This is a genomic window from Marinobacter sp. C7 (assembly GCF_022343555.1).
Taxonomy (GTDB): Bacteria; Pseudomonadota; Gammaproteobacteria; order Pseudomonadales; family Oleiphilaceae; genus Marinobacter.
In genome coordinates, this window is record NZ_JAKQZH010000006.1 from 1 (window position 1) to 115,343 (window position 115,343).

The following is a 115,343-nucleotide window of genomic DNA, read 5'->3' on the forward strand; positions in this document are numbered from 1 at the left end:
ATGTCTTCAGTCCTTGAAGGGTTGATTCGGTCCGTTGAATCGGTGCGGGGGGTCAAGCCATCGGATCCTTGATGGGGCCCGCAGAGTTGGAGAAGGTACCAGTGGCGTTCGAGAAAATCCAGAGTTTGGGGGTGGGTGTAAAGATGGGGTCAGATGAACACGTTCATCAGACCCCTGGGGGTGGGCGTGAAGGGGGGGGTCAGAAGAAAGCTTTCTTCTGACCCCGGGTTTGGCCGCGAACTCGGGGTGGGGAGATGAAGATGGGGTCAGATGAAGGCTTTCATCTGACCCCTGGTTTGGCCTCTCCGCCGTGGGTCATTGACCCGGCGTTGATTCTCCGGCACCCTAATCTGGTTTCATAACGCAACCTAAATAGGTGGATACTCCAGTGAGCGAATACAAGAATCGAGCAATCGTGTTGAAGAAGCGGCCCGAGGGGGAAATTCAGGAAGGTGATCTGGTCATGGAGGAGCGGTCGGTTCGGGCACCGGAGGATGGTGAGGTTGTTGCCAAGGTGCTGTGGTTATCGCTGGATCCGTACATGCGTCCCCGGATGAATGATGCCAAGGGGTATATGGACCCGATCGGGATTGATGAGGTGATTGTGGGCGAGAGCGTCGCGCAGATCGTTGAATCCCGGTCTGACAAGCTCAAGGTGGGTGACCTGGTTACCTGTTATTCCGGTTGGCAGGAGTATGTGACCTTCCCTGCTGACGCGCCCATGGTTTATCGGATCCAGAAAAAGGAAGGCGTTCCGCTGCAGGCTTATCTTGGTGTTGCCGGTATGCCGGGGCGGACGGGGTATTGTGGCCTGATGTATGTCGGCAAACCGCAACCCGGCGAGACCGTGGTTGTGTCAGCAGCTTCCGGACCGGTTGGCACAGTGGTCGGCCAGACCGCCAAGACGGAAGGTTGCCGCGTGGTCGGCGTGGCCGGCGGCCCCGAGAAATGCCGTTTTGTGGTCGAGGAACTGGGTTTTGATGCCTGTGTCGATTACAAGGCCGGCAATCTGGAGGCGGACCTGAAGGCCGCTTGCCCGGACGGAATCGACATATATTTCGAAAATGTCGGTGGTGCCGTTACCCGGGCCGTGGCGCCGTTGCTCAACACGGGAGCACGGGTGCCAATCTGCGGGTATGTGTCAGCCTACAACGCCAAGGACATGACGGAAGTGGAAACGCCCTTTCATGTGCTCAAGGCCCTGGATCCGGTGCCCGAGCATCGGTTCTTCCTGGTGACCGAGTGGCAGGACCGGCACCAGGAGATTACCGACATTCTGACGTCCCGGGTGGCCAGCGGGCAGTTGAAGTACCGGGAAACTGTTGCCGATGGGCTGGAAAACGCGGTGGAGGCGTTCAAGGGAATGTTGAAGGGTAAGAATTTCGGGAAACAGTTGGTTCGGGTTTCGGAGTGAAATTGGGGTCAGAAGAAAGCTTTCTTCTGACCCCGGTATAAGCCGGGAGTTTCGTGGGTGGGCCCAGCCAGCTTGGGGTCAGATGAACGAGTTCATCAGACCCCTGAGTGGACCCCGGTTTTATCAGCCCCCTGAGTTACCGCCGGTCTGATTCGATAGCCAGACGCATTGGTAGGGTTTCAGGGTGATGCTGCCGGAGAGATCATCAATGGCCATGCCGGAGATCAGGTCCACCCAGTGATCGGTGCCGATGAGGTTGATGTCGCTGAGCGCTACCTGCTGCACTTCGTTGCTGATGTTATGAATGCAGAAGACGGACTGGTCCCGGCGCATGCTCTGGCGCCAGAAGCCGAAGATTTTCAGGCCCAGGTGGAGCGTGAACTGGGTGGCATTGGGATGGAACGCGGCCTGGCCGCGGCGGATGCCGATCAGGCGCTTGAGTTCCTGGTACACCTTGCTGTGGTGACATAGCGGGTTTTCCAGCTCGTCCTCGAGCTTGTCCAGCTGCCACTGGCCCCGGTTGATGGACCTCAGCCGGCCGGTATTCTCCACCCTGGCGTAATCGTTTTCCGTGCCCAGCAGGCTGTGGATGTAGAAAGCCGGGATGCCTTCCAGGGCCAGCATGACGGTGTGCGCACACAGAAAGCGCTGAAGCTGGCAGTGGTCCGCCCCACCCTCCGCCGTCCCTTTCAGGGCATCCCACAGGGCAATGTTGATCTCGTAGGGCTGATCACGACCATCGGCGGTGCGCCGATACGACACCTTGCCACCGAAAGATTCCATGGTATTGATCAGTCGCTGCTTCTCATCGTCATCCAGCAGCCCGTCCGTCGGCCGCATGCCGATGCCGTCGTGGGAGGCGATAAAGTTCAGGTAGGTGGTTCCCATCTGTGCCGGCGGCATACTCATGAGCCAGGTCTTGAGGTGCCGGCAGTTTCCTGTCACCAGGGTGTTGATCAGCAGGGGCGGCAGGGAAAAATTGTAGATAACGTGCGCTTCGTTGGCGTTTCCGAAATAGGTAAGGTTCTCCCGGTTGGGAACGTTGGTTTCCGTGATCACCACTGCCTCCGGCGTATGGTGCTCGATGAGCAGGCGCAGGATCTTGATGAGCTCATGGGTCTGCTGCAGGTGAATGCACGGCGTGCCCGGCTCCTTCCAGAGAAAAGCCACGGCATCGAGCCTGAACATCACCACACCATGCTCCAGGTATTTTTTGATGATCCCGGCAAACTCGATCAGCACCCGGGGATTGGCAAAATTCAGATCCACCTGGTCTTCACTGAAGGTACACCAGACATATCGCTCGCCATCCTCGGTCTGCACCGGGGTCAACAGTGGAGAAGTTCTGGGCCGGACCACGGCGCTCAGATCATCCTTCGGATTTCCCTCAAAGAAATAATCCTTGCCCGGATCGACCCGCTTGCGGAAATTCTCGAACCAGCGGCTGCGCGCGGACATGTGATTGATCACCAGGTCTGCCATCAGCTTGAAATCACCGGCAATCTTTTCGACATCGCTCCAGCCGCCATGGGACTCGTTCACCGCCAGATAGTCCATGACAGAAAAGCCATCGTCAGAGCTGTACGGGAAGAATGGCAGGATGTGAACCGCCGAAACCGTCTCGGCCAGACAGTCCTTCAGGAACCGGTGCAGGGTCTGCAGCGGCTTCTCACCGTCACACTGGACAGTGTCCGCATAGGTGATCAGGACAATATCGGATTCGTTCCAGTTGTTCTGGTGCGCCGGCGGTGGCTCCCGGTTCGGAGCCAGGTCCATGGTGCCCAGCAGCTGTTCCGCCAGGAAATCGCAGTCCAGTTCCGGGTATACCACCTCCAGCATGCCGACCAGTTTGGCTTTGAGGGGCTGGCTCATGGCCGGTACTCCTCGTTGTCCAGCTCCACCGCTTCCAGCAACTGCTCCTTGATGTCCGGAATGGCACTGGTGACCCGGTTCCAGCTCGGGATGAAAGGAGTATCCATGGGGTTGTCCAGGAAATAGGCACCGGCCCGCATCACGTTCTGGGCAAACAGCTCCACGGCCTTCTCTTCTTTGTGTCGGTCGAAGGTGAGGCCGTTCATAACGGCATCATTCTGATAGGTTTCCACGAAATCCAGGGCAATCCGGAAGTATGTGGCCTTGATGGTACGGAATTTCTCGTTGGAGAAGATCTCGCCGTTGGTAGCCAGCTTTCGGAACAGGGCTTTCGAGATATCCACGCTCATCTTGGACAACCCCCGGCTGGCATCTTCCGGGGATAGTTCCTGGTGCTTGTGATCGTAGGTATCGGCGATGTCCACCTGGCACAGCCGGTTGGTGGCGTAGTTGCGTTTCATCTCTGACAACACACCGATCTCCAGCCCCCAGTCGCTCGGAATACGCAGGTCATTGATGACGTCGGTCCGGAACGAAAATTCACCGGCCAGCGGGTAGCGGTAGCTATCCAGGTAATCCAGGAAATCACTGGGGCCGCAGACTTTCTTCAGGGCACGGATCAGTGGCGTCACCAGCAGCCGACTGACCCGGCCATTCATTTTCGAATCCGCTACCCGGGCATAATAGCCCTTGCAGAACATATAGTTGAACGCAGGATTGGCCACCGGGTAAATCAGGCGCGCCACCAGGTCCCGCGAATAGGTCAGGATGTCGCAGTCGTGCAGGGCCACGGACTTGCTGACACCGGAAGCCAATACATAGCCAAAGCAGTACCAGACGTTCCGGCCCTTACCCATCTCGGTCGGCGCCAGGTTCTGCTCACGCAGCTTGAGGTCGAGCTCGCGCAGCCTCGGACCATCGTTCCAGAGCACCTTGAACTCCTGCGGCAGCTCGGAAAAGTACGCCAGCGCATGCCGATACTGTTCCTCGTTGGCCCGGTCCAGCCCGATCACGATCTGATCCAGATAGGGCACTTTCGTCAGCTCACTGACGATGTTTTTCAGCGCCGGCCCCTCCAGCTCCGAATACAACGACGGCAGCACAAGGGACATGGGCCGGGCCTTTCGGAAGTTCATCAGTTCCGCTTCCATCTCCTCTACAGGCCGGCGGACAAGGTTATGCAGGGTGGTGACAATGCCGTTCTGGTAAAAGTCGCCCACGGCGGCTCTCCTCTTTAATACCCGTACTCAAGCAGCAGATTGAGTACACAGTCATTCCAGCCTTCCGGACCGGGTCTGAGGGAGCGAATGGCGCGCCGGTCTGACGGCAGCTGGACGCTCTCGCTGTTGACGCCCCGGATCACCACCGGGATGTCGGAAGCCTCCAGCATGCCCTGATCGTTCGGGCTGTCACCCAGTGCGATAGCAAGAACCGGTTCGCGGCCAAAACGCTCCTGATATTTACCCAGCAAGAAACGGGCCCCATCGGCCTTGTCGAAGATACCCATGGCATGCCAGAAGCGGCCACCCTGCACCAGGCGGAGGTTGTCCTTGGCCAGCGAGGCCTCGAATTGCCGGAATTCCTCCTCGTCACCCTCCCAGATCAGCGGCTCAGTGCCGTGACGTTGCATGGCCCGCGAAGCCGCGGTGACATCCAGACCTGTGTAATCCGCCAGCTCTTCGGCCGACATGTCCTCAAAGCCCCGAAAACGTGCACCGGTAGCCCGCAAGCGGCCCAGTGCGGACAACACCACGGCGCGGGATGCGCCAAAATTCACCACCTGTTCCGAGGAATTGCCAAAAATACCGGCAGGAATGACGACAGCTGCACCGTTTTCGACAATGTAGGGATCGCCATTGCCCAGCTCGTTCCGAAGCACCGCAATCTCCGCAGCGGTCTTGCTGGAATTGAGAATCAGGGGAACTCCCGCTGCCCGTATCCTGGCAAGGGCAGGCCTGGCCGCTTCCCAGGAATAGTCTTCGTGGTCCAGCAGGGTGCCATCGAGATCGGTAAACAGAATCAGGTGGGGCCTGGGCATAGGCTTTCCTCGCTTGCGTTTGCTAACTGGAGACTGGAGCCCCCCGGAACCGCGGAGCCTCCAATGAATGGTCCGGGCCGACAGGGATCAGGACATCGGCCCGATCCGGCATTTCCCGGAGGCAATGCTCGGTCACGCGCTGGTAGTGCATGATGAATCGGGCCACTTCTTCGTCGGACATGATGCGCAACGAGGGAGCACTGCCATCACCACCGCCCTCTTTTGGTGCGCCCGCATGGCGCGCAGCCAACTTGTGCTCCTGCAGGGTGCGCCATTCCAGCACGCATTCCATGGACGGTGCCTTGAGCATCACCAGACAATCGAGCCGATCAAAGAACGCGCGATAGCTGTCTTTCAGACAATCGTTTACATAGCTGCGCCAGGTGGCATAAGCGTCCTCCTCGGCTTCCAGCCTGTTGACTGGTCTTGCCAGCGCCTCTTCACTTTCGGGCGCTGCTCCCAGGCACCAGCCTTCCACCAGAATGACCTCCGCCGGGCCTTCGAACACCGGCCACAGGTCCCGGGGCGCACGATCATCCCGGGCCTTGTCAAAAGCCGGAATTGCGGTCTTCTCCCCGGGTTCAGCGGCCAGCAGCTGGTCGATCACCTTCTGGCCCAGAGACACATCGTGTGTACCCGGCACACCCCGGGTAATGAACAATGGGTGGACCAGTCCGGCAAGTCTCTGGCGCTCTGCTCTGGTAAGGTAGATATCATCAATGGAGAAACTGGCCGTGGGCGTGCCATGGTGCCGGCTCAGGATTTCTTTCAGGAACAGGGTCAGGGTTGATTTGCCGGTGCCCTGGGCCCCATGGATGCCAATAATCACGGGGCGCCCGAGCCCTTGCCGGAGTTCCAGAATCCGGCGCGCCAGCGGCAGGATGGTCTGTTCGACGGTGTCTCCGTATGAAGAAGGCAGACCCTCCTGATTGATCAGGTTCTCAATGGTGCTGTTGAGTTCGTTGTCAGACACGGTGGTTTCCTGAATCGGTTTAAATTTGAAAACAGCAGAATCTGTACCAACTGAGAGTATACGCATTGTATGAGTGACACAGGTTTCCGGATCGAACATCGCTACCTGGAGCTTCCGGAGAGTTTTTACACCCGGGTACAGCCAAAGCCACTGACCGACGCCAGAATGGTCACCTTCAACCATGAACTGGCACGCCAAATGGGCTTCCACGCCGGTTCTGCAGAGCAGTGGACCGGAGTCGGGGCCGGTTCGGAGTTACTGGAAGGCATGGACCCGGTGGCCATGAAGTACACCGGCCACCAGTTCGGCATGTACAACCCGGAACTGGGAGACGGCCGCGGCCTGCTGCTGTGGGAGACCATCGGGCCCGATGGCCGGCGCTGGGACTGGCACCTCAAGGGCGCCGGCACCACACCCTACTCCCGCTTCGGTGATGGCCGGGCGGTGTTGCGCTCCACCATCCGGGAATACCTGTGCAGCGAGGCCATGCATTTTCTCGGCATTCCCACCACCCGGGCCCTGTTCATGGTGAGCGCGAAGGACCCGATCCGGAGGGAATCCATAGAAACTGCAGCCGCTCTGGTACGGGTAGCGGAAAGTCACATCCGGTTCGGCCACTTCGAATTCGCTGCCCATCACGAAGGGCCGGAGGCGGTGCAGACCCTGATCGAGCACGTCATTGCCCTGCACTTCCCGCACCTGATCGATTTGCCGGACGACGAACGCCACACCCGCTGGTTTGAGGAAGTGGTGGAGAGAACCGCGCGCCTGATTGCCGACTGGCAGGCAGTGGGCTTCTGCCATGGCGTAATGAACAGCGACAACATGTCCATCATCGGCGACACCTTCGACTACGGCCCCTACGCCTTCCTAGACGATTTCGACGCCGGCTACATCTGCAACCATACCGACCAGGAAGGCCGGTATGCCTACAACCGCCAGCCCCAGGTCGGCTTTGTAAACTGTCAGTACCTGGCCAACGCGTTGTTGCCGGTCATGGACGAGGACAGCGTCCGCCGTGGCCTGAGGCGGTACGAGGTGACCTACAACGAGCGTTTCCTGCAAAACATGCGCGACAAGCTCGGCCTGGCCGAACCCGAAGACGCCGACCTCAGCCTGATCATGGAGACATTCAGCATGCTCCACGAACACCACATTGACTACACCCGGTTCTTCCGGGGCCTCTCCAGCCTCTATGATAAGGGCCACGCGCCGGTACGGGACCTGTTCGTGGACCGAAGCGTGGCGGACGAATGGCTGGAGCGATACGAGCAACGCCTGCAAAAAGAAACCCGCGCCCATGACGAGCGGGAATACGCCATGCGCAAGGTAAACCCGAAATACATCCTGCGGAACTACCTGGCCCAGCAGGTGATTCAGGAGGCGCAAAACGGGGATTATCAGCCGATGGAGGAGTTACTGCAGGTGCTCAGGCGCCCGTATGACGAGCAGCCGGAGTTTGAGAAGTATGCGGCACTGCCGCCGGACTGGGGGAAGCATTTGAACATCAGCTGTTCCAGCTGAAGGGGCATGCACAGGGTCAGAAGAAAGCTTTCTTCTGACCCCGCCTTCAAGCCCTCAAACCGCCTTGGCAGCAATAATCTTGTCGTGCCACTCCACCGGACCGGTCTGGTGCACGGAGCTGCCCCGCGAATCCACCGCCACGGTCACCGGCATGTCTTCCACCTCGAACTCGTAGATGGCTTCCATACCCAGCTCTTCAAAGGCCACCACCTTGGCTTCCTTGATCGCCTTGGACACCAGGTAAGCAGCGCCACCTACGGCCATCAGGTACACCGCGCCATACTCCTTGATGGCGTCGATGGCCACCTGGCCGCGCTCGGCTTTACCGATCATGCCGGTGAGGCCGGTTTTCTCGAGCATGGTGTGGGTAAACTTGTCCATGCGGGTAGCCGTGGTCGGACCGGCGGGGCCAACCACTTCTTCGCGTACCGGATCCACCGGGCCCACGTAGTAAATAAAGCGCCCCTTCAGATCCACCGGCAGCTCTTCGCCGGCTTCGATCATGTCCACCATCTTCTTGTGGGCAGCGTCACGGCCGGTGAGCATCTTGCCGGACAGCAGAACGGTTTCACCCGGCTGCCACTCTTTGACGTCTTCCGGCGTCACGGTATCCAGATTCACCCGGCGCACGTTCTCGCCCACTTCCCAGGTGATCTCCGGCCAGTCGTCCAGGCTCGGCGGAGTCTGCAGGGACGGACCCGTGCCATCCAGGGTGAAGTGCGCGTGGCGGGTGGCAGCGCAGTTCGGAATGATCGCCACCGGCTTGTTGGCGGCGTGGGTCGGGTAATCCTTGACCTTCACATCCAGTACCGTGGTCAGGCCACCCAGGCCCTGGGCACCGATGCCCAGCTCGTTGACCTTCTCGAACAGCTCCAGGCGCAGCTCTTCGGCACGGTTGGACGCGCCGCGGGCCTGCAGGTCGTGAATATCGATCGGATCCAGCAGGGCTTCCTTGGCCAGCTCCATCGCCTTCTCGGCGGTACCACCGATGCCGATACCCAGCATGCCCGGCGGACACCAGCCAGCACCCATCTGCGGCACCATCTTCAGCACCCAGTCCACCACGGAGTCCGACGGGTTCAGCATGGCGAACTTGGACTTGGCCTCGGATCCGCCACCCTTGGCAGCCACGTGAACCTCAACGGTGTCGCCCGGAACCATCTTGTAGTGGATGATGGCCGGGGTGTTGTCCTTGGTGTTGGCACGCTTGCCATCCGGATCGGCCAGCACAGAAGCCCGCAGCACGTTGTCCGGGTGGGTGTAGGCGCGGCGAACGCCTTCGTTGATCACATCATCCAGGGGCATATCGCAGTCCCACTGAACGTTCATGCCGATATTCACGAAAACCGTAACAATGCCGGTGTCCTGACAGATCGGACGGTGGCCCTGGGCGCACATCCGGGAGTTGATCAGGATCTGGGCCATGGCATCCTTCGCCGCCTGGGACTCTTCCTTCTGGTAGGCCTCATAGACGCCCTGGATAAAGTCCTTGGGATGGTAATAGGAAATGAATTGCAGCGCGTCCGCTACACTCTCAATCAGGTCGTCCTGGCGGATTACGGTGGTCATAGGCGCCTCATCAGCTTGTTTCGTTATTTCGTGTCATCGAAAAATCGGAGGCGAGAGTTTACCAGAAAATCGTTCGAACGAGTGATGCGACGGAAGGCGAAGGCGCTATAAAAGGAAGCAATAAAAACTATCGATCGGGGGAGCAAGCCCCGGACATAACAGCACGTTTGCAGGAGATACCGTGACCGACCTCATCTTCACCGAGAAAACAGACCGAATCCTGACCGTTCGTCTCAACCGGCCGGAGCGCAAGAACGCCCTCACCCACGACATGTACACCGCCATGGGCGATGCCCTCGAACAGGCGGAATCCGATACCGACATCCGCTGTACCCTGTTCACCGGTACCGAGGAGTGCTTCACCGCCGGGAATGATCTGAGCGAATTCGCCCAGGGCCTCCCGGGTGAGTTCCGGGAAACTCCTGTGGGTCGCTTCCTTCTATTGCTGGCGACCGCCACCAAACCGGTGGTGGCCGCGGTCAACGGCCCGGCAGTAGGCATCGGCACGACCATGTTGCTCCACTGCGATCTGGTGGTCGCCGGAACCAACACCCGCTTCCAGATGCCGTTCGCCAATCTGGGCCTGTGCCCGGAAGGCGGCTCCAGCCTGCTGCTACCCGCCTGGCTCGGCCGCGTCCGTGCTGCCGAATTGCTGATGCTCGGCACCGCGTTCACCGCGGACGACGCTCTGCGACTTGGCATCATCAACCGGGTTTGTGAGCCAACGGAGTCCGAGTCCAAAGCCCGGGAACTCTGTGACCAGCTCGCAACCCAGGCACCCGCTGCTCTCCGTGCCACAAAACAGCTGCTCAACCGGCCGGTCCTGGAGGACCTGACAGACACCATGCTGACCGAGGGTAAGCTGTTCAGCGAGCGCCTGAAATCCCCCGAAGCCGCCGAAGCTTTCCGGGCGTTCATGGAAAAACGCCCGCCTGATTTTTCGTCATTCGAGTAAGTCGCAAATGGCGATTGCAGCGCTCGACAAAGCGCTTAGGGGCAACTATTTTTCACAAAGGCCGGACTCCATCCGTGCGAGGATGACCCGAAAAGCCAGAATCACACTTTTGGCTGATCAACACTTGCCAGACTGTCGCTATAGTCAGAGTTACGAAATTGGCTCAAAGCGCTGACCAAAATTTCAAAAAGAACATAACGACACAACAACAGGAAAAGGTTCCACCCATGTTCAAGAAAACACTAATAAGTCTTGCCGTGGCGTCTTCCGTTGGACTTACAGGCTGCTGGAGCAGCGGTGACGAGGGGGCGAATGCTAATCCGGATTATCAGATTACTGACACGACTATTGACCAGACGCTGGTCCGCCCAATTTTCAATCCGATTTTGACAGCCCCGGATTTCAGCATCCCTGCAAATTATGATCTGGTGCTTCTCCTGGGTGCGGGCCAAAGCACGAACTACGACTTTACGGGCTTTACTACCGGAACCGATCCTGCCTCCAACACTATTAATGATCTCGCCGGCTTCTCGACTTCGGGTCAGATAGACGTTCGATTCAATGGTTCACTGGATGCTTCGACGGTGATTGCCAACCAAACCGTACATCTGGTTCCGATGAACATGTTGCCTGTGTCAGAAAATACGCCTGACATTGAGCTAACGGCAAATCCGGCCTATATCAATTCCAGCGATCCGTTCGATCTGGCTAAATTCGCAGCCCAGGATTTCCGAACTGAAGTGGTCTCTCTAGACGGGGGGACGGACAACGTTATCCGAATCACTCCGCTAAAGCCGCTTGAGAATCAAACCAAGTACCTCGTTATTGTGACCGGTGGTGTAAAAGCTACAGATGGCCGTTCCACAGCGCCGTCCATCGGTTATTCACAAATGGCTGGTGACGGGCCTCTGGGGAATCCGGCTCTGCAATCAGTGCGGGATCTCGTTCAAGGCGGTGAGGCGTTGGCGGCCGGCTGGTTGGGTGCTAACGGCATCACCGACGACGTGACCCTTGCCTATACAATCACTACCTCCAACACACAGACGGTTCTTGATTCTATTACGAGTCCAGCCCCCTACCTGCCGAAACTGGGCCAGCAGGTTGTTCTGTACTCCGCTCTTCAGGTGGTCAGGGATAATCTGCCCGAAACAGCAACCGCTTCAACTGTATTCGCAGCGTTGGCAGATGCCTTGAGCGACTCCCCGGAAAACGTTGAGCTTGCGCAGGCAGTCGGTGCCGCAATCGGGCCTTACATTGCAGATCCTACTCTGGGCCAGCAAGTCGTGGGTTCTGTAGTCTCAGAATTGCCGTTCCCCCAACCAAGGGGAGCCACATTCTATAGCGATACAACCAAGTCGGCAGACACACTTCCAGCGATCTCCGCCTCAGGAAATGCTGAGCTTCAAACCGCAGCTGGCTTTGTCAACGTGACGGAAGGCGCAATCGAGCTTCCCTATTACCTTGAGCTGCCCGGCGAAACCGGAGCAGGACTCGTAGAAGGAATGTGGCGAGGCGACACGGACCTTGAGACGGCGCTGAACAGCACGATCGATTCACTCAGAGATAGTGATCCAAGCCTGGCCACTCTCTCCAACTTTGAGTTCCCGCGGGACGCCGATGGCACATTGAACGTGACACAGTACATGCCCTTCCCCAAGGAGAACGCAAAGGTAGCTGTTCCTGTAACTGTGTTTTATCCCAAAGCAACTGCGGGCTGCACAGCGATTAGCGACGTTGTGGTCTTCCAGCACGGGCTTACAGTCGACAGAAGTGTCGCAACAATCCCTGCAGTTGTCTTGGCCGCACAGGGAGCTCAACTTGCTAACGGTACCTGCATTGCCACTGTCGCAGTCGATCAGCCGCTGCATGGCCTCGGGGGCGATACTGTGGGGACTATCCCCGGGCTGACGCCGGGAAGTTACATTGATCCTGCAGATTTCCCGGAAGCGGATTACGTAGGTGAGCGTCACTTTAACTTTACGGCTGTTCCAGGCACTCTTACACCGCAGGCAGCCGAATCGATTACGGATGTTGAGTCTGGAAGTCTGGCAATTAACCTGCAAAGCCTGCAGACAACCCGAGACCTTCTCCGTCAGGGAGTTGTAGATCTGCTGAACCTGTCCGCAACAATGCGTTTCGGCGCGTTCGATATCGATGGCCCGGGCCTTGACGGTGCGGTCTACGCAGGTGATGCCCTTCACAATGCAAACTACCACTTCGTTGGCCACTCCCTGGGTGGGATTTCTGGAACACCGTTTGTCACTCTTGCCGAGGATGCTTTCCTCAGAGGTGCGTACGGAGCAATTGGCGCAAATGCGCTCTACCCGGATTTCACCTCTATTTCTCTGATGAACACTGGTTCCCAGTTGGCGAAGATGGCAGAAAACTCTCCGGCGTTTTCTCCCGCAGTACTCGGCGGTTTGTCGGCAGCAACTGGCGGCACTGTAGTCCAGGGCACGTCATCGCTCGAGACCTTCCTCTACGTGTGGCAGTCAGCACTTGACAGTACTGACCCGGTCAACTTTGGCATGCGGCTTGGCGCCAGCGTTTCAGCAGAAGGCACCACCGGTCTTTTGCTCTCCGAAGTAGTAGGAGACCTCACTGTTCCGAACGAGGCGAACGTTTCGACTCTGGGGCAGGCACTGTCCGCACCGCTTGCCGGAACAGAGCCTCTAATGGCTCTGGTAAACTTGGGCGCGGGTGTTGATCCGTTGACTTCGGGCTCACTGATTACGGCAAGCAATCCGGTGCCAGTGGGTCCCGTCGCAAACGCGTCATCGTTCTTCTTCGGCGCCCAGCCCTGCTCGACGGCTAATCATGGCACATTCGTTGCCCCAGCTACGCCAGCTGACGAAACGGACCCGGTTTGCCCGAACGGCTCAAGTACTGGTGACGCATTTGGCGAGATGGTTGCTGAAGTGTTTGGAAACATCACCCAGCAAGCAATCCCTGTCATCGATTCTAGCGTCCTTGGGGATAGTCCAACGGTTGAGGCCGCTCTGGACCAGAACCAGTAAACGCAACCCACGAAAAACCCCGGCGCAAGCCGGGGTTTTTCTTTTGGTGTGGAACACACCTTAACGACAAAACTCAACGAACAGCCAAGTCAACCTAGTCGGAGAAGTTTAAAGGGCTCCCAATCTGCCTCTGCATCACCCCATCCCCCCGATCAACCTCAATCACCATCTCTCTGGCCCTCAACTGCGGGTGCTCCGCCGCCTCTGCGATCGTCAGCACCGGTTCCACACAGGCGTCCTGCCCATCGAATACTTCCTGCCACTCCGCCAGTGTCTTCTCTTTCACTTTCTCCTGAATGGCCGTCTTGAGCTGCTTCTGATCGTTCGGCTTCTGGCTCAGTGCCAGGCTTTTCATTTCCGACAGCCCCAGGGCGTCACACAGCCGTGCCGAGAACTGGGGCTCCAGACTGCCCACCGACAGCCAGCGGCCATCACGGGTCTGGTAGTAGTCATAGAAAGAACCGCCGTTGAGCAAACTGCTCTCGGGCTTCTGTTCCACGCCTCCGGCCAGGCAGGCCGCGCCGGACATGGCGTTGAGGGCGAAGGCAGCGTCGGTCATGCTGATATCGACGAACTGACCCCTGCCGGTCTGCTGGCGTTCGATAACGGCCGCGAGGATGCCCATGACGGCATGGTGGGAACCTCCGGCCACGTCCGCTACCTGGATGCCCATGGGCGGAGGGCCGCTGTCTGCGCGGCCGCAGTGGCTGGATACGCCGGCAATAGAGAGGTAGTTGATGTCGTGGCCGGCGCGGTCCCGGTAGGGGCCGGTCTGGCCGTAGCCGGTGATGGCGCAGTAAATCAAGCCGGGGTTGATTTCTCTCAGGGTCTCGTACCCGATGCCCAGGCGGTCCATCACGCCGGGACGGAATTGCTCAACCACAATGTCGTAGTCCCTGACCAGTTCCTTTACTTTGTCTGCAGCGCCTTCCTGTTTGAGATTGAGCTGCAGCGTGTCCTTACCACGGGTGAGATAGGAAAAGGCGGTACTGAATTTGCCGTCGAAGGGAGGCATCACTTTTGTGAGGTCCACCCGGTCCGGTGCCTCGATTCGCAGTACCTCTGCCCCCATGTCGGCCAGCAGCATGGTAGCGTAGGGGCCGGGCAGCAAGGTGCTGAAATCCAGAACCTTCAGTGAACGCAAGGGGCTTGCCATGGTCTTCTCCTTCTTGTCAGGCAATTATGGTTTGAGCAGATCTGTTTTATCACCATGCTGCCGTGTTTTGCTCCCGGGGCCAACTGCCGGTTCCCCCATTCCCGTTGACCAATTCTTCCACGCTTCAGGCAGTTAGGCCGGTTGCAATGTTCCCCCGGGGTTTTATGATGGGTTTCGTTTTCAAGGAATGGCGAGCACAATGCCCAACCTGACGGTTTCAAGACATTTTGTACAGGCAGCTTTGGTCGGCGCCGAGGCCCGGGGACTGGATACCCGGGAGATGCTGAAGGACGCCGGGATTTCCCCGGATTTGCTGCGCATCGACATGGCGCGGGTCAGCAGTGACCAGTTCAGCCGGCTGATGCAGGTGCTGTGGAACCGTACCGGTGACGAATTCATGGGCATGGGCCCCCGTCGGGCCCGGACGGGTACCTTTGCAACCATGTGCGCCCTGGTTATCGATTGCCCCAACCTGGAGGCCGTCTATCGCCAGGCATTTCAGTTCTCACGCCTGTTCGAGCCCATGGTGTCCATGGAGCTGGAAGTCGGTGAAGAGCAGGCGCGGCTGGTGCTGCGTATCGAAGGCGAGATCTATGATCCCAGTTACTTCCTGCGCGAGAGTATTCTGGTTATCTGGCATCGCCTCGGTAGCTGGCTCATTGGCCAGCCGGTGGAATTGGACAAAGCCGAGTTCGATTACCCGCGGCCGCCCCACGGTGATGAGTACCGGCACATCTTCCATTGCCCGCTGGAGTTCGAATCAGGCCGGACCGCCCTCACCTTCGACAAGCGTTTCCTCTCGGAGCCGGTCATCCGCGACAAGCCGGAAATGCGGCAGTTCCTCAAGACTTCACCGGCGGACCTGCTTTCCCGGCCGGACGAAAGCAATACCTGGACCGGCAGGATTCGCGCATTGATTGGCCGGGATTTCTCCAGGCCCCTGCCGGATTTCGAGTGGATTGCTTCAGAGCTGCATACCAGCCCGCAAACGCTCCGGCGCCGCCTGAAACAGGAGAATACGTCCTTTCAGGAGATCAAGGACCTGCTGCGGCGGGACATGGCGATCTACTACCTTGGCCGGCAGGATCTGGCCATCAATGACATCGCGGAAAAGGTGGGCTTTACCGAGCCGTCCACGTTCCACCGCGCCTTCAAGAAATGGACAGGCGTCACCCCCGGTGCCTATCGCGAGGGTGAACGGGGAAACCTGGAATCCTGAGGAAATCAGGAGCCGTCAGGCGCTTGCAGATGGCGGACCAGTTGCCCCAACGTCTGGGCGATTTCACCGGCGCGCTCCCGGTTGTAGCCAAGCTGCATCAACCGGGAACCATCACGGGGATCGTATATCCAGCAGCTGGACACAGCGGCCTCACAGCCCCATTCGATCATCGGATTCACCCCATAGACTTCCATGGTCTGGGTCTTGCGCACCAGGCGGTTTCCGGCCTCGCGACGAATTTCCTGAAAGCTGATCACGCTTTCAGTCGCACTGACCTCATACGCCACATCCGCAGGGTTATCCAGCCGGACAACGGTCTGGTCCGCCCGCCAGCCCGCCACATCGAGCAGGCTGTTCAGATGAGTCAGCAAGGCTTCCCGGTCGTTGTCCGCGAGGTAGAGCCTTCTGAGTGAGGCGGTGCTCTGGTTGCCCGCCGGCTCAATCACTGCCACCTTTGGAGGTTTCTCGCCGTTACCGTTGGTTGCTGCTCCCGATTGGCGGGTGCGCTCCACATCGGTGATCAGTTTGAGGGCTTTCTGATAATGGCTGCCGTCGGCACCCGCCTGGGTTACGTAGGCTTCGAGGGCTGCCTGGGCTTCGTTGAGATGACCGGCTTCCAGCATCACCCGACCCCGGTAGAAAAAGTACTCCGGAGGTTTTTCCGCTTCCAGTTTCTGAAGCCGATTGAGGTACTCACCGGCCTCCCCCCAGTTACCGGCATTGACCGCCTCTTCTGTAGCCAGCATCAACCGGCGCATCTCGTGCTCCGGAGCCAGGGCCTGCACCTGACCGGCGGCCGAGAGGGCTGCCACCAGGGCCACGGACCGGGCCAGTCGATGAAACATTCCAGATGCTACTGCCATGGTTCTTACTCCTGCTGGTTATCGGCGTTCATCGCCGCTTCCATCTCGGTGTCTCCGGCATCCACTTCGGCCTGCTCCAGGATGCCCCGGGGAAGTTCTTTCTTGACTCTCACGCCTAACTCCACAAACCGGTTCGCCTGGGAAATCAGGTTACCACGGCCCCGGGTCAGGGTATTCATGGCCGAATCGTAGCTGCCCTGGGCGGTTTGCAACTGACTTCCCAGGCGCTCCATGGCCTCCACAAAAACTCTGAGCTTGTCATAGACCGCACTGGCCCGATCGGCAATCCGCCGGGCATTCTGGCTCTGGCGTTCATAGCGCCAGATATTCTCGATGGTCCGCAGTGTGGCCAGCAGCGTGGTCGGCGTGACCACAATAATCTTTCGCTCGAAGGCTTCTGCGAAAAGGTTCTCGTCCTGCTGAAATGCCGCCACGAACGCCGGCTCGATGGGCATGAACAACAGCACGAAATCCGGCGAATGCAGGCCATGGAGCTGACTGTAATCTTTCTCGCTCAGGGTCCGGATATGGTTCCGGACTGCCTCCACATGCTGTTTCAGCGCCTCGGCACGGGCATTCTCATCTTCCTCGTTGACCCACTGCTGGTAGGCCAGAAGGGACACCTTGGAATCCACAATCAGGTTCCGGTTATCCGGCAGATGCACTACCACATCCGGGCGCAACAGCTGGTGCTCGCCGTCCCGGTAACTGCCCTGGGTTTCGTATTCAATGCCTTTTCGCAGGCCGGACTTTTCCAGCACCCGCTCCAGAATCAGCTCACCCCAGTTGCCCTGGATCTTCTTGTCACCCTTCAGGGCCCTGGTCAGGTTGGCGGCCTCTTCGGTGATCTGCCGGTTCAGCTCCTGCAGCGACTTGATCTCGCTTCGCAATGCCTGGCGGTCCCGGGTCTCGGTGGTGTAGACATCCTCCACCCGCTTGCGGAAGTCCTGCAACTGATCCCGGAAAGGATTGAGCAGGCTGTCCAGGCTGGTTCGGGTCTGCTGGGTGAAGCGCTCGTTCTTCTGATCGAAAATCCGGTTGGCCAGGTTTTCGAACTCCTGTTTCAACGCATCGCGGTTACGCTCCAGCAGCTCCAGCTTCTCTGCCGCCGAACGGCGCTCCCGGTCCAGGGCAACTTCCTGTTCGCGAAGCCTCACCTTCACACGGTGCAGCTCGCCGGAAAGATCCTCGATCCGGGCCTGCAGGTTTTTACGCTCGCCTTCCAGTTGGTCGATCCACTGTCGCTTGCCGCCAACATCCGACTCAAGCCCCGCCACCCGCGTCTCAGCATTGAACGCCCTGGCTTGCCAGCCATCCCCCTTGCGTGCCGAACGCATCAGGAGAGCGGCGAGCAGCACGATCAGCAACGCCAGCACTACCACTAATCCAGCCATCAACTCCGGCGAGGCCACTATCCATCGGGTTATTGCTTCCGGCACTGCAAGACGCTCCTGGTTGGTATTCCCGGATGATCACATAATGAAGAACAGTTTAACGTAACAATGGAACCTTTTGCGTTGCCTCCCGTTCATAGGCATTAATGAGGGTCTTGCGACCTCGACTGATTGGCAAATTGATCACCGATGCGCATCTGACTCTGGACGCGCCTCGTAATATCCACTAAAAGAATAAAGTGTTCGTCCTGTTTATTTTGATTACATTTTTTTCACGGCCGGGGCGAATCCGCAGTCAGAGGATGGACAGGCAAATTATGCTGAAAGAACTGTGGCGAAAACTGGGATCAGAACTCTGGCAGGAGAACCGGGCCGGGGATGGTGTGGAATCAGGTGTTTTGAGCAGGCGCAAGAAAACCTACCCGAAAGGTTTCCGGATCCTGCCCCACATCACCCACACAGGTGAATTTCACCTGGAGCGCCTGACAAAAATCCTGAAAGAACGCTACGGCCAGAGTTTTTCTGTCCCGGATAGCCGGAGTGAGAACGACGGCGCCATCAGGGAATTGATCAGTTTTGCCTCCCGTATCCAGGATCAGGATATCCAGCGCGAGTTGTTGCTGTTCTATCTGAATTGCTCTCCGGTGATTCAGGAGTACCTGCGTTCGCAGACCGATCTCGGCGAAGGCCCCTTCCTGACCAGGTAATCCACCCTGCCCGTTAACCAACTGTAAAGTCACTACACAGGTTGGTTGCGGTATACTCCCCGGCCTAATTGGACACATTCGAGGCACAGACCATCAGCACGCCCTTAATATCCGGGTGTAGTTGTCTGCCGGCTCAGGGGTACTTCATGAGTTACAATCGTTCGCGGGCTGGTTTTCCGTTCCTATCGATCATCGTCGCTGCCGGGCTGGGCCTGGTGCTTGCCGGCTGCTCGTCTGACCGCTATTTCATGGTTCCGAAAAAAGACCTGACAGAGCTGAACTCGTCGGTGCAATCCCAGCGGGCCACGCTTGTCACCATGGAAGGCAACGCCTCGGTCCGCCATGAACAGCTGTTGCAAGGCCAGAAACTGTCCACCCAGACCATTCTGAACGCCATTGCAGAACAGGTCGAAAAGCCGGTCTGCCCCCCGGTTCCCGCACAACGAGCCTGCCCCACAGTGGCAGACACCGGCCGCGCCGATCGTCTGAAAGGCAAGGTTGTTGTCGGTGAGGTTGAAAAATTCTACCTTGCCGAACCGGGGCTGGTTTATACCGCACGAATCGATAGTGGCGCCGAGACTTCCTCCATAGATGCCCGCAACATCACACGTTTTGAGCGGGATGGCAGCAACTGGGTGCGCTTTGACGTTCCGGTTCCGGGCACCGACGAACTGGTGACCATGGAGAAAGAAATTTCCCGGAGGGTTCGCATTATCCAGGCCAGCGCCGACGACTCGGAGCGGCGGGTCGTGGTCGAACTCCAGTTTGCCATTGGCGATCACAAGCAGGTTGCCGAATTTACCCTGGCGGATCGCAGTAACCTGACCTACGAAGTGCTGATCGGCCGAAATGTCCTCCGGGATGTGATGCTGATTGATGTCGGCAAGGAATACGCCACTGAGCTGCCCAAGAACCTGAAACGCAACGGAGACGACGCTTGACCAGCCGTTCGCGAATCCCGTTTTACGTCGCCGTCCTGCTCCTGATCGGGGCTGGCATATCCCTGGCCATCTGGCGCCACGTTGAGCTGGGCATCCCATGGCTCACCGGTGAACAGCGTCCGGTCTGGATGGTCGAGGCGCGAGTGGACTTCGTGGGGACCGGCGAGCCGGTGCTCGCGAGCCTGAACATTCCGGAGCAGCCCCCGGGCTTCAGTATCATTTCGGAACAGGCCGCCTCTCCCGGCTACGGATTCTCTATTGTGGACAACTCCGGCGCCCGCAGGGCGGAATGGAGCAAACGGGACGTCTCCGGTCCACAGACCCTCTACTTCAAGGCCCAGTTCATTCCTACGGATGATGCCCGGCCCCGGCGCCTGACCAGGGAGCCACGCACCCGGGAGATGTTTTGGGAAGAGCCCCAGGCAACCGCGGTCCGGGAAATCCTTACCCAGGCACGAGAACGTTCCAGCACGCCCGAGAGCATGACCCGCGAGCTGATCCGCCTGCTGCAGCCGGACACCAGGACCCAGAACACCACACTGCTGGTGGCCGAGGAGAACTACCTCCAGTTGCTGGTGGACATGCTTAACCACGCGGGCATTCCCGCCCGAACGGCGGATGGCCTCCGGCTCGAGGATGCCCGTCGTCGGCAGCCGCTGATGCCCTTCCTGCAGATCTATAACGGCGATCAGTGGCTGACGTTCGACCCCCAGACTGCCGAGCAGGGGGTGCCGGAAAACCTGCTGCTCTGGCGCCAGGGCTCCGAATCCTTGCTCGATGTTGTCGGCGGCGATAATTCCGAGATCAGCTTTTCCATGCTCCGACAGACAGTTCCCGCCCTTCAGCTGGCCACCATGCAGGCGGAATCCAACGGTCTGGGTTTTCTGAGCTTCTACGAGCTGCCCATCGAGGAACAGAGCATGTTCCGGATGCTGCTGCTCCTGCCGCTGGGCGCACTGATCGTGGCCTTCATGCGCATGGTGATCGGCATCCGCACCTCTGGCACGTTCATGCCCGTGCTGATCGCCGTAGCCTTTGTACAGACCACACTGGTCCCCGGGCTGATCGCATTTCTCTCCGTTGTGGCCATCGGTCTGCTGATGCGGGGTTATCTTTCCAGCCTAAACCTGTTGCTGGTCTCCCGGATCTCCGCGCTCATTATCCTGGTCATCTTTATCACCGCCGGCCTGTCCATTATCGGCTACCAGATGGGCTTCAACACCGGCATGACAGTGACCTTCTTTCCCATGGTGATCATCGCCTGGACCATCGAGCGGATGTCCATCCTCTGGGAAGAGGAAGGCGTCCGGGAAGTCATGATCCAGGGCTCCGGCAGTCTGTTCGTGGCCATCTGTGCCTATCTGGTCATGAGCGCCCCGCTTTCCGGCCACCTGACCTTCAACTTCCCGGAGCTTCACCTGGTGATTCTCGGGTTGATCCTGCTGATGGGTCAGTACACCGGCTACAAGCTCAGCGAACTTCGTCGATTCTCACCCATGAAGGTGTACGACTGACATGGAGTGGATTTCTCCCCGGAGACTGAAGCGGCTTGGCATGCTCAACATGAATCGGCGCAATGTGGACTACATTGCCCGATACAATGATCGCTCGTCCTATCCGCTGGTGGACAACAAACTGAAAACCAAGCTGGCGGTGGCGGAGTATGGCGTCAAGACGCCCCGGCTTTTGCAGATCGTCCGTGAGCAGCACGAAATTTCTCACTTCCGGGAAATGGCTGAGGACCTGGAAGGCTTCGCGATCAAGCCTGCAAAAGGGTCAGGTGGTAAAGGGATCACTGTCATCACAGGCCGGGACGGAGAAGAATACATCAAGGCCTCGGGCGCGCGAGTGGATGCGCCCTACCTCGAGCGCCATCTGACCAACATCCTGGCCGGCCTGTATTCGCTGGCGGGCACACCGGATGTCGCCATCGTCGAAAACCTGGTCCAGTCTGATCCGAACCTGGCCCGTTACTCCCATCAGGGGGTTCCCGATATTCGAATCGTCGTTTTCCAGGGCTATCCAGTCATGGCGATGCTGAGACTCGCCACGACGGCCTCGGACGGCAAGGCGAACCTTCATCAGGGTGCGGTGGGCGTGGGCCTCGATATCGGCTCCGGCCGCAGCCTCAATGCGGTTCAGTTCAACCGCCCGATCACTCTGCACCCGGATACCGGCCTGGCACTGGAAAACATCGAGATAAGCGCATGGGACGAAATGCTGGAGATGGCCTCACGCTGCTACGAGGCCACCGGGCTGGGGTACATGGGCGTCGATCTGGTCGTGGACGCCGAGGAAGGTCCCCTGTTGCTCGAACTGAATGCCCGCCCGGGCCTGGCCATCCAGATGGCAAACGGCTGCGGCCTGCTACCCAGATTGCGGGCCATTGAGAGTCTCAAACGCCCCCACTTCTCTCCAAGCGAGCGCGCACGGTTCGCGATGGAAACCTTCGCCAGCCTCTGAATCCCGGAATCGGACAAAAAAAAACGGGGCCGTGGCCCCGTTCTTTCGATCCGCTGACGATCAGAGTTCGCCTCTGGCAATCAGCAGCTTGCGCTCGTGACTGAGCCCCTTGAGCAGGCCCCAGGTCATTACCAGGAGAATTGCCGTGAATGGCAGGCCCGCGCTGATCGCCGTCGCCTGGATGGCTCCCAGCGCATCAGCACCGCCACCAAAGATCAGAGCCGCAGCGATGGCGCCCTCCATAACAGCCCAGAAAACACGCTGTGCAGTCGGAGCGTCGGTCTTGCCGCCGGCGGTAATGCTGTCGATCACCAACGAACCGGAATCAGAGGACGTTACAAAGAACACCAGCACGAGGATGATTGCCACGAAGGAGATGATGCCGGTCAGCGGCAGGTTGGCAAACATCTGGAACAGTGCCAGGGATACGTCGGTCAGCCCCTCCTCGGCCAGCGCACCAATTCCGTTCTGGATCTGCTCGAGAGCGGAACCACCGAAGCTGCTCATCCAGACGACAGTAACCAGTGTCGGGATCAGAAGTACCGCAATGATGAATTCACGAACGGTACGGCCCCGGGAAACACGGGCGATAAACATACCCACGAACGGTGACCAGGAAATCCACCAGGCCCAGTAGAAGACAGTCCAGCCCTGGAACCAGGCCTCGTCTTCACGGCCAAACGGATTACTCAGTGGCACAATGTTGGCCACATAGCTGGAGGATGTAACCCACATGGTTTCCAGAATACTCATGGTCGGGCCGGCAAAGATTACGAAGAACAGCAATACGGCGGCAATGCCCATATTGATGTTACTGAGCACCTTCACACCACCTTCCAGGCCACGGAGTACGGAGATCAATGCAAGCGCAGTGACGCCAACAATAATGGCCATCTGAACATTAATGCCGGAGCCGGTTCCGAAGAGATAGTCCAGGCCGGAGGCGGCCTGCTGTGCACCGAAGCCGAGGGAGGTCGCCAGACCGAAAATCGTGGCAACCACGGCCAGAACATCAATGATGTGGCCAGGCCAGCCCCAGACCTTATCCTTCAGCAGAGGGAAGAAGGCGGAGCGGATGGTCAGCGGCATGTTCTTGTTGAATGCAAAGAAGGCCAGTGACAACGCAACCACGGCATAGATTGCCCAGGGATGCAGACCCCAGTGATACATCGTTGCCCCCATGGCGAGGTTCGCTGCCTCTGGCGAATTCGCCTCAACATTGAAGGGGGTCTCGTACCAGCCGGTGTAATAGGCGGTCGGTTCCGCGACTGCCCAGAACATCAGGCCAATACCCATGCCCGCTGCAAACAGCATGGCAAACCACGACGGCCTGGAGAACTCGGGCTTGGCATCCTGGCCACCGATCCGGATTTTGCCCATAGGCATGAAGATCAGGGCAATACAAACAACCACGAAGATATTGGCACTGATCAGGAAAAACCAGTCAAAGCTGGCAATGATGTCCCATTTCGCTCCATCGAGCATTTCTTTCGCCGGCGTCGGGAACATCAACGTCCCGATGACAAAAGCCACTACAATAAGAGCGGAAACTGGGAACACCCAGTTATGGAGATCGAGGCCCAGAACATTGATATTGTCCTGACCCGCGACGTAATCCGTCTGATATTCGTCTTTCACTACCTCGCCCACGTTTTGGCGCCTCCCGGGTTAGAAATTCAATTTCAGAATCGGAGTTCAATTATTACAAGCGCGCAATTCTAATGTTTTGAGGTCAAAACATCAAAGCGCGCGCCTGATCGTTTTTACGTATTCTCCCTTATAAGAATAGTTCATTTCCTGAGTTTTCAACGTCGCGTTTCCGGCAATCCACTACCTTGCGCCGCAGGTATCTATATACTCTGCGCATCAAGACGTTAATGGCGAACAAACCGAGGTATCCATGGAGAAGACCAAAACCTTCCCACTGCGCTACAGCGCTTATGCCCTGAGCATTGCAGGACTTATCGTTTCCCTGCCGGTTACTTTCTGGCTGGGGTATGGCTACGCAATTCCCGGAATCTTCGCCATACTCACCGCGATTGGAACCTACGATCTGGTCCAGACCAGGCATACGGTCAGCCGTAACTATCCGATCATGGCCAACTTCCGCTATCTCTTTGAGTCTGTTGGTCCGGAGATCCGCCAGTATTTCATCCAATCGGATACCGAGGAGCGTCCTTTTTCCCGCGAGCAACGCACGATCATCTATCAACGGGCGAAAAATGTCCTCGACAAGCGGCCATTCGGATCCCAGCTGCACATGTATGAAGAGGGCTTCGAGTGGATGAACCACTCCATGACGCCAACCAGACTCACCGATTCCGATTTCCGGATCCAGATCGGCAAAAAACGCGCCAAGCCATACAGCGCAAGTGTCTTCAACATCTCCGCCATGAGTTTTGGATCGCTGTCTGCCAACGCGATTCTCAGCTTGAACACCGGTGCAAAACTGGGTGGTTTCTACCACGACACCGGCGAGGGCTCGATTTCCCGGTATCACCGCCAGCCCGGTGGCGACCTGGTGTGGGAGATAGGCTCGGGCTATTTCGGCTGCCGCAACAAGGATGGAAGCTTCAATGCGGAAATGTTCAAGCAAAACGCCAATCTTGAACAGGTAAAAATGATAGAGCTCAAACTATCCCAGGGCGCCAAACCCGGCCATGGTGGCATCCTGCCCGGCGCAAAGGTCACGCCGGAAATTGCCGAGGCCCGCGGCGTATCCGTGGGTGAGGATTGCGTATCTCCAGCCAGTCACTCCGCGTTTTCCAACCCCATCGAAATGCTGAGGTTCATAGATTATCTGCGGGAGCTCTCCGGGGGTAAGCCGGTGGGTTTCAAACTGGCCATCGGACATCCCTGGGAATGGTTCGGCATCGTCAAGGCCATGCTGGAGACAGACCTGAAACCGGACTTCATCGTGGTCGACGGCGGCGAAGGCGGTACCGGTGCCGCCCCATTGGAGTTCATCAATCGACTCGGCATGCCCATGACAGAAGCCCTGCTGCTCGTCCACAACACACTGGTGGCGACCGACCTGCGGGAAGACATTGCTATCGGCGCTGCCGGAAAGATCACCTCCGCCTTCAACATAGCACGCACGCTGGCGCTTGGTGCCGACTGGTGTAACGCTGCCCGTGGCTACATGTTTGCCCTTGGCTGCATTCAGTCACTGAGTTGCCACACCGGGCGTTGTCCGAGCGGTATAGCCACCCAGGACCCCCGAAGGGGCGAGAAGCTGGATGTGGGACACAAGAGCGAGCGGGTGTATAACTTCCACAGGAACACCCTGGACGCCCTCCAGAATCTGCTGGAAGCGGCTGGGCTGAGGCATCCGTCGGAACTCGGGCCGGAGCATGTTATCCGGCGAGTCTCAAAGACCGAAATTCATTCCTATCTCGACCTCTACCCGTTCCTTGAGCCCGGCGCACTGCTTACCGGGGAGAAAACCGGCATGACGGTGTTCGACAAATACTGGCATGAAGCAAGGGCCGACTCCTTCGAGCCGCCCAACTTCATCATGAAGCTTCGGGAGACCAAGCTGCGGTAAATTTTTGGAACTGAAACGCCAAAACCCTGTTTATTTTTCGGGTGGGCTGGTGTAGACTTCGCTCCCGCTAAGCCACTGAGATAAACCTCTTTTCTCGCGGTTAGCAGTTAACGGGGCGTAGCGCAGCTTGGTAGCGCATCTGCATGGGGTGCAGAGGGTCGCAGGTTCAAATCCTGCCGTCCCGACCAAATTCCCTAAAAAACCCGGGCCTTGTCGCCCGGGTTTTTTTATTTCTTCAACACCAACTTTCTCCTCCACGACACCCGCCACCCGGATGACGCCTCTCTCGCCGGCCGATTCCTGATCTCGATCACTTTTAAAACAGTTCAGCGTTGCCGAGAAGATACCTCTGGCTTCAAACTGGAAATAGAATCCCTTTTGGCCACGGCACCATGCGCATCGCCCCCCAGAAGGGCCTGAACTGTATCTTCCCCGATCTGATTACTGAACTCAGAGGCACAGAATGGAACTCTTCAAGAAGTACGCCCGGGACGCCTTGTCTCACGCCACCGCCACCGCAAAACTGTCCCGTGAACTGCTTCAAAAGGGGATGAGCTTCGACGCGCTCACAGACAAAGACAATTTTTTCCTCGCCGACGTGAGCACCGCACTGGGCTCAGCCGCCAAAGAGGCGGCGGTGAATCCCGGCAAAGTCTTCGAGGATAATGCGCAGCTCTTATCCAAATACTGGGCACTCAGCCGGGAACTCACCCAGAGCGCGCTGGGCAGGCAGCCAGATCCGGTGATCGCACCGGCAGCTTCCGACCACCGCTTCGATGACGAGGCCTGGAACCGCAACCCGTTTTACTACGCCGTTGGCCAGCTCTACCTGATTCACTCGGAATACCTCAACAAGTTCACCAACGACCTGGAGGGCTTGAGTGATGCAAACCGCAGGCAACTGGATTTCCTGACGCGACAACTGATCAATGCAGTCGCGCCTACCAACTTTTTCCTCACGAATCCCGAGGCAGTGCGCAAATGCCGTGAAACCAAAGGCATGAGCATCATCCGAGGCCTGGAAAATTTCTATCGGGACATCGCCCGCAGCCGGAAACTGTTGAATGTTTCGATGACCGATGAAAAATCGTTCGGCGTGGGCGAAAACATTGCCACAACACCCGGCAAGGTGGTTTTCCAGAATTCGATGATGCAGCTGATCCAATACCAGCCAACGACGGAAAAAGCACACCGTACGCCGCTCCTGATTGTTCCGCCCTTCATCAACAAGTACTACATTCTCGATCTGACCCGAAAAAAATCCATGGTCCGTTGGCTCGTCGACCAGGGACACACAGTCTTCATGATCTCGTGGGTCAATCCTGACAAATCCTACGCGGACACGACCTTCGACGACTACGTCACCGACGGCGTGATTGCCGCCATGGATGCCGTGGAGCGGGCGACGGGCGAACACGAAGTCAACACCATCGGTTACTGCGTCGGCGGAACACTGCTTGCGACTGCCCTCGCCCACCTGAAAAAGTCAGGCGATGAAAGAGCTCGCTCGGCAACCTTTTTCACGACACTGCTGGATTTCGAGGATCCGGGAGAAATCGGCGTATACCTGAATGATCGGATAGTGCAGGCCCTGGAAAGCTACGTGAACAAGGTGGGCTATTATGATGGCCGCTTCATCGCACTGAGCTTCTCTTCACTTCGCGAAAACAATCTTATCTGGTCCTATTTCGTGAACAATTACCTCAAGGGCGAACACCCGGTACCCTTCGACCTGTTGTACTGGAACTCTGATTCCACCAACTTGCCTGCGGCCATGTACACCTTCTATATCCGCGAGATGTACATGAAAAACCTGCTGAGGGAGCCCAACGGCCTGACGATTGCAGGCACCCCGATTGACCTGACAAGTCTCGACACACCCGCGATGTTTGTCTCAGGCCAACAAGATCATATCGCGCCCTGGAAATCGACTTATGCCGGATACCGGCTTTTCTCGGGAGAGAAGCACTTCGTGCTCAGCCAATCGGGCCATATTGCGGGTATCATCAACCCGCCGGAGCCCGAAAAGTACGGCTATTACGTCAACCCCGGAGAAGCGGCTGATCCTGAGGAATGGTTTGAGAAGGCAAGTCATCAGCGCGGCTCCTGGTGGCCGCACTGGCAACACTGGGTCAGCCGTTTTCAGGGAGAAGAGGTACCTGCGAGAGTACCTGGAGATGCCGCACTGGAGGTTCTCGAGGACGCTCCTGGCAGTTATGTCCAGAAGCACCTTTACTGAACCAGGCATGGAGAGAGTTTGGCCTGCGGTAACATTATCGGTTCGTATCAGCAATGGAGACTGAATGATGACTGTAAATATGGGTTCCGCTGACCGCATCATCCGCGCGGTTGTGGGCGTGGTTCTGATTGCACTGGTGTTTGTCGGTCCCCAGACGCCCTGGGGATGGATTGGCATTGTGCCTCTGGCGACCGCTCTGATGGGCAATTGCCCGGCGTATAGCGTACTGGGCATCAAGACCTGCAAGAAAAAGTAACCCGCACAAAAAAGCCGGGACGATCCTGAGGACCGTCCCGGCTTGCTGTTCTGGTGCCGATCTACTTGACGGGTGTATTGAGAACCTCAAGCACCTCTTCAAGCTCAACAATCATCTGGCGGATGAGTTGCTTGTACTGGGAGGTATCTTCCTTGATCTCGTGACTGCTCAGCTTCTGCTTGGCGCCGCCGATGGTGTAACCCTGATCGTAGAGCAGACTGCGGATCTGGCGAATGGTAATCACGTCAGCCCGCTGGTAGTAGCGGCGGTTGCCCCGGCGCTTGACCGGCGACAACTGTGGAAACTCCTGTTCCCAGTATCGCAAGACGTGGGCTTTCACATCACAAAGATCCGCCACCTCACCAATGGTGAAGTAACGTTTCCCGGGGATCGCCGGGAGTTCGTTGTTATGACTGGGTTCCAGCATACGCTTCCACTTTCTGTTTTAGTTTTTGTCCTGGTCGAAACGTAACAACACGCCGTGCACTGATCGGGATCTCTTCACCAGTTTTCGGATTCCGTCCCGGCCGCTGTTTCTTGTCCCGCAGGTCAAAGTTGCCGAATCCGGACAACTTGACCTGTTCGTTGTGGCTGAGTGCGCCTCTGATCTCATCGAAGAAAGCTTCCACCATTTCCTTGGCTTCCCGCTTGTTCAGGCCCAATTCCTCATACAAGCGCTCAGCCATTTCCGCTTTCGTCAAAGCCGCCATCTGTCAACTCCTCAGTGTTGCCCCCAGCTCTTCTTTCAAGGCATCGATAACGCCATTGAAGAGCGAATGCACTTCGTCTTCGTTCATGGTGCGTTCCGGGTGCTGCCAGAACAGGCTCAGCGCCAGACTCCGGTTACCCTCTCCGAGGCTCTCGCCCTCGTATACATCGAACGCACGCAACGCTGTCAGACGCTCACCGGCATGCTTCCTGGCTACACGCTCCACATCGGCGAACGCTACATCGCTCCCGATAATGATAGCCAAATCTCTGCGAACTTCCGGGAATTTCGAAATTTCTTTGAAATTAGGCACATATCCGGTGACGATCGAATTCAAGAATAGCTCAAACATAAGGATCGTGCCATTAAGTTCCAGATTTTTCTGAACTTGTGGGTGCAACGTGCCCAACCAGCCTACATGTTCGCCATCCCGCATCAGTTCAGCTGTCTGGCCAGGATGCAGCGCCGGGTGCTGGCTGGCGATGAACTGGACGTCTATGCCCAGCAGTCGGAACAGGCCTTCCAGCTCCCCTTTTACATCAAAAAAATCGGCAGTTCTGCGACCGTTTACCCAGTTTTCCGGATACTGGCTACCCACCACGACACCGGCCAGCATGGGCTCCTGATCGATACGTTGATCATGCTGCTCAAAGCGCAGCCCCGTCTCGAACAGCCGGATGCGCGGCTGCTGACGGTTCTGGTTATAGGCAACGGTCTTGAGAAGGCCACTCCAGAGCGTGGTGCGCATCACCGACAGGTCGGAAGAAATCGGATTCGCAAGGGCAATGCCCTCGCGTTCCGGGTCGATGAGCTTCTGTACCTTGGGATCAACGAAGCTGTAGGTAACCGCTTCCTGGTAGCCCTGGGCCACGAAGTAATTGCGGATGGCGGAGACCGGTCGCTTGGCCTCTTGCCGGGCAACGAGGCCGAGAGATCCTGTCGGCTCGGTCACCGGCAGGTTGTTGTACCCATAGATCCGGCCCACTTCCTCGATCAGGTCTTCCTCGATGGTGATGTCCGGGCGGAAGCTGGGCACACTGACACGCCAGCCGTCCTTGAGGAGCTTGTCGATATGCAGCCCGAGCCGGGTCAGGATCTCTTCTACTGTGGTGCGATCTATCGCCATCCCAAGTACGTCGGCCAGCCGCTTCTCCCGGAGATCAATGGACCGGTCAGCGGGCAGATGCTCATCGCTTGCCACTTCCACGATCTCTCCGGGCTCGCCGCCAACGATGTCCATCAGCAGGGTGGTGGCGCGTTCCATGGCGTCACGGGCCAGCTTGTAGTCGACGCCACGCTCGAAACGGTGGGAGGCATCGGTATGCAGCCCGAAATGCCGTGCCTTGCCCGCCAGGGTGATCGGATCGAAGTACGCGGACTCCAGCACCAGATCCCGGGTTTTTTCACTCACACCGGAATGCTCACCGCCCATGACGCCGGCAATGGCGATCGGCTTTTCATGGTCGGCGATCACCAGGGTCTCTTCGGTCAGCTCCACTTCCTGGCCGTCGAGCAAAACCAGTTTTTCCGCGGGCTTCGCCATACGGACAATGATGCCGCCGCTGATCTCATCGCGATCAAAGGCATGCATTGGCTGACCGAGTTCGAGCATCACGTAGTTGGTGACATCAACCGCCGCATCGATGGAGCGAATCCCGGACCGACGCAGCTTTTCCTGCATCCAAAGCGGCGTTTCCGCCTTCAGGTTCACATTGCGCAGAACACGACCGAGGTAGCGCGGACAACCTGCCGGCGCTTCGACACGGATCTCGGGCACCTCGGAATGCACCGCTTCTACCGGTTCGATGGCGGGCTCACTCACCACCAGGCTGTTGAGCACACCCACTTCCCGGGCGATGCCCTTGATGGAAAGACAGTCGCTGCGGTTCGGTGTCAGGTCCACATCGATGGTGATGTCGTTCAGCTTGAGATAGTCGGCGATTTCCTGACCAACCGGCGCGCCTTCAGGCAGCTCCATCAGGCCCTCGTGGTTATCCGACAACGCCAGTTCAGACTCGGAGCACAGCATGCCCTCGGAGGGCTGGCCCCGGAGCTTGGCCTTCTTGATCTTGAAATTACCCGGCAGCACCGCACCCACCACGGCGAAGGGAACTTTCAGGCCAGGGCGTACGTTGGGTGCACCGCAGACCACCTGGACGGTCTGTTCACCGTCGCTCACCTGGCAGACACGCAGTTTGTCTGCATCCGGGTGCGGTTCCACGGATTGGACTTCACCAACCACAACGCCACTGAATTCACCGGCGACGGGCTCGAAGCCGTCCACTTCCAGCCCGGCCATGGTGATCTGGTCCATCAATTCCTGGGAGCCAATGTTCGGATTAACCCACTCGCGCAGCCACTGTTCACTGAATTTCATGGTTCTCGCCTTGTCCTGATGCGGTTTTGCCTGTTGGTTTGATTGCCGTTTATGCCTGCATATCGGCCGGGTTATTACCGGAACTGGCGCAGGAAGCGCAGGTCATTCTCGAAGAACATGCGCAGGTCGTTCACGCCGTAGCGCAGCATGGCCAGGCGCTCCACGCCCAGACCAAAGGCAAAGCCACGGTACTCCTCGGCATCAATACCGCAATATTCGAATACTTTCGGGTGCACCATGCCGCAGCCCATCACTTCCAGCCACTTGATGCTACCGTCGGCCTCACGGCCCCACTCGATGTCCACTTCTGCGGACGGCTCGGTAAACGGGAAGTAAGACGGGCGGAAACGCACTTCGAGGTCCCGCTCGAAGAACACCCGCAGGAACTCTTCCACGGTGCTCTTGAGGTCGGCAAAGCTTACGTTCTTTTCCACCAGAAGCCCTTCGACCTGGTGGAACATCGGGGTATGGGTCATGTCCGAGTCGCAGCGATAGACCCGCCCCGGACAGATCATGCGGAACGGAGGCTTACCCGCTTCCATGGTGCGGATCTGAACCGGCGAGGTGTGGGTCCGCAGCAGCGTTCCGGGATTGAAATAGAAGGTGTCGTGCATGGCACGGGCCGGATGGTGGCCGGGAATGTTGAGGGCCTCGAAGTTGTGGTAATCGTCTTCGATCTCCGGCCCCTGCTCCACGCTGTAGCCGGCGCGGGAGAAAATTTCCTCGATCCGCTGCAGAGTGCGGGTCACCGGGTGCAGGCCACCCAGATCCTGGCCGCGGCCCGGCAGGGTTACGTCAATGGATTCACTGGCGAGCTTCGCTTCAATGGCGGCCTTTTCCAGATCCGTGCGACGGGCATTGATCGCCTGCTCCACCTGCCCCTTGGCTTCGTTGATCTTCTGGCCGGCGGCAGGACGCTCCTCGGGAGACAGCTTGCCCAGCGTCTTGGCTTGCTGGGTAATCACACCCTTCTTGCCGAGGTATTCCACACGAATTTGATCAAGTGCCTGCAGGCTGTCCGCACTCTCAACGGCGCTCAGCCCGTCCTGAACCAGTTGCTCCAGGTTTTCCATTGACCCTGCTCCAAACCAGAAATGGGGTAGGTTAAAACAAAAATAGGGGAAGAGCGTGCCCTTCCCCTATTCAGAAGGCGCCTTCATGATGCCATGAGACGCCGGATCGATCAGCAATCGATGAGAGATCTTAAGCGATCACAGGGACGCTTTGGCTTTCTCAACAACAGCGGCAAACGCCTGCTGCTCGTTCATGGCCAGGTCGGCCAGAACCTTACGATCGATTTCAACATTCGCCTTCTTCAGACCAGCGATCAGACGGCTGTAGGACAGACCGTTTGCGCGGGCACCGGCGTTGATACGGGAGATCCACAGAGCGCGGAATGCACGCTTGCGGTTGCGACGGTCACGGTAGGCATACTGCTGGGCCTTGATAACCGCCTGCTTGGCAACCCGGAAAACACGGCTACGGGCACCGTAGTAACCCTTGGCCTGCTTCATGATCTTCTTGTGACGACGACGTGCTACCACGCCACGCTTTACACGAGCCATACTTTAATCCTTCTACCTGTACTTTCTAAGGAATGATTCGCGCGGCTGAATCAGCACGCGGTCATGCGCTTGATAGATGCTACATCCGACTTGGCGATGAGCTTGGTGCCGCGCAGCTGACGCTTACGCTTGGGGCTCTTCTTGGTCAGGATGTGGCTGGTGAAGGACTGCTTGTGCTTGAAGCCGTTGGCGGTCTTCTTGAACCGCTTGGTAGCTCCGCTTTTGGTTTTCATCTTCGGCATTTTTTAAAACTCCGCATTCTATTTTGATAAACAAATGTGTCCCTGAACGACAAATCCCCCGCCGATGCGGGGGACCCGTCATTGGATCAGGTTCACTTCTTCTTGCGGGGCGCCACGACCATGGTCATCTGGCGGCCTTCCATTTTCGGCCGCTGTTCTACCTGGCCCAGCTCTTCAATATCAGCTTCGATGCGGTTCATGAGTTTCATACCAATTTCCTGGTGTGCCATCTCACGGCCACGGAAGCGGATAGTGATTTTGCCGCGGTCCCCGTTTTCAAGGAAACGTACCAGGTTGCGTAGTTTGACCTGATAATCCCCTTCTTCAGTTCCGGGACGGAACTTGACTTCTTTAACCTGCGTCTGCTTCTGCTTTTTCTTCGCAGCCGCCTTGGCCTTCTTCTCTTCGAAGATCTTCTTGCCGTAGTCCATTATCTTACAGACGATCGGATCGGAATCCGTAACCTGAACCAGGTCAAGAGACGCTTCTTCTGCCTGCTTGAGTGCATCCTCAATGGGAACAATACCAACCTGATTGCCTTCGGCATCAATCAGACGGACTTCAGTTGCGTCAATATTTTCATTGATAGGCGCTTTTGGAGTACGCCCACCCCGATTCGCTCGCTGTTTAATAATCAGATCTCCGTTTTGGTTCTACCTTTGCGTTCGACGTCTTTGGCCAGTAACGCCTCGAATTCGTCGACCGACATGGTTCCCAGATCTTCACCCTTGCGGGTCCTTACTGCCACCGCGTTGTTCTCGATCTCTTTATCGCCAACAACGACCAGATAGGGAACCTTGTTAAGAGTATGCTCGCGGATTTTAAAGCCGATCTTCTCGTTTCTCAAGTCAGCATTAACCCTAAAGCCCAAAGAATCCCACTTTTTGGCCAGATTCTGACAATAATCACGCTGATTATCGGTAATATTCAGCACCGCCACCTGGGTCGGCGCCAGCCAGACCGGGAATGCACCTTCGTATTCCTCGATCAGGATACCGATGAAACGCTCGAACGAACCCAGTACCGCCCGGTGCAGCATCACCGGGGTCCTGCGCTCGGAGTTATCCGCCACATACTGGGCGCCCAGCCGACCCGGCATGGAGAAATCCACCTGGATGGTGCCGCACTGCCAGACCCGGCCAATGCAGTCTTTCAGGGAGAATTCGATCTTCGGGCCGTAGAATGCGCCCTCGCCCGGCAGCAATTCCCAATCCACACCTTCACGGTTCAGTGCTTCTTCCAGTGCGGCTTCTGACTTGTCCCAGACTTCGTCGGAACCCACCCGCTTTTCCGGACGGGTGGAAAGCTTGTACAGGATCTCGGTAAATCCGAAGTCCTCATAAACCTCGTGCAGAAGCTTGATGAATGCGGATACCTCTTCCTGGATGGCGTCTTCTTCACAGAAAATGTGCGCATCATCCTGGGTGAAGCCACGCACCCGCATCAAACCATGCAATGCGCCGGACGCTTCGTTGCGGTGACAGGAACCGAATTCCGCAAGACGCAGCGGCAGATCCTTGTAGCTCTTCAGGCCCTGATTGAATACCTGCACGTGACAGGGACAGTTCATGGGCTTGATGGCGTAGTCGTGCTTCTCGGATTCGGTGGTGAACATGTCGTCCTTGAACTTGTCCCAGTGCCCGGACTTCTCCCAAAGGGTACGGGACACCACCTGGGGTGTCTTGATTTCCTGGTAGCCATGCCTGTGCAGTTTAGCCCGCATGTACTGCTCGATTTCCTGGTAAAGCGACCAGCCATCCGGATGCCAGAACACCATGCCCGGCGCCTCTTCCTGCATATGAAACAGGTTCAGTTTCTTGCCAATCTTGCGGTGGTCCCGCTTTTCCGCCTCTTCCAGGCGGTTCAGGTAGGCCTTGAGGTCTTTCTTGTTACCCCAGGCAGTTCCGTAAACCCGCTGCAACTGCTCGTTGCTGGTATCACCACGCCAGTAGGCACCCGCTACCTTGGTCAGCTTGAATGCTTTCAGTTTGCCAGTGCTGGGCACATGGGGACCACGGCACAGGTCGATAAAATCGCCCTGACGGTAGAACGACAGGTCCTCGTCACCGGGAATGTCCTGAATGATACGGACCTTGTACTCCTCGCCCATCTCCTCGAAGAGTTTGATCGCCTCCCCGCGGGACATGATCGAGCGGGAGACCGGAAGATCCTGCTTGGCCAGTTCTTCCATCCGCTTCTCGATGCGCGCCAGATCCTCGTTGGTAAACGGGCGGTCGTACTTGAAGTCGTAGTAGAAGCCGTTGTCGATCACCGGCCCTATGGTCACCTGGGCACCGGGGAACAACTCCTGGACGGCCATTGCCATAAGGTGGGCCGTGGAATGACGGATGATGTCGACACCGTCTTCGTCTCGGTCGGTCACAATAGCCAGCTCGGCGTCCCGATCGATCACATGGCTGGTGTCCACCAGTTTGCCATCAACTTTCCCGGCGAGGGCAGCCTTGGCCAGGCCTGCGCCAATGTCGGCGGCAACGTCGTGTACGGTTACGGGTTCAGCAAAACTGCGATGACTGCCATCCGGCAGGGTAATGACGGGCATGGAATACTCCTGTTGTTTACTCAGCGGTGATCTATACCAAAGATCACATGGTCCCGGCACACCGCGATACAAACCGCGGGCCGGATCTGCGGCGAGTCTACCAGAAAAAAACCCGGCGGGTTAACGCCGGGTTTTTACGGACTTAGCGAATTACCAAGCACATTCTCAGGCAGGCGCTCCTGCAGCCTCCTCCCTGGCTTTGCGACGGAGTTGCCCGAACGCCAGGGCCGCCAGCAAGATCAGCGCCGGTATGAACATCAGCTCCTTGGGCGGCCGGTCCTTCTCGACCTGAACCTTGTCGATGGTCCAGCCGAAACTGATGCCCGCCTGCTCCGCAATACTGCCGAAATTCACGAAGTCCACGACCATCTGCTCGCCCTGGGGAGAAATTTCCAACCCTGCCTGCGCCAGTCGCTGCTGCGGCGTCTCGGCTTCGGGCAGCGGTAACCGCAGGTATTTCGAAACCTCGTTGCCGTCAATGGACATACCCGATGCCTGGATGATAATCGGCTCATCCGCCGGGACATCCTCGACATACTGGAAGATCTCCGATGCAGGCCGATCTTCCGTCGGCGGATAGACCCTGTCCCACCAGAATCCGGGCCGGAACAGCGTGAAGGTGATCAACAGCAGCAGCACAGTCTCCCACCAACGGGTTTTCGTGAACCAGTATCCCTGAGTTGCGGCCGAAAATACCAGCATGGCCGTAACCGCACTGAAGATAGTGACGAGTAGATCCACCCAGCCGGTCAGCCCGATCAACAGCAGTTGCGTGTTGAAGATGAACATGAACGGCAGGATCGCGGTCCGGATGTCATAGGTGAAGCCCTGAACCCCCGTGCGTATCGGGTCGCCACCCGAGATCGCGGCCGCTGCATAGGCTGCAAGGCCCACCGGCGGCGTGTCATCCGCCAGGATGCCGAAATAGAACACGAACAGGTGTACGGCGATCAACGGTACCAGCAGACCATTCTCGGCACCCAGGGTCACAATGACCGGAGCCATCAGGGTTGAAACGACGATGTAGTTCGCCGTGGTTGGCAGCCCCATACCAAGAATCAGACTGATGATTGCCGTGAAGATCAGCATCAACAGCAGGTTGCCGCCGGAGATGAATTCCACGAACTGGGTCATGACCAGGCCGATGCCGGTCAGGGTTACCGTTCCCACCACGATACCGGCTGTAGCCGTCGCGACACCGATACCGACCATGTTACGGGCACCGGTGACCAGGGAGTAGGCCAGGTCGACGCAGCCCTGTTTCAGTCCCGCGATGTAATTGCCACGCTTGTGGAAGAAGGCCTTCAGGGGTCGCTGGGTGATCACGATGAAAATCATGAACACGGTTGCCCAGAACGCAGACAGCTGCGGGGAGAACCTCTCCACCGTCAGGCACCAGACCAGCACCACCACCGGCAACAGGAAGTACAGCCCGGTTTTGACCGTCGGCCCCACCGGGGGCAGTTCGCTCATGGATGTCTCGGCATCATCTTCCTCAAGATCCGGGAACCTGCTGGCATAGCCAACCAGACCGATATAGACGGCCAACAACATGGGAGCCAGCACCCAGATAGCGGCCTCGCCCAGGAGCGTTTTCATCCATCCGATGCCGTAGTAGACCACAAAGGTCAGCACACAAAGCCCAAGCAGGATCACAACCCAGTTCAGCATCCGCTGGGCCAGGGTCGGACGGTCAAGGCGTTCGATGCCCCGCATGTTCAGCTTGCAGGCCTCGAGGTGCACGATATAGATGAGGGCCACGTAGGAGATCATCGCCGGCAGTATTGCGTGCTTGATGACCTCCAGGTAGGAAATGCCCACGTACTCCACCATCAGGAAGGCCGCGGCGCCCATGATCGGCGGTGTGAGCTGGCCATTGGTGGAGGCTGCCACTTCAACGGCACCCGCCTTGGTGGCGGGGAAGCCGACGCGCTTCATCAGCGGAATGGTAAAGGTTCCGGTGGTCACGACGTTGGCAATCGAGGAACCGGAAATGACGCCGCTCAGGCCACTGGATACCACGGCCGCCTTTGCCGGCCCCCCGCGCATATGCCCCAACAGCGCATAAGCAACCTTGATGAAGTAGTTACCTGCTCCCGCCCGCTCCAGAAGGGCACCAAAGAGAACGAACAGGAACACGAAGCTGGTCGACACACCCAGTGCGACACCGAAAACACCCTCGGTTCCGAGCCACTGGTGCGACGCCAGCTTGCTCAGACTGGCCCCTTTGTGCGAGATCACATCGGGCATGTAGGGGCCGGCCAGCGAGTAGACAATAAAGACAGTCGCAACAATCGTCAGCGGGAGCCCCAGAGCCCGACGTGTAGCCTCGAGCAACAACACGAGCCCGCCCAGCGCAACCACCATGTCCTGCGTGTTGGGCGCGCCCGGACGGGTGGAAAGCTGATCATAGAAAACGTAGAGGTAGGAGGCCGCAAAGGCAGCCGCCAGGGCCAGTATCCAATCGAATACCGGAACATGGTTCTGGTGCTTGCCCCGGATCATGGGGAAAGCGGCAAATGCCAGGAACGAGGCAAACGCCAGGTGGATCGAGCGCGCTTCCGTGGAATTGAACACGCCGATCTCGAAAACATAGGGCAGCGGTGACGCTATCCAAAGCTGAAAAAGAGACCAGAGCAGAGGAACGATAAATAGAATGACAGCGGCAGGCCCTGTTGCGGCCCTTCCGCCCGATTCAGTCTGGAGGAATTCCTCAACTTTCTGCTTATCGATGCCATCCCCGGCTCTCGGGTCGCTATTTGTCATAGCCGGATCCTGTCAGAGGGAAAATCGGGAAGATCATGAGAGGCCGCGGGCGAGGCTGCCCGCGGCCGGCTTTCAGGAAAGCGCCGGATCAGTCGATCAGACCAGCTTCCTTGTAGTACTTGGCCGCACCCGGGTGCAGCGGAGCACTCAGGGCGTCCTGAACCATCTCTTCCTTCTGCAGGTTGGCGAAGGCCGGGTGCAGACGCTTGAAGCTGTCGAAGTTCTCAAAGACGGCCTTCACAACCTCGTACACGACGTCCTCGGGAACATCGGTGGAGGAGACGAAGGTTGCCGCGACACCGAAGGTGGTCACATCTTCGTCCGTGCCACGATACATGCCGCCCGGAATGACCGCTTTACGGTAGTACGGGTTTTCGTCGATCAGGGCCTTGGTCGCATCGTTGTCCACGTTGACGATCACGCTGTCACAGGAGGTGGTCGCTTCCTTGATGGAACCGGACGGGTGACCAACAGTGTAGAAGAAGGCATCGATGTTGCCGTCACACAGGGCCTGGGACTGCTCGGCAGCCTTCAGTTCGGCGGCCAGGGAGAACTTGTCCATGGTCCAGCCCATTTCGTCCATCAGCACTTCAGCGGTGGCACGCTGGCCGGAACCCGGGTTACCCACGGATACGCGCTTGCCTTCCAGGTCTTCAAAGTTCGTGATGCCGGAGGCTTTGCTGGCCACCACGGTGAACGGCTCAGGATGCAGGGAGAAAACCGCGCGCAGGTCCTTGTTGGCACCATCGTCTTCAAACTGGCTGGTTCCATTGTAAGCATGGTACTGCCAATCAGACTGGGCCACGGCCAGGTCCAGCTCGCCCTGACGGATAGCATTCAGGTTGTATACGGAACCACCGGTGCTCTCCACAGAGCAACGGATGCCGTGCTCTTTCCGGTCCATGTTGACGAGGCGGCAGATAGCACCACCGGCAGGATAGTAAACACCGGTCACACCGCCAGTCCCGATCGTCACGAAACGCTGCTCCTGCGCAGATACCGAAGTGGAGGCAGCACCGAAGCTGACTGCGGCGGCTACAGCTAGAGCGGAAGCTTTGAGTTTCAGTGTCATTTGAGTTGTTCCTTTTCTGCTCGTTGTAATTAAAGAATGCCCGTCTGCTATACGGACATATTTCGCGTCCGTCTTAGAACATAGACCACTTTATGGCATAAATAAAGCCAGAGTTAGCTCTCTAACCAATTGAACCAACAACAAAAAAGCCCGCAATGCGGGCTTTTTTGGTTACCGGTGACAAGCTTATTTCGCCGCCTTCGCCTTTTCAAGCATCCGGTCCGGCCGGAGCAGGAAACGCGCCAGTGCCGGCAGCAGCCAGATAGCACCGATCATGTTCCAGAGGAACATGAAGAACAGCAGGAAGCCCATATCGGCCTGGAACTTGATCGGCGAGAAAATCCAGGTCACAACGCCGATACCCAGAGTCACACCGGTGAAGACCACGGCCTTACCGGTGGAGCGCAGGGTTTCGAAATAAGCGTCCTGAAGCGTCTTGCCTTCGAGCAGGTACTTCTCCAGTTTGCTGTAGATGTAGATGCCATAGTCCACACCGATACCGACACCAAGGGCAATAACCGGCAGGGTTGCCACCTTGATACCGATCCCCGAGACCGCCATGATCGCCTCACACAGAATCGAGGTCAGGCCCAGGGGTACCACGATACACAGGACCGCGCGAATGGACCGGAACGTCAGGAAGCACAGCAGACTCACCACGCCATAGACAAAGATAAGCATCATGTCCTTGGCTTTGGAGATGACCTCATTGGTGGCCGCCTCAACACCCGCGTTACCGGCAGCCAGCAGGAACGTATGTTCCTCGTTGCTGTTCTCCTGGGCGAACTCTTCAACCACGTCGACCGCAGTTTGCAGGGTTTCCGCCTTGTGATCTTCCAGGAAGACCAGCAACGGTGTCAGGCTGCAGTCGGTGTTGATCAGACCCGACGGCGCGTTACGGATGGAGGCATTGATGATGGTCTGGTTACGGGAAATCGCATACCAGTTCCAGTTACCCTCGTTCAGGGCCTTGGTGACGATCTTGGAGACATCCGCCAGCGACGCCGTTGACTGGACACCCGGTGTGTTCGCCAACTCCCACTGAAGCGCATCCATGGCTCTCAGCACGCTGTACTGGGTGCACTGCTCCTCAGGCGTTTTCACCATCACCACCATGACATCGGCACTGGTGGAATAGTTGTTGATGATGTAGGCGTTGTCCTTGTTGTAACGGGAGTCCTTGCGGAGTTCCGGAGCCCCCTGGTCCAAGTCACCCACTTTCAGGTCCTGCTTGTAGTACAGGCCAAGCCCGAGGCCGATCACCGCAATCAGCAGGGAGATCGGTGCGACGCCGGGGTGGGAGAAGTTCGACAGGAGACGCCATTTACGATCCTGCTTTTCACCATGGTTCTGGACATGACGCACACCGCCCTTGGAGATACCGATGTAGGACATGATCAGTACATGCAGAACAAGGTTGGTGACAATCACAAAGGCGACACCGATACCGGCGGCAACCGCCAGATCGCGAATGACATCGATCTCGATGAAGAACAGGGTCAAGAAACCGAAAGCATCCGAAATCAACGCCAGCATGCCCGGAATATAAAGCGCCCGGAATGCGAGGCGTGCCGCGGTAATCGCATCAAAACCCTTGGCTGCTTCCACTGCCATGGCGTTGACAATCTGAACACCATGACTGATCCCGATCGCGAACACGAGGAATGGCACCAGCACTGAGTAAGGGTCCAGGCCATAGCCCAACAGCCTCAGGGTGCCGAGCTGCCAGAACACCGCAATGATGGAGGTAAATACCGGAACCAGCGTTCCGGAGATGCTGCGGGAATACCAGAACAGGAGCAATGTAGTCAGAACAATGGTGATACCGGCGAACCAGGCAATCGAGCCAATACCCTCGATCAGATCACCCACCTTCTTGGCGAAGCCCACAATGTGAATCTCGATGTTCGGATTCTGGGCCTCGTACTTTTCCCGAATCTTCTCTTCCAGCTGACGCGAGAAAGTGCCGTAATCGAGCGGCTCTCCGGTTTCCGGATCCTTCTCATACAGTGGTGCGTAGACAATCGTCGACTGGAAGTTGTCCGAGATCAGACGACCGACTTCATTGGAACGCAGTATATTCTGACGCAGCTGCTCAAGGCTCTCGCGGGAGCCGTCGTAGTCATCCGGAATGACCGTGCCGCCCTGGAAGCCCTGCTCGGTCACTTCCACCCAGCGCACGTTGGAGGTCCAGAGCGACTTCAGTCCGGAACGGTCGACACCATTGAGATAGAAAACCTCATCGGTGATCTGCTTCAGCGTCTCCATGTACTCCGGAGAAAAGATATCGCCGTCTTTTGACTCAACGGCTATCCGGACAAAATTACCCAGATTCTCCAGATCATCCCGGTGATCGAGCATGTTCACGATGTAGGGATGCTCCAGCGGAATCATCCGCTCGAAACTGGCATCCGGCTGGATCTTGATCGCGTTGTAGCCGAGAAACAGGGTCAAGATGGTCAGCAAAACCAGGATGATCGCCCGATTATTGAAAATCAGACGCTCCAGGAACGGTTCCGCCTTTGGCGTGGTCAGGTAATGCTCGCCCTTGTCATGCTTCGGGTTGGACATTCAAAAGCCCCTCTATTATCGGTTCTGTTGTTGCCACATCAGGGCGTTATTGAAGGTTCTTGCCTTGGGGATCGGCGTACTTGACGCCACCCTCGCCCACCAGGAGCAGATTGGCGCCCGAGACCGGCACCACACCCATGACTCCCTGACGGTCATTACGGAGATACTCCCGGAAGGTATCACCCCCGTTGCCGCTGGTGAGCACAGCACCACCATTACCGACCAGAATGATCCGGTCTCCTTCGGCCGCACCGTCATTGAGCGTTGCAGTGGATCCGGTGTTGACCACCGACCAGGACTTGCCGAGGTCTGCGGAGTACATCAGGGTGCCACGCAGACCAAAGGCCAGGGCTTCGTTGACCCGACCGGTGCCAACCACACCGAACAAAGATCCGGGATAGGGGCTCTCGCGGCGCTCCCATGTTTCGCCGCCATCAGTGGAAACATGGATCTGGCCTGCCTCACCGACAATGAACAGCGCGCCGCCGGCGATCTCGGAGATAGCGTTCAGGTGGAATCCCTGCGGGTTATCCAGCTTCGGCGACCAGTCCTGCCAGGTCTCTCCACCATCGGTGGTGCGATAGATCATGCCGTAGGCACCTACGACAAAACCGTGATTGGCGTTTTCGAACCAGACATCCAGAAACGGGTTGACCGGGCCGATCTCCAGGTCCGCCTCCATGTTCTCGATACGGAACAACAGATCATCCAGCGCCCACTCAAGGTCTTCTTTCTCTTCTTCAGGGGCCTGCTCGATACGCTCTTCCATTTCCTCAATGGCATCTTCCTGGCTGGCAATGGCCAGCTCGGCTGCCCGAATGCCGTCCAGCTGGAGCTCCCAGCTCACACCAGAATCGCTCGAATGCAGTACCGCGCCGCTGTGACCGACGGCCCAGCCGTGACTCTCGGTGCCAAAATCCACACCGGTCAGGGTCACGGACACCGGCACATCTGCCTGAGTCCAGCTTTGCCCTTCGTCATCGGAGTAGATGATGTGCCCGCGCTCCCCTGCTGCAACAATACGGTCGCCGGCAACGGCAACGTCATTCAGCAGGCTTTGTGGAGCCAGTTCCGTCGGACGGGCCGGTGTTTCAAGCAAATCCCCTACCGCCAGTACGGCTGGGGATGCACAGGCCATGGAAAGCCCCAGGCAGGTAGCACCCAGGGTTTTACGCATCAAGCTTGTAGCCATTCGGTTTGCCTATCGGTTGTTTTTACTGTGTGTCTCTGTCCGGCAAGGCCGGCCTTAACTGTAAACATACCGGCAGCCTGCCGGCTGCCGGTATGTTGATTGCCAATCCATCTGGGCGGGGTTACGTCCCTCGCGCCTCAGCGAACACTCCTGCGGCGCAGGGAGGCCGGTGAGAAGTAGCGCGTATTGGGAACTTCGTCAGTGAACTCCCGGGTATTCGGCTCTTCGGTGTCAAGCCCAAGCACGTGGTAACGGCGGGCCTGAAGGTCATGATAGACATCCAGCACAGTCCAGACACCGGGTAATTCATAGTAATTCTTCGGCAGCCCCATTGTGACACGCCACAGTTCACCGCGACCGTCGTACTGGTCCAGCAGAACGGTGTTCCAGCTGTCCTCGTCAACATAGAAGCGGCGCTTTCCATAGATGTGGCGCTCGCCCTTTTTCAGGGTTGCCTCGACCACGTGCACCCGATGCAACTCCCAGCGTGTCAGGTCAGGGTTAATGTGGGAAATACCCAGGATGTCGTCGTAGGAAAGTCCCTTCTGACCGATTCTGTAGTTGTTGTAGGGGATATAGATCTCTCGCTTACCGAGGTACTTCCAGTTGTACCGGTCCAGAGCGCCGTTGAAAATATCGGTATCGTCCGCGGTACGCAGGTTGTCGGACGCCGCAATCGGCGAGTCGTAACCCAGGTTCGGGGCACGACGGACACGGCGCTGGCCCGCGTTGTAACCCCAGCCATTACGGGGATTGATGATCTGGTTCATGGTCTCATGAATCAGAATCGCACCCCCTGCCAGACGAGGCGGAGACTGGGTGAACGAGAGATAATAGAAGATGACATTGTCCAGGGTACTTTCGTCACCTTCCGGGTTGTAGTAGTTGAAAAAGGCTTCCTGCTGTGAGGTTACCAGCGAGTAGTCACCATTCTGCTGGACGGCCACTTCACTTGAGCGACGGGTAACGTAGACACCGCGCCACCGGGTCAGGTGGTTCCAGATGACCTGCCAGCCTTTCTCTTCGTCGTTACCATGGAGAATCGGGAAAGGGTAGCCACCGTAGGCGCCCTCAATGCCGGCGCCCTCGCCGACGATATCGGCGCTTGTGGCGTTATCCCGCGTATTCTGGGCCACCCAGTCCGGCACTGCGTGGGTACGCCGACTCTGGTACACGGGCACCTGGAAAGTGGTGGGATAGGTGTCGAACATGGCCTTGACGCCGTCGGTCAGGTACTCACTGTACTGGTCCATGTTCTGTGCCGTAATGGTAAACAGAACCTCGTCATCGGGGAACGGATTGATATGGTGCTGACCACTCTCCTTGTAACCGGCCGGCGGCTTGGTCAGCCCACCGTTCCAATCCGGGATTGTTCCGGCAGCGTTACCAGCCTTCGGAGAACCAAATGGAGTCAACTGGTTGCCAAGACGGGCAGCCTCACTCTGGGAGACGGCAGCGTAGGCGGGTACAGCTGAGACAGACAGGGCCAACAGGCCACTCAACAGGGTGTTTTTGTTATATCTCATGGTCTAACCTTAAATCCGTCTGGAAGCCTCTTGAGGGGCTTTTTTTGTTTTGGTCTCGCGGTACTGGAGACTTTCAACCAGATTAACGGATCGGGCAACATTGTCTATCGACCGAAAGTGCGATTTTGTATCCGGCTGTGACCACACTTTTACAATCACAGCCGGACACCGGCAGCTCAGCCCGCCAGGCTTTTGTGTACCACTTCGTAGACATCCCGCGACAGACCTGCCTTATCCCGGATGCGCTCCAGTGCTGCTTTCATCTGCTCACGATACTCCGGCGCGAACTTCCGCCACCGGGTCAGGGGCGTGACCAGGCGTGCTGCAATCTGGGGATTGCTGTCATCCAGCCGGCACACCTGTTCGGCCAGGAAGTCATAGCCCGAACCATCCGGATTGTGGAAGGCGGCCAGGTTCTGGCCGGCAAACGCGCCTACCACCGACCGGACCTTGTTCGGATTCTTCCAGTCGAAGGACGGATGCGCCAGCAGGGCATGAATCTGCGGCAACTGGCCCGCGCGATCACTGGAGGCCTGGACCGAGAACCACTGTTCGATGACCTGGGGGTCCTCCCTGAACTGTTGGTAGAACTCCTCCAGCGCCAGGTTACGGTCCTCCTCGTAATCGGAATTCACAAGGGCCCGAAGAGCACCCATGCGGTCCGTCATGTTATCGGCACCACGGAACTGACGAACGGCGAGCTCACGCCCTTCCTCATCATTGATCATCAGGAGCCACGCCAGGGCGGTGTTGCGTAAACTCCGCCGGGCGATCGCCTCTGGAGCAAGCTCGTAGTCACCGGATTCAAGATTGCGGCGATAACAGGCAACCAGCTCATCCCGCAGTGCAATCGCAAGGTGCTTGAGCACCCGCTCCCGTGCACGGTAGATGGCGGGAACATCGGCGTTATCTGCCAGTTCGATCAGGTACGCCTCTGACGGCAACTGCAGCATCTTGGCCACCAGGGCCTGATCGAGGGAGGAATCACAGATCAGGTGCCGGTATGACGCCACCAGTCGTGGCTCGACGGCTGCGTCCCGGGGCGCACCCACCAGTGACTGGATGACATCAACGGCCAGCCTCTGACCGGCATCCCAGCGATTGAAGCCATCGGGATCGTGACTCATCAGGAACAGCAACTGCTCGCGCGACCACGGATAATTCACCCGGACCGGTGCCGAGAAATGGCGAAGCAGGGAGGGCACGGGGCGCTCGGTAATGCCCTGGAATTCGAAGGTGTGAACCGCTTCGGTAAGCTCCAGGACCCGCTCGGCCGGAGCATTGCCCTCGTCCGACTCGAGTTTGAGCGGGAGTGCCTCACCGCGGCTCCCCAACAGGCCGAGGGCAAAGGGAATGTGCTGCGGTTTCTTGTTGCTCTGGCCCGGGGTATCCGGAATGTGCTGCTCGACGGTCAGGCGATAGACGCCTTGCTCTTCATCAAATTCGTCCGAGACATTGAGCACCGGGGTCCCCGCTTGCTCGTACCAGCGACGGAACTGGCCCAGGTCCCGGCCTGAGGCATCTTCCATGGCCCGGACAAAATCATCCGTGGTGACTGCCTGACCATCGTGGCGCTCGAAGTACAGGTCGCTGCCCTTGCGGAACATTTCGGGACCGAGCAGGTTATGGATCATGCGCACCACTTCAGCGCCCTTTTCATAGATGGTCAGGGTGTAGAAGTTGGAAATTTCCATGTAGGAAGCCGGCCGCACCGGATGCGCCATCGGGCCGGCATCTTCGGCAAACTGCGCCGTGCGCAGCAGGGTGACGTCCTCAATCCGCTTCACCGTCGGCGATCCCATATCCGCTGAGAACTGCGAATCCCGGAACACGGTGAACCCTTCCTTCAGGCTTAACTGGAACCAGTCACGGCAGGTGACCCGGTTACCCGACCAGTTGTGGAAGTACTCATGGGCAACAATGGCCTCGATTCGCTGGAATGCGGCATCAGTGGCAGTGTCCTGACTGGCCAGGACGCAGGAAGAGTTGAAGATATTGAGACCCTTGTTCTCCATCGCGCCCATGTTGAAATCATCAACAGCCACGATCATGAAGATATCCAGGTCGTATTCCCGGCCATAGACCTCTTCATCCCAACGCATCGACCGCTTCAGTGAGTCCATGGCGTGATCGCACTTTTCTGCGTTACGCGGCTCCACATACATGCGCAAATCGATGTCACGACCGGAACAGGTTCGGAAAATATCCCGCTTCTCCACCAGATCACCAGCCACCAGTGCGAACAGATAGCAGGGTTTCGGGAACGGATCCTCCCAGGTGACAAAGTGGCGGCCGTCATCAAGCTCGCCCCGGTCTATGTCATTGCCGTTGGACAGCAGCACCGGATACGAGGATTTGTCCGCCTCGATGCGGGTCCTGAAACGGGCCATGACGTCCGGGCGGTCCGGGAAGAAGGTAATACAGCGGAAGCCCTCGGCTTCACACTGGGTACAGAACATGCCGGAAGATTTGTACAGGCCTTCGAGGCGGGTGTTGTTCTGGGGCTCGATCCAGGTTACGACGGAAAGTTCGAACTGCGCGGGCACCGAGGCAATGACCAGCTGATCACCCCGGTCCTCGTAATCTCCCGACGACAGCTCGGCGCCATCAAGGGCGACAGATTCGAGCTTGAGGCTATCACCATCCAGCTCCAGAGGCGCACTGGCCTCCCCGGAATCGGGATTCCGGCGCACCGACAGGGTGCTGTGTACCCGGGCGCCATCCTCGAAGAGCTCAAACCTGAGGTCCACGTGATCAACCAGATACGCCGGTACTTTGTATTCGCTCAGGTAAATGGTTTGTGGCTGATTGCTACGCATTACATTCTCCACCGAATTCTGTTCAGCTGGCATCGGCCCGGAAGCGGACCTCATACCCGGTAAACTTGCGGATATTGATCACGCCGGTATCGAGAATCAGATACTGGCCCTTGACGCCCTCCAATACCCCTTCCACTTCCGGTGTCTTGTCCAGATTATGGGTTTTGATCTTCGACGGCCAGACTTCGACCGGATAACTGAGCCCGAGCCCGGATTCATCGACTTCCCGAATGGCGTCGTCACCATGCGCCTCACGCAACTCGGCGATATCCGTGGCAATCGCCGCCAGCATCTTCTGCCGCTCAGCCACCAAATCCAGTTCCGGCACGTCGCCCTTGAGCATGGCGCGCCAGTTCGTGCGGTCGGTGACGTGGCTCTTGCACGCCACCTCTACCAGACCCGCGATATACCGGGTTCGGACCCGGACCATGGGAATGGCCTCGACCGCGCCCTGGTCAATCCACCGGGTCGGCACCTGGGAAGCTCGGGTGATACCGACTTTGAGCCCGGAAGAATTGGCCAGGTACACCACATGTTCCACCATGCAGTTAGCCTCCCCCCACTCCGGCTCCCGGCAGGTGCCCAGATGGTAATGACACTTTTCAGGGCTCATGATACAGCTGTCACAGGCTGCGAGCTTTCGGAAACAGGGGTAGCAGTACCCCTGATTGAAGCTTTTGTTGGTCTTGCGGTCACAATGGATACAGCGGATAACCCCATCAAACTCGATCCTGATGGAGTGGCCGATCAGATCGTTGAGCGGAACCCGGGCATCTCCCACGGCGATGGTGTAGGAGACCGGCTGCCCGGCCTCAACCGGCATCTTGCGCAGCCGGCCGGTGACATCAATGGCTTCGCTCAAGACTTGACCTCTACGAACTGGTCCGGATCGATATCCTGGTTCTGGCCGGAGCTGAGCCGGACGGATGGATCGCAGGCAGTTCCTGCCTTGCTGCCGCGGTCCAGGTACCCCACCCGCTCGTCTTCAGGAACGTTGTGCTTGTTCTCGTAATAAATCACCGCTTCCAGGCTGATAGCGCGCTGTTCCGCGGTCATCTTGCGACCATCCGGCCACTTGCCCAGCTCGATGGACTGGCGGAGGTTCCGGTACACCGCCGGATCCAGTCTTTCGATCAGCTCTTCGTAAGTCATTCGGCTCTCCTGAAAAAACCTTTATAAAAATCGGCAGAATCGTTTGACAGACGCAAACGATAATAATTATCATTAGCACACCAAATGACAACGGTCGTATCATTTGGTCTCTCTCATCAGGAGCTAAACGCTCTCTTTACGCCCCGCCATCTGGCGGGGCTTTTTTATCCACTCACCCTTTCCTTACGGGCAAAACCAGCGCACAGAGCAATCCGGCGACAAAGCCACCCAGGTGGGCCTCGTTGGCCATCCTGCCCAGACCGAGCATTTCCGGCAATGGGGTAAAACCGAGAACCATCCAGATCACCGCAAAAGTCACCAGCGCGGGCGGAAACTGGAACCGGGGCGCCCGCTGCTGGCTCAGCCAGCAATAGCCGAGAACCCCGTACACCACGCCGGACAGCCCACCAAACAAAGGCCCGGACACCAGGTACTGCAAACCATTGGACAACAGACTGGTTACCAGGAACAGGGCAATGAGCCGACCCTTTCCGTCAAACCACTCGACCTGACTGCCCAGAAACCAGAGCATCACCGAATTGAAAATGATGTGGGTCCAGCTGAAATGCAGGAAATCCGGGGTAATCAGGCGCCAGACCTGACCGCTGGCTAGTGTGGTCATAAGCGCTTCAACGCGGCCGTTGAAGATGGTCCAGTCAAAATCACGGGGGTCCACCACCATTAATGCGGCGGACAGTTGATTGGAGCCCATGCCGGTTAGCCAGACCATCACGGCCGCAAACACGATCAGCCCCAGGACCAAGGGGGCGTGACGAGGCGCAGGCTGCCAGCGCCCTCCCACAAAGGCTGGAGAACGATTCTGGCTTGCCACCGCTTCCCTCAGGCCGGGCTCCGCGAGGTAACGCTCGAGGGCCGCCAGCACCGGCTCGGCATGCTCGGCATGAGCCAGCCAGAGCACCTGCTGCCCTCCTTCTTCTGTTATCCGGTGCTCCACGCCCTGATCCCCCAGCCAGCGACTGAAGTCAGCAAGGTTCACCGAGGTATCCAACTGCTTTACCCGATACAATTCTCACCTCATGATCAGGGGGGCTTCCCCACCGTTAGCGCGCAACACTGTCTTCACTGGTGGGGTACTCGGGAGCCTCTGGCCGCTCCACATCTACCCAGACAAACTTGTCCTGTGAAAGTGCCCGTTCGCCATCAAACCGGTAGGCAACCAACTTGCCGTACTTCACGGCACTGAAATCGATACAGGCCACATTGGACTTCAGCGGCGCAGGCGGTCCCTCCATCCAGTAATGGCCGACAAAGACCGGCGGCGCATCCAGCGGGTAACTGATCAGCTGCTTGCGTTCGTGATCGGTCAGCACACGTCGGGCCACTTCCGGCGGCAAGGGATCGGGCTGGAACACCACATCGGCGTACGTGTGGGGGTTATCCGCCCAGAACTTGGTCCGGAAAAATTCCCTCACGTAGCCATCCTTGCCGGTAATGGACATGCCTTCGGGCAGCCGCAGGTCTGTGCCCCGCAGGAGGGTATCCATCACCTGTCCGGCGAAAGACTCTATGGCTGCCGAGGCATGAAGGAAATCCTCGTCGATACAGGCACCATCCTGAACCTGCTTGAACTTCTCGATCAGATCACCATCCCAGCATGCGTGAACCACCCGGAAATCCTCTTCCTCGATAAACAGGGGGATAGTGTAGAACCACTCAAGAAACTCGTTCCATTCGTAGGGGTGGGCATCGAACTGCTCAAGCGTTTCCTTGATCAGTCGATCATGGCGCGGATTATGTTCCCGCAGCCAGGTCTTGCCACTGCCCGGGCGCGCACGGGTGCAATAACCCAGGGCATTGTATTCGTGGTTGCCCATGACGATCCGTGCGGAACCATGCTCAACCATGTCCCGGACCAGGTGCAGGGCTTCGCGGATACGCGGCCCCCGGTCAATGATGTCGCCAATGAAAATGGCCTGGCGACGGGGATGCTCGTAGACACCGTTGACCTTGCGGTAACCCATCTGGTCCAGAAGCTTTTCCAGCGTGTGGGCGCAACCGTGAATGTCGCCGATGATATCGAAACCGCGATTTGCGGAGGAACTCTTACCAGCCATGATCAGCTCGCTGCGATTTCACTTGCCCAGCCAAGCTTGTCACGGCAGGTGGCATAGAAGTTATGATCCGTCGGATGGATCAGGCGGATCTTGAACGGCTTTTTGGTGATCCGGATGATATCTCCGGGGGCACAGGAAATGTTCATCTGACCATCAAAACTGACCTGGGGGTAGGTCTCGTTGGTTTCTCCGATCACCAGTTTGATCTCACTCTTGCCGTCCACCACGATCGGGCGACTGCTCAGGGTATGGGGAAACATGGGTACCAGTGCGATGGCATCGAGCTTCGGATGCATGATCGGCCCGCCGGCTGACAGAGAATATGCCGTGGAACCTGTAGGAGTGGATACGATCAGGCCATCGGATCGCTGGCTGTAAACAAAGTGGCCGTCGATAAACAGGTCAAAGCCAATCATCCGTGTGGATTTGCCCGGATGCAACACTACGTCGTTCAGGGCACTGCCGAATCCGAGCGGCTGGCCGTTACGCTCAACGTTACCATCAAGCAGGAAGCGGGTTTCCTCAATGTACTCCCCTTCCAGCACCTTCCCGAGGCGCTCTTCCAGGTCCGAAGGGGATATGTCCGTCAGGAACCCGAGGCGTCCCCGGTTTACCCCCAGCAGGGGGATCTTGGACTTGGCCAGCTCGCGGGCAGCGCCCAGCAGGCTACCGTCACCACCGACAACAATCACTAGGTCGCAAATCTCGCCCAGCAGTTTCTTGCTGGCCACCTGCAGGCCATGGCCTGGGACCATTCCTGCAGTGTCCTCTTCCAGGATGACCTGGTAGTTCTGGGCAAGCAGGTACTGTTTGAGCTGTCTCAGCGTCTCCACCACCTTGACGCTGCCCATCCGTCCGATAACGCCGATATTCCTGAACTGATCCATGAAAATTCCTGTGCTCCCGGGATGCAGCAGGGCGAAGCATCTCCGCTACCCTGCAACGATGGCGTACAGTGTAACGAAAGTCAGCAGGATTCTGAAAAAAGATGCGAGGATCAGCTCTGGTGCTGCTCACAGCGGTCATCTACCCCCGGACGGAATTCCGTCGGCTGGCTGACTCGCATGATGGGTTCAGCGCACGGATCACCGTTTTCGTCGGTGTGGCGGCACACCGGGTTTTCGTAATGCTCAAGCCATTCCCGGTAAGCCGGTTCATTCATGCCACAGCGATCCGCGGCATAGGCCACAGGATTGTTGAAATAAGTATCAATGTCCTCGAACGGCAGGGTCACATGGCCCACGCCGGCATGATAGGCCACTAGAAAGACCGACTGCTTGCGCAGATGATCAAGGATGGAGTTCTCCGGCGGCTCCCGGTGGCGCAACTCCTGATTCTCTTCCTCCAGGGATACGATCTTTTCATCACGCATCTCCAGTTCACGCTGCTTGCGCTCAAGCTGTTCCCGGAGGAGAACCAGCTCGGCACCGACATTGGCATCATCCCGCTTCTTCTCTTCGTCAACGTTCCCGATCTGCTCCTGTATGGAGAGATACTGTTCGTTGCGCTCGGAGAGCCGCTTCTTCAACTGCTCACTGGTCAGTCGCTGACGCTCGTACTTCTGCTCCAGCTCCGCCATTTCACTGCGCAGGGACTGCATTTCATTGCGGTGCTCACGCTGAAGATCCGCCAGGGAGTCCCGATGCACACTCTGCAGGGTTTTGATACGCAGCCGCTGCTCACGAATCAGTTGTGCCAGCCGCGCGCGGTCCGCGGGGGATTGTGAGTCGTCGTCCTTCTCCTTTGCCGGCTCTTCCTTGGCTTTGAGGACAGGGATCTCTTCCTCGACAGGTTCCACCTTCTGAAACCTCAGGGTATTGCTTTCGACCGCCTTGCGGATAGCGAGAAAATGATTGTTTCCCGGCGTCATATCCGGATCCCACAGCTCGTTGGCGTATTTGGGATCCGGACACTGGCTACGACACACCAGACGAATGGGTCCCGCCCCCATATCCGGCCCCTTGGCACCCTCCTTCGCCAGCGCTTCAATGGGAATGTTCCAGCTGGTGTCGGCGCGTCCTTCGTCATCGAACCAGATCCTGAAGAACACCAGTGAGCGTACCAGCAGGTCGCCCCCGAGCTCGATCAGAACCGCCTTCACGTCCGTTTCCGCCAGGTCCGACAAACCGACATAACCATCGAGGAACGCGCCAAACTCGGTAGCGCGCATCTGTCGGGCAATACGCCCTTCCTCCATAAAAAACACGGCTGAGTAGCCATCGGTTGCCTGATCGGCAGAAACCATCATTCCATCTCCAGGATTCAGAAATTGGACACCCACACGCTCAGCATCCCCGGAGCGTTCCATCGGAAAATGCATCCAGCGGCATGCACCAATACCAGAAAGCCTACGGATAACCGTAGGCTTTCCAATAGTCTAGCCAGACAAATTTCGATGGACAGATAAAAACTGCAACGTTTTGTGATCAGATTTCCGCGGCCAACCGGCTGCCTTGATTGATCGCCCGCTTGGCATCGAGCTCAGCCGCCACATCGGCGCCACCAATCAGGTGAACAGGAAGTCCCGCAGCCTCCAGACCAGCCTGAAGTTCCCGCAGAGGCTCCTGGCCGGCACAGACGATGATGGTGTCCACGGGCAGCACCTTGTCCTCGCCTTTCTCGGCACCTTTCGGAGTCACGGTGATGTGCAGGCCATCGTTATCAATCTTGCGATAGGACACCCCGGGAACCATCTGCACATGACGGTTCTTCAGGGACGTACGATGAATCCAGCCGGTGGTCTTGCCCAGATTCTTACCGACCTTTGACGCCTTGCGCTGGAGCAGGTAAACCTCTCGGGCGGGCTCCGGTACTTCCGGGGTCACTCCCTGGATGCCACCGCGGTGCCCGACACTCAGGTCAACACCCCACTCCTTCATGAACTCGTTGGTGTCCAGGGAAGCGGAGGCGCCCCGATGCACGATGAACTCGGACACGTCAAACCCGATGCCACCGGCACCAATGACCGCGACCCTCTGGCCTACCGGTTTGCGCTCAAGCAGCGCATCCAGGTAGCCGATCACTTTCGGGTGATCAATACCTTCGATCTCCGGCACCCTTGGCTCAACGCCGGTGGCCAGTACCACCTCATCAAAGCCCCCGGCCTTCAGGTCATCGGCACTGACCCGGGTGTTGAGACGGACGTCCACACCGTGCTTGTCGAGCATCACCCGGAAGTAGCGGAGAGTCTCGTGGAACTCTTCCTTGCCCGGGATTTTCTTGGCGACATTGAACTGACCGCCAACCTCACTGCCGGCATCAAACAGGGTGACCTTGTGACCCCGCTCGGCTGCCACGGTCGCAAACGCTAAACCGGCAGGGCCGGCGCCAACCACGGCGATGGACTTCGGATTGGCTGTCTTCACGTAGGTCAGCTCGGTTTCGTGGCAGGCTCGGGGGTTGACCAGGCAGGAAGTCAGCTTGCCGCTGAAGGTATGATCCAGGCACGCCTGGTTACACCCGATGCAGGTGTTGATCTCGTCGGCCCGATCTTCAGCCGCCTTCAGGACCAGATCCGCGTCTGCCAGGAACGGGCGGGCCATCGAGACCATATCGGCATCCCCTTCGGCCAGAACCCTCTCGGCCACATCGGGCATGTTGATCCGGTTGGTTGTCACCAGCGGAATCCCGACTTCCCCCTTCAACCGGGCCGTCACCTTGGTGAACGCTCCACGCGGCACCGACGTGGCGATGGTGGGCACACGAGCTTCGTGCCAGCCGATGCCGGTGTTGATGATGGTGGCACCCGCCTTCTCGATCTCTTTGGCCAGGTGGACCACCTCTTCCCAGGTACTGCCATCCTCGATCAGGTCCAGCATGGACAGCCGGTAGATGATGATGAAGTTCTCACCGACCCGCTCCCGGACCCGGCGGACAATCTCGATCGGCAGGCGGATCCTGTTTTCGTAGCTGCCACCCCAACGATCAGTACGCTGGTTGGTGTGGGTGACAATGAACTGATTGATGAAGTATCCCTCGGAGCCCATGATCTCGACACCGTCATAACCCGCCCGCTGGGCCAGTGCAGCACAGTTCACATAGTCGTTGATCTGCTTCTCGATGCCCTCCTCGTCCAGCTCCTTGGGCTTGAACGGGTTGATCGGCGCCTGGATCGGCGACGGCGCCACCAATGCCGGCGAATAGGCATAGCGACCGGCATGGAGAATCTGCATGCAGATCTTGCCATCGGCCTCGTGCACTGCCTGAGTGATCACCTTGTGCCGATCGGACTCTTCCTCGGTGCTCATTTTGGCCGCATGCTGGAAGACCGCACCCTCTTCGTTGGGACCAATACCACCGGTCACAATCAGGCCGACGCCGCCGCGGGCGCGATCGGCATAAAACGCCGCCAGGCGATCAAAGCCGTTTTTGGCTTCCTCCAGGCCGGTGTGCATGGAGCCCATCAGGGTCCGGTTCCGGAGACGGGTAAAGCCCAGATCCAGCGGTTCCAGAAGGTTGGGGTATTTTTGCGTGCCCGGTGTTGCGGTCATCTTGATCTCCTCATATTGGCAGCAGCCTTGCAGCCGTCTTTCGTTATACGCCACAAAGTAGCGATCCCGCCGACCGCTCTCAATATCCTCAAACAACTTTATGTTATCCTTAGATGACATCCGAGCAGGAATGCCCCGTGAGAACACCGCCAAAGCCTGACAACCGCAACGCCCTCGGCGACATCAGCCTCCTGTACGTCTCGGTGTTGCTGCGTGCTGCGACGGAGGAAGGCGCAGATCACGAGGCGCTGGCGAGGCAATTCAACCTGGATGAGACCGCCCTGGCCTCCCCGGAAGCCAGGATCAGCATCCCCCGTTTCATGCGGATGGGAGAGGCAGCCATCAAGCTGACCGGCAACCGAGCGCTGGGACTGCGGATGGGGGCTTTATCCCGCCCGGTGGACGCCGGCCTGGCCGGCCTGGCGGCGGAGACCGCGCCGACCATTGGACAGGCACTGGTGAGACTGGTCCGTTATTCCCGGCTGACCAGCCAGAACAGTCGCGGCCATCCTGACACCAACCCCGACAAGCGGGAGGTCCGCTTCTACTCGATCCGCCCCTACAACCGATTCAACTACTTCGTCGTGGACTCGGTGCTCGCGGCCTGGACCCAACTGGCAAGGTCCCTGAGCGGGCGTTATGACGTGCTTGAGAAGGTGCGCATCGAATACCCCTCAATCGGCCTCGACGACCTTTTTGAAAGCTGGTTCCGTTGCCCGGTGGAATTCGGCGCCGCAGATAACAGCCTGACGCTCAAGGACGGTGCCTGGCGCCAACCGAGCAGCCAGGCGCACCCGGCCATGCACGAGCAACTCTGCATGATGTGCGAACGCGAACTGGAAAGGATCAAGCGGGGCTGGAACACCTCGGACCGGGTGCGGCACCTGATGACACCCCTGTTCCGCGGGGAAACACCGGGGCTGGAAACGGTTGCGGCCCGGCTCGGCACCTCCCCCTGGACATTGCAGCGGCAGCTGGCGGCAGAGGGCACCAACTTCCGGCTGCTACTGGATCAGACCCGACAACAGCTGGCACTGGATTATCTCAAGGAAACCAACAGCTCCCTGTCGGAGATTGCCTGGTTACTGGGGTTTGCCAATCCGCCGGCCTTTCACAAAGCCTACCAGCGCTGGTTCGGCGTCAGCCCCGGCGAACATCGGCGGCAAATGCAGGCACACAGAGAAGCAGAGGATTAAGCGGAAACCGGATTAAAGCTCCGTGGCGTCGTCGATGAACTCGCCATCGTCCTCGCATTCGTCCAGGCGGATTTCCAACAGCTCTTCTTCATAGTCAGACATGACGTTACCCTCGTGCGAACTTTAACCGCCAAGGTAAACACTTCGTATGACAGGAACATTTCAGGACCCGGAACGGGTCAGGAACAAATCAAGGGGGGGGGGAGAAAAAAATGGCGGAGCGGACGGGACTCGAACCCGCGACCCCCGGCGTGACAGGCCGGTATTCTAACCAACTGAACTACCGCTCCGCGTGGGCTATCACCCATGCCTCGTAAGGCTTGCAACCTTGTCTGTGGCTGCTCGGTGACAACGAGGGCGCATTATAAAGACGCCCCCGATCATGTCAACGTTTTTTCTGAAAAAAAGTCCGAAAAAGTTTTCTTACATGGCGTCGACCAGGGCGTCTTTACCCTGGGCTGTCTTGCGGTACTCGATCGGAGTCATCCCGGACCAGCGCTTGAAAGCCCGATAGAAGGTACTGGGCTCGGAGAAACCGGTCAGATAGACAATCTCGTCGATGGATTCGTCCGTGGTGGCCAGCAACTGCCTGGCAAGGCGGTAACGGAAATCCGCCAACACCTGGTTGAAACTGGTTTCAGCTTCGGTCAACCGGGTCCGGAGCGTCCGAGGTTTGATGCCCAGGCGCTCGGCAACCGCATCGAGGGTCACCTCGCCACTGTCCAGTAACTCGGCGACAATCCGCTCCACCTGCCCCACGATGTCTTTCTTTTCCAGACGCGCGACCTGCTCGCTGGCAAAGCGCTCATGGAGATCGAGCAGTTCAGGTTCGGCATGGGGAGATGCATGGGACAGGAGCTTGGCCGGGAAATACAGACGATTCTCTGGGGCGCCAAACACCACATCACAGCCCAGAACCTCCCGGGCGTGTTCCTGCCCTTCCTCCCGCTCATGTTCAAACTCGATGCGCGAGGGGTAGAAGTTGTCGTCGGTAACGGACCGGAAAAAGGTAATCAGGCCCTGGACAAAGCATTCATTGAAGTGCTTCAGGCGGCGGACGGCATCAGAAGCGGCGTCCAGCACCATACAGGCGTTATCGCCCTCGATGAAAAAGTCGGTATTGGCCGCATCGCTCAGCAGGCGCTGGTAGTTCTGGGCCCGGCGCAGGCCTTCGCCGAACGTTGGACTGCTGAGAAACAGGTACTCGAGCACCTGCCCCTTGTAGGCAGGCAGCAACGGCCCGAGATGCAACCCGACGTCCGGATCACCCGACACGTCCTCAACGGCCTGCCAGAAGTAAAGTTGAGCACTGTGAGGCGTGCGCAACTGATCGGTGTATACGTAACTTTCATCTACGCCCAGGCGACTGAAGATGGCATCGGTATCGATACCCCGTTTCTTCATTGCCTCGTAAATCAGGCGCAACATCACTCCCGCGTCACGAAGTTCCTGCATATGATCCCGCTTTTATTTTTTATGGGTACTACCTTGACCGGTCGGACAACCGGCCGGGCTCGCCAAGTCAATGCCTGTTCTGGACGGGTTTGCCAGACTCTAAGACCATCGTCTTATATTAGAGCATATCAGGCCACAAGGAGACCTGCACCATGCCAAACCCACTGATTTTCCACCACACACCACCGCCACTGGTGCCGCTGTTTGCAAAAGCCCTGCTTCCGAAACAGGCGGGCGCGGGGGGAGAGCCTGAAATTCCGGCACTTGAAGCACATCTTCTGGGCGCCTCAACCATCACCCGCCAATTGCGAACTTACAGGGAGGTCTGCGGTTTCGGTCAGCATACCCACACCCCGATAACCTGGCCACACATCCTGGCTTTCCCGCTGCACCTCAAGCTGCTCACCGAGCCGGAGTTCCCCCTCCCCTTGCTGGGCCTGGTTCATTTGCGCAATACCATCACCCAGCAACGCCCCATTGGCGAGGGCGAATCCCTGGACCTCACCGTCGGGCTCGCCAACCAGCAACGCACCGACCGCGGTATCGAATTTGACCTGGTTACCGAGGCCCGCTCTGCCGGAACGCTGGTCTGGGAAGAGACCAGCACCAACCTTTTCCGCCGAAAACACGGCAACAGCAAGCCCGGCGCCAAACCGACGCCACCGGAACTGGAACGTTATCCGGAGACGGTGACCCTAAAGGCACCTGAATCGATCGGACGGCAGTACGGGTCGGTTTCCGGGGACCGCAACCCCATTCACATGCACGCCCTGACCGCCAGGGCGTTCGGGTTTCCGAGGGCCATTGCCCATGGCATGTGGAGTCAAGCCCGGGTACTGGCGCTGCTGGAGCAGCAGGAAGGCTGGAGGGATGGCGCCCTGAGAGTGAGCTGTCAATTCAAGAAGCCCCTGTTCCTGCCGGGCACTGCGCAACTGAACTGGCATACCGGGGAAGCGGGCTGGGACTACCAGCTCCTGAACAGCAATGGGGACGCGCCGCACCTGAGCGGGCGCATCGACTGGCTCTGACGTTAACCGGCTTTGTCCGGGGCCCTACAGGGCTCGCCCTCGGCACCGGCAACCGGCAAAGTGAAGAAGAATCGGGCGCCACCGCCTTCGGGGCGCTCGAAGCCAATGTCACCGCCCTGGGCCTGGATGAGTGAACGGCAGGTTGCCAGCCCGATCCCCATACCCTCATCCTTGGTGGTGTAGAAAGGGTGGAACAGCTTTTCTTCGGCGCTTTCCGGCAATCCGACGCCATGGTCGCGGACTTCAACCCGAACGCAGCTATTTCCCGCCAGGTGGGCACTCACTTCAACCGGTACCGAGGAATCTGCCGAGCGCGTTGCTTCAAGCGCGTTGCGGATCAGGTTGAGGGCAACTTGCTGAACCTGGATCGGATCGGCCAGAACTTCCGGCAGATCCTCGTCGACAGTCACCTCAATACCGCCCTCGTTGTTGCGCATATCCACCTCCGCAAACTGACGGGTATCTTCCAGCAGCGCAGGCACGGACAACACTTCCTTGCCGGTCGCCGGCTTCTTCATGAACCGGCGGATCCGGCGTATGATCTCGCTGGCCCGGTGAGACTGGGCCTCGATCTTGTCGAGGGTTTCCTGCAAGAGGGGAAGATCCGGAGACTCCTTGCCCATCATACGCTTGGCGACACGGGCGTAATTGGTAATCGCCGTAAGGGGTTGATTCACCTCGTGGGCGAAACCGGCCGCCATTTCACCCATGGTGGTCAGGCGCGAAGTATGGGCCAGCTGGTCACGCTGCTCCTGGACAAGTTCCCGCGCCTCCTGAAGCTCCCTCTCACTCTCCAGTTCCGCGGTGATGTCGCGGAACACCACAACAGCACCGTGGAGTTCGTCGTTATCCAGCTTCGGCGTGGCGCGGTACTCGGCCGGAAAACCGGAGCCGTCCATTCGCAACATCCGGATATCCCTCTGCGCCTCCGCCTGGCCCTGGCGGCAGGTCATCTGCACCGGAAGCCCGTCCGGGCTGTCCGAGGCAGTGGCAAAATGGGTATTGAAGAAATTCCGGCCGATCAGCTCTTCAACCGGAACACCGGCAATGTGACCGGCGGCCGGGTTGGCAAACTCGATGATACCGTTCTCGTCGAGCCCGTAGATGCCTTCATTGATGGAGTTGAGGATACGGGTCTGATCGCCCTGCAGCTCCCGGTTACGGGCCTGCAGTTCGCGCTCGAGCCGGATGACCCGGGCATGGGTCTTGACCCGGGCAATGACTTCCTGGGACTGGAAAGGTTTGGATATATAATCGGCCCCGCCGAGACTGAACCCCTTGACCTTGGCCTGCAAATCATCGAGCGCGGACAGGAACACCACAGCGCAATCGGCCGTCTGGGGATCAGCCTTGAGGCGTTGGCACACCTCGTAACCGTCCATCTCCGGCATCATGATATCCAGCAGGATCACTTCCGGCTGATGCCGGTGGGCAAGGTCCAGGGCCTTCTCGCCTTCATTGGCAATCAGTAGCCGGTAACCTTTGTCTTTCAGGGTTTCGTAGAGGACTTTCAGGTTCTGCGGGTTGTCATCAACCAGCAAAACCGTCACCTCGGAGTTCTCACTGACAGCTTCAGTCATACAAACGTGGCCGATTAGAAACGTCCGGCTATGATGCCGGCACCACCCCGTTTAGTCGATAAGGTCCTTTACGGACAAGACCATACGAACCAGATGGGCCAGGGAATGGGTGCCCATCTTGTGCATGACCCGGGAACGGTGTATCTCCACCGTGCGCTGACTGATCTCCAGCTCGATCGCGATCACCTTGTTCGCCTGCCCTGCAATCATGCGGTCCATGATCTCGTGTTCCCGGGGTGTGAGGCTCTTGATGCGACGGATGATTTCCTGTTTCTCGTCCAGGGATTTGCGCTGCTCACGATCCTGTTCCAGGGCCGCCTCGATCTTCTCCAGCAACGCCTCCTCGCGGTATGGCTTCTGGATGAAGTCAACGGCCCCCTCCTTCATGGCATCTACCGCCATCGGGACATCACCGTGACCGGTAACAAAGATGATCGGCAGGATAGAGTGCTTCTCGTTCAACTTCTTCTGCAGCTCCATGCCATCCATACCTGGCATCCGGATATCCAGCACGATACAGCCGGCCATTTGGTCGGAATAATCCTTGAGAAAAGCATTGGCGCTCTCGTAGGTTTTCACTGGCTTACCGTCGGATTTCAACAGCAGCTCCAGCGAATCCCGCACCGCCTCGTCGTCCTCTACTACGTATACCGCCTGCTGGATATCAGTCATGGGTGTGTTCTCTCCTGTCCGTTTTCTTGTCTTGTCCGGTCAGTGAATTGACGGATCCTTGTGTTCGTATTTGGCGTGTTCCTGCCGCTCGTGTTCACGCATTTTTTCAAGCCGTTGCTGGATAATGCCAAAAACACTCTGCTTCGGGTACCGACCCTTCTTGTCGGCCTTTCCGGCCGGGCAGCCAAGCAACAAGGCAATGGCCTCTTCCACGTGGGACACGGCATAGACCGCAAACCGGCCATCCCGGACGGCCTGGACCACTTCGCTGTCGAGCATCAGGTTCTGGACATTGGTGGCGGGCACGACCACTCCCTGGGTTCCGGTGAGCCCGCCCTTCATCTGACAGGTCGCGTAGAAACCTTCCACTTTTTCGTTCACGCCGCCAATGGGCTGCACTTCCCCGAACTGGTTAACCGATCCGGTAATGGCCAGATCCTGCCGCACCGGTACACCCGAGAGCGAAGAAACCAGGGCACACAGCTCCGCCAGGGAGGCGCTATCACCCTCCACTTCGCCGTAATTCTGCTCAAAGGTAAGGCTGGCCGAGAGATGCATCGGATCCTCGACCGCAAACCGTGACGACAGCCAGGAAGTAAGGATCATCACTCCCTTGGAGTGGATGTTGCCACCGAGCTTCACGTCACGCTCGATGTCCATGACACCGCCATCTCCATAGTAGCAGGTTGCCGTAACCCTGTTGGAAAGACCGAATTCGAAGCCCCCGGTAGACAATACGGACAGCGCGTTGACCTGGCCCACACAACTGCCGGTAGTGGTTACCAGGGTTGAACCATCGCGGATCGAATCGTAGAACTGGTCCCGGATCCGGCTGCTGCGGTAGCGGGCGCTCTCCAGTGCCCGCTCGACATGAACCTCGGTGATCAGACGGGCCTTGGCCTGGCGGGCCCAGAAATCCGATTCGCGCAGCAGGTTGGCGATGTCGGCCGCGTGCAGCGACAGACGATTCTGGTGCTCCGCCATCCGCGCGCTATGTTCGATGATCCGCGCCACGGCCTTGTTGGTGCAATGCAGCAGCTTCTTTTCCACCACCAGACTGGCGATGAACTTGGCATACAGCAGCTGGCTGTCGTCGGTGCGGTACATCTCGTTCTCGAAGTCCGCCGTCACCCGGAACAGTTCGGCAAACTCGGAGTCATACTCCTGCAGCAGCAACCAGGTTTCCCGGTCCCCGAACAGGACAATCTTCACATCCAGCGGTACCGCCTCGGGCTCGATGGAAATGGTTCCGGACAGGGTCATCTCCCGCTCCAGGGAATTGATCTGCAGGGCGCGTGAACGCAATGCCCGCTTGAGACCATCCCAGACAAACGGCTGCTCCAGGACCTTGATGGCGTCCATCAGCAGATAGCCGCCATTGGCCCGGTGCAGACTGCCCGGCCGGATCAGCGAGAAGTCGGTGAACACCGTGCCCTTGTAAGTGACATTTTCGACGTACCCAAACAGGTTGTGATACGTGGGATTGTCCTCGACCACTACCGGCACTTCGTTGGTTTTCTGGTGCACCAGCAGATTGATCAGATACCGGCGGGGCATCTTCTTGTCCAAAGAGGCATAGGCGATGGCCGCTTGCTCATCGTTGTCCTCGAGGAAGATGTCCAGATTTTCCACCAGATCGGTACGCACGGCCTCCAGATAACCCACCACGTCCGGCAGGTCCTTGTACTTCTCCTCCAGCTCATCAATCTGGTGACCGGAAATACTCTCCAGGGTCTCCTGGTTCAGGGCCTGCTGATTCTCGGCATACTCCTGCTCCCAGTCAGCAATCCTGCGCAAGGCCTGGCGAAGCCTTTTCTCAAGCCTGTTGATAGAGTCTTCGAATTTGTCGCGCTGCTCTTCGGTCAGGGCCTGGAAGGTTTCCGCCGTGTGAGGCTCATCGCCGTTCATCGCCACCAGCCGATAGCCTCCCGGCGTCGAGACCGTCAGTCGCACTTTTTTGCGCTTGGCCTGGGCAGCGACTTTCTCGAGTTCGTCCTCCTGCTTCTTGGCATACTCGTTCTTGAGTTGCTCGGAACGCTCGAGGAAGCTGTCACTGTCAAAAGTCTGGGGAATGACCTTGACCAGACGGGCCATCAGCTTTTCCATGTCCTGCTTCAGCTGGGTCCCCTTGCCGGCAGGCAGCTGTAACAGCTTTGGCACTCGCGGCTCTTCAAAATTGGCGACATAGCACCAGTCATGACTCTGCTGTTCGGTATCAACATGATGCTCCAGATAGCGGAGCATCATGGTACGTTTGCCCAGCCCGTTACGTCCTACCGCATAGACGTTGTAGCCACCGTGAGGCATTGCCAGAGCAAACCGGACGGCTTCCTGTGCACGGTTCTGGCCAACAATCTCCGCCAGGGGTTCCAACTGCCGGGTGGTTTTGAACGGCAGGTCTTTCAGTACGCAGGCCTTGTACAGCTGATGCAGAGGCAATGACTTCAATTTGTGTTCCTGTAACAGTCAGAATGCGTTGGTGATTTATCGTGTTGTTTGGCCGCCCATTGTAGATATTGCGGGCCGCCATGTCGCGTTTCGGCCGAAGTTTTAGCGATCGGGGCTCGGTCGGGTTTTGTTAACCAGCGCACAAATCAACGGCTGGTTATTTTTCAGGCGCCGGTCCGGGCACTAAACTTCTACTCCCGGCCACGGTTCAGGCCAGCACAAGACAAGAAACGCAACGGATGCACAGTTATGACGCATGGTTCCGCAGATCGAAGAATCAAGGATCGCTACCCGGCCTCATGCCTGAAGGTGTGCTTACAGGAACGACGCCTGTTTGGCGGTGGCAGGAATGCCATCGCGGTTACCTGCCTTGATCTCAACCGTTACGGTATGGCGGTGCTGTGCCCCAGACCGATGGTTACCGGGGCGCGGCTGCTTCTGGACCTGCAGGGGAAATACATCAACGAGTCAAGGGTCGGCGCTCGGGTCGTCGATTGCCAGCCGTTTCAGGCCGGGTATCGGGTCAGCGTCCAGTTCAGCTATTGCCTGGACAAAAGGGCTTACTCCCGGGCCATGGACAACGCCCTGTCCCGAATCGAAGGTTTTTACAACCGACTCGCCAGCTAGATCAGCCCGGCATCCAGACTCGCTGCCACGTACAGTCCAAGCTCCCGGCACTGCTCCTCGAACGCGTCGCGATATTCTCCGCGGCAGATCAATGGATCCTGAACGAGCTTCCATCGCAATCCGGTGGTGATGCTCTGTATAGCCCGATTGGTGCCGGTCCCATCGTGCCCGGCACGGATGTAATAAGCAAAGGGCAAGGCCTGGGTCTGCTCAAGGCAGGGATAGTAGCTGCGGTCGAAAAAATCTTTCAGCGCCCCACTCATGTAACCCAGGTTTTCGGTGGTACCCAGGATGATGGCATCGCAGCCGAGGACATCATCGGGACCGGCGTCCAGTGGCGCTTTGACCACCACCTCGACCGCCTCGATGTCTTGGTGGCGGGCGCCGTTTTCGACGGCGTTCCGAAGTCGGAGAGTGTTCGGGGAAGGCGCGTGGGCAACGATCAGCAGTCGCTTCATGGCATCTTATCCTCTTCGTTCCCGATCCCGTCGGGAGTTACCGAAAGTGAAGCCCCAATTCGAGTACCGCCAGGACATCAGAGTCAATAATAGAGGCGACCTCAACCCGCAAAAAAACGGGCCGGCGAAAGCGGCCCCGGTTTTCAGCAATCACTACTCCACATCACGGCTACTGTTGCCTGGCTCCCGTAAACACGCTTTCCTGAACCAGATCTCCACCTGGATCCTCTGCTGCATTCAAACGGAATTTGATATCGACAAGGGAAGATTGTAATTCGTCGGGGTTTGCAGCAACAGACACCGGTTGTTCCAACCGCTCACCAGGCCCGACATAGAACCGGGTATCGTCTATTAATGTCAGTCCGGCCACTCCCGATACCGAAAGTGTAAACGCCTGAGCGTGATGGCTCTTATTGAGAACGGTCAGTACGTAGCTGTTTTCTATCTGTCCATAGTCATTGTAACGGAACAAACCACGGTCCTTGGTCACGTCAAAGGATGCCATCGGCCGCGACACCATTGCCCACACCAGAATGGCAATAAATGAAACCAGCAGCACGCCATACGCAACCAACCTGGGCCGGAAAATTCGCAGCGGGCCACCCTCCTGCAGAGCCCTTTCACTCGTGTAGCGAATAAGTCCCGTCGCATACCCCATCTTATCCATGATGGAATTGCACGCATCAATGCAAGCCGCACAGCCAATACACTCCATCTGAAGACCATCACGAATATCAATCCCGGTGGGGCACACCTGGACACACATATGACAGTCGATACAGTCACCGAGGCCCTGTGACAAATAATCCGAACCGGGCTTGCGAGCGCCTCGACTCTCCCCTCGTGCAGCATCGTAGCTGATTACCAGCGAATCCTTATCCAGCATGGACGACTGGAACCGACCATAGGGACACATATGTACGCATACTTTCTCCCGAAGCCAACCCGCATTGAGGTACGTGGCGGCAGTAAAGAAAAACACCCAGAATGCGGCGGCCCCACTCACCTCGAGCGTTAATATGTTCGTGACCAGTTCGCGAATTGGCGTAAAGTAGCCGACGAAGGTAACAGCGGTCGCGAGGCTGAGAACAATCCAGAGACCATGTTTGATTGTACGTTTGCAGAGCTTCGCTACGGACAAAGGAGCCTGATCGAGTTTTTTGCGCTGATTGCGATCGCCTTCCGTAACCCTCTCTGCCCACATGAATATCCACATCCACACGCTTTGGGGGCAGGTATAACCACACCAGACCCGCCCGGCCATGACGGTCAGAAAGAACAGCCCAAAAGCGCAGATGATCAGGATGGCAGACAAGAGAACCAGGTCTTGCGGCCAGAAGGTACTACCAAAAATGTGGAACTGCTTTTCCGTCAGGTCCCAGAGTACGGCCTGCCGGCCGCCCCAGGATAACCATACAGTTCCGAAGAACAGGATGAAGAGCAGCGCCCCCCCGGCGATTCTTATGCGTCGGAAGAATCCACGGAACTTTCGGGGGTGGATCTTGCTACCCGCAACCGCATCAGTGGCAAGATTGCGAACTGGAATGGAAGTGCTCATCGGACATTCTCCCCGACACCTGGACATTTGATATGTCGGCGAGAGTAGCGTTTGCATACTGATGGGCACAGGCCCAGTTAATTTAAAGTAGATAGGTACAGCTTGGGCTGTATGCTAACCAAGCAAGAGCTCCGGCAATCGGCCAAGGGCTTCGGTTCGCGAGGCGCTCCAGGGATGCGCATAGCTGATCCGTAGACAGTTGCCGAACTGACCAGAAACTGAAAACAGTGGGCCGGGTGTAATAATCACGCCGGCCTGCAGAGCCGGCAAATACGAAGACAGCGTGTCGACGTGTTCCGGCAATTCAACCCAGACCGCCAGCCCGCCTCGGGGGGTACTCACCCGAACCTCAACCGGCCAGAGTTGGAGTGAGGCAATCAGCTTGTCCCGATTGGCCCTCAGTTCATGGCGCTGACGCCGGAGGTGGGATGAAAGAGAGCCATCGGCCATATAATCCGCCACCCCCTGCTGGAGATAGCGACTGCTGGCCAACTGGGTAACAAGTTTCAGGTGCAGAATCCGATCGTGCCAACGAGCACCAGAGATCCACCCTAGCCGTATATCCCGCGACAGGCATTTTGAAAAGGAGCTGCACAGGATTACACGATGATCAACATCCAGAGCTTTCAGAGGATCTGGTGCCCGGCCCAGCGCGGTGTCAGCGTAAATATCGTCTTCAATCACCGCCAGGTCATGCCGCTCCGCCAGCGCAAGCAGGCGCTTCTTACCATCCTCCGGCATCAGAGCTCCGCCAGGCGTCGCGAACGACGGCGAGACAATACACGCCCTCACCTTCCAGCGCTCCAGCACTTCTTCGAGGGCGTCCATATCCATACCTGTTTCCAGGGATGTCGGGACTTCCACCACCCGCAGGCCGAGCTGTTCCAGTAGCTGCAAGACGCCATAGAATCCGGGGGACTCCACCGCCACTACATCCCCTCTTTCACACGACGCCATCAACGCGAGAAAAAGAGCATGTTGGCAACCAGAGGTGATACAGAGCTCATCCGGCGATACAGTCCAGCCTCGCCTGCCGTGGTGCAGAGCCAACTGCTCTCGAAGACCGTGAAATCCGGCGGGCTCATCGTAGTACTGATAGTCCTCGCCTTTTTGCCGTCGAAGCGCGCGCCCTATCGACCGGTTCAACGTCACTATGCCTGGAGGAAGGTCGCCACTGTGCAAATCCGGCAACAGATCGAATGCAGCACTCCGCCCCATGATATCGAGCAGTAGATCACTGACATTAACCGGACGCGGGGCTTCGATACGGGCACGACTGACAGGCTGTTTTACCCCATCCGGCTGCAGGGCAACGAAGTACCCCGCTTTCGGGCGAGCCTCAATTAATCCTTGGGCTTCCAATCTCTGTAACGCGTGTTGAACCGTCGCCTTGGACAGTTTCTGTTCCCTGCACAGCGTCCGGATTGAAGGCAGGCGCTCGCCCAGCCGCCAACGCTGCTCAACAATCCCCTGCAACAGCCAGCTTTCAAGCTGCTGATAGCGATATTCGCCTGTCATTTAACGGTCTCATTTCTGTCCCGATTTATTTCAAATTCTTACACCTGCACTCACCGGAGATGCAAGCGTCATCCAGGCAGGTGCAAATATAGGTAATGACCGACGGAAGGGTGGTACACACAGGCTGGCTTGAGATCGTGTTGATCTTGTCGTTTCCGTATCAGCGGGTCGTCGGGAAAGGCGCGTGGGCGACGGTCACCTGTCGCGCAACGGCATCCTCCCCCGACAAACGGAACTTTAGAGCAGTTCTCCGTTGGCTTCCGCCGGCGCTTCAGCGGCAGCCTCTTTCTTTTCCGGCTTGGGCATCAGCTTGTCACGGACCTTGGCTTCGATTTCGTTGGCGATGTCCATGTTCTCCTCCAGGAACTTGCAGGCGTTCGCCTTGCCCTGGCCAATCTTGTCGCCATTGTAGGAGTACCAGGCACCGGACTTGTCCACAAAGCCTTCCTTGACACCCATATCCAGTACTTCGGCCATGTGGTAGATGCCCTTGCCATACATGATCTGGAACTCGGCCTGCTTGAACGGCGGGGAGACCTTGTTCTTCACCACCTTGACGCGGGTCTCGTTACCGACCACCTCATCGCCTTCTTTCACGGAGCCGATCCGGCGGATGTCCAGGCGCACGGAGGAGTAGAATTTCAGGGCGTTACCGCCGGTGGTGGTTTCCGGGCTACCGAACATGACGCCGATCTTCATCCGGATCTGGTTGATGAAGATCATCAGGCAGTTGGCGTGCTTGACGTTACCGGTCAGCTTGCGCAGCGCCTGGGACATCAGACGGGCCTGCAGACCAACGTGGCTGTCGCCCATCTCACCTTCAATTTCCGCCTTCGGCGTGAGCGCGGCAACGGAGTCGACAATGATCACGTCAATGGCGTTGGAGCGGACCAGCATGTCCGCGATTTCCAGGGCCTGTTCCCCGGTGTCCGGCTGGGACACCAGCAGGTCGTCGACGTTGACACCCAGTTTTTCGGCGTAGACCGGATCCAGCGCGTGCTCGGCATCCACGAAGGCACAGGTTTTGCCGGCCTTCTGGGCTTCAGCAATCACCTGCAGGGTGAGCGTGGTCTTACCGGAGCTCTCTGGACCGTAGATCTCGCAGATCCGACCATAAGGCAGACCACCGATACCCAGAGCCACATCCAGCCCCAGGGATCCGGTAGACACCGCAGGAATGGCTTCACGGGGCTGATCCCCCATCTTCATGACGGCACCCTTGCCGAACTGGCGTTCAATCTGGCTCAGTGCTGCGCTCAGTGCTTTCTTGCGGTTGTCTTCCATCGGTGCAAAACCCCTTGTCGACTGGGCTGCCAAGCCATTCCGAGGTATTGGCAGCGGAATCCGGAAAGGAAACCACTGTATTCATCCAGCAGATTCCCTGTATATTTGAACAGTATTAAAACACAAGCGATCGGGGAGACCAACCCCTTGTCCCGTGAACCCGATCAAGAAATATGTCACTCCCCTTCAAGGAAGCCGGTAACTGCCTGCAATGCAAACAAAACCGACTGGCGACGCACGTCATCACGATCACCGTCGAAATGTCTGACCGTTGCCCGGGTCTGGTCCGGCCCACTGCCCCACGCAAACCACACCGTTCCCACCGGCTTGTCGGGAGTGCCACCGCCGGGACCTGCCACGCCACTGATCGCCACCGCGACGTCCACGCCCGCAGCCCGGATCGCGCCCGCCACCATCTGGCGGACGACCGGCTCACTGACGGCGCCATACTGTTCAAGGGTTTCCTCCGCGACCCCGAGCAACGCTTGCTTGGCGCTGTTGCTGTAGGTAACCAGACCCGCCATCACATAGGCGGAGGATCCGGCACGGTCCGTCAGCACCTTGGCAACCCAACCGCCAGTGCAACTTTCCGCTGTGGCAATGGTACGGCCCTGCTCCTGCAGCAGTTTACCCAGGCGGACACCGGTCTGCGCCAGTTCCTGATCACTCGTCGCCATGATGCGCTCCTTAATGTATGGGGATACAAACCCTTCATTTCATCGCCGCCGTTATTTTCTTACAATTCACGGCTTCATCCAAAAGCAAGGCAATCCGGAACCGTCCATGTCAGCAGCCCAGACCGATCTCTCCAAGCACACACCAATGATGCAGCAGTACCTGAAGATCAAGGGCCAGCATCCCAATGAGCTGGTGTTCTACCGCATGGGGGATTTTTACGAGCTGTTCTATGAAGATGCCAAGAAGGCTGCCGAATTCCTCGACATCACCCTGACCGCCCGCGGCCAGTCCGGAGGCAGCCCCATCCCCATGGCAGGCGTGCCGTTCCATTCTGCCGAAAGTTACATTGCCCGTCTGGTCCGGGCGGGTCAATCCATCGCCATCTGCGAACAGATCGGTGACCCGGCCACCAGCAAGGGACCGGTAGAAAGGCAGGTCGTCCGGATTGTCACCCCCGGCACCCTGAGCGACGAAGCGTTTCTCGAGGACCGGCGGGACAACCTGCTGGTGGCGATCTACAGTCACCGGGAGCAGTTCGGTTTCGCCTCCCTCGATATTTCCAGCGGCCGTTTTGCGGTTTCCGAACTCGACGGCCTGGAGGCGCTCCAGGGCGAATTACAGCGGCTGCGCCCGGCCGAACTCCTGATCAGTGAGGATTTTCCCTACGGCGAAATCCTGGAGGGCTTTACCGGCATACGCCGCCAGGGCCCATGGCTGTTCGAGGCGGACACGGCCCACCGGGTGATTACCCAGCAGCTGCAGGTTCGCGACCTCACCGGTTTTGGCTGTGAAGACCTGCACCTGGCCATCTGTGCCGCCGGCTGCCTGCTGCAGTATGCGAAAGAGACTCAGCGCACTGCGCTGCCCCATATCCGCAAACTGACCCGGGAACGCCGCGAGGAGGCCGTGATTCTTGACGCCACCAGCCGGCGCAACCTGGAGATCGATACAAATCTCATGGGCGGCCACCAGCACACCCTTGCCTGGGTCATGGACCGTACCGCCACCGCCATGGGTGGCCGCGAGCTGCGCCGGTGGCTCAACCGCCCGCTCAGGGACGTGGATGTGGTCCGCCAGCGTCAACAGGCGGTTTCCGCCCTGCTCGACGGATTCCATTACGAGCCGGTGCACGACCTGCTCAAGAAGGTAGGGGACATTGAACGCATACTCGCCCGGGTGGCGCTGCGATCGGCGCGGCCCAGGGACCTGGCACGGCTCCGGGATGCCTTTCAGACATTGCCCGAGCTCCAGGAATCCCTGAAACCGGTCAACTCCCACCACGTGGTCAGGCTGGCAACCACGATCGGCGAATACCCACAGCTGTCTGACCTGCTGGAGCGCGCCGTCATTGACAACCCACCGGTCGTGATCCGGGATGGCGGCGTTATACGGGAAGGCTTTGATGAAGAGCTGGATGAGCTGCGCAACATCAGCGAAAACGCCGGCCAGTACCTGCTGGACGTTGAAACCCGGGAGCGAGAGCGCACCGGGATCAGCACCCTGAAGGTAGGTTACAACCGGGTCCATGGCTATTACATCGAGATCAGCCGTGCGCAATCCGACCAGGCACCCGCGGACTACATCCGCCGTCAGACCCTCAAAAACGCCGAACGGTTCATTACCCCGGAACTGAAGGAGTTCGAAGACAAGGCCCTGAGCGCCAAGAGCCGGGCACTGGCCCGGGAAAAGGCCCTGTACGATGAAGTGCTGGAAAGCGTCGCCGAACAGCTGGCGCCCTTGCAAGATGCCGCCCAGGCGCTGTCCGAGCTGGATGTGTTGAGCAACTTCGCCGAGCGGGCAACCTCCCTGCGCTTTGCGCCACCGGAATTTACCGACAAACCGGGATTTGACATTGAAGAGGGCCGGCATCCGGTAGTCGAGCAACTGCTGGACGAGCCGTTTGTTCCCAACGATCTGCTGATGGACACCAAACGCCGGATGCTGGTCATAACCGGCCCGAACATGGGCGGTAAGTCCACCTACATGCGCCAGGCAGCATTGATCGCGCTGCTGGCCTATACAGGAAGCTTTGTGCCCGCCAACCGGGCGGTACTCGGGCCGGTGGACCGGATTTTCACCCGCATGGGGTCCTCCGATGACATCGCCGGTGGCCGCTCTACCTTCATGGTTGAAATGACAGAGACCGCCAACATCCTGCACAACGCCACCGAGCACAGTCTCGTACTGATGGACGAGGTGGGCCGGGGCACCAGCACCTTTGACGGTCTGTCCCTGGCGTGGGCTACCGCCGAGCACCTGGCGAAAAACATTCGCTGTTATACCCTCTTTGCAACGCATTACTTCGAACTGACCCAGCTGGCCGATGACCTGGAGCATGCCGTCAACGTGCACCTGACGGCCACCGAACACGACGACAGCATTGTCTTCCTGCACAATGTCCACGATGGCCCGGCAAGCCAGAGCTACGGCCTTCAGGTCGCCCAACTGGCGGGAGTACCCCAGGATGTCATCCGCAACGCCAAGACGCAGTTGACCCACCTCGAAGGCAGCGCCACCCCTACCGCACCAGTGAGTGACCGGGGCCCGGAGCAGCCGGAATCCGGCCAATCCACGGCCAGACAGACAGTGAGCGAACCGATACTTCAAGGTGACATGTTTGCCAGTCTCGAGCCCAGCGCGGTGGAAGAGGCACTGAAGAAGCTCGATCTCGATGATCTGACACCCAGAGAGGCCCTGAACCGGCTTTACGAACTCCGGGATTTAATGGATAAATAACGGGAAAGTTGCGCGGAAATGACCTATGTAATAAGGATATAGCAGGCGAAAGCTTGCCCCTTCAGGGACCGCTCCCTACAATATCGCGCACTTAATTATAAGGTAGGGGCTCGCACTATCCGGCTCCTGATGAGACTGAACACTCTACGACCAGGGATCTGACTATGGCTTTTATCGTTACTGATAACTGCATCAAGTGCAAATACACGGACTGCGTGGAAGTCTGCCCCGTGGACTGCTTCTATGAAGGCCCGAACTTTCTGGTAATCGACCCGGACGAGTGCATCGACTGCGCGCTGTGTGAGCCCGAGTGCCCGGCCGAAGCGATCTTCTCCGAGGACGAGCTGCCGGCGGATCAGGAACAGTTCGTGGAAATCAACGCCGAGCTGGCCGCCAAGTGGCCGAACATCACCGAGAAGAAAGATCCTCTGCCGGATGCAGAGGAATGGGACGGCAAGCCCAACAAACTGCAGTACCTGGAGCGCTGAGTTCCGGTTCCGGATTGAAAAAGGGAAGCCTGGGCTTCCTTTTTTATTGGCCGGCCACTGTCGCTCTGCTCAGGTGGTCGCGAGTTTTGCGCCCATGGCCACGAAAAATCCGCCCGTAAGGGTATTGAGGGCCCGACTCAACCGCGCGTTGGCGCGCAGGTGACGAAAGGTGGCCACAACCCAGGCCAGCCCGCACTGCCACACCATGGCCAGCACGAAATGCAGCGCCGCCAGCACCAGTGACTGCTGGAATGCGTTACCGGCAGGATCCACGAACTGCGGAAGCAGTGCCATATAGAACAGCGCCGTCTTGGGATTCAGGACGTTCGAGAGCAACCCTTCCCGCAGTGAGACGGCCATACTGGCCGTTCGCACTTCCCTGACCGGGACCGGCGCGGTTTCTGCCCTGCCCCGGAATGCCTGACGCAGGGAGCCAATGCCAAGCCAGACCAGATACAACGCACCCAGCCACTTCAGAGCGTTAAACGCCCAGGCCGTCTCGACCAGAAGAATGGAGATACCCAGGGCAGAGAGCGTGGCGTGGATGAACAGGCCACTGCAGATACCCAGGCTGGTGACACACCCGTCTTTCAGACCGCCCCGACCGGTGTTGCGCAATACCAGCAAGGTGTCCACGCCGGGCGTGATGGTCAGCAGTGTAATGGCGATCAGATACGCCCAGATCAGGTCAGGAAACACGTTACCCCCGAAATGCCGGGGCGCCTGTACTAGTCTTCCCCGGCCAGTAATCTCTTTGCCGCCGCAGAGCGATAAAACGAGGAGAGCCTGCGGCGAACCAGGGCCTCAAGATAGCCCTCTTCCCGCAACACGTCTATAACCGGAACCCCGTAGGCCTCGATTTCAGTGCGAATCACCTCACGGGTGACCCCGACATCATTCAGCAGGTCCGTCACTGGCCGGTCGCCATACTTGGCGAACAGGTGCTCCACCACCGCGCGGGCACAGCCTTCAAAATAGCCGGTCTTGCGGAACTGCAACCAGAACTCGTAGCCAAGGACCACAAACTCCTGCAACTCGACGTCGCCCAGCCCCTCACGAAGCTCGGCGACGGTCTTGTCTTCCACGGCGACCCACGCCGCCATAACGCTGTCCCGGAGTTCGTCGTCGGTGAGCGCCCGGTGCAGGAACGCCTCGCTGCGGGCAATCAGGCCGGGCAGACTGTCCGAGAGCCAGGCCTTGATCTGCCGCTCAAAGGTCTCGTCCAGGCCCGGCACTGCCTTGTTGGCCACCCTCTTGCCGAACTTCATCATGGACCCGACTCCGGGTACAGAGCGGGCGATCAGGTTGTCCTCGTACAGATAGTTCACCAGGCCGTGGTAAACCACATTGGAAACCAGTTCCTGATAGACCGGATGGGCCATGATCTCGCTGATGACCCGCTCGCGCTGCTGCCGCAGCTCAAGTGCTTCCTCCAGGAACCCCGTCGCCTGCTCCCGGGACAGGATTTCGCCAAGCGTGGTCTCGGCCTGGACCGGCGAATTGATCACTTCCGTTGCCATCTCGGCCGCCAGTTCCGGGATACCGGCATCCAGCTCCATGTCAACGACAATGCGCTGGATCACCCCCATCACCCGGTCGATACTGGTTATCCGGTCCAGCGTAATCCGTCCGGCATGATCCAACAGCTCGTCCAGCTCCCGCTCCAGGAACTTTTTCAGTTTCGCCCCTTTCAGCGTGGCCATTTCATGGCGGACATGCTCCTCGTACAGCCGTTCGGCCAGATTGCCAGTGGACTTGGTCATGGTAGGTTCAATCCTTATGGGCGATGGAAACCGAAGCCCCGAGGCTAACACGAAGCCAGCCTTCGGGGGTTTGCCCAAACTACAGAATTACCGTTGCAGACGGGTCAAGGGACTGATTTCCGAACAGGTCGGCGCCCACTATTCACTGGAAATCATTGAAGGTATGCGGTTCCGCTGCCAGCGCCAGACACAGGCTGCCGGGGCCGACATAGATACTGCTGGTAATCCCCATCTGGGACAACAACAACTCGACACCGTTGCGCTCGCAGGCGTCTCTCAACCGGTTTAACCCGGGCAAGTCCTCGATTTCCGTCCAGGTGAGGCCGCAGGAGAGACTGACATAGGGGGTGAGCAGGCCGGCATCGACCCTTGCGGCGGCGTAGTTCATGACCTTTTCTACCGCGACATCAAAATTGCGGGTCTTGGCCGCCGGCTGGCCCTCGGCGCCCCGACCGAAGATCACCGGTGTGATATTCAACGCCTTGCCAAGGAAGGCCACAACCGCCGAGATGCTCTTGTCTCCACGACGGCGGGCACGCTCGCGGATGTAATGCAGATCCCTGGGAATAACACAGGTATAGATCTTGTCCGTAAAGGATTCCACCTCGTGACGCAGCGCATTCTTCGACAGTTTCTGACCGATCAATCTCAGCGTGTGGGCCGCGAGCAGGCCCTGGCCGGCAAAGATCTGTTTGCTGTCGATCACGCGCATTGAGAATTTGCCATCCCGGCCCGCCGCGGCCCGGGCCTTCTCATAGTTAGCCAGGACACTGTTCATGGCCTTGGTGGCGTTCTCGAAGATGAGACTGCGGCTACGGGTGACCGTTTCACAGATGGCGACGTCGAACTGGGTTACGATCTTTTCCATGAACAGATCGTGGATCTGCTCCTCTGTGAAGGCGCGGGTCTCCGCCTGGTGTCCCTTCTGCAGAAGTCCGCTCTGGTAGAACTCCTGGGTGCGTACCGGGTCGTGTTCATCGATGTAGGTCTGGCCGTCGATCACGGCGGTCACGGGAAGAATGAACAGGTCGTGTTTGCGACTGAACTCATAAGGCAGATCACAGGCGGAATCCACGATCAAACCGACGCGCATGGTGAGGCTCTCCAGCTGCGGGCTATTCCTCGACCGGGAACGCCCTTTATTGTCATTATTTTGAGTCGCCAAGTGTTACATAAGCGGCCCGTAATTACAGCACCCCCTCAACTCCGGGCGCCGAGGTCCTCCAGTTCCCGCAGGTTCTCGGCCAGGAGCCGTCGGTTATCCTGTTGCCAGGGATGGAACCCCTTGCGCAGGTAGGCCAGGAACTCAGGCAGGCACTGGCGGATGACTCCGGGCCTGCCCCACAGGAAATTCAGCCCGCCCAGCCAGGTTCGAATACTCCAGAGCTTGCCATCGGTGCGTAACAGGCTGCAGGTATTGAGGAAGGTGTACTTGAAGAAATTCCAGGTCACGAACAGGAACACAATCCGGCGCACTCGCTCATCACCGACACAGGCCCGGTAGACATCAAAGGCGACCGACTTGTGTTCGGTTTCCTCGATGGCGTGCCAGCGCCAGAGTTGTCTCATGGCCGGGGTCGCCCCCGCCATCCACTCGGGGTTCTTCAGGATCGCATTGGCCAGAACCGCCGTGTAGTGCTCAGCACCGCAGGTACCGGCCAGTTGCCGGCTCGCCGGCAGCTTCGCGACCCACTCCATGTGCTTTCGGAAACGCCGGTCGATTCCGTCAATGTCATAGCCGCGGGCTTTTAACGCTTCGTTGTAGCTCTTGTGCTCTCGGCTGTGCAGGGCCTCCTGGCCAATGAAGCCCCGGATTTCCTGTTTCAGCTTGGGATCATCAATCCGGTCCCGGTACAGTCTGACCGCATTGATGAACTGTTGCTCGCCATCGGGAAACTGGAGCGACAGGGCATTGAAAAAGGCGGTGCGGAAAGCATCGTCGCCATGCCAGAAGGTCTTGAGGTCCTCGCTGACGTCAAAGTGGATATGCCGGGGTGCCACAGACACTCCTTCCGGAGTCGAGCTGACTGACATGGTAGCCTCCTGTTGTCGGTAATGTTTTTGTTATGCAGGCAACAACGGACAAAACGTAACCAGGTGTTCAGTTTAAACCCGTTTTCAAAACAGAAGGAAGGAGCTGGGCAGAATTCACTGACACTTTGTCATTAAATGACAACGGGGTCAGACAGGGGATGATTAAAAAAGGGAGGCATGGCTGCGCCGATGCCTCCCAAGGACACACAGAGGGGTAAGCAAGCCTCCGCGATGCACGGAGACTGCCGGTTCAGTGTTCTTCAGCCGCCCGGATACCCGGGGCTTCAGGATCTTCGGTAAATCCAAGCAACTTGGTGCGCTCAATCAGGAAGTACAACACGGCGCCAGTCGCGAGCCCCCAGCCGGCACCGTAGACCGCGAGCACCACACCCATGGTGCCGGCAATGCCGCGCTCGGTGTTGTTCTCCAGTTGTTCCAGGCCGACCATCAGGCAGATGTAACCGGTCAGCAGCAGGGTAAGCGACAGGGCAATGGGCAGCACCGGCTGGAAAAAGCTCACCAGCGGGAGGATGAACAGGGCAATGAAACCGGTAATCCAGAATGTGCCTCCACCGCTGTAGATCGAATCCATGGCGTTACGGCCATACTTGTAACGCTCAGCCATGGTTGCGGTAACCGCAGTCCAGATCGGGCCGGCCAGGCCGGGATATGGCGCGAAGAACGCATGCCCACCGTTCCGTATCGCCGTGACCAGATGGACTCGGTCGATGCTGTTGTCGATATCTTCGTCCTTGCGCAAGTGATCGACACGGTTCATCAGGGACTGCCCCACCACGATGTCCCCGAAGGCAATGACGTAGGCGATCACAGCGGTCGGAATGGCGTACAGGAACACACTGGAATCCGGGAAACCGACCGCAAACGGCAGGTAATTCCAGAGTTCGTCAAACGCCGGTTTGGTAATGCCCCATTCCACATTGGGGACTTCGTATTCGCCGGTCGCAAAACCAACGAGGATGGCCACCACCATGCCTGGCACCATGCCGTAGTTGGCAATTTTGCGGGCAATGGAATTGCTCTCGACAAAGCCCTTGAACGACACCGAGAACATCAGATACAGGCACACAAGCCCGCCGATGATCAGCGAGATCGGGGTGTTTGCCAGGCGGCCGCCGGCTTCGATTTCTCCCATCAGGGCGGCAATACCGGCACCGATGATGATGCCACCTTTCATGGATCGGGGGATCAGCTCGACCAGCTTGCTGCCCAGGCGGGTGATCCCCAGCACCAGGAAGATGACGAACACGAGGAACTGCAGCGCAAACAACGCCTGGATCGCCTCTGGACCCGGCTCATAGTCACCCAGAAACAACAGCACCACGGGAATTCCCGGGGTAATCCAGCCCGGCACCAGCGGCACCCCCAGCAGGGCCGGCAACATGAAGCCGATGCCGCAGATAACAACGTAGGCCAGAGCCACGTCGTAGGGGACCCCGAGGTATTTTTCCAGCAGCGGAATCATCGCCAGACTGACCACGAACATGATCAGGGCCTGGACCATTTCCGCAAATTCCCAGCGGTAATGGACGAACGGAAGGCGAATCTTGAAGGGGCCAGCGGGCCAGTATGGCTGCTCTTCGCCACTCCTGCGGTGGAACATTTGCATAATAAGGTCTCCGGACCCACGCGGACGGCGTGTGCCTGTTGGTGTTGTTCTTGGGGGTGAGATGCCGGCTGCGCCAGGCTGGCGCAGCCGGTCAGGGAATCAGTCCAGCTCTTTGGCCTGATCCCGCAGCACGAACTTCTGGATCTTGCCCGTGGAGGTCTTGGGCAGTTCCGTGAAGACAACTGTTTTTGGCACTTTGAAGCGGGCCAGGTGCTCGCGGCAGAAACTGATGATGTCCTCCTCGCTGACCTCACCGGCCTCAGGCTTCAGGGTGATGAACGCACAGGGAGTCTCGCCCCACTTCTCGTCCGGGCGGGCAACCACCGCCGCTTCCAGCACCGCCGGATGACGGTACAGGGTATCCTCGACCTCGATGGTGGAGATATTCTCGCCACCGGAGATGATGATGTCCTTCAGGCGGTCCTTGATTTCCATGTAACCGTCCTCGTGCCACACTGCCAGGTCACCGGTGTGGAACCAGCCGCCGCGGAAGGCTTCTTCAGTCGCGCTCGGGTTCTTCAGGTACCCCTTCATCACGGTGTTGCCGCGCAGGAAGATCTCGCCGATGGTTTCGCCATCCTTGGGCACCGGCTCCATGGTGTTGGGATCACCAACCATGGTGCCGGCCAGCGTATGGTAACGAACACCCTGGCGCGCCTTTTTCCGGGCCCGGTCGTGCAGAGGCAGCTCATCCCATTCGGACTTCCAGGCACATACGGTCACCGGGCCATAGACCTCGGTCAGACCATAAACGTGGGTCACCTTGATGCCCATCTCCTCTACGGCACCGATGACCTGGGCGGGAGGCGCCGCACCGGCTGTCATGGACTTCACCTCGTGATCAATCCCGGCCTTGGCGGCGGCCGGAGCATTGAGCAGTGCATTCAGGACGATCGGCGCACCGCACATGTGGGTCACCTGATGATCGCGGATCAGCTGCAGGATCTTCTCGGGGTCCACCCGGCGCAGGCAGACATGGGTACCGGCCATGGCGGTAATGGTCCAGGGGAAGCACCATCCGTTGCAGTGGAACATCGGCAGAGTCCACAGATACACCGGATGCATGTCCATGGACCAGACGGCCTGATTGCCCAGCGCATTAAGGTAGGCGCCGCGGTGGTGATAAACGACACCCTTGGGATTACCGGTGGTTCCGGAGGTGTAGTTCAGGGAAATCGCGTCCCACTCGTTCTCCGGGAAGCTCCACTGGAACTGCGGGTCGCCCTCCTGCAGGAAAGCCTCGTAATCAAGATCGCTGACCTGCACGCCCTCACCGTATTCGGGATCGTCCACGTCAATCACCAGCGGCTTGTGCTCCAGGTGCCGGACGGCATCCTTGATCACCTGACCGAACTCGCGATCCGCGATAACGACCTTGGCCTCGCCATGCTCGAGCATGAAGGCAATGGCGTCAGCATCCAGGCGAACGTTCAGGGTATTGAGCACCGCGCCGATCATGGGCACACCAAAATGGCTCTCTACCATCGCGGGGATGTTCGGCAACATCACGGCAACGGTATCACCAGGGCCGATACCACGACCCTGCAGGGCCGAGGCCAGGCGGCAACACCGCTCGTAGGTTTCTGCCCAGTTATAGCGGATTGCACCGTGAATGATGGCCGGGTATTCCGGATAAACACTCGCGGTGCGCTCGATGAAGTCAATCGGAGACTGAACGGCGTAGTTGGCATCAACGGGCGCCAGGCCCTGGTCAAAAATCGAGGTCATTATGGGTTCCTCTTGGAGCTCTGTTGTTCTTATGGCGTATTCAGGAAAATCGCTAATCTGACTATAATTCACGCTGGTCGAAATGGTATTTGATGGGACAAATACTAGAAACTACACCAAGGTATTATAGAGCTTTTACTATAGCAGCAATGATATGACCGACTTTCCCCCTGATACGGTATTTAGTTTGCCTGAGGCCGACCCGCAACCCGGCTTGATCGTTGACCATGCCGGAACCCTGCTCAAGGCCAGCCGGAGCGCCATCGATCTGGCCAGCAATGCAGGCCTGGAAAGCGTGGAGGGGCTGCTTCCGGTCAATACACAGGCGCTGATTCATTCGTCGCTGCAGCAAAACCGGGCCATCGAGAATGTCGAATCCAGAATACCCGGTCACATTCTGCTCTGGACCCTGGTACCGGATCTGGAAACCGGTCGGGTACTCCTGCGGGGCCGGGATGCCACCGAGGAGGTTCGTACCCGGGAGGAGGCCGTACAGTCCAACCGTCTGTACCGGCTTATCACCGAAAACACCACCGACCTGATTTCCCGCCACGCCCCGGATGGCCGGTTTATCGATGCGACACCCGCGTCATGGCGGCTGCTGGGCTACTGGCCGGAGGAGCTGCGTGGCAAACCGCTGGAGGAGGTGTTCCGGGGCGATCATGTGGCCGAGCAACTGGCGGAAACCCGCAACCGACTGCGAGACGACGGATACGCCACCATGACCCTGGAAATCCTGCATCGGGATGGCAGCAAACGCTGGTTCGAGATTGCCAGCCGTGCCATCCGTGAGACCTATACCGGCGCGGTGGTGGAAGTCATCAGCGTGTCCCGAGACATCACCGCCCGGGTGGAGTCCGAAGAAAGCAACCGTCGACTCGCCGAAGAACTGGCCCATGCGGCGCGGCTTGCGACCCTGGGCGAACTCGCGTCGAGCATCGCTCACGAGATGAATCAGCCGCTGGCAACGATTGTCAATTTTGCCAGCGCCAGCCAGCGCTACCTGAAAAATGCCCGCAGCAACCCCCAATGCCTCGATCGGGTGGATGATGGCCTGCAAAAAATAGTTCACCATGCCAATCGCGCCTCGGAAGTAATCAAACGTCTTCGGGCCTTTCTGCGCAAGGGCCAGAAACGGACCGCTCCGATCGCACTCAACGATGTGGTCAGCAACGTGGCCCGTTTGTGCCAGTGGGAAGCGGACAAGAACCGGGTCCGGATCCGGGAACGGCTGTGCGACGCCGCTCCGGTCATCACCGCCGACCCGGTGTTGCTCGAACAGGTCCTGATCAATCTCATCCGCAACGGCATCGAAGCCACGGTCGAGTCCCGGCAAACGGACAACCCCGACCAGGGAGGCCCTGCCGAGATCACGCTGACCACCTGTATCAATGATTGCAACGAGACCCTGATCGAGGTCACCGACCAGGGCACCGGGCTGAGCGAGCAGGAAATTCGCCAGATGTTCCAGCCCTTCTACACCAGCAAGCCCCACGGCCTCGGGCTTGGCCTGTCCATGAGCCGCTCCATCATCGAGGGTTTCGGCGGCTTCCTCGATGCAAGACTGGCGGAAACCGGGGGCCTGACCCTCACCTGCCGGTTCCCGGCCAGCGGATACAAGAACAAGACTGCGATAACGGAGATTTCCCGGAATGAATGAATCACCCAGCAACCAGTCGACCACTGTTTACGTGGTCGACGACGATGCCGGCATGCTCGAGTCGACCCAATGGCTGCTCGAATCCGTGGGGCTGAGGGTTGAGGCCTACAGCGACGGCCGGAAATTCCTCGATGCCGTGGGCCACACCAACGCCGGCTGCGTTGTCCTGGATGTCCGGATGCCCGGGCTCGGCGGCCTCAACGTTCAGGAAGAACTGCAAAAGCGGGGGCTGGAGGTGCCGATCATTTTCGTCTCCGGCCATGCCGATGTGCCCATTGTGGTCCGGGCTTTCAAATCCGGTGCCTTTGACTTCATCGAGAAACCGTTCAACGAGCAGCTTCTTCTGGACAGCGTCCAGCAAGCCCTGCAGGAAAGGCAAACCGGCCAGCGCTTCCTCGGCAATGCCCGGACCGAGGCACTGATCGACACCCTCACCCGGCGCGAGCGGGACGTCTTCCTGCCCCTGGCCCAGGGGTATACCAGCCGTGAGATTGCCGATCAGCTCGGGGTCAGCGTCAAGACCATCGACCTGTACCGGGCCAGGGTCATGAAACGCCTTGGGGCCGAGCGACTGCCGGACGTGACCGGCATCGCCATTGCCGCCGGGTTTGTCGATCCACTCGATCTGCGCCGGGGACGCTAGCGCGTCAACTCCTCGTGGACCAGGGCGCCCAGCCTGGCGACCGCCTTTTCGATGGTGCCCGTCCAGGGATTCCCGCCATTCAGACGAAGGCAGTTATCGAACTTGTTGGTCGTCGAGAACATCAGCCCCGGGGCCACGTTGATGTTCTCCGCCCTTGCCCGCTGGTAGACCTCCGTACCGGATACGCCCTCCGGTAACTGGACCCACAAGACAAATCCGCCCTGGGGCCGGCTCACGGCCGTTCCGTCCGGGAACGCCCGGGCCACCGCGGATCGCATCCGTTCGGTGGCGTCCCGGTAGTGCTGCCGTGCCGACCGGAGGTAGCGGTCGTAACCGCCCTGCTCCAGGAAGTGGGCAACCGCCAGCTGGGGAATCGAGGACGTTGCCAGGTTGAAGAAGTATTTGTGCTGGCGGGCGCTGGCCATGTGGCGGCCGGGTATCATCCAGCCCAATCGCAGACCCGGAGAAATGGTCTTGGAAAACGAACTGCAATAGATGACGTTGTCAGCCCGGTCAAAGGCCTTCGCCGGCCGGGGCCGCTCACCGGAGTGGTACAGGTCGCCGTAGATATCATCTTCGATCAGCGGAACGTTGGCCGCCGCCAGCATGGCCACCAGCTGTTTCTTGCGCTCATCGGACATGCGCGCGCCCATGGGATTGCTGTGATTGGTCACGACAACACAGGCTTTCAGAGGCCACTGCTCAAGCGCCAGCTCCAGCCCCTCCAGGCTCAACCCTTCCGAGGGATGGGTCGGCACTTCAATCACCCGCAGACCCACTACCTCCAGCGCCTGCAGAATGCCGGGGAAAGAAGGCGATTCCACCGCCACGATATCGCCGGGCTGGGTCACCGCTCGCAAGGCCAGAATGATCGCTTCCTGAGCCCCGTTGGTTGCCAGGATGTCGTCAGGTGTTACCGGCACACCGATGGAGGCCATGCGCTGGGCGATCTGCCGGCGGAAGGATTCCTTGCCGGGAAAGGCATAGTCGAGCGTTTCCAGCCCCCGGCGCGCCGCCCAAAGGGTGCTTTGCTGGATCTGGCGTAAAGGCAGGTAATCGGGGTGGGGTATGGCGGTTGCCAGTGGCACCATACGTTTCTGCTCGTCGGCACACAGATCCAGGGTCATTTCCCGCGCGGTTACAGGTACCGGCCGGCTGCGGTGCTTTGGCATCTGCGGTTCCGGCACATCCTGAACCGGCAGGCGCACAAAATAGCCACTGCGCTCACGGGCTTGCAGATACCCCCGGGCCTCGAGGGTCTGGTGGGCCTGCAGTACCGTTGAAATGGACACCCCGAACTGCCGACTCAACACCCGAACCCCGGGTAGCCGGTCGCCCTCCCGATAGACCCCTTCCTGGATCAGCGCCTGCAGCTGATCCGCCACCTGGCTGTATAGAACGCCCATGCTCTGTCCCTCCCCATTTTCCGGTTCCAATCCTATTGCACCAGACCCGCACGCCCACCGGGCAGTACAGATCACCGACAAAAGGACCGGTACAGGTGCACGAGCAGCCCATCTGTACCGATTCAAAACAAGATTAACTGAATCTGTTATGGCAGTCAGCAAAACCTGACAATACTCACAAGCTCATTGAAGAAGGAGTTTCACCATGGGATCCGCAACCGTTCCAACCCGGCAATCAGCCGCTGCGGTCCTGCTCCCGGATATCCCTGCCCCAACCCGCAAGGATCTCCTCGGACTGGCAGCACCTGCCCAGCCCTTCGGCACTCCCCGACCGGACGTCACCCGGAAATGGCTGGAAAACCTCGGTTTCACCATCAACCGGACAACCCGCGGGCACTGGATACTGACGCTCGGACACCCGACGCCGGAGATTCATCTCTACAGCGAAGGAGAGCTGGAGCAGTTTGCCAGGTACAAGGCTCATGATTACGCTGACCGCATACTCGAGGAGACAGACAGATGATGCATCCGATCTTTCAGGTCGACGCCTTCACCGACCGTGTTTTTGGCGGCAACCCGGCTGCTGTCATGCCGCTGGACAACTGGCTGCCGGATGAAGCCCTGCGGGCTCTGGCCATGGAAAACAACCTTTCCGAAACCGCGTTTCTGGTCCGGCTACAGGAAGGGGACGATGCCGACTTTCACATCCGCTGGTTCACGCCCACCGTGGAAGTGCCGCTGTGCGGCCATGCCACGCTGGCCAGCGCCTGGGTGATTTTCAACAAGCTGGGCTGGTCCGGGGACCGCATCAGCCTGCGCTCAAAAAGCGGCAACCTGGGTGTTCGCAGGGACAATGACTGGCTCGTGCTTGACTTCCCCAACCTGGGTTTCGAGGAACGGGAAACGCCCGACATCGTCCGTGAGGCCCTCGAGGGCGCGCCTGAGAGGGCCTTCTACGTTCCTAACGACACCAACTACATGGTGGTACTGGAAAACGAAGCGGCCGTCCGGTCGGCACAACCGGACATCCGTAAGCTCAAGACCCTCGGTAACCAGGGGCTGATCGTCACTGCCCGGGGCGAGCAATGCGACTTCGTCAGCCGCTATTTTGCCCCGGGTGCCGGAATCGACGAAGATCCGGTGACCGGGTCCATCCACAGCGTGCTGGTCCCCTACTGGGCGAGTCAGCTGGGCAAGTCCGCTCTCGAGGCCAGGCAGCTTTCCGCCCGGGGCGGCGTGCTGCGCTGTGAATTGAAGGGTGACCGCGTTGATATTGCCGGCCAGGCCGCGTTCTTCATGGAAGGTTCCGTACACCTACCGTGAGGCTGGTATACTGCCCGCCGTTCACTCCGACCGGCGGGCAGCAATGACAGCAACATCAGCATCCCACTATGACGCAATCATCATCGGCGCTGGCGCCGCCGGCCTCATGTGCGCCGCCACCGTGGGCTACCGCGGGCGCCGTGTGCTGGTCATCGATCACGCCAACAAGCCCGGAAAGAAGATCCTGATGTCCGGTGGCGGACGCTGCAATTTCACCAACCTGAACAGCACGCCCGCCAATTTTCTGTCAGATAATCCGCATTACTGCATTTCGGCGCTGAAACGTTATACCCCCCAGGATTTTCTGGACCTGGTGGACCGCCACGGAATCGAGCATGAGGAGAAAACCCCCGGGCAACTCTTCTGCAGGGACAGCGCCAAAGACATCCTGAACATGCTGCTGACCGAGTGTGAATGGGCAGGAGCGGAAGTCCGGCTGAAGACGACTGTCAATGCCGTCAGCGACACCGATACCGGCTATCGTCTCAAGACTGGCAGTGGCGTATTGACCTGCGAATCCCTGGTGATAGCCACCGGCGGACTCTCCATTCCTACCATGGGCGCCACCGGGTTCGGTTACGACATCGCCCGGCAGTTCGGCCTCAGGGTACTGCCGACCCGGGCGGGCCTGGTGCCGTTCACGCTCCAGCCGGCACTGAAAGATCAACTCGCGCCCCTCTCCGGCATCAGCTGCCCGGTCGATGCGAGCTGCCACGAACAACATTTCCGGGAGCCGATGCTGGTGACCCACCGGGGCCTGAGCGGCCCGGCGATGCTGCAGATTTCCAGCTACTGGCACCCCGGCGACGACATCAGCATCAACCTGCTCCCAACCTGCCGAATCCAGGACGACCTGACGAATCTGCGAAAGCAAAAACCAGAATCGACGGTGGCCCATTATCTGGCTGAACGTCTCCCCAAACGTTTCGCACAGGCCTTCAGCGAACTCCAGGGCTGGTCCGGACCTTTACAGGGGTACAAGAACGCGGACATCGAGCGGGTCGCACACACACTCGGAGCCTGGAACATCAGGCCGGCGGGAACCGAAGGCTATCGGACGGCGGAGGTCACTCTGGGCGGCGTTGACACCCGCCAGCTTTCCTCGAAAACCATGGCGGTCCAGGAACGGCCGAACCTGTTCTTTATCGGTGAAGTGGTGGACGTTACGGGCCACCTGGGCGGCCACAATTTCCAGTGGGCCTGGGCGTCCGCGGTTGCCGCCGGGAACGTCGCATGAAGACAGGGGATCAGCTCACCCGCCGGTAACCGCCCTCCAGGCCGTTCCTGGATAGCACCCATTGCCACAACTGGATATCCCGGGCCCGGAATGCGCCTGCACAGGAAAGCAGGTAATACTCCCACATCCTGTAGAAACGCTTACCAAGCTGCTCCCGGAACTGTGGCCATGCTGCCCTGAAGTTGTCGTACCATGCCATCAGGGTCCGGTCATAGTCGGCGCCGAAATTGTGCAGGTCCTCCAACACAAAGAGGCCTTCGATGGCTTGGCTCATCTGGCTCAGCGAGGGTAACTCCCCGTTGGGAAAGATGTACTTGTCGATCCACGGATCAGACCCGGGGGAATGGTCGTTGCTGCCGATGGTGTGCAGCAGGAACAGGCCACCGTCCCTCAGGCAACGGTGCGCCACTTCCATGTAGGTGCGGTAGTTCTTGCGCCCGACATGCTCGAACATGCCGATACTGACCACCCGGTCAAACGTCTCGTTCACCTCCCGGTAGTCCTGCAGCCGGAATTCCAGTGGCAGGTCCGGATAATGGTCACGGGCCCATGCTGCCTGCTCTTTGGAGATGGTCACCCCGACACACTCGACACCATAGTGCTCGGCGGCATAGCCCATAAAACTACCCCAGCCACAGCCGATGTCGAGAATCCGCATTCCCGGTTCCAACTTGAGCTTCTGACAGATCAGGTCGAGCTTCGCTTCCTGGGCCTGCTCCAGGTTGCTGGCGTTTTTCCAGTAACCACAGGTGTAGGTCATCCGGGAGTCGAGCATCGCGCCATAGAACGCGTTGCCCAGATCGTAGTGCTGCTCGCCCACCTGCCAGGAGCGCCGCACACCCTGCCGGTTGAACAACTTCGCCCTGAGTCCGTGAAAAATGACGCGGGAAGGCCGTACCTTGTGGTGCAGGCGCGCCCGCAGCAGGCGATGAAAGAACTCGTCGAGCCGGTCACAGTCCCAGTCACCGTCCATATAGCTCTCGCCGAGCCCCAGATTTCCCCGGGCAAACACACGCTCAGCTACGCCGGACGCTTTCAGCCGCATATCCCATGGGGATTGACCGTCCAGGCGGATGCCTGCCTCGGTCAGGAGTTCGGCCATGTAACGTTCGGATGCGGGCGCCTTTCGCTCCCGATGGTTGCTCAGGCGCTGGTTCGATGCAACTTGAGGCAAAACCACTCCTCCCTTCCAGATCCGGAACAAGCGCACCAGCGCGGTTGCCGTGAAAAAGAAAGTTCCGCTATTGATAACGATAGTCAAAAATCGGGAGGGCGGGGTTTGGATTTATCAATAATAACAATAGCCGGGGCGTCTGCCCCGGCAGAGGAACACTCAGGACGGGGATCAGCGCAGAATTACCAGCGGCCTCTGCGCTGTCTTGAGCATGGTTGTCGTGGTGCTGCCCACGAGGAACTGACGAATGCGGGAGTGGCCGTAAGCCCCCATTACCAGAATATCGATGTCGTGCTCGTCCTGGTATTGATGGAGGGCAGGCTCAACGTCGCCGGCGCGGATCGCCAGGGTGACCTCGGCCCCAAGCCCGGAAAGCATGGTTTCCGCTTTTTTCAGCTGCTCCCAGCGATCATTGGTGTCGGCACCAACCATCACCAAGTGCAGAGGCATGCCCTTCAGTACCGGGCTGCCGGCAAGGAGCTCGACGCCTTTGAAGGCGGTTGCACTGCCATCGAAGGCCAGCATGGCACTCTTGGGCTCCGAGTATTCGTCCGGGACCAGGAGAATGGGCCGGTGGACACTGCGGATCACCGTTTCGAGCTGACTACCGATATGAACGTCTCTGTCCGAACTGCTTTCACCATGCAGCCCCATAACCAGCAACCGGGTCTGGCTCTCCAGCGCCAGCAGCGATTCGGTCAGCGCATCATGGCGCTGCCGCTTGGTCACGTCGGTTATTCCGGCCTGTTTAACCCGCTGTTCCGCCTCGTCCAGCAGGTGATGACCGTGTTCCAGGGCCAGTTTTGCCCTTTTGCGGTCCAGCTCTGCCAGTTCATCCAGCAGGTGCTCACGGCTACCAAGGCCAATGCTGCCTGCGAGGTCCGGCTCCGCCGGATAGCGCTCCTCATCCAGAACGTGCAGTAGCATAAGGGGCGCTTCCATATGCCGGCTCGCCCACGCGGCATAATCACAAACCGCTGGAGCCGCGCGGGAACCATCGATACAGGCAACTACGTTCAACATCTCGACCTCATCTTCCTGTGTGTCCGGTGCATTATACTGGTTGGAGGCTCAATGTTTGCAAACACCCGCCATTAAAGTAAAACTCGTACAATCCACCCATCGGAACAGTTGGGCACAAAGTCCCTATCGACTGCACAGTTTGGAGCTCCCGTTCAGACATGGATGATGTAGCCAACCAGTTCATCACCTCCAATCAAACCATTATCAACCTGGCTGTGGCCCTGTTACTCGGTGCAATTATCGGTCTCGAACGGGGCTGGGATGCCCGCGAGCAGAAAGCCGGAGAGCGAATTGCCGGCATCCGGACCTTCGCGCTCATCGGTTTGCTCGGGGGCGTAGCCGGCGTACTGGCCCGGGAAATCACCGAATGGGCCTTCCCGGTCCTGCTGGTCTGTGTCGTGGCCATGGGCATCGTTGCCTACAGCGAGCGTCTGGAACATATCCGAAACTTCAGCATCACGGGCATGGTAGGCATGGTGCTGACGTTCTGTTTCGGCACCATCGCGGTGGTCGTGGATCCGGTCATGGCAACAGCGGCCGCCGTGGTTACTGCCATCATTCTTGATAACAAGGAAGAGATTCACGGCTGGGTCAATAAACTCAAGGCTCACGAACTGGACGCTGCACTCAAGCTGCTGCTGATCTCCGTGGTAATGCTACCGCTGCTTCCCAGCGAGGCCATGGGTCCTGGTGGGGTGCTGAACCCCCGTGAGATCTGGTGGATGGTGGTGATGATTGCCTCCATTTCCTTTGTCGGCTATTTCGCTATCCGGGTGGCAGGCACGCGCCGGGGTATCCTGTTTACCAGTCTCTTTGCCGGTCTCAGCTCCTCCACGGCGCTCACCCTGCATTTCGCACGGCAATCGGCGCGAACGCCGGAGCTGAGTCCGCAATTTGCCACCGGCATCCTGATTGCCTGTGGTACCATGTTTCCCCGTATCCTGGTTTACTGCTTCGTTATCAACCGCGACCTGCTACCCGTACTGATCTGGCCCGTGGTGGCCATGACACTGTTACTTTATGGCCCGGCCCTGCTCATCTGGCGCAACAACTCGGAAAAACTGAAAGTTTCCCAGCCGGCCCTGAACCAGAACCCGCTCGACCTGACATCCGCCCTGGTGTTTGGCCTGCTACTGACAGCGATTCTGCTCCTCGGAGAGTTCCTCAAGAACTGGCTGGGAGACGCGGGTATCTATGTGTTGGCCGCGAGCTCCGGCATTGCTGATGTGGATGCCATCACACTCTCACTCACCCGTATGTCCAATGCTTCCCTGGGAATGACAACCGCGGTCGTTGGCATCGTCCTGGCCGCTGCGGTCAACAACCTTGTGAAATCCGGCATGGCCTGGGGGATTGGTAACCGGCGGCTCGGTGTGCTTGTCGCGGGTCCGATGGTGATTTCTCTGATTGTCGGGCTCTCGATCGCCTGGTTCCAATAAACCCTAGCCCGCCTTGCGGAACGTCAGGTTGTAACGGCAAGCACCTGTGAGAGGGTGGTCACCGGCCTTCAGGGTCAACACACCGTGGTAATTCCGCCGGACCTTGCCACCCCAGACCACCACATCGCCATGGCCGAGCGGCACCCGCACCGGCCGGTCACCGCGGCGGGGGCCGCCAAACTGAAACACCATCGGCAATCCCAGTGACACGGACACAATGGGCTGACTGAAATCCCTCTCGTCCCGGTCCTGATGCAGCCCCATTTTCGAGCCTCGCCGGTAACGGTTGATCAGGCAGGCATCCGGGACGAAATCGTCGAAGCCTGCTGCCGCAGCCGCCTCCGAGGCAAGCTCCAGAAACAGCGGCGGCATGCGCGGCCACGACTGCCCGGTTACAGGATCCCGGGCCTCGTACCGATAACCCCGCCGATCAGTGACCCAGCCCAGCTCACCACAACAGGTCATCGCGGCAGACATGCTATGTCCCCCCGGGGTTTCCATGTGCCGGAACGGCGACTTCGCCGCGACCTGATCAATGGCAGCGAGCAATGCCCCACTGATCCCGGTTGCGAACCCCCTGAGCACCACGGCGCCATCAACAATGGTTTCAAGACCCGGCTCGCTGGCCTCGTCATCAAACAGATCAAAGTTCATAACTCACGACTTTTTATGACAAAACCGGAAAATTCCGCATTTACAGTCTACCCTGTTAACGGGTTTTCAATTAAGGACGACCGATGTACCCGAAGAGCCAGTCGGCCCAGATTTCCCTGGCTTTACTGATTGCCTCAGCCATTACCTCGGGAATGCTGGTACTGGCGATGGTTCTGCTGGGGCAGAGTTTTCGTGGCATGGAGAGCGCCAAGGTGTCGGCAGCCAGTGCAGCCGCACGGCAGTTGGCGGTCAGCGTGGATGATCGCATCCGTGCCATAACCGCCCCACCCTCAACCGCTCTTGCAGTTCTCAGCCACGATCCGCTGGCCTCGAGCCAGACCAACGCCGCTCGCCTTCAACGGCTCAACGTGCTCGCCGACATACTTCAGAGCAGCGACATCGTCAGTGCGGTATACGCGGGCTGGACCGATGGCGACTTCTTTCTGCTTCGCAAAGTCCGGAGCTCCGGGACCCTGCAGTTTCCCGATGCACCTGACGGCACCGATTACCTGCTGCAGATCGTCAACCGGGAGGCCGGCAGCGTCATCGGCGAGTGGCAATTCTACGATGCCGGGATGAACCTGCTCAGCCGAAGGTCAATGCCCGACTACACCTTTGACCCGAGAACGCGCCCCTGGTTCGAGGCTGCAGCAGACTCGACGACCACCGAGCTCTCAGCGCCGTATGTGTTCTTCACGACACAGGAAACCGGCCTCACGCTCTCCCGTCGAAGCCGCGGCAACGGTTCCGGAGCGGGTGCTGCGATCTTTGGCATAGACGTCACCGTCACCGATCTGAGCGCCCACCTGACGGAACTTCGCCAGACACCAGGCACCCGGATTGCCATCGTCAACCAGGATGGCCAGATACTCGCGGATTCCTCGGGGCAGTCGGAAGCAGGTGCCGTCGTTGCGGCTGTGCTGGAACGGGCCGGTGACAGGATGCACGGGACTCCGGTAACCCTGTTCAACGCCGGTGGCAGGGACTGGTACGGCATCCGGGAGCCCCTGGGTGCGCTGGCAGATGAAAAGTTGCAGGTCGCGGTGGCCATTCCGTCAGACGAACTGCTCGCGGATGTCTGGGCCGCACTGACCCGGCAGACTCTGATCGCTGGTGCCATTGGTCTGGTCCTGCTGGTCGTCGCCTGGTTCCTGGGCCGCCGTGTGGGCCGGCCACTGGAGCGACTGACCGAGCAGGTTGGCCAACTGTCCCGCTTTCGGTTCGATACGCCGGTACACTCCGAGTCCCGCATCACTGAAGCACACCAGCTGGGTGTTGCGCTGGATGACATGTCCAGCACCATTCACAGCTTCCAGAGCATTGCGTCCGTCCTGAACCGGGGCCAGGATCTCAACCAGCTGCTAAAAGACATTCTGGAGCAGATCGTCCACATCGTTGGCCAGGAACGCGGGGGGATCTACCTGTTCAGCAAGCAGGAAAAGGAACTGCGCCTGGCGGTAGACAGACACACCGGGCTTCCGCAGCGCCTGTCGGGTATAAAGCCCGGCATTGATGACAGTGACCTGATCCGGGAACTCCGACAACACATCGTTGGCCACCCCGTGTTCGCGGTTTTGCGCAATCGCCGGAAGCAACTCGTGGGTGTGCTGGTGATCGAAATGGAACACGGGGACCACACCCACCTGAGCGATGACCTTATCGTCTTTGTTGACGAAATTGCCGGTTCCGCAGCCGTTGCCATCGAAACCCGCGAGCTGCTGGAGAGCCAGCAGGCGCTTCTGGAAGGCATTATCCGGCTGGTAGCCAATGCCATCGACGCCAAATCCCCGTATACCGGCGGACATTGCGAGCGGGTACCCAGACTGGCGCAGATGATTCTGGCAGAAGCCGAAGCCAGTACCGAGGGTCGGTTTGCCGACTTCTCCATGAACGACGACGAACGCCACGAGTTCGAACTGGCGGCCTGGCTCCACGATTGCGGCAAGATCACCAGCCCGGAATACGTCGTCGACAAGGCGGTAAAGCTGGAAACCCTGCACAACCGCATTCATGAGATTCGCACCCGCTTCGAGGTGCTGCACCGGGATGCCGAAATTACCTACCTGAGAGCCCTGATTAATGGTGAGGGTGAAACCGTTGCCCGCGAGCAGCGCAATCACGCGCGGGACCGTTTACAGGAGGAGTTCGCCTTCCTGGCGCAGGCCAACAAGGGGGGCGAATCCATGAGTAACGAGGATATCGGGCGCATCCGCGCCATCGGCCAGCAGACCTGGCAGCGACATTTCAGCGACCGCGTCGGGCTGTCCTCGGATGAACAGCAAAGACTGGCCGGTGTGCCGGAACAGGCGCTGCCAGCAACCGAGTGTCTGTTGGCCGACAAGCCCGAGCATCTCCAGCCATGGGGCGACCACCGTCCGCCGGTGGAAAAAGACGACCCCCGGAACGTCTGGGGCTTCGACATGAAACTGCCGGAGCATGCCTACAACCGTGGCGAGATCCACAACCTGACCGTCGCAAAGGGCACTCTCACGGACGAGGAACGGTTCAAGATCAACGAGCACATTGTGCAGACCATCTGCATGCTTGATGCCCTGCCACTGCCCGACCGGCTCGCCAACGTACCCCGCCTGGCCGGCACGCACCATGAGCGGATGGATGGTCGGGGATATCCCTGTGGCCTGACCGCCGATCAGATGGGCATCCCGGAGCGAATCATGGCCGTCGCCGACGTGTTCGAGGCACTGACCGCTGTCGACCGGCCCTACAAAGAGGGAAAGACCCTCACCGAGGCGCTGGCTATCATGTCAGGCATGGTGAATAACGGCCACATCGATCATGAGACCTTTGAGCTGTTTGTCCGCTCCGGTACCTACCGGCGGTATGCCGAACAACACCTTCGACCGGAACAGATCGATCAGGTGGATGAAAGCCTGTTCGTGAATCGGCACTGAAAACCACGTATATTCTCAAGTCATATTTTCGCTGGACCAAGGACAACCTGATGCTGTTTGCAATCATTATTGGCGGCCTGATTGGCTATGCATTCGGAAAATTCACGGGATTTCTCATCGGTGCCGCCATCGGTGCGTTTCTCTTCAACCGCGCCAAAGCCCGCCTGATCGGCAAACTCCAGAACATCCAGAGTGGATTCCTGGAATCGGTTTTTGCGGTCATGGGCGCGCTTTGCAAGGCTGACGGAGTGGTCACCCGGGATGAGATCCAGATGGCGGAATCCATGTTTGCGCGTTTCCGGCTGAATCATAAGCAGCGGGAGGCAGCCAAACAGGCCTTCAACCGGGGCAAATCGGCGGATTTCGATCTGGATGCCGAGCTGGACCGGTTCGTACGGATGAGCGCCCGCCAGCCGGCCCTGCTGCAGATGTTCCTGCAAGTACAGGTGTCCGCGGTGGCTGCGGACGGTGTGATCCATCCGGAAGAGCACCAGATGCTGGTGCGCATAGCCCGCAGGCTGGGGCTGCCGGAAAGCCAGGTAGACCAGCTGGAAGCCATGTTGCGCGGTGCCCATGCCGGCCAGGCGGGCGCAGGTCAGCGTTCCACCAGCGACCAACTCGACGATGCCTACAAGGCACTGGGCGTGTCACCCTCGGCCAGTGACGAGGAAATCAAGAAGGCCTACCGCAAACTGATGAGCGAGAACCATCCGGACAAACTGGCCGGCAAGGGGTTGCCAGAGAGCATGCGGGAAATGGCCGAGGAACGGACCCGCGAAATCAGCCACGCCTATGACGTGATCAAGGACGCCCGCAAAAAAGCCGGTTAACCCTCAGAACCAGCGCGGCACCCGATTCCGGTATTGCTCGTAGGCATCACCGAACTGCCGTGCCAGCGCCGCTTCCTCCTCGTGTGCCTGCCTCACAATCACGGTGACCCCGGTTATCAGACACACCAGCGAAAACACACTGGGCAGCGCCAGAAAGAAGCCGAGCTGACCGGCCATGACGGCCACGAACAACGGATTGCGGCTGCGGGCGAACGGACCTTCCGTCAGAAGTTTCTGGCGCCCCGCCCCGGCCTCATCAATGCCGGAGCGCCAGTCCTCATGCATGTACGCCTGCAGGTAATTCACGCCGGCGAAGGACGCCAGCAGCACCAGCATACCCACGAGCAGGACGGGCCAATGGTACAGCGGGCCAAATACCCCCAGCCACGGATCAATGTCCGCAAACACCCGTACCACGCAAACGCCCAGGATTGCCGCACGGAACAGGTTGAAGGTATGGCGATGCCACCAGGGCGCGGAGCCACGCTTACCATAATTGATATGGGAAAACCTGAGCCGGTCATAGAGGCCGAGAGTGCGGCCGGCAAATTGCAGGCCGATCATCAGGAAAAAGATACCCAGAAAATGCCTGACCAGCGGTTCGATGGGGTCCATGGGGTGCGCTTACTGCAGAATTGACCTGCAAGCTTATTATCTGAAACCACTCATGAAAAGAGTCTTTTTAGTTCCTTAAATGACATGTCGTCACGTTATGGAATCAGCTAGAGTGCGAAAAGATTCCTGAAGGAGCTCCACCCCATGTACAACCCAGACGTTCCAGAGACGATCCACGCCTTTTCCGATGATGCCCTCGGCCATGAGGATGCAACCGGGCTCGCGCAGAGACTCCGCCGCCGGCAAGTCTCCAATGCCGAAGTAACGGAGGCGGCAATCCGGCGGGCCCGGAAGGTGGAGCCGGAATTGAACAGCGTCGTCACCGAGCATTATGACCAGGCGATGGATGCGGCCAGACGGCTGGACAGGGAACCGCCCGGAGGTAACCCCGGATTTTTCCGGGGGGTGCCCACCTTTATCAAGGACAACCTCAACGTGGCGGGGCTACCCACTCGCCATGGCTCGGCGGCCATACCGTCCGGCAGGGCCATGCACACCAGCCCCTTTGCCCAGCAAATGCTGGTTCAGGGTTACGTTTGCCTTGGCAAGAGCTCGATGCCCGAGTTCGGTTTCAACGCCACGACCGAACCGGCTCACGCTCTGCCAACCCGCAACCCCTGGAATCTCTCCTACTCTACCGGTGCGTCCTCCGGCGGATCAGCCGCGCTGGTGGCCGCCGGCGTGGTTCCGGTTGCCCACGCCAATGATGGCGGAGGTTCGATTCGTATTCCGGCGGCCTGCTGTGGACTGGTGGGACTCAAACCGACCCGGGGACGTCTGGTGGATAACGATGCGGTTCACTCCCTGCCAATCAATATCATCAGTGATGGCATCGTGAGCCGATCCGTCAGGGACACAGCGAATTTCCTGGCCGAAGCGGAGCTCTGGTTCCAGAGCCCGAAGCTGCCCCCCGTTGGCCGGGTTGAGGGGCCCTCGGGCCGACAGCTGCGTATCGGACTGGTGCTTGATTCGATCAATGGCCACCGTACCGATGACGTGACCCGCAAAGCCGTGGAGGATACCGCCCGGCATCTGGAACGCCTGGGGCATCAGGTTGTTCCGGTTGCTGTGCCGGTGTCCGAGAGCTTCCCGGATGACTTTGCCCTGTACTGGGCGTTGCTCGCCTTCGGCGTGAAAGCCAACGGTCACAAGCTGCTCAATCCGGAGTTCGATAAACACAGGGTGGACGGCCTCACCAACGGCCTTGCAAAGATGTTCAAGAGCAACTTCTGGCGCCTGCCCGGTGCCTTGTGGCGGCTCAGACGCTCAACGAGGGATTATGCCCGGGCCATGACCGGCTACGATGCGGTGCTGACCCCGGTACTGGGGCATACCACCCCGCCCCTGGGACACCTCAGCCCCGATGTGCCCTTTGAAACCCTCTTTGAACGACTGACCCGGTATGTCAATTTCACGCCACTGGCCAATGCCACCGGTGCACCGGCTATTTCGCTGCCGGCAGCGCTGACGGATGACAACCTGCCCGTCTCCGTTCAGCTGATGGGCAAGCACGGCGGCGAATCCACCTTGCTGGACCTCGCCTATGCCCTGGAGGCGGAACAGCCCTGGCCCGGACTCTGGCAGCAGGGCAGGCAGGCTCAGGCCGAAGCAGCCGCTTCAGTGGGCCGGTAACGAAAGTCCGGGAATATCGACATTACCCGCAGGAAACTCTCCTCCAGCGGGGCGTCGAAGATCATCCTTTTGCCGGTGACCGGATGGGCAAAAGCCATCCGGGTGGCGGCCAGCATCAGCCGCCCTTCCCCGAAACGTTCGGCAAAGTATCGGTTATGACGCCCGCGTCCGTGGTTGGCGTCGCCAATGATCGGGTGACTGATGTGCTTCATGTGACGGCGCAGCTGGTGTTTGCGGCCGGTTTCCGGAAACAGCTCCACCATGGCGTAGCGGCTGCTCGGGTATTTCTCGATGGCCACCGGAATCTCGGTGGTGGCCAGGGTTTGGTAACGGGTCCGCGCCCCCCGGACCGGTTGTTCAAGTCCTTTCAACCGGCGGTCCTCCGGTTCTTCCCGGAGTGGGTGGTCGATGTCACCCTCGGCAGGTGGCCAGCCACGAACCATCGCCAGATAGGTCTTGCTCACTTCCCCTGACATCATGGCCAGCCCGAGAATCCGCGCGGTCTCCGGATCACGGGCAAAGACAAGGACGCCCGAGGTGGGCCGGTCCAGACGGTGAACCGGGTAGACGTGATTGCCACCGTTCAGGGCTCGGGCATACTGCAGGGCAAACTCGGTTTCATGCTTGTCGATCGGACTGCGATGTACCAGAAGACCGGCCGGCTTGTGGACCACAAGCAACTGCTCGTCGCGGTAGATTTCCAGGAGTGGGTTGTCTTTTGCCATGCCCTACTTACTCTCCGGCTGCAATCGTCCTGTGAGCTGCCGGACTCTTCGACCGGTGTTCTCACCAAGCACCAGGAGGGCCGGAGTCAGCAGCAGCGTCAGAATAGTCGCAAAGCCGAGGCCTCCGGCGATGGCGCTGGAGAGCTGGGTCCACCACTGGGTAGAGGGCGCCCCGAGGCCCAGGGAGGGGCTGAGCAGATCGACGTTGACGCCGAGCACCATCGGCATGAGCCCGAGCACCGTGGTTATTGCCGTTAACAGGACCGGCCGCATACGAAGGCAGCCGGTTTCCAGGGCCGACTCGTAGGGTGGCAGCCCGTCCCTTCGCATCTGGTTGTAGGTATCGATCAGGATGATGTTGTTGTTCACCACAATGCCCGCCAGAGCAATGATTCCCATGCCGACCATCACAATCCCGAACGGCTGACTGTTCACCAGCAGCCCGATCAGGACACCGGCGGTGGACAGCACGATGGCAGACAGAATAAGGAAGGTCTGATAGAGGGAATTGAACTGGGTTACCAGGATCAGCAGCATCAGGCCGATGGCAACCAGGAACGCCGTGGTGAGGAACGATGCTGCCTGCTGCTGATCCTCGCTCTCGCCGGCAAAACCCACGGTGACGCCCTCGGGCGGTTCCGGCATTTTCTCTTCCAATACCCGCAGCATTTCGTCCACCTGCCGGCCCGCAGCCAGATCCGATTTGATAGTCACCGTGCGCTGACCGTCGACCCGCACAATACTGCCGGTCTTGTCCCCGGGTTCCAGAGTCACGAATTCGGAAAGCGGCACCTGGCCCCTGGACGTATTGATGGTCTGGCGCTGCAGCTGATCCAGCTCTCGCCAGTTATTGGGGACCCGCACTGCAATATCCACCTCATCCCGGACATCTTCCGGACGGTAGGTGGCCAACACCAGACCGTTGGTGACCAGACGCACGGCACTGCCAATACTGAGTACATCGGTGCCGAAGCGGGCCGCGGCCTCCCGGTCCACCCTGAGCTGCCATTCAATGCCCGGCAGGCTCCGGTCGTCCTCAATTTCCACAAAGCCATCAAGCGTGCGCATCCGTTCAGCGACAGCGTCCACAAAACCGTTGAGCTGACCGCTGTCATGGCTGCTGATCTGGATCTCGATCGGCTTGCCTTCGGCAGGCCCTCCCTCCTGTTTACGGAATTCCAGCTCGATGCCCGGGATGTCGGAAGTACGCTCGCGGAAATCCTCCAGTATTGCGCTGGCGGGCCGACGGGTGAACCAGTCGGTGAACTGGAACTGCAATACCCCGATGACATCGGGAGCCATCCGGGTATTGTTATTGAGCATGGAGCGGGCATAGAGCGCCTTCACCTCGTGCATACCCTGCAATCGCTGTTCAACCTCGCGCACAATCCCGTCACGTTCCCAGACCGACAGATCGCCCCGCGCGCGCACCTGGACCTGGGCCGAGTCAGGCTCCACGCTGGGAAAGAATTCCACCCCGTGGTTGAAACGGGCGTAGGCGGCATAAATCAAGAGGATCACCGCCAGCACGCCCAGCAGGGTGAATCCCGGGAATTTCAGGAGACGGGCCAGGGCGAAGCGGTAATAGCCCATCATGCGGCCGTCAGAATGGGGCTCACGGGCCCGGCGACCGCCACTGACTCCGCCAAGCACGGGCAGAAACACCAACGCCATTGCGAGGGAGGCGGTCAGGCAGATGATGACTGTAATCGGCAGGAATTTCATGAACTCACCCACCACACCGGGCCAGAACAACAAGGGCACGAACACCGCCAGGGTGGTCGCGGTGGAGGCGATAATGGGCCAGGCCATCCGGCTGGCCGCCTCAGCCCAGGCGGAACGGACAGTGCCCCCCTCGGACAGGTTCCGGTCTGCCAGTTCGGACACCACGATCGCGCCGTCCACCAGCATGCCGGCGACGAGGATCAGACTGAACAGTACAACGATATTGAGCGTGAGGCCCATCCCCCAGATCACCAGGATCCCGGTCAGGAAAGCACCGGGAATGGTCAGCCCGACCAGCAGTGCAGAACGCAGGCCCATGGCGGCAATCACCACAATGATCACAAGCACGATGGCGGTCAGCACGTTGTTGAGCAGATCCGAGAGGATGTCCTGCACCTCGTCCGACTGGTCCATGATGTACCGGATATCCAGACTTTCGGGCAGCTGCGGACCAGCCTGATCGATCAGTTCCCGCACCTGATCCACCGTTTCGATGATGTTGGCTCCGGAACGCTTGGATACTTCCAGCACCAGCGCCGGCTTACCGTTGATGCGGGCGAATCCGGTGGGGTCCTTGAACGTCCGTTGGAGCATGGCGACATCGCCGAAAGTCACCACGGTATCGCCGTCCACTTTCACCGGCATGGACATGACGTCCTCGATGCTCTCGATCACACCGGGCACTTTCAGCGCCATACGACCATTGCCGGTATCAAGGGAGCCCGCCGCCACCAGCTGGTTGTTGCGGGCCACCAGGGAGGCGAGCCGGTCGAAATCAATGCCGTAGCTTTCCAGCACCTGGGGGTCCACCACCACTTCCAGCTGGTCTTCCCGGTCACCGCCAATCTCGACCTCCAACACCTCCGGAATCGCCTCGATGGCATCCTGGAGCCGTCGGGCGACGGTGATCAGCTCCCGCTCGGACAGCGGCCCGGACAGGCCCACCGACAACACCGGGAACAGGGACACATTGATCTCGTTCACCCTCGGCTCGTCCGCCTCCTGGGGCAGCTTGGTGCGCGCGGTATCCACCTTTTCACGGACGTCCTGCAGGGCCATATCGGGATCAAAGCCGGCATCGAATTCCAGCATGACCGAGGCGTGGCCCTCAGAGGCGGTACTGCGCATTTCCTTGATCCCCTCCAATGACCGAAGCTCCTGTTCCATAGGCCGCACCAGCAGGCGCTCCGCATCCTCCGGGCTGATGCCGTCCAGAGTCATGGACACATAGATAATCGGGATGGTGACATCCGGATTCGCTTCCTTGGGGATGATGTTGAACGCCGCGATGCCGCCAAGAATGAGGAAAGTGAGCGTCAGCAGGGTCGTCCGGCTGCGATCCATGGCGGCGAAGATCAGTGCCCGCATACCAATCAGCCCCTGTTGTCCGAGCGATCCACGGGAATCACTTCCTCACCCTCACTGACGAAGCCGCCGCCCCGGGTGATCAGGCGGATTTCGTCAGGCAACCCGGTCACCCAGGCCCCTTCGGTCGACACGCTGAGCAAGCGGACCGTTGCGAAGACCACCCGGTTATTGCCGTCCACATACTTGATTCCCGGGCGACCATCATCGCCAAGGCTCAGGTAGGCCGGCGAGATGAACATGGCTTTGACTTCCGGCAGCGAGATGCGCAGGCTGGCACTGCCACCGGCGACCCGTTTCAGATCCGGGTTTTCCACAGCGATCTCGACCGCAAAACTACGGGTCTCCGGGTTGGCCGCACTGGCCACGAAGGTCACTACACCACGGAGCTGGCCGCCGTCCAACAGGTCGATCCTGACCGGCTGACCCACCGCAACCTGACTGACCGACTGCTGTGGTATCTGGCCAGTCGCTTTCAGTCGATCAATCCGGACCAGCTCGAAAAGCGGAGAACCGATCTGAACCAGGGTTCCGGGCTCAATCTGTCGGGCATTGATAATTCCGTTGAACGGAGCGGTCGGCGTCAGGTGCTGCACCGCCAGGCGGGCTGACGTCAGTTCGGCACGGGCGGCGGCAAGCTCGCTTTCCAGGTCAAGCAACTGCGACTGAGAGGTAAAATTGTCCGAGCGCAGCCGGCGCGCCGCCGCAAGGTCCGCCTCCAGCTGTTTCACCCGGGCATTCCAGCGGTCCACCAGCGCGGAGCGGCCATCGTCGGAAAGGCGGGCCAGGACCTGGCCGCTACTCACGCTCTCTCCCAGATCGGCGGCAACCTTCTCAACCGTCCCTGCCACCCGGGCGCTGAGGCTCACGGAAAGCCAGGGCTCAAGCTGCCCCTGGAGCTGTATTCCCGGTTCGTGCAGGCGCGCCTGCAGCGTTTCCACCTCTACACTGGTCAGCTCCGCCTCGGGATCCTGTTGCCGCTCGGGCGCCTGATTCGATGAAACCTTTACCTCCCCGGTCATCATCCAGATGACCAGCAGAATAACCACCAGCAGGGATAACCCCAGGGAACCCCATTTTGCCTTCGTCATTGAATGCTCGCTGTGCCTGAAAACGGTGAACAAGGATCCGGAATGAGAAACCTCAGGCCGGTTTGGGAAAAAACCGGCAATTAACGGTTGCATCCGATTAAAAGCGTGAGGTAGATTCTACACAGAATCTTTTTACGAATTCAGAGCAGACTGTCGATTTCATGAATCTCAACGCAGTGATTGTCCTTGTGAAGCTTGTCCTGGTGGTCGTGGTACCGTCCGGGGGCTTTTGCGTGGACAAGCGGGTGAGATAGCGACAAACCTGACAAGACACCAGAAACCCCCGGCACCGAAAGGTCCCGGGGGTTTCTTTTTTTGGGGCAAAGAAAAAGGGAAAAACGACCATGAACGGCGCACAGCACATTCTTGAAGCGTTCCACCGCCACAACATCAGCACGGTTTTCGGGTATCCCGGCGGCTGCATCATGCCGCTATACGACGCGCTGGTGGACGATGTGGGTGTGGAGCACGTGCTGTGTCGCCATGAACAGGCCTGTGCCCTGGCCGCCGACGGCTATGCCCGGGCCAGTGGCAAGCTGGGGGTTTGTATCGCCACCTCCGGCCCCGGTGCCACCAATCTGATTACCGGTGTAGCCAATGCGCACCGGGATTCTATCCCCATGCTGGTCGTCACTGGTCAGGTGCCCTCAGGTCTGATCGGCACCGATGCTTTCCAGGAAACCGATGTCCTGGGCATGACCTTGGGCATCGTCAAGCACAGCTACCTGGTGGAGGATGCCGATTCCCTGCCGGCGATCATGGAAGAAGCCATCAAACTGGCCCAGAGTGGCCGGCCGGGGCCGGTGTGGATCGACATTCCCAAAGATCTGCTGCTGACCGAAGTGGCCGACACCCCCTCCACCAGATCCACCCCACAGGAAACGGGTTGCCCGGACCTCAGCGAAGCCCTGAGCATGCTGCGCTCGGCTCGAAAGCCTCTGTTGTACAGCGGCGGCGGCATCAGCCTGGCCCATGCCGAGGACAGTTTCCGGGCCTTCGCCGAATCCTGCGCCCTGCCAGCAGTTGTCACCCTCAAGGGCATCGGCAACCCGGGCAAGCATAATCCCTACAACCTGGGGATGCTGGGCATGCATGGTTCCCGGGCGGCCAACAAGGCCGTGGACGAGTGCGACCTGTTACTGGTCATCGGAGCCCGCCTGGACGACCGCGCTACGGGCAAGCTGGACGGCTTCGCTCCCAACGCCAGGATAATCCACATCGACGCCGATGCTGCCGAAATCAACAAGCTGCGCTCCGCCGATCTCGCAATCCGCGGGGACCTGAATGCCATACTCAGTGGGTTGACTGAAGCGTTGCAGGATGAGCCACTGGCCATCAGCAACTGGCAGAAGCAATGCCGGACCTGGCACACCACCGGGGGCTTCCACGCCGCTGACAACGAAGAACCCCTGGCCCCGATCACCGGCCCGGCCTTCATTCGACAACTCTCACGGGTTGCGCCGGACGACACCGTGATCGCCTGTGACGTTGGCCAGCACCAGATGTGGGTGGCCCAGCATTACGCGTTTGATCATCCGCGCCACCATCTCACCAGCGGGGGCCTGGGCACCATGGGCTTCGGACTGCCCGCGGCCATCGGCGCCCAGTTTGCCGACCGCAACAGCACGGTCATCAACGTCACCGGCGACGGCTCGTTCATGATGAACGCCCAGGAACTGGCGACCATCCGCCGCTACAACCTGCCGGTCAAGCTGATCGTCATGGACAACCAGTGCCTGGGCATGGTGCGCCAGCAGCAGGAGCTGTTCTACAACAACCGGGAGAGCCAGATAAACCTGGACGACAACCCGGACTTCGTTGCGATGGCCCGGGCATTCGACATCCCGGCCCTGCACATCGAACGCACCGACCAGATCCGCCGCGGCATCGAGACCATCCTGGCCTACAACGGCCCGATGCTGCTGCACGTGGCCATCAGCCGTGAAGAAAACGTCTGGCCCATCGTCAAACCCGGGGCCAGCAACCGCGAAATGATCGACGAAACCCGACGCCCATCCAAAGCCAGCAAGGAACAAGTTGCATGAACCCGCAAAGCCAGCCTTCAACGCCCAGCTACACCATCAACTGCCGTATGATCCAGGAAGCTGCCGCTCTGGAACGGCTTTGCCAGGTGGTCCGCATCCGCGGGTTCCGGATTGCCACCATGGCGGTGGAAACCGCCGGCGAGCATCTGAACATCGCCCTCACCCTGGAGGGTACTCGGCCGATAGCCATGTTGCAGTCGCAACTGGAGAAGCTTCACACGGTTGCCGAGGTTGCCCTCGCATCCGGGTCTGTGGCTCGTTCCCGTTCGGCCTGAGGTTTGGGGGTATCGTCCTTTCTTAGCCTGAGGTTGGGCGGGCAGGTACGGCGCAGGCCCGCCCCTCAACCAACAGGCCAAGAAGGCGGGCACCTGCGAATTACCAGGCTTTGTAGGGCAGGAACTTCCCGTTCATGGTCACAACTACACGGTCCCCCTTGGGGTTCTCCTCTTTCTCGATATCCATGGTGAAATCGATGGCGCTCATGATGCCGTCGCCGAACTTCTCGTGGATGAGTTCCTTCATGGTGTCACCGTAGACGCCGACCACCTCGTACAGACGGTAGATCAGCGGGTCCTGCGGGACCGCACCATCCCAGGCCTTCTTTGGACACACCTGCAGGGCTTCCGCTACCGGCTTGTCGAGGCCGAGGGTTTCACACAGTGCGAAGGCCTTGTCTTCGGTGAGGCTGTTCATGCCCAGGGCGGCCGAGGTGGTGAACACCGGGGACATGCCGATGGCCTCGGCAATCGCCTCCCAGGTCATGCCCTTGGAGACTTTGGCTTCCAGGATTTTGGCGGTCATAAGTTCTTTGTTCATCATGGCTGGTTCCTCTCTTCACGTTTAACGTCAGGCATTCACCGCGCGAGCGGCAGTTTCGGATTCGGTTTCAGGTTCGGCCGCCGCCGGTTCCGGCTGGGCGACACCCTTGGCAGGCTCGACGACTTTCGGGCTGCCGTCTTTTTCCGGCAGCGCCGAGCCGCTTCGGTTGACCAGGAAGTCCACCAGGTAGTCCCGGGTCTTGTGGTAGGCCGGGTTCTGGAAGATGGTGGCCCGGGCCCGCGGGTGCGGGATGTCCACTTTGACGCTCTCGGCAATGCGGGCATTGGTGCCGTTGGACATCAGGAAGATGCGGTCGGAGAGCAGAATGGCTTCGTCCACATCGTGGGTGATCATGAACACGGTCTGGCGGGTTTCTTCCCAGATCTTCACCAGTTCGTCCTGGATCACGCCCCGGGTGAGCGCATCCAGCGCGCCGAAGGGCTCGTCCAGCAGCAGGAGTTCCGGCTGGGTGGCGAAGGCCCGGGCAATACTGACCCGTTGGCGCATGCCCCCGGACAGCTGTGAGGGCTTTCTGTTCAAGGCGTGGTCGAGGCCTACCATTTTCAGGTAGCGCTCACTGTGCTCCTTCACCTTTTCCTTCGACCACTTGGGCCAGCGGGCCTGAACGGCAAACACGATGTTGTTCAGGGCCGTTTTCCAGGGCAGCAGGCTGTAGTTCTGGAACACCACCCCGCGCTCAAGACCGGGCCCTTTCACTTCCTTGCCGTTCATTACCACGTTGCCGGCACTGGCTTCGTCCAGGCCTGCCAGCACGTTCAGGATGGTGGACTTGCCGCAACCGGAGTGGCCGATGATGCAGACGAATTCACCTTTCTCCAGGGCGAAGCGGATATCCTCGAAGACGGTCAGCTCGCCGCCCTGGCCGTCCGGGTAGACTTTGGACAGGCCATCTACTTCCAGGAATGACTTACTCATAACAGGTCTCCGTCAGGAGGGTTGAGGCCGGCACCGGCAATCGGTGCCGGACCGCTCATTCTTTGTATTCCACCAGCTTCTGGGCCTTGCCCAGCGCCAGGTCCAGCAGCATGCCCACCACCCCGATCATCAGGATGGAGAAGATCACACTGGCCAGATCCAGGTTGTTCCACTCGTTCCAGACGTAGTAACCGATGCCGGTGCCGCCCACGAGCATTTCCGCCGCCACGATGACCAGCCAGGCGATACCGATGGAGATACGCATGCCGGTCAGGATGGTGGGTGCGGCGGCCGGCAGGATGACCGTCAGGGCAGTCTTGATCGGGCTCAGTTCGTGGGTCCGGGCCACGTTCACCCAGTCCTCCCTGACGTTGGCCACGCCAAAGGCGGTGTTGAGCAGCATCGGCCAGATCGAGCAGATGAAGATCACGAAAATGGCCGAGGCGTCGGAATCCTGGATGATGAACAGCGCCAGCGGCATCCAGGCCAGCGGCGAGATCGGCCGCAGCACCTGGATGTAGGGGTTCAGGGCCTTGTACATCAGCGGCGACATGCCGATCAGGAAACCGATGGGCAGCGCGATGGCCATGGCCGCCAGGTAACCGGTCAGCACCCGGTAGACCGAATACGCCAACTGGATGCCGATGCCCTTGTCGTTGGCGCCGGCGTCATAGAATGGGTTGGACAACTCGGTCCAGGCCAGTTTGATCACCGCCGAGGGCGGCGGAACACGGGACTCCTGATCCGCTCCACCCATCAGCATTTCATACTCGGTCATTCCGGTCTGGGCTTCCGGGGGCTGGGTTGCCATCTCCCAGAGCCCCAGGGCCAGGATCAGGAACGACACCGACAGCAGCGCTGCCCGTACGTTCAGGGAAGCCATGGTTACACCCTCCCGATGTCGAAGCTGCGGGCATACTCTTCCGGACTGGCCGGGTCGAAGGTCTTGCCCATGATGGTGTGGGTCTTGTAGGTCTTGTCCGGCGCGGTGTAGCCCATCTCTTCCATGAGCTTTCCGGTCTCACCCGCCAGGTACACCTGCTCGGCGATGGCCTTGTAGTCCACATCACCCTCGATATAGCCCCAGCGCTTCATCTGGGTGAGGATCCAGACGCCCATGGAGTGCCAGGGGAACGGGTCGAAGTCGATGCGATCCGGTACGTTCTTCACCTCGCCCAGGCCGTCGGCGTAATAGCCCGTGAGCACCTGCTGAATCACCGGTACCGGCTGGTTCAGGTAGTTCTTGGGCGCGATCGCTTCGGAGATTTCCTTGCGGTTATCCGGGTTATTGGAGTACTGGGTGGCGTCGATGATGGCGCGCAACAGGGCGCCGTAGGTATTCGGATTTTCGGTGGCAAACTGCTGGCTGCAGGCGAAGGCACAGCAGGGGTGGCCCTCCCAGATATCCTTGGTGAGCATGTGGATGAAGCCCACTTTCTCCCAGACGGCCCGCTGGTTGAACGGGTCCGGCGACAGGTAGCCATCGAGGTTCCCGGCCCGCAGGTTGGCGACCATCTCGGGTGGCGGAACCACACGGATCTGCACGTCCTTGTCCGGATCGATACCGTTTTCGGCCAGGTAGTAGCGCAACAGGAAGTTGTGCATGGAGTATTCGAACGGCACCCCGAATTTGAAACCTTTCCACTGTTTGGGATCCCGCTTGTCCTTGTGATCCACGTGCAGAACGATGGCCTGGCCGTTGATGTTCTCCACCGCCGGCATGATGAACGGTTCCGGTGTGGAACCGGCGCCCATGGTCATGGCCAGGGGCATGGGTGTCAGCATGTGGGACGCGTCGTATTCGCCGGCCAGGGATTTGTCCCGCGCCACCGCCCAACCGGCGGTTTTGGTCACGGTGACATCAAGACCATAACGCTCGTAGAAACCCATGGGGTGAGCCATGATGATCGGCGTGGCGCAGGTGATCGGCACAAAGCCGACATTCAGTTTGGTTTTCTCAAGCTTGCCCAGGGATTCCTTCACCGCCGCCTTGGCCTTGTCCATGGGAAACACGCTGCCCAGCAGCGCGGCTGCCGTGCCCGCCCCCATCATCTTCATGAAGCTCCGGCGGCTATGGTCGTTATGGCCAAACACCGAGCGAACCACGGCGCTCTCGATCGCCCGGTCCATCATGGCCTCGGAATCCATGGCGTCTTCGGAAGCCGAACTGTCCTGGCTCGGCGATGGCTGAAGATTCAGTGACACCGACGGTGTTTCCTGCCCGGGTTTACACTCCGGGCATCCGCAGGTTTTTGCATGGATCAGTGACTGGTCACCGTCAAACGGATTGCCAAGGCTTTTCGTGGTCATGGGGCACTCTCCCTACTCTTGGATTGTTTCTGCACTTTCGCGGTGCAACAAAGGTGCGAGTCAGACCCGAGCGTGTAACCGGTTCGGATCGGCTGCGCGTTGTGATATGGCTATCGCAGGGTTTGTGCCAACTCCGCCATTCCCTTCTAACCAATTGTTTCAGCTTATTTTTTAATTAAAAAACCGGTTCTGGATGAACTACGATTTTTCGTGATTCACGAATTTTCGTGGCGTTGGCCACGATTTTTCGTAGTTGGCACAGGGTTTGTTTGGTTATTTCCCGAACAACACAGGACAACCCCATGAATACCCAAGCCAACATTGCCCCCTTGACTACTACCAGCTGGATTGAGCACCTGCCTGAGGCAGCGCTGCTCGTGGATGCCGGCCGGGACCTGATCGTCGCCGCAAACAGCGCCATGGGCCGGATGATTGGTAAAGACCGGCGCTCCCTGACAGGTACGCCCTGCACCCATCTGTTCACGGACCAACGCCCACAACTGATTGCCTTCACCGAAGAAACCCTGTTCCGAAGCCACGGCTGGAGCCGGGACTTCATGATCAAACATCGGGATGGCCACACCCTGGAGCTGGAAATATCTTCGTCACGGGTAGGTGAGGCGGAATCCCAGAATGTACTGCTACTGCTTCGGGACAGACGCCAGTTGCGCACGCTGCGCGAACGGCACGACGCCAACCACTACCATCGGGGCGGCCTGCTGGAGTGGCGACGGGTCGAAGAGCTGTTCAAGGACATGGAACGGGAAAACCAGCTCATCCTGCACGCCGTAGGGGAAGGCATCTACGGCGTCGACGCCGAGGGACGCACGACCTTCGCAAATCCGGCGGCGGAGCGCATGCTCGGCTGGCGCATTGATGAACTCATGGGCAGGGTCATTCACCGGGTGGTGCACCACTCCCACGAGGACGGCAGCCTCTATCCCCTGAAAGAGTGCCCGATCTACGCCGCCTTCCGGGACGCGAGCGTGAAACGGGTGGGCGAGGACTGGTTCTGGCGCAAGGATGGCACCGGCTTTCCGGTGGAGTACACCAGCACGCCGATCCTGGATAATGGCCATCCGGTGGGTGCCGTGGTGGTGTTCCGGGACATTTCACCCCGCCTGCAGGCACAAAAGGAGCTGCAGCAGGCCCTGGAGGAAGTGGAGAGCCTCAAGCACCGCCTGGAGATGGAGAACGCATACCTGCAGGAAGAACTCAGCGCCGAATACCACTTCCATGAGATTTTTGGCCAGAGCGAAGCGATCAAGGCCATCGTCCGCCGCATTGGTATGGTCGCGCCCACGGATGCCAACGTATTGATTACCGGCGAGTCGGGAACGGGTAAGGAACTGATCGCCCGGGCCATCCACCAATCCAGTACCCGCCGCGACCGACCGCTGATCCGGGTGAACTGTGCCGCGATTCCCAAGGACCTGTTCGAGAGTGAATTCTTCGGCCACATCAAGGGCGCTTTCACCGGCGCAGTCAGCGACCGGGTGGGCCGGTTCGAACTGGCCGACGGCGGCACCCTGTTTCTGGATGAGGTGGGCGAAATCCCCCTCGAACTGCAGGGCAAACTGTTACGGGTTCTGCAGGACCAACAGTTCGAGCGCGTGGGTGAAAACCGCACACGGGCGGTGGACGTCCGGGTCATTGCCGCGACTAACCGGGATCTGAAAGCGGAGGTGCAGGACAAAACCTTTCGGGAAGACCTCTACTTCCGCCTGAACGTATTCCCTATCGAATCCGTGCCACTGCGTCGGCGTGCCGAGGATATTCCCATCCTCGCCCGGGAATTCCTTAATCGGGCCTGCCAGAAGTTCAACCGCGCTCCTTTGATGTTGCGTGAGCGGGATGTGGAGACCCTGAAAGCCTACCACTGGCCAGGCAACGTCCGGGAGCTGGAAAACGTCATCGAACGCCAGGTAATCACCGCCGATGGCAAGCTGGACCTTGATTTACCCGGATCGGAGGGCAGCGGCCGTCCTTCGGCAGAGGCAATGCCCCCTGCCCGACATTTCGACGGCGAACTGATGACGGAAAGCGAACTCCGGGATCTGGAAAAGCGGAACCTGATCCGGGCACTGGAGATGAGCGGTGGAAGGGTCTTTGGCGACGACGGGGCAGCGGCGCTGCTTGGCATCAAGCCGACCACCCTGTCATCACGACTCAAAAAATGGAAACTCGAACCCAAAATGTTCCAGGACACCGCCACCGCCTTGCAGCAATGAGCGGAGCCCTGGACAACTTTTGCTATCAGATCAATTCGATAGCCACGGCGGTGCCTTCGCCACCACCGATACAAAGCGAGGCGACACCACGCTTGAGCCCACGCTGCTTCAGGGCATTAATCAGGGTAACGATGATCCGGGAGCCGGACGAGCCGATCGGGTGACCGAGGGCACAGGCGCCCCCATGGACGTTTACCTTCTCCGCCGGAAGCTTCAGCTCATTGATCGCCGCCAGGGTGACCACGGCAAAGGCTTCGTTGATCTCGAACAGATCGACATCATCCACCGTCCAGCCGGCCTTCTTGAGCACCTTCTCGATGGAACCGATCGGCGCCAGGGTGAACTCCGAAGGCAGCCGTGCGTGGGTAGCATGGGCCACGATCCGGGCCTGGGGCGTCAGACCGCGAGCGTCCGCTTCCGCTGCGGAAGCCAGCACCAGGGCGGATGCGCCGTCACTGATGGAGCTGGAATTGGCAGCGGTCACGGAGCCGTCTTTGGCAAAAGCCGGCTTCAGCTGGGGGATCTTCTCCGGTTTGGCGTTGCCCGGCTGCTCATCCGTATCCACTTCGGTATCACCGCCACGACCGGAGACAGTCACCGGAACAATCTCGTCCCGGAACCAGCCGTTTTCGATGGCGGCGAGGGATTTCTGAAGCGAACCGATGGCAAATTCGTCCATGGCCTGGCGACTGATGTCGAACTTGTCGGCGGTGCGCTGGGCGAAGACGCCCATCAGACCGCCTTCATAGGCATCTTCCAGGCCGTCCAGGAACATGCTGTCCAGCACCTGACCATGACCCATGCGCATACCCGCGCGGGCCTTGGGCAGCAGGTACGGCGCCTGACTCATGTTCTCCATGCCCCCGGCAATCATGATGTTGTTGGTGCCAGCCTTGATCTGATCGTGAGCCATGATGACAGCCTGCATGCCGGAACCACACATCTTGTTGATGGTGGTGCAGCCTGAACTGTCCGGAATACCGGAAGCGCGGGACGCCTGGCGTGCCGGTGCCTGACCGAGACCGGCCGGCAGTACGCAGCCCATAATCACTTCCTGGACATCTGCCGGCTGCAAACCGGCCCGCTCGATGGCCGCCTTGATGGAAATAGCGCCCAGATCCGGGGAACGCACAGAGCTCAGGGAACCCATCATGCCGCCCATGGGGGTGCGGGCGGAACCTGCAATCACCACATCGTTGTTACTCATAATCCAACCTCATTCGATTTGTTACGCCCGGCCAAGTACCGAACGTGCAATGATTTCTTTCATGACCTCGGAAGTGCCGCCGTAAATCCGCTGCACCCGGGCATCGATAAAGTTCCGGGAAATCGGGTACTCGGTGGTGTAGCCATAGCCTCCGAACAGCTGCAGACAGCCATCGGCCACCCGGCACTGCATTTCCGTAGCGCTGTACTTGGCCATGGAAGCGGTGGGGGCATCGAGTTTGCCCTCCTCATATTCCCGAATGCACTGATCCACGAACGCCTTGTTCACCCGATAGTCGGTTTCCATACGGGCGATTTCGAAACGGGTGTTCTGCAGTTGGGCCAGCTTCTGGCCGAACAGTTCCCGCTCCTGGGTGTAGGTAACAGTCATATCCAGCGAACCACGGGCAGCGGCAACGCCCAGGGCGCCGATAACAAGGCGCTCCCTGGGCAGCTCACGCATCAGGTAGACGAAGCCCTGCCCTTCTTCACCGAGCAGCGCGGAGGCGGGAATGCGCATGTCCGAGAAGAACAGTTCAGAGGTATCACCGGAGTGCTGGCCGATCTTGTCGAGGTTCCGGCCCCGGCTGAAGCCCGGCAATGAGGTATCCACCAGGAACAGGCTGATCCCCCTGGCACCGGCGTTAGGATCCGTCTTGGCCGCAACGATCACCATATCGGCGTGCTGACCATTGGTGATAAAGGTCTTGGAGCCGTTCAGGATGTAGTCGTCACCGTCCCTGACTGCACTGGTCCGGATCGCCTGGAGGTCACTGCCGGCACCCGGCTCGGTCATGGCGATTGCACCCACCGCCTCACCGGAGACCATCTTCGGAAGCCACTGCTGTTTCTGTTGCTCATTACCGATGTGGCTGAGGTAGGGCGCGACAATATCGGAATGCACCATGACGTTGGTGGAAAGCGCACCGAAACCCATTCGGGCCATCTCTTCACCCACCACGACGGAGTATTGGAAAGGAGCACCGCAGCCGCCGCACTCCTCGGGCACGTCCACGCACAACATGCCGGCGTTACCCAGTGTGCTCCAGAGTTCCCGGGGGACAATGCCGGATTTCTCCCAGGCTTCATAATGGGGCGCTACTTCGGTTTCCAGGGCCTTGATAACGGAATCCCGGAACAACGCGAGTTCTTCTTGATCGACAGGGTTGGTCATGTCGCTCACCTGTATTTATCGGATCGCTTGTGGCAGATCACGTGGGTATTGAGGGTCCGCTTGTGGCGGACCCTGTTCGTCAGATCACTTGGGCGCCATGCGCAGTGCACAGTCGAGGCGGATCACCTCGCCATTGAGTATCGGGTTACGCACCATCTGGTCCACCATCATGCCGAACTCCTCAGGCTTGCCAAGGCGCTTGGGGAACGGCAGGGTGGCAGCCAGGCTGTCCTGAACTTCCTGTGGCATACCAGCCATCATAGGGGTCATGAAGATGCCCGGGGCAATCGTATTTACCCGGATGCCTTCCCTCGCCAGCTCGCGGGCTGCCTGCAGGGTAAGGGCCACCACCCCGCCCTTGGAGGCACTGTAGGCGGACTGCCCGATCTGCCCCTCGAACGCAGCCACCGAGGCGGTGTTGATAATAACGCCACGCTCACCGTCGGCATTGGGCTCACGCTGGGCCATTTCCGCCGCTGCCAGTCGCAGGATATTGAATGTTCCAATCAAATTGACCTGGATAACCTTGCTGAATTTCTCCAGAGGCATCACACCATCCCGGCCCAGGATCTTCGAAGCCGGAGCGATACCCGCACAGTTGACGGCAATACCGCAGGGGCCATGGGCTTCGCGGGCAGCGTTGATCGCAGCCTCAGCGCTCTCCGGCGAAGTCACATCACATTCGTGGAAGATTCCCCCGAGCTCGGAAGCGACCTTCTCACCCTGCTCTTTATTCACGTCCAGAATCGCCACCTTGCAGCCTGCGGCCGCCAGCGCACGCGCAGACGCCTCACCAAGACCGGAGGCACCACCTGTTACAATGGCCGGTACATTCTTGAATTCCATCGTTCACTCCTCTTCTTGTAATCCGTTTATGTGCATTCGGACCAGAAAACCACTTTACGTTTACGTAAACTTTATCTAACCTTAGTCGAAAAAGGAAATCGTCATGGTCGAAAAAAGAACATTCAGCATCAGCGAACTCTCGCAGGAGTTCGATGTAACAACACGAAGCATCCGCTTCTATGAAGACCAGGGCCTGCTCAAACCCCGGCGCCGGGGGCAGACTCGAATCTTCAGCACCAAGGACCGGGTCCGTTTGAAGCTGATCCTCCGGGGTAAACGCATGGGCTTCACCCTTGCGGAAACCAAGGAGCTTTTCGACCTGTGGGACGAGACCCTGACCGGTAATGAAAAACAGCTGCTGAAAATGCTGGAAATTCTGGAAGCCCGGAAAGCCATGCTGGAACAGCAGAAAAACGACATCGCACAGGCAGAAATGGAAATTGACACCGCCGAAGCGCGTTGCCGTGAAGCGCTGGCCGACCTGGAACAAAAGAAAAAAGAGCAGGGACTGGCGCAGAAAGAATCCGGACAAACAGAGGAGGCCGTCGCCCAGAAGTGACGGCCCTCAAATACGAAGCTTTCAAAACAAGAAGGTAGCCAACGATGAAATCACAATACTCAGAGCTCAATTTCGGCCTTGGTGAAACCCTCGACATGCTGCGCGAGCAAGTCAACGGATTTGCCGCCTCTGAAATCGCGCCGCGCGCCGAGGAAATCGATCGCAACAACGAATTCCCCATGGACCTGTGGCGGAAAATGGGCGACATGGGCCTGCTGGGTATTACCGTCAAGGAAGAGTACGGCGGATCCGACATGGGCTACCTCGCGCACGTGATCGCCATGGAAGAAATCAGCCGTGCTTCCGCCTCCGTTGGCTTGTCCTACGGTGCCCACTCCAACCTGTGCGTGAACCAGATTCACCGCAACGGCACCGAAGAACAGAAACAGAAGTACCTGCCCAAGCTGGTCAGCGGCGAACACGTTGGCGCGCTGGCGATGTCCGAGCCCAACGCCGGCTCTGACGTGGTCTCCATGAAACTCCACGCCCGCGACGAAGGTGACCACTACGTCCTTAACGGCAACAAGATGTGGATCACCAACGGCCCGGACGCCCACACCTACGTCATCTACGCCAAGACCGATCCGAAAGGCGGCTCCAAAGGCATCACCGCCTTCATCGTCGAGCGTGACTACCCGGGCTTCAGCCGCCACCAGAAACTCGACAAACTCGGCATGCGCGGCTCCAACACCTGTGAACTGGTGTTCGAAGACTGCAAGGTTCCCAAGGAAAACATCCTGGGCGGCGAAGGCAACGGCGCCAAGGTCCTCATGAGCGGCCTCGACTATGAGCGTCTGGTATTGTCCGGCGGCCCTCTGGGCATCATGCAGGCCGCCATGGACGTGGTCGTCCCCTACATCCGCGAGCGCAAACAGTTCGGCCAGGCCATCGGCGAGTTCGAGCTGGTACAGGGCAAGGTCGCCGACATGTACACCTGGATGAACACGGCCAAATCCTACGTCTACATGGTGGCCCAGTCCGCAGACCGCGGCGAGACCACCCGCAAGGATGCCGCCGGCGCGATCCTCTACTCTGCCGAAATGGCCACCAAACTGGCCCTGGACGCGATCCAGCTGCTCGGCGGTAACGGCTACATCAACGAATACCCGACAGGCCGCCTGCTGCGGGACGCCAAACTGTATGAAATCGGTGCCGGTACGTCCGAAATCCGCCGCATGCTGATCGGGCGCGAGCTGTTCCTGAACAAGTAAGGCACCGGCGAACACCGCTCTGGAGCGGAAACCAGCGCCCAATGTATGACGAGGGCCTGGTGGCAGGGCGGTCCGGGAATGTTGAAGGCCAAGGATGGCCTGAAACAAGCGCACATGGACGTGCCCGTAGCGGTTCCCGGACCGCCCTGCCACCAGGCCCGATGCCCCCGAATGCATGGAAGTCAGACTTATGACCACACTCCAAAGCAAAATAAACCCAAGATCTGAAGAGTTTCAGGTCAACAAAGAGTCCATGGCAGCAGCCGTAGCGGACCTCCGGGAAAAAGTCACCAAAATCCAGCAAGGTGGTGGCCCCGATTATCAGAAACGCCATACCGACCGAGGCAAACTCCTGCCCCGTGAGCGCATCAACCGGCTCCTGGACGATGGCTCCCCGTTCCTCGAAATCGG

The 115,343-nt window shown here is 58.9% G+C and carries 92 protein-coding genes and 2 tRNA genes (1 of these 94 running past the window's edge); 33 read left to right on the forward strand and 61 right to left on the reverse strand.

Annotated features, from left to right (window positions below):
• Nucleotides 1-388 precede the first annotated feature (388 nt).
• Entirely contained in the window at nt 389-1,414 is a 1,026-nt protein-coding gene (locus MD273_RS17645; RefSeq protein WP_239039113.1) for an NADP-dependent oxidoreductase, read from the forward strand.
• 123 nt (nt 1,415-1,537) lie between these two features.
• On the opposite strand, the gene MD273_RS17650 is transcribed toward MD273_RS17645, so the two are convergent.
• From MD273_RS17650 to MD273_RS17665, 4 genes are read right to left on the reverse strand one after another with little or no spacing between them, the layout of a single operon-like run.
• Complete coding sequence (locus tag MD273_RS17650) at nt 1,538-3,286, reverse strand: alpha-amylase family glycosyl hydrolase (RefSeq protein ID WP_239039114.1); 1,749 nt, start codon at nt 3,284-3,286, stop codon at nt 1,538-1,540.
• Nucleotides 3,283-4,506: a glycosyltransferase family protein gene (locus tag MD273_RS17655; RefSeq protein WP_239039115.1), complete on the reverse strand. Its 1,224-nt coding sequence runs from the start codon at nt 4,504-4,506 to the stop codon at nt 3,283-3,285. Before MD273_RS17655 ends, MD273_RS17650 begins: the two co-directional genes overlap by 4 nt.
• A 14-nt stretch (nt 4,507-4,520) precedes the next feature.
• Nucleotides 4,521-5,324 carry an HAD-IIB family hydrolase gene (locus tag MD273_RS17660; protein ID WP_239039116.1) on the reverse strand — a complete coding sequence of 268 codons (804 nt, stop codon included), beginning with the start codon at nt 5,322-5,324 and terminating at the stop codon, nt 4,521-4,523.
• Nucleotides 5,325-5,346: 22 nt separating this feature from the next.
• Nucleotides 5,347-6,297, reverse strand: coding sequence for a hypothetical protein (locus tag MD273_RS17665; RefSeq protein WP_239039117.1), 951 nt, complete (start codon nt 6,295-6,297; stop codon nt 5,347-5,349).
• Between the two features lie 69 nt (nt 6,298-6,366).
• Here MD273_RS17665 and MD273_RS17670 point away from each other — a divergent pair, with 69 nt between their 5' ends.
• Nucleotides 6,367-7,821 carry a protein adenylyltransferase SelO gene (locus tag MD273_RS17670; protein ID WP_239039118.1) on the forward strand — a complete coding sequence of 485 codons (1,455 nt, stop codon included), beginning with the start codon at nt 6,367-6,369 and terminating at the stop codon, nt 7,819-7,821.
• A 54-nt stretch (nt 7,822-7,875) separates the two neighbouring features.
• On the opposite strand, the gene MD273_RS17675 is transcribed toward MD273_RS17670, so the two are convergent.
• Nucleotides 7,876-9,390 carry a fumarate hydratase gene (locus tag MD273_RS17675; RefSeq protein WP_239039119.1) on the reverse strand — a complete coding sequence of 505 codons (1,515 nt, stop codon included), beginning with the start codon at nt 9,388-9,390 and terminating at the stop codon, nt 7,876-7,878.
• A 181-nt stretch (nt 9,391-9,571) separates the two neighbouring features.
• On the opposite strand from MD273_RS17675, the gene MD273_RS17680 reads away from it, so the two are divergent.
• Both MD273_RS17680 and MD273_RS17685 read left to right on the forward strand, forming a co-directional pair.
• On the forward strand, nt 9,572-10,345 hold the full coding sequence (locus tag MD273_RS17680; protein ID WP_239039120.1) for an enoyl-CoA hydratase: 774 nt from the start codon (nt 9,572-9,574) through the stop codon (nt 10,343-10,345).
• A 227-nt stretch (nt 10,346-10,572) separates the two neighbouring features.
• Nucleotides 10,573-13,362 (forward strand): MECDP-synthase, encoded by a 2,790-nt coding sequence (locus tag MD273_RS17685; protein ID WP_239039121.1) that lies wholly within the window; start codon nt 10,573-10,575, stop codon nt 13,360-13,362.
• 94 nt (nt 13,363-13,456) lie between these two features.
• Here the strand turns inward: MD273_RS17685 and MD273_RS17690 are convergent, their stop codons facing one another.
• Nucleotides 13,457-14,518 (reverse strand): CaiB/BaiF CoA transferase family protein, encoded by a 1,062-nt coding sequence (locus MD273_RS17690; RefSeq protein WP_239039122.1) that lies wholly within the window; start codon nt 14,516-14,518, stop codon nt 13,457-13,459.
• A gap of 199 nt (nt 14,519-14,717) precedes the next feature.
• Here MD273_RS17690 and MD273_RS17695 point away from each other — a divergent pair, with 199 nt between their 5' ends.
• A complete protein-coding gene (locus MD273_RS17695; RefSeq protein WP_239039123.1) occupies nt 14,718-15,737 on the forward strand; it encodes an AraC family transcriptional regulator in 1,020 nt (339 codons plus the stop codon).
• Between the two features lie 5 nt (nt 15,738-15,742).
• Here MD273_RS17695 and MD273_RS17700 read toward each other — a convergent pair whose 3' ends face one another.
• A complete protein-coding gene (locus MD273_RS17700; RefSeq protein ID WP_239039124.1) occupies nt 15,743-16,600 on the reverse strand; it encodes a hypothetical protein in 858 nt (285 codons plus the stop codon).
• A gap of 5 nt (nt 16,601-16,605) precedes the next feature.
• Nucleotides 16,606-17,937 (reverse strand): DNA recombination protein RmuC, encoded by a 1,332-nt coding sequence (locus tag MD273_RS17705; RefSeq protein ID WP_502846077.1) that lies wholly within the window; start codon nt 17,935-17,937, stop codon nt 16,606-16,608.
• Nucleotides 17,938-18,311: 374 nt separating this feature from the next.
• Between MD273_RS17705 and MD273_RS17710 the strand changes: the two genes are divergently transcribed.
• The 4 genes from MD273_RS17710 (at nt 18,312) to MD273_RS17725 (ending at nt 22,105) form a co-directional block, all read left to right on the forward strand.
• The gene (locus MD273_RS17710) at nt 18,312-18,701 is read left to right on the forward strand and encodes a hypothetical protein (protein WP_239039126.1); all 390 of its coding nucleotides are present in this window, start codon (nt 18,312-18,314) and stop codon (nt 18,699-18,701) included.
• A 146-nt stretch (nt 18,702-18,847) separates the two neighbouring features.
• Complete coding sequence (locus tag MD273_RS17715) at nt 18,848-19,642, forward strand: ATP-dependent zinc protease family protein (protein WP_239039127.1); 795 nt, start codon at nt 18,848-18,850, stop codon at nt 19,640-19,642.
• Complete coding sequence (locus MD273_RS17720; RefSeq protein WP_239039128.1) at nt 19,639-21,156, forward strand: inactive transglutaminase family protein; 1,518 nt, start codon at nt 19,639-19,641, stop codon at nt 21,154-21,156. The genes MD273_RS17715 and MD273_RS17720 overlap by 4 nt, the downstream gene beginning before the upstream one ends.
• A 1-nt stretch (nt 21,157) precedes the next feature.
• Nucleotides 21,158-22,105, forward strand: a complete 948-nt coding sequence (locus MD273_RS17725; protein WP_239039129.1) for an alpha-L-glutamate ligase-like protein — start codon at nt 21,158-21,160, stop codon at nt 22,103-22,105.
• Between the two features lie 60 nt (nt 22,106-22,165).
• Here the strand turns inward: MD273_RS17725 and MD273_RS17730 are convergent, their stop codons facing one another.
• Nucleotides 22,166-23,755 carry a BCCT family transporter gene (locus MD273_RS17730; protein ID WP_239039130.1) on the reverse strand — a complete coding sequence of 530 codons (1,590 nt, stop codon included), beginning with the start codon at nt 23,753-23,755 and terminating at the stop codon, nt 22,166-22,168.
• Nucleotides 23,756-24,005: 250 nt separating this feature from the next.
• Between MD273_RS17730 and MD273_RS17735 the strand changes: the two genes are divergently transcribed.
• From MD273_RS17735 to MD273_RS17750, 4 genes are all read left to right on the forward strand, one after another.
• The gene (locus MD273_RS17735) at nt 24,006-25,652 is read left to right on the forward strand and encodes an FMN-binding glutamate synthase family protein (protein ID WP_239039131.1); all 1,647 of its coding nucleotides are present in this window, start codon (nt 24,006-24,008) and stop codon (nt 25,650-25,652) included.
• A 111-nt stretch (nt 25,653-25,763) separates the two neighbouring features.
• Nucleotides 25,764-25,840: transfer RNA gene (locus tag MD273_RS17740), tRNA-Pro, on the forward strand.
• A 275-nt stretch (nt 25,841-26,115) separates the two neighbouring features.
• Nucleotides 26,116-27,891, forward strand: coding sequence for a class I poly(R)-hydroxyalkanoic acid synthase (phaC, locus tag MD273_RS17745; RefSeq protein ID WP_239039132.1), 1,776 nt, complete (start codon nt 26,116-26,118; stop codon nt 27,889-27,891).
• Between the two features lie 67 nt (nt 27,892-27,958).
• Nucleotides 27,959-28,147 (forward strand): YgaP family membrane protein, encoded by a 189-nt coding sequence (locus MD273_RS17750; RefSeq protein WP_239039228.1) that lies wholly within the window; start codon nt 27,959-27,961, stop codon nt 28,145-28,147.
• Between the two features lie 61 nt (nt 28,148-28,208).
• On the opposite strand, the gene MD273_RS17755 is transcribed toward MD273_RS17750, so the two are convergent.
• The 21 genes from MD273_RS17755 to MD273_RS17855 all read right to left on the reverse strand — a co-directional run bounded on the left by MD273_RS17755 (nt 28,209) and on the right by MD273_RS17855 (nt 55,263).
• On the reverse strand, nt 28,209-28,574 hold the full coding sequence (locus MD273_RS17755; protein WP_092004428.1) for a MerR family transcriptional regulator: 366 nt from the start codon (nt 28,572-28,574) through the stop codon (nt 28,209-28,211).
• Entirely contained in the window at nt 28,555-28,857 is a 303-nt protein-coding gene (gene ihfA, locus MD273_RS17760; RefSeq protein ID WP_007151838.1) for an integration host factor subunit alpha, read from the reverse strand. The genes MD273_RS17755 and ihfA overlap by 20 nt, the downstream gene beginning before the upstream one ends.
• Before the next feature lie 3 nt (nt 28,858-28,860).
• Nucleotides 28,861-31,233 carry a phenylalanine--tRNA ligase subunit beta gene (pheT, locus tag MD273_RS17765; protein WP_239039133.1) on the reverse strand — a complete coding sequence of 791 codons (2,373 nt, stop codon included), beginning with the start codon at nt 31,231-31,233 and terminating at the stop codon, nt 28,861-28,863.
• 74 nt (nt 31,234-31,307) lie between these two features.
• On the reverse strand, nt 31,308-32,306 hold the full coding sequence (gene pheS, locus MD273_RS17770) for a phenylalanine--tRNA ligase subunit alpha (RefSeq protein ID WP_092004433.1): 999 nt from the start codon (nt 32,304-32,306) through the stop codon (nt 31,308-31,310).
• 138 nt (nt 32,307-32,444) lie between these two features.
• Entirely contained in the window at nt 32,445-32,798 is a 354-nt protein-coding gene (rplT, locus tag MD273_RS17775; RefSeq protein ID WP_092004435.1) for a 50S ribosomal protein L20, read from the reverse strand.
• A gap of 50 nt (nt 32,799-32,848) precedes the next feature.
• Complete coding sequence (rpmI, locus tag MD273_RS17780; RefSeq protein ID WP_029652233.1) at nt 32,849-33,040, reverse strand: 50S ribosomal protein L35; 192 nt, start codon at nt 33,038-33,040, stop codon at nt 32,849-32,851.
• 92 nt (nt 33,041-33,132) lie between these two features.
• The gene (gene infC / locus MD273_RS17785) at nt 33,133-33,678 is read right to left on the reverse strand and encodes a translation initiation factor IF-3 (protein ID WP_239039229.1); all 546 of its coding nucleotides are present in this window, start codon (nt 33,676-33,678) and stop codon (nt 33,133-33,135) included.
• The gene (gene thrS / locus MD273_RS17790) at nt 33,675-35,600 is read right to left on the reverse strand and encodes a threonine--tRNA ligase (protein ID WP_239039134.1); all 1,926 of its coding nucleotides are present in this window, start codon (nt 35,598-35,600) and stop codon (nt 33,675-33,677) included. The genes infC and thrS overlap by 4 nt, the downstream gene beginning before the upstream one ends.
• 165 nt (nt 35,601-35,765) lie before the next feature.
• A complete protein-coding gene (locus tag MD273_RS17795) occupies nt 35,766-38,366 on the reverse strand; it encodes a TRAP transporter permease (protein WP_239039135.1) in 2,601 nt (866 codons plus the stop codon).
• 88 nt (nt 38,367-38,454) lie between these two features.
• Nucleotides 38,455-39,438, reverse strand: coding sequence for a TAXI family TRAP transporter solute-binding subunit (locus MD273_RS17800; protein WP_239039136.1), 984 nt, complete (start codon nt 39,436-39,438; stop codon nt 38,455-38,457).
• A 186-nt stretch (nt 39,439-39,624) separates the two neighbouring features.
• A complete protein-coding gene (locus MD273_RS17805) occupies nt 39,625-42,009 on the reverse strand; it encodes an efflux RND transporter permease subunit (protein ID WP_239039137.1) in 2,385 nt (794 codons plus the stop codon).
• Nucleotides 42,010-42,055: 46 nt separating this feature from the next.
• Nucleotides 42,056-43,201 carry a WD40/YVTN/BNR-like repeat-containing protein gene (locus MD273_RS17810; RefSeq protein WP_239039138.1) on the reverse strand — a complete coding sequence of 382 codons (1,146 nt, stop codon included), beginning with the start codon at nt 43,199-43,201 and terminating at the stop codon, nt 42,056-42,058.
• Between the two features lie 137 nt (nt 43,202-43,338).
• Complete coding sequence (locus tag MD273_RS17815) at nt 43,339-44,727, reverse strand: DUF1329 domain-containing protein (protein WP_239039139.1); 1,389 nt, start codon at nt 44,725-44,727, stop codon at nt 43,339-43,341.
• Between the two features lie 176 nt (nt 44,728-44,903).
• On the reverse strand, nt 44,904-47,546 hold the full coding sequence (gene pepN, locus MD273_RS17820) for an aminopeptidase N (protein ID WP_239039140.1): 2,643 nt from the start codon (nt 47,544-47,546) through the stop codon (nt 44,904-44,906).
• 22 nt (nt 47,547-47,568) lie between these two features.
• The gene (locus tag MD273_RS17825; RefSeq protein ID WP_239039141.1) at nt 47,569-48,408 is read right to left on the reverse strand and encodes a DUF2797 domain-containing protein; all 840 of its coding nucleotides are present in this window, start codon (nt 48,406-48,408) and stop codon (nt 47,569-47,571) included.
• Complete coding sequence (locus MD273_RS17830) at nt 48,405-48,698, reverse strand: YeaC family protein (RefSeq protein ID WP_239039142.1); 294 nt, start codon at nt 48,696-48,698, stop codon at nt 48,405-48,407. Before MD273_RS17830 ends, MD273_RS17825 begins: the two co-directional genes overlap by 4 nt.
• 172 nt (nt 48,699-48,870) lie before the next feature.
• The gene (locus MD273_RS17835) at nt 48,871-49,725 is read right to left on the reverse strand and encodes a rhomboid family intramembrane serine protease (RefSeq protein WP_251068362.1); all 855 of its coding nucleotides are present in this window, start codon (nt 49,723-49,725) and stop codon (nt 48,871-48,873) included.
• 34 nt (nt 49,726-49,759) lie between these two features.
• Nucleotides 49,760-50,773, reverse strand: a complete 1,014-nt coding sequence (locus tag MD273_RS17840) for a metallophosphoesterase (RefSeq protein WP_239039144.1) — start codon at nt 50,771-50,773, stop codon at nt 49,760-49,762.
• Between the two features lie 2 nt (nt 50,774-50,775).
• Complete coding sequence (locus MD273_RS17845) at nt 50,776-51,660, reverse strand: NAD(+) kinase (protein ID WP_239039145.1); 885 nt, start codon at nt 51,658-51,660, stop codon at nt 50,776-50,778.
• A gap of 110 nt (nt 51,661-51,770) precedes the next feature.
• Entirely contained in the window at nt 51,771-53,018 is a 1,248-nt protein-coding gene (locus MD273_RS17850; RefSeq protein ID WP_239039230.1) for a DNA repair protein, read from the reverse strand.
• Nucleotides 53,019-53,199: 181 nt separating this feature from the next.
• Nucleotides 53,200-55,263 carry an NADPH-dependent 2,4-dienoyl-CoA reductase gene (locus MD273_RS17855; protein ID WP_239039146.1) on the reverse strand — a complete coding sequence of 688 codons (2,064 nt, stop codon included), beginning with the start codon at nt 55,261-55,263 and terminating at the stop codon, nt 53,200-53,202.
• Between the two features lie 137 nt (nt 55,264-55,400).
• Between MD273_RS17855 and MD273_RS17860 the strand changes: the two genes are divergently transcribed.
• The gene (locus tag MD273_RS17860) at nt 55,401-56,459 is read left to right on the forward strand and encodes an AraC family transcriptional regulator (protein WP_239039147.1); all 1,059 of its coding nucleotides are present in this window, start codon (nt 55,401-55,403) and stop codon (nt 56,457-56,459) included.
• A 213-nt stretch (nt 56,460-56,672) separates the two neighbouring features.
• On the opposite strand, the gene MD273_RS17865 is transcribed toward MD273_RS17860, so the two are convergent.
• Nucleotides 56,673-56,749: transfer RNA gene (locus MD273_RS17865), tRNA-Asp, on the reverse strand.
• Between the two features lie 133 nt (nt 56,750-56,882).
• On the reverse strand, nt 56,883-57,914 hold the full coding sequence (locus tag MD273_RS17870) for an AraC family transcriptional regulator (RefSeq protein WP_239039148.1): 1,032 nt from the start codon (nt 57,912-57,914) through the stop codon (nt 56,883-56,885).
• Nucleotides 57,915-58,066: 152 nt separating this feature from the next.
• Here MD273_RS17870 and MD273_RS17875 point away from each other — a divergent pair, with 152 nt between their 5' ends.
• On the forward strand, nt 58,067-58,942 hold the full coding sequence (locus MD273_RS17875; RefSeq protein ID WP_239039149.1) for a MaoC family dehydratase: 876 nt from the start codon (nt 58,067-58,069) through the stop codon (nt 58,940-58,942).
• A gap of 2 nt (nt 58,943-58,944) precedes the next feature.
• Here MD273_RS17875 and MD273_RS17880 read toward each other — a convergent pair whose 3' ends face one another.
• From MD273_RS17880 to MD273_RS17890, 3 genes are read right to left on the reverse strand one after another with little or no spacing between them, the layout of a single operon-like run.
• Entirely contained in the window at nt 58,945-60,522 is a 1,578-nt protein-coding gene (locus MD273_RS17880; protein ID WP_239039150.1) for an ATP-binding response regulator, read from the reverse strand.
• Nucleotides 60,523-60,573: 51 nt separating this feature from the next.
• Nucleotides 60,574-61,194 carry a response regulator FixJ gene (fixJ, locus tag MD273_RS17885; RefSeq protein WP_239039151.1) on the reverse strand — a complete coding sequence of 207 codons (621 nt, stop codon included), beginning with the start codon at nt 61,192-61,194 and terminating at the stop codon, nt 60,574-60,576.
• 39 nt (nt 61,195-61,233) lie between these two features.
• Nucleotides 61,234-63,642 carry a Lon protease family protein gene (locus MD273_RS17890; protein ID WP_239039152.1) on the reverse strand — a complete coding sequence of 803 codons (2,409 nt, stop codon included), beginning with the start codon at nt 63,640-63,642 and terminating at the stop codon, nt 61,234-61,236.
• 249 nt (nt 63,643-63,891) lie between these two features.
• On the opposite strand from MD273_RS17890, the gene MD273_RS17895 reads away from it, so the two are divergent.
• Nucleotides 63,892-64,269, forward strand: coding sequence for a PilZ domain-containing protein (locus MD273_RS17895; RefSeq protein WP_239039153.1), 378 nt, complete (start codon nt 63,892-63,894; stop codon nt 64,267-64,269).
• Here the strand turns inward: MD273_RS17895 and MD273_RS17900 are convergent.
• From MD273_RS17900 to pncC, 5 genes are all read right to left on the reverse strand, one after another.
• A complete protein-coding gene (locus tag MD273_RS17900; protein ID WP_239039154.1) occupies nt 64,266-64,727 on the reverse strand; it encodes a flavodoxin family protein in 462 nt (153 codons plus the stop codon). The genes MD273_RS17895 and MD273_RS17900 overlap by 4 nt on opposite strands.
• Before the next feature lie 169 nt (nt 64,728-64,896).
• The gene (ccoG, locus tag MD273_RS17905; protein WP_239039155.1) at nt 64,897-66,285 is read right to left on the reverse strand and encodes a cytochrome c oxidase accessory protein CcoG; all 1,389 of its coding nucleotides are present in this window, start codon (nt 66,283-66,285) and stop codon (nt 64,897-64,899) included.
• A 114-nt stretch (nt 66,286-66,399) separates the two neighbouring features.
• Nucleotides 66,400-67,803 (reverse strand): aminotransferase-like domain-containing protein, encoded by a 1,404-nt coding sequence (locus tag MD273_RS17910; protein ID WP_239039156.1) that lies wholly within the window; start codon nt 67,801-67,803, stop codon nt 66,400-66,402.
• Nucleotides 67,804-68,040: 237 nt separating this feature from the next.
• Nucleotides 68,041-69,087: a recombinase RecA gene (gene recA / locus MD273_RS17915; RefSeq protein WP_239039157.1), complete on the reverse strand. Its 1,047-nt coding sequence runs from the start codon at nt 69,085-69,087 to the stop codon at nt 68,041-68,043.
• Nucleotides 69,088-69,263: 176 nt separating this feature from the next.
• Nucleotides 69,264-69,764, reverse strand: coding sequence for a nicotinamide-nucleotide amidase (gene pncC, locus MD273_RS17920; RefSeq protein ID WP_239039158.1), 501 nt, complete (start codon nt 69,762-69,764; stop codon nt 69,264-69,266).
• Between the two features lie 106 nt (nt 69,765-69,870).
• Between pncC and mutS the strand changes: the two genes are divergently transcribed.
• Both mutS and fdxA read left to right on the forward strand, forming a co-directional pair.
• Nucleotides 69,871-72,501 carry a DNA mismatch repair protein MutS gene (gene mutS, locus MD273_RS17925; protein ID WP_239039159.1) on the forward strand — a complete coding sequence of 877 codons (2,631 nt, stop codon included), beginning with the start codon at nt 69,871-69,873 and terminating at the stop codon, nt 72,499-72,501.
• 164 nt (nt 72,502-72,665) lie between these two features.
• Nucleotides 72,666-72,989, forward strand: a complete 324-nt coding sequence (gene fdxA / locus MD273_RS17930; protein ID WP_239039160.1) for a ferredoxin FdxA — start codon at nt 72,666-72,668, stop codon at nt 72,987-72,989.
• Nucleotides 72,990-73,058: 69 nt separating this feature from the next.
• On the opposite strand, the gene MD273_RS17935 is transcribed toward fdxA, so the two are convergent.
• The 6 genes from MD273_RS17935 to MD273_RS17960 all read right to left on the reverse strand — a co-directional run bounded on the left by MD273_RS17935 (nt 73,059) and on the right by MD273_RS17960 (nt 80,141).
• Nucleotides 73,059-73,688, reverse strand: a complete 630-nt coding sequence (locus MD273_RS17935; RefSeq protein ID WP_239039161.1) for a LysE family translocator — start codon at nt 73,686-73,688, stop codon at nt 73,059-73,061.
• A 29-nt stretch (nt 73,689-73,717) separates the two neighbouring features.
• Nucleotides 73,718-74,752 (reverse strand): hypothetical protein, encoded by a 1,035-nt coding sequence (locus tag MD273_RS17940; protein ID WP_239039162.1) that lies wholly within the window; start codon nt 74,750-74,752, stop codon nt 73,718-73,720.
• Between the two features lie 142 nt (nt 74,753-74,894).
• Nucleotides 74,895-75,845, reverse strand: coding sequence for a DegV family protein (locus tag MD273_RS17945; protein WP_239039163.1), 951 nt, complete (start codon nt 75,843-75,845; stop codon nt 74,895-74,897).
• 107 nt (nt 75,846-75,952) lie between these two features.
• Entirely contained in the window at nt 75,953-76,786 is an 834-nt protein-coding gene (locus MD273_RS17950) for a metal-dependent hydrolase (RefSeq protein ID WP_239039164.1), read from the reverse strand.
• A 250-nt stretch (nt 76,787-77,036) separates the two neighbouring features.
• Nucleotides 77,037-78,413, reverse strand: coding sequence for a solute carrier family 23 protein (locus MD273_RS17955; protein ID WP_239039165.1), 1,377 nt, complete (start codon nt 78,411-78,413; stop codon nt 77,037-77,039).
• Nucleotides 78,414-78,512: 99 nt separating this feature from the next.
• Nucleotides 78,513-80,141, reverse strand: coding sequence for an acyl-CoA synthetase (locus MD273_RS17960; protein ID WP_239039166.1), 1,629 nt, complete (start codon nt 80,139-80,141; stop codon nt 78,513-78,515).
• Nucleotides 80,142-80,295: 154 nt separating this feature from the next.
• On the opposite strand from MD273_RS17960, the gene MD273_RS17965 reads away from it, so the two are divergent.
• Complete coding sequence (locus MD273_RS17965) at nt 80,296-81,801, forward strand: sensor histidine kinase (protein ID WP_239039167.1); 1,506 nt, start codon at nt 80,296-80,298, stop codon at nt 81,799-81,801.
• Nucleotides 81,794-82,444 (forward strand): response regulator transcription factor, encoded by a 651-nt coding sequence (locus MD273_RS17970; RefSeq protein WP_239039168.1) that lies wholly within the window; start codon nt 81,794-81,796, stop codon nt 82,442-82,444. Before MD273_RS17965 ends, MD273_RS17970 begins: the two co-directional genes overlap by 8 nt.
• Here MD273_RS17970 and MD273_RS17975 read toward each other — a convergent pair.
• Complete coding sequence (locus MD273_RS17975; protein ID WP_239039169.1) at nt 82,441-83,850, reverse strand: aminotransferase-like domain-containing protein; 1,410 nt, start codon at nt 83,848-83,850, stop codon at nt 82,441-82,443. The genes MD273_RS17970 and MD273_RS17975 overlap by 4 nt on opposite strands.
• Nucleotides 83,851-84,055: 205 nt before the next feature.
• Here MD273_RS17975 and MD273_RS17980 point away from each other — a divergent pair, with 205 nt between their 5' ends.
• Genes MD273_RS17980 through MD273_RS17990 form a run of 3 tightly spaced genes read left to right on the forward strand, consistent with a single transcriptional unit; the run spans nt 84,056 to nt 86,410 of the window.
• The gene (locus MD273_RS17980) at nt 84,056-84,373 is read left to right on the forward strand and encodes a hypothetical protein (protein WP_239039170.1); all 318 of its coding nucleotides are present in this window, start codon (nt 84,056-84,058) and stop codon (nt 84,371-84,373) included.
• On the forward strand, nt 84,370-85,173 hold the full coding sequence (locus MD273_RS17985) for a PhzF family phenazine biosynthesis protein (protein ID WP_239039171.1): 804 nt from the start codon (nt 84,370-84,372) through the stop codon (nt 85,171-85,173). The genes MD273_RS17980 and MD273_RS17985 overlap by 4 nt, the downstream gene beginning before the upstream one ends.
• Nucleotides 85,174-85,216: 43 nt before the next feature.
• On the forward strand, nt 85,217-86,410 hold the full coding sequence (locus tag MD273_RS17990) for a BaiN/RdsA family NAD(P)/FAD-dependent oxidoreductase (protein WP_239039172.1): 1,194 nt from the start codon (nt 85,217-85,219) through the stop codon (nt 86,408-86,410).
• A 10-nt stretch (nt 86,411-86,420) separates the two neighbouring features.
• On the opposite strand, the gene cfa is transcribed toward MD273_RS17990, so the two are convergent.
• Both cfa and MD273_RS18000 read right to left on the reverse strand, forming a co-directional pair.
• Nucleotides 86,421-87,584: a cyclopropane fatty acyl phospholipid synthase gene (gene cfa / locus MD273_RS17995; protein ID WP_502846075.1), complete on the reverse strand. Its 1,164-nt coding sequence runs from the start codon at nt 87,582-87,584 to the stop codon at nt 86,421-86,423.
• 171 nt (nt 87,585-87,755) lie between these two features.
• Nucleotides 87,756-88,607, reverse strand: coding sequence for a universal stress protein (locus MD273_RS18000; protein ID WP_239039173.1), 852 nt, complete (start codon nt 88,605-88,607; stop codon nt 87,756-87,758).
• 158 nt (nt 88,608-88,765) lie between these two features.
• Between MD273_RS18000 and MD273_RS18005 the strand changes: the two genes are divergently transcribed.
• Nucleotides 88,766-90,046: an MgtC/SapB family protein gene (locus MD273_RS18005; RefSeq protein WP_239039174.1), complete on the forward strand. Its 1,281-nt coding sequence runs from the start codon at nt 88,766-88,768 to the stop codon at nt 90,044-90,046.
• Between the two features lie 3 nt (nt 90,047-90,049).
• On the opposite strand, the gene alkB is transcribed toward MD273_RS18005, so the two are convergent.
• Nucleotides 90,050-90,700 (reverse strand): DNA oxidative demethylase AlkB, encoded by a 651-nt coding sequence (gene alkB / locus MD273_RS18010; protein ID WP_239039175.1) that lies wholly within the window; start codon nt 90,698-90,700, stop codon nt 90,050-90,052.
• 83 nt (nt 90,701-90,783) lie between these two features.
• Here alkB and MD273_RS18015 point away from each other — a divergent pair, with 83 nt between their 5' ends.
• Together MD273_RS18015 and djlA are read left to right on the forward strand one after the other, a co-directional pair.
• Complete coding sequence (locus MD273_RS18015) at nt 90,784-93,612, forward strand: HD domain-containing phosphohydrolase (RefSeq protein WP_239039176.1); 2,829 nt, start codon at nt 90,784-90,786, stop codon at nt 93,610-93,612.
• Nucleotides 93,613-93,662: 50 nt separating this feature from the next.
• Complete coding sequence (djlA, locus tag MD273_RS18020) at nt 93,663-94,442, forward strand: co-chaperone DjlA (protein ID WP_239039177.1); 780 nt, start codon at nt 93,663-93,665, stop codon at nt 94,440-94,442.
• Nucleotides 94,443-94,445: 3 nt separating this feature from the next.
• Here the strand turns inward: djlA and MD273_RS18025 are convergent, their stop codons facing one another.
• Complete coding sequence (locus MD273_RS18025; protein ID WP_239039178.1) at nt 94,446-95,057, reverse strand: methyltransferase family protein; 612 nt, start codon at nt 95,055-95,057, stop codon at nt 94,446-94,448.
• Between the two features lie 144 nt (nt 95,058-95,201).
• Here MD273_RS18025 and MD273_RS18030 point away from each other — a divergent pair, with 144 nt between their 5' ends.
• Nucleotides 95,202-96,689: an amidase gene (locus MD273_RS18030; protein WP_239039179.1), complete on the forward strand. Its 1,488-nt coding sequence runs from the start codon at nt 95,202-95,204 to the stop codon at nt 96,687-96,689.
• On the opposite strand, the gene MD273_RS18035 is transcribed toward MD273_RS18030, so the two are convergent.
• The 3 genes from MD273_RS18035 to MD273_RS18045 are packed head-to-tail and all read right to left on the reverse strand — an operon-like array spanning nt 96,656 to nt 101,595.
• Nucleotides 96,656-97,414 carry a pseudouridine synthase gene (locus MD273_RS18035; protein ID WP_239039180.1) on the reverse strand — a complete coding sequence of 253 codons (759 nt, stop codon included), beginning with the start codon at nt 97,412-97,414 and terminating at the stop codon, nt 96,656-96,658. The genes MD273_RS18030 and MD273_RS18035 overlap by 34 nt on opposite strands.
• A gap of 3 nt (nt 97,415-97,417) precedes the next feature.
• Nucleotides 97,418-100,507, reverse strand: a complete 3,090-nt coding sequence (locus MD273_RS18040) for an efflux RND transporter permease subunit (RefSeq protein WP_239039181.1) — start codon at nt 100,505-100,507, stop codon at nt 97,418-97,420.
• A gap of 5 nt (nt 100,508-100,512) precedes the next feature.
• Entirely contained in the window at nt 100,513-101,595 is a 1,083-nt protein-coding gene (locus MD273_RS18045) for an efflux RND transporter periplasmic adaptor subunit (protein ID WP_239039182.1), read from the reverse strand.
• Between the two features lie 344 nt (nt 101,596-101,939).
• On the opposite strand from MD273_RS18045, the gene ilvG reads away from it, so the two are divergent.
• Together ilvG and MD273_RS18055 are read left to right on the forward strand one after the other, a co-directional pair.
• Nucleotides 101,940-103,640, forward strand: a complete 1,701-nt coding sequence (ilvG, locus tag MD273_RS18050) for an acetolactate synthase 2 catalytic subunit (RefSeq protein ID WP_239039183.1) — start codon at nt 101,940-101,942, stop codon at nt 103,638-103,640.
• Nucleotides 103,637-103,915 (forward strand): ACT domain-containing protein, encoded by a 279-nt coding sequence (locus MD273_RS18055; protein WP_239039184.1) that lies wholly within the window; start codon nt 103,637-103,639, stop codon nt 103,913-103,915. The genes ilvG and MD273_RS18055 overlap by 4 nt, the downstream gene beginning before the upstream one ends.
• A gap of 100 nt (nt 103,916-104,015) precedes the next feature.
• Here the strand turns inward: MD273_RS18055 and cynS are convergent, their stop codons facing one another.
• The 4 genes from cynS to MD273_RS18075 are packed head-to-tail and all read right to left on the reverse strand — an operon-like array spanning nt 104,016 to nt 107,705.
• Nucleotides 104,016-104,459, reverse strand: a complete 444-nt coding sequence (gene cynS / locus MD273_RS18060) for a cyanase (protein ID WP_239039185.1) — start codon at nt 104,457-104,459, stop codon at nt 104,016-104,018.
• A gap of 27 nt (nt 104,460-104,486) precedes the next feature.
• Nucleotides 104,487-105,395 carry an ABC transporter ATP-binding protein gene (locus tag MD273_RS18065; RefSeq protein WP_239039186.1) on the reverse strand — a complete coding sequence of 303 codons (909 nt, stop codon included), beginning with the start codon at nt 105,393-105,395 and terminating at the stop codon, nt 104,487-104,489.
• 55 nt (nt 105,396-105,450) lie between these two features.
• Entirely contained in the window at nt 105,451-106,278 is an 828-nt protein-coding gene (gene ntrB, locus MD273_RS18070) for a nitrate ABC transporter permease (RefSeq protein WP_239039187.1), read from the reverse strand.
• Between the two features lie 2 nt (nt 106,279-106,280).
• Nucleotides 106,281-107,705 carry an ABC transporter substrate-binding protein gene (locus MD273_RS18075; protein WP_239039188.1) on the reverse strand — a complete coding sequence of 475 codons (1,425 nt, stop codon included), beginning with the start codon at nt 107,703-107,705 and terminating at the stop codon, nt 106,281-106,283.
• A 302-nt stretch (nt 107,706-108,007) separates the two neighbouring features.
• On the opposite strand from MD273_RS18075, the gene MD273_RS18080 reads away from it, so the two are divergent.
• Complete coding sequence (locus tag MD273_RS18080) at nt 108,008-109,936, forward strand: sigma 54-interacting transcriptional regulator (protein ID WP_239039189.1); 1,929 nt, start codon at nt 108,008-108,010, stop codon at nt 109,934-109,936.
• 25 nt (nt 109,937-109,961) lie between these two features.
• On the opposite strand, the gene MD273_RS18085 is transcribed toward MD273_RS18080, so the two are convergent.
• The 3 genes from MD273_RS18085 to MD273_RS18095 all read right to left on the reverse strand — a co-directional run bounded on the left by MD273_RS18085 (nt 109,962) and on the right by MD273_RS18095 (nt 113,162).
• Nucleotides 109,962-111,143: a thiolase family protein gene (locus MD273_RS18085; RefSeq protein ID WP_239039190.1), complete on the reverse strand. Its 1,182-nt coding sequence runs from the start codon at nt 111,141-111,143 to the stop codon at nt 109,962-109,964.
• Nucleotides 111,144-111,164: 21 nt separating this feature from the next.
• The gene (locus MD273_RS18090; RefSeq protein WP_239039191.1) at nt 111,165-112,316 is read right to left on the reverse strand and encodes an acyl-CoA dehydrogenase family protein; all 1,152 of its coding nucleotides are present in this window, start codon (nt 112,314-112,316) and stop codon (nt 111,165-111,167) included.
• Nucleotides 112,317-112,400: 84 nt separating this feature from the next.
• Nucleotides 112,401-113,162 (reverse strand): 3-hydroxyacyl-CoA dehydrogenase, encoded by a 762-nt coding sequence (locus tag MD273_RS18095; protein WP_239039192.1) that lies wholly within the window; start codon nt 113,160-113,162, stop codon nt 112,401-112,403.
• 103 nt (nt 113,163-113,265) lie between these two features.
• On the opposite strand from MD273_RS18095, the gene MD273_RS18100 reads away from it, so the two are divergent.
• The 3 genes from MD273_RS18100 to MD273_RS18110 form a co-directional block, all read left to right on the forward strand.
• Nucleotides 113,266-113,721: a MerR family transcriptional regulator gene (locus tag MD273_RS18100; RefSeq protein WP_239039193.1), complete on the forward strand. Its 456-nt coding sequence runs from the start codon at nt 113,266-113,268 to the stop codon at nt 113,719-113,721.
• A gap of 44 nt (nt 113,722-113,765) precedes the next feature.
• Nucleotides 113,766-114,932, forward strand: coding sequence for an isovaleryl-CoA dehydrogenase (locus MD273_RS18105; RefSeq protein WP_239039194.1), 1,167 nt, complete (start codon nt 113,766-113,768; stop codon nt 114,930-114,932).
• A 190-nt stretch (nt 114,933-115,122) separates the two neighbouring features.
• Nucleotides 115,123-115,343: the 5' portion of a carboxyl transferase domain-containing protein gene (locus tag MD273_RS18110; RefSeq protein ID WP_239039195.1), read on the forward strand. 1,387 nt of this gene lie beyond the right edge of the window; only the first 221 of its 1,608 coding nucleotides appear in the window; the start codon lies at nt 115,123-115,125; its stop codon lies beyond the right edge, outside the window.

What these genes read in the sequence shown, in the direction of transcription:
- MD273_RS17650 (WP_239039114.1), bottom strand. Translation starts at nt 3,286, where the DNA reads ATGAGCCAGCCCCTCAAAGCCAAACTGGTCGGCATGCTGGAGGTGGTA.
- MD273_RS17660 (WP_239039116.1), bottom strand. Translation starts at nt 5,324, where the DNA reads ATGCCCAGGCCCCACCTGATTCTGTTTACCGATCTCGATGGCACCCTG.
- MD273_RS17670 (WP_239039118.1), top strand. Translation starts at nt 6,367, where the DNA reads ATGAGTGACACAGGTTTCCGGATCGAACATCGCTACCTGGAGCTTCCG.
- MD273_RS17675 (WP_239039119.1), bottom strand. Translation starts at nt 9,390, where the DNA reads ATGACCACCGTAATCCGCCAGGACGACCTGATTGAGAGTGTAGCGGAC.
- MD273_RS17685 (WP_239039121.1), top strand. Translation starts at nt 10,573, where the DNA reads ATGTTCAAGAAAACACTAATAAGTCTTGCCGTGGCGTCTTCCGTTGGA.
- MD273_RS17690 (WP_239039122.1), bottom strand. Translation starts at nt 14,518, where the DNA reads ATGGCAAGCCCCTTGCGTTCACTGAAGGTTCTGGATTTCAGCACCTTG.
- MD273_RS17695 (WP_239039123.1), top strand. Translation starts at nt 14,718, where the DNA reads ATGCCCAACCTGACGGTTTCAAGACATTTTGTACAGGCAGCTTTGGTC.
- MD273_RS17700 (WP_239039124.1), bottom strand. Translation starts at nt 16,600, where the DNA reads ATGGCAGTAGCATCTGGAATGTTTCATCGACTGGCCCGGTCCGTGGCC.
- MD273_RS17705 (WP_502846077.1), bottom strand. Translation starts at nt 17,937, where the DNA reads ATGCGTTCGGCACGCAAGGGGGATGGCTGGCAAGCCAGGGCGTTCAAT.
- MD273_RS17710 (WP_239039126.1), top strand. Translation starts at nt 18,312, where the DNA reads ATGCTGAAAGAACTGTGGCGAAAACTGGGATCAGAACTCTGGCAGGAG.
- MD273_RS17715 (WP_239039127.1), top strand. Translation starts at nt 18,848, where the DNA reads ATGAGTTACAATCGTTCGCGGGCTGGTTTTCCGTTCCTATCGATCATC.
- MD273_RS17725 (WP_239039129.1), top strand. Translation starts at nt 21,158, where the DNA reads ATGGAGTGGATTTCTCCCCGGAGACTGAAGCGGCTTGGCATGCTCAAC.
- MD273_RS17735 (WP_239039131.1), top strand. Translation starts at nt 24,006, where the DNA reads ATGGAGAAGACCAAAACCTTCCCACTGCGCTACAGCGCTTATGCCCTG.
- phaC (WP_239039132.1), top strand. Translation starts at nt 26,116, where the DNA reads ATGGAACTCTTCAAGAAGTACGCCCGGGACGCCTTGTCTCACGCCACC.
- MD273_RS17750 (WP_239039228.1), top strand. Translation starts at nt 27,959, where the DNA reads ATGACTGTAAATATGGGTTCCGCTGACCGCATCATCCGCGCGGTTGTG.
- MD273_RS17755 (WP_092004428.1), bottom strand. Translation starts at nt 28,574, where the DNA reads ATGCTGGAACCCAGTCATAACAACGAACTCCCGGCGATCCCCGGGAAA.
- ihfA (WP_007151838.1), bottom strand. Translation starts at nt 28,857, where the DNA reads ATGGCGGCTTTGACGAAAGCGGAAATGGCTGAGCGCTTGTATGAGGAA.
- pheT (WP_239039133.1), bottom strand. Translation starts at nt 31,233, where the DNA reads ATGAAATTCAGTGAACAGTGGCTGCGCGAGTGGGTTAATCCGAACATT.
- pheS (WP_092004433.1), bottom strand. Translation starts at nt 32,306, where the DNA reads ATGGAAAACCTGGAGCAACTGGTTCAGGACGGGCTGAGCGCCGTTGAG.
- rplT (WP_092004435.1), bottom strand. Translation starts at nt 32,798, where the DNA reads ATGGCTCGTGTAAAGCGTGGCGTGGTAGCACGTCGTCGTCACAAGAAG.
- rpmI (WP_029652233.1), bottom strand. Translation starts at nt 33,040, where the DNA reads ATGCCGAAGATGAAAACCAAAAGCGGAGCTACCAAGCGGTTCAAGAAG.
- thrS (WP_239039134.1), bottom strand. Translation starts at nt 35,600, where the DNA reads ATGCCCGTCATTACCCTGCCGGATGGCAGTCATCGCAGTTTTGCTGAA.
- MD273_RS17795 (WP_239039135.1), bottom strand. Translation starts at nt 38,366, where the DNA reads ATGACAAATAGCGACCCGAGAGCCGGGGATGGCATCGATAAGCAGAAA.
- MD273_RS17800 (WP_239039136.1), bottom strand. Translation starts at nt 39,438, where the DNA reads ATGACACTGAAACTCAAAGCTTCCGCTCTAGCTGTAGCCGCCGCAGTC.
- MD273_RS17805 (WP_239039137.1), bottom strand. Translation starts at nt 42,009, where the DNA reads ATGTCCAACCCGAAGCATGACAAGGGCGAGCATTACCTGACCACGCCA.
- MD273_RS17810 (WP_239039138.1), bottom strand. Translation starts at nt 43,201, where the DNA reads ATGGCTACAAGCTTGATGCGTAAAACCCTGGGTGCTACCTGCCTGGGG.
- MD273_RS17815 (WP_239039139.1), bottom strand. Translation starts at nt 44,727, where the DNA reads ATGAGATATAACAAAAACACCCTGTTGAGTGGCCTGTTGGCCCTGTCT.
- pepN (WP_239039140.1), bottom strand. Translation starts at nt 47,546, where the DNA reads ATGCGTAGCAATCAGCCACAAACCATTTACCTGAGCGAATACAAAGTA.
- MD273_RS17830 (WP_239039142.1), bottom strand. Translation starts at nt 48,698, where the DNA reads ATGACTTACGAAGAGCTGATCGAAAGACTGGATCCGGCGGTGTACCGG.
- MD273_RS17840 (WP_239039144.1), bottom strand. Translation starts at nt 50,773, where the DNA reads ATGGCTGGTAAGAGTTCCTCCGCAAATCGCGGTTTCGATATCATCGGC.
- MD273_RS17845 (WP_239039145.1), bottom strand. Translation starts at nt 51,660, where the DNA reads ATGGATCAGTTCAGGAATATCGGCGTTATCGGACGGATGGGCAGCGTC.
- MD273_RS17850 (WP_239039230.1), bottom strand. Translation starts at nt 53,018, where the DNA reads ATGGTTTCTGCCGATCAGGCAACCGATGGCTACTCAGCCGTGTTTTTT.
- MD273_RS17855 (WP_239039146.1), bottom strand. Translation starts at nt 55,263, where the DNA reads ATGACCGCAACACCGGGCACGCAAAAATACCCCAACCTTCTGGAACCG.
- MD273_RS17870 (WP_239039148.1), bottom strand. Translation starts at nt 57,914, where the DNA reads ATGCAGGAACTTCGTGACGCGGGAGTGATGTTGCGCCTGATTTACGAG.
- MD273_RS17875 (WP_239039149.1), top strand. Translation starts at nt 58,067, where the DNA reads ATGCCAAACCCACTGATTTTCCACCACACACCACCGCCACTGGTGCCG.
- MD273_RS17880 (WP_239039150.1), bottom strand. Translation starts at nt 60,522, where the DNA reads ATGACTGAAGCTGTCAGTGAGAACTCCGAGGTGACGGTTTTGCTGGTT.
- fixJ (WP_239039151.1), bottom strand. Translation starts at nt 61,194, where the DNA reads ATGACTGATATCCAGCAGGCGGTATACGTAGTAGAGGACGACGAGGCG.
- MD273_RS17895 (WP_239039153.1), top strand. Translation starts at nt 63,892, where the DNA reads ATGACGCATGGTTCCGCAGATCGAAGAATCAAGGATCGCTACCCGGCC.
- MD273_RS17900 (WP_239039154.1), bottom strand. Translation starts at nt 64,727, where the DNA reads ATGAAGCGACTGCTGATCGTTGCCCACGCGCCTTCCCCGAACACTCTC.
- ccoG (WP_239039155.1), bottom strand. Translation starts at nt 66,285, where the DNA reads ATGAGCACTTCCATTCCAGTTCGCAATCTTGCCACTGATGCGGTTGCG.
- MD273_RS17910 (WP_239039156.1), bottom strand. Translation starts at nt 67,803, where the DNA reads ATGACAGGCGAATATCGCTATCAGCAGCTTGAAAGCTGGCTGTTGCAG.
- recA (WP_239039157.1), bottom strand. Translation starts at nt 69,087, where the DNA reads ATGGAAGACAACCGCAAGAAAGCACTGAGCGCAGCACTGAGCCAGATT.
- pncC (WP_239039158.1), bottom strand. Translation starts at nt 69,764, where the DNA reads ATGGCGACGAGTGATCAGGAACTGGCGCAGACCGGTGTCCGCCTGGGT.
- mutS (WP_239039159.1), top strand. Translation starts at nt 69,871, where the DNA reads ATGTCAGCAGCCCAGACCGATCTCTCCAAGCACACACCAATGATGCAG.
- fdxA (WP_239039160.1), top strand. Translation starts at nt 72,666, where the DNA reads ATGGCTTTTATCGTTACTGATAACTGCATCAAGTGCAAATACACGGAC.
- MD273_RS17940 (WP_239039162.1), bottom strand. Translation starts at nt 74,752, where the DNA reads ATGACCAAGTCCACTGGCAATCTGGCCGAACGGCTGTACGAGGAGCAT.
- MD273_RS17945 (WP_239039163.1), bottom strand. Translation starts at nt 75,845, where the DNA reads ATGCGCGTCGGTTTGATCGTGGATTCCGCCTGTGATCTGCCTTATGAG.
- MD273_RS17950 (WP_239039164.1), bottom strand. Translation starts at nt 76,786, where the DNA reads ATGTCAGTCAGCTCGACTCCGGAAGGAGTGTCTGTGGCACCCCGGCAT.
- MD273_RS17955 (WP_239039165.1), bottom strand. Translation starts at nt 78,413, where the DNA reads ATGCAAATGTTCCACCGCAGGAGTGGCGAAGAGCAGCCATACTGGCCC.
- MD273_RS17960 (WP_239039166.1), bottom strand. Translation starts at nt 80,141, where the DNA reads ATGACCTCGATTTTTGACCAGGGCCTGGCGCCCGTTGATGCCAACTAC.
- MD273_RS17965 (WP_239039167.1), top strand. Translation starts at nt 80,296, where the DNA reads ATGACCGACTTTCCCCCTGATACGGTATTTAGTTTGCCTGAGGCCGAC.
- MD273_RS17970 (WP_239039168.1), top strand. Translation starts at nt 81,794, where the DNA reads ATGAATGAATCACCCAGCAACCAGTCGACCACTGTTTACGTGGTCGAC.
- MD273_RS17975 (WP_239039169.1), bottom strand. Translation starts at nt 83,850, where the DNA reads ATGGGCGTTCTATACAGCCAGGTGGCGGATCAGCTGCAGGCGCTGATC.
- MD273_RS17980 (WP_239039170.1), top strand. Translation starts at nt 84,056, where the DNA reads ATGGGATCCGCAACCGTTCCAACCCGGCAATCAGCCGCTGCGGTCCTG.
- MD273_RS17985 (WP_239039171.1), top strand. Translation starts at nt 84,370, where the DNA reads ATGATGCATCCGATCTTTCAGGTCGACGCCTTCACCGACCGTGTTTTT.
- MD273_RS17990 (WP_239039172.1), top strand. Translation starts at nt 85,217, where the DNA reads ATGACAGCAACATCAGCATCCCACTATGACGCAATCATCATCGGCGCT.
- MD273_RS18000 (WP_239039173.1), bottom strand. Translation starts at nt 88,607, where the DNA reads ATGTTGAACGTAGTTGCCTGTATCGATGGTTCCCGCGCGGCTCCAGCG.
- MD273_RS18005 (WP_239039174.1), top strand. Translation starts at nt 88,766, where the DNA reads ATGGATGATGTAGCCAACCAGTTCATCACCTCCAATCAAACCATTATC.
- alkB (WP_239039175.1), bottom strand. Translation starts at nt 90,700, where the DNA reads ATGAACTTTGATCTGTTTGATGACGAGGCCAGCGAGCCGGGTCTTGAA.
- MD273_RS18015 (WP_239039176.1), top strand. Translation starts at nt 90,784, where the DNA reads ATGTACCCGAAGAGCCAGTCGGCCCAGATTTCCCTGGCTTTACTGATT.
- djlA (WP_239039177.1), top strand. Translation starts at nt 93,663, where the DNA reads ATGCTGTTTGCAATCATTATTGGCGGCCTGATTGGCTATGCATTCGGA.
- MD273_RS18025 (WP_239039178.1), bottom strand. Translation starts at nt 95,057, where the DNA reads ATGGACCCCATCGAACCGCTGGTCAGGCATTTTCTGGGTATCTTTTTC.
- MD273_RS18030 (WP_239039179.1), top strand. Translation starts at nt 95,202, where the DNA reads ATGTACAACCCAGACGTTCCAGAGACGATCCACGCCTTTTCCGATGAT.
- MD273_RS18035 (WP_239039180.1), bottom strand. Translation starts at nt 97,414, where the DNA reads ATGGCAAAAGACAACCCACTCCTGGAAATCTACCGCGACGAGCAGTTG.
- MD273_RS18040 (WP_239039181.1), bottom strand. Translation starts at nt 100,507, where the DNA reads ATGCGGGCACTGATCTTCGCCGCCATGGATCGCAGCCGGACGACCCTG.
- MD273_RS18045 (WP_239039182.1), bottom strand. Translation starts at nt 101,595, where the DNA reads ATGACGAAGGCAAAATGGGGTTCCCTGGGGTTATCCCTGCTGGTGGTT.
- ilvG (WP_239039183.1), top strand. Translation starts at nt 101,940, where the DNA reads ATGAACGGCGCACAGCACATTCTTGAAGCGTTCCACCGCCACAACATC.
- MD273_RS18055 (WP_239039184.1), top strand. Translation starts at nt 103,637, where the DNA reads ATGAACCCGCAAAGCCAGCCTTCAACGCCCAGCTACACCATCAACTGC.
- cynS (WP_239039185.1), bottom strand. Translation starts at nt 104,459, where the DNA reads ATGATGAACAAAGAACTTATGACCGCCAAAATCCTGGAAGCCAAAGTC.
- MD273_RS18065 (WP_239039186.1), bottom strand. Translation starts at nt 105,395, where the DNA reads ATGAGTAAGTCATTCCTGGAAGTAGATGGCCTGTCCAAAGTCTACCCG.
- ntrB (WP_239039187.1), bottom strand. Translation starts at nt 106,278, where the DNA reads ATGGCTTCCCTGAACGTACGGGCAGCGCTGCTGTCGGTGTCGTTCCTG.
- MD273_RS18075 (WP_239039188.1), bottom strand. Translation starts at nt 107,705, where the DNA reads ATGACCACGAAAAGCCTTGGCAATCCGTTTGACGGTGACCAGTCACTG.
- MD273_RS18080 (WP_239039189.1), top strand. Translation starts at nt 108,008, where the DNA reads ATGAATACCCAAGCCAACATTGCCCCCTTGACTACTACCAGCTGGATT.
- MD273_RS18085 (WP_239039190.1), bottom strand. Translation starts at nt 111,143, where the DNA reads ATGAGTAACAACGATGTGGTGATTGCAGGTTCCGCCCGCACCCCCATG.
- MD273_RS18090 (WP_239039191.1), bottom strand. Translation starts at nt 112,316, where the DNA reads ATGACCAACCCTGTCGATCAAGAAGAACTCGCGTTGTTCCGGGATTCC.
- MD273_RS18095 (WP_239039192.1), bottom strand. Translation starts at nt 113,162, where the DNA reads ATGGAATTCAAGAATGTACCGGCCATTGTAACAGGTGGTGCCTCCGGT.
- MD273_RS18100 (WP_239039193.1), top strand. Translation starts at nt 113,266, where the DNA reads ATGGTCGAAAAAAGAACATTCAGCATCAGCGAACTCTCGCAGGAGTTC.
- MD273_RS18105 (WP_239039194.1), top strand. Translation starts at nt 113,766, where the DNA reads ATGAAATCACAATACTCAGAGCTCAATTTCGGCCTTGGTGAAACCCTC.